The following is a 111335-nucleotide window of genomic DNA, read 5'->3' as shown; positions in this document are numbered from 1 at the left end:
CGCCGCGGGGCCGCCTTCCTGGTGCCGGGCGATTCCCCGGTGGGCTTCCGCCTGCCGCTGTCGTCCCTGCCCTACGTGCCGCCGGAGCACTATCCCTACTATCAGCCGCAGGACCCGCTGGAGCCCCGCGCCGCCCTCCCCGACGGGCATCCCGGCGCGGTCGCCAACGGTGCCGGCGTCACCGGCGTGGCGGTGCGCACGGCCCTGTCGATCGAGCCCCGCGACGGGGTGGTGCGGGTGTTCATGCCGCCGGTGCAGCGCGCCGACGAGTATCTCGAACTCGCCGGCCACCTCGAGGCGGCCGCCGCCGAGCTGAACCTGCCGATCCACCTCGAGGGCTACGAGCCGCCCTACGACCCGCGGATCGGCGTGATCAAGGTGACGCCCGATCCGGGCGTGATCGAGGTGAACGTCCACCCGGCCGCCTCGTGGCGGGAGGCGGTCGCCATCACCACCGACTTGTACGCTGAGGCGAGGCAGACCCGGCTCGGCGCGGAGAAGTTCATGACCGACGGGCGCCACACCGGCACCGGCGGCGGCAACCACGTGGTCATGGGCGGCGTCACGCCGGACGATTCCCCGTTCCTGCGCCGGCCCGACCTGCTCAAGAGCCTCGTGCTCTACTGGCAGCGCCACCCGGCGCTCTCGTACCTGTTCTCGGGCCTCTATATCGGGCCCACGAGCCAGGCGCCGCGCATGGACGAGGCCCGCCACGACGGGCTCTACGAGCTGGAGATCGCGCTGGCCCAGGTGCCGGCCCCGGACGCGCCCAACATCCCGCGCTGGCTGGTCGACCGGATCTTCCGCAACATCCTCGTCGACGTCACCGGCAACACCCACCGGGCCGAGATCTGCATCGACAAGCTCTACTCGCCGGACGGCCCGACCGGGCGCCTCGGCCTGCTGGAGTTCCGCGCCTTCGAGATGCCGCCGGACGCGCGGATGAGCCTCGCGCAGCAGCTCCTGCTCCGCGCCCTCGTGGCCTGGCTGTGGCGCGAGCCGCAGACCGGCGGCTGTGTCCGCTGGGGCACGAACCTCCACGATCGGTTCATGCTGCCGCATTTCCTCTGGTCCGACTTCCTCTCGGTGCTGGAGGATCTCCGGGCGGCGGGGTACGATTTCGATCCGGTCGCCTTCGAGGCGCAGGCCCTGTTCCGGTTCCCGGTCTTCGGCACGATCGAGCAGGGCGGGGTCCGGATGGAATTGCGCCAGGCGCTCGAGCCCTGGCACGTGATGGGCGAGGAAGGGACCAGCGGGGGCACCGTGCGCTTCGTCGACAGTTCGGTCGAGCGGCTGCAGGTCAGGGTCGAGGGCTTCGTGCCCGAGCGGCACGTCATCGCCTGCAACGGCCGCCGCCTGCCCATGACCGGCACCGGCCGCGGCGGCGAGGCCGTGGCGGGGCTGCGCTTCAAGGCGTGGCAGCCGGCCTCCTCCCTGCACCCGACCATCCCGGCCCACTCGCCGCTGACCTTCGACATCCTCGACGCCTGGAGCGGGCGCTCCCTCGGCGGCTGCCGCTACCACGTCGCCCATCCGGGCGGGCGCAACTACGAGACCCATCCGGTCAACGCCTACGAGGCGGAGGGCCGGCGCCTCGCCCGGTTCCAGCCGAACGGCCACACGCCGGGTCGGGTGGAGATGCCCCGCCCGGAATCGAGCGCCGAGTTCCCGCTGACCCTCGACCTGCGGACGCCGGCCCCGCAATGACCGGGGATCCGTGATGGAGGCGGCGCTCGCGGGCAGCCGCGGCCGGGCCGAGCGGCCGGAGGGCGCGCGGGAGCGCGTCGCCCGCTGGTGCGCGGGCTACCGCCCCGCCCCCGGCCGGCCGGACGAGTTCCTGGGCCCCGACGGTTCGCCCCGCGGGGCGTGGCCGCGCCTGCTCGACCGCCTCGGCGGGCTCACCGAGCCGGAGATCATGGCCCGCTTCGTCGCGGCGGAGCGGCACATCCGGGACGCGGGCATCTCGTTCCGCATCGCCGGCGACCAGCGCGAGCACCCCTGGCCGCTGGGCTGCCTGCCCCTCGTGATCGAGGGACCGGAATGGGCGGCGCTCAGCGCCGGGATCGTCCAGCGCGCGGAGCTGATGGAGGCGATCCTCGCGGACGCCTACGGGGAGGGGCGGCTCGTGGCCGAGGGGCTCCTGCCCGCCGCGATCGTCGCCGGGACGCCCGAGTTCCTGCACCCGCTCCACGGGGTCGCGCCCCCCGGCGGCCACTACCTCAAGCTCTACGCCGCCGATCTCGGCCGGGGACCGGACGGGCGCTGGCAGGTGCTCGCCGACCGGACGCAGGCGCCCTCGGGCCTCGGCTGGGCGCTGGAGAACCGCATGGTCCTCGCCCGGACCTTCCCGGACTTCTTCCAGGACCTCCACGTCGAGCGCCTGCCGGCCTTCTTCCAGGCGTTCCGCGACGGCCTGGCGCTCGGTGCCGAGCGCTCGGACCCGCGGATCTGCCTGCTGACCTCCGGCCCGTACAGCAGCACCTACGTCGAGCAGGCGGCGCTGGCCCGCTATCTCGGCCTGATGCTGGTGGAGGGCGACGACCTCGTCATGCGGGACGGGCGCCTGCACGTGCGCACCGTCTCGGGCCTGAAGCGCGCCGACGCCCTGTGGCGGCGGATCGACGCCGACTTCCTCGACCCGCTGGAGCTGAACCCGGCCTCGCGGCTCGGCGTGCCCGGCATCCTGGACGCCCTGCGCAACGGCTCCCTGGTGATGGCCAACATGCCGGGCGCGGGGCTCGTCGAGTCGGCCGCGCTCGCGCCCTATCTCGACGGCATCGCCCGCCGGGTGCTGGGCGAGCCCCTGCGGCTCGGCCACCCGCGCACGTGGTGGTGCGGCGACCTCGAGGGCCTGGCGCACGCGCGGGCCAACCTCGACAGCCTGACCCTGCGCCCGGCCGCCACGCCCCAGCGCGGGGCGGGGCGCGACGCGATCCTGGCCGGCCCGGTCCTGGCGGCGGAGCGGGAGCGGGTCGTGGCGGCCCTGCGCGACCGGCCCTTCGACTACGTCGCCCAGGAGGCGGCGCCGCTCTCGACCATGCCGGGCTGGGAGCGCGGCCCGGACGGCCTGTTCCTGACGCCCCGCCCCTTCGTGGTCCGCGTCTTCGCCGCGCGCACGCCGCTCGGCTGGCAGGTCATGCCCGGCGGCTTCTGCCGGGTCTCGGAGCGCGAGGACGTCGACCCGATCGAGCTGCGGCTCGGCATCCGCTCCGCCGACGTCTGGGTCCTGTCCGAGGAGCCGGTCGCCGCGCCCCTGATCGGCACGCAGGCGGCCCCGCGGGTGCGGCGGGTCGGCGGCCACCTCCCCGCCCGGGCCGCCGACGGCCTGTTCTGGCTCGGCCGCTACCTGGAGCGCGGCGAGGCGGTGATCCGGCTGGTGCTCGCCCACCTGCGCAGCGTCGGCGACGCGGTCGGGACCGACATCTCGGGCGCCCTCGACACGCCGGCGGCCCTGGCGCTCCGGGCCCTGCTGCACGAGTGGGGCGCCGTCAGTGCCGCCGACCTGCCCACCGCCCGCCTCGCCCAGGAGGCGCTCTCCGGGCGCGACCGGTCGGGCTCGGCCCGGTCCCACATCCTCGCGGCCCGCCGCAACGCCGCCGCGCTCCGCGCCCGCCTCTCCGGCGAGGCGTGGCGGGTCCTGGCCGACCTGAACGAGTTCCTGTCCCTCGACCCCGAGCGGGCCTTCACCGAGTCGCAGCTCGCGGGCCGCGCCGAGCGGGCGCTGAGCCAGCTCGCGGCGCTCGCCGGCCTCACCCACGAGAACATGAGCCGGGCCGAGGGCTGGCACTTCATCGAGCTCGGCCGGCGGATCGAGCGGGCGATCAACACCGGCGCCTTCGCGCTGGCCTTCGCCAACGACGAGGCGACTCCCGGCTGCCTCGGGGTGATGCTGTCCCTGTGCGACTCGCAGATCAGCTACGGGCGGCGCTACCTGCAGGGGGCGGCCCTCGACCCGGTCCGCGACATGGTGCTGCTCGACCCCTACAACCCGCGCTCGATCGCCTTCCAGGCCGAGGCGATCACCCGGCACCTCGCCGACCTGCCGGCGCTCGCCGCGGACGGGATCCCCGAACCGCAGTGCCGGCTCGCCACCCGGATCCTGGCGGAGCTGCGCAGCGGCGAGGCCGCGGATTTCGACGCCGTGCGCCTCACCGCCCTCGCGACCGACCTGGAGCGCCTCGCCGACGGCATCGCGGCCCGCTACTTCCCCACCGGGCCGAACGCGCTGCGCCCCGAGAAGCTGACGGGGCTCGCGTGATCTACACGCTGCGCCACCGCACCGCCTACCGCTACGGCCGGCCGGTGCACTTCGCCCGCTGCACCCTGCGGCTCAAGCCGCAGGATTGCGAGGGCCAGAGCGTGCTGGCGAGCGCCGTCACGATCGACCCGAGCCCCGCCCGCGCGGTGATGCGGCGCGACTATCTCGGGATCGACGCGGTGGCGATCACCCTGGAGACGCCGCACACCGCCTTCAGCGTCGAGGCGCTCTCCACCGTGCGGGTCGAGCGCCCGGCCCCGCCGCCGCCGGAATCCGGGATGCCCTGGGAGCGGGTCCGCGACGCCGTTCTGGCCGGGCGCGACCTCGGCGGCCGGGCGCCGGTGCACTTCCTGTTCCCGAGCACCCGGGTGCCGCTGCTGCCCGCGATCACCGACTACGCCCGGCCGAGCTTCGCCGCCGGGCGCAGCGCCTACGGGGCGGCCCACGACCTGATGCTGCGGATCGGCCGGGACTTCCGCTTCGATTCCAAGGCGACCACCGTCTCCACGCCGCTCGCCGAATCCTTCGCGCTCCGGGCCGGGGTCTGCCAGGACTTCGCCCACGTGATGATCGCCGCCCTGCGCGGGATGGGCCTGCCGGCGGCCTACGTCAGCGGCTACCTGCGCACCGTGCCGCCGCCGGGCCGGCCGCGCCTGCGCGGGGCGGATGCGAGCCACGCCTGGGTGGCGGTCTGGTGCGGCGCGGGCTGGCTCGGCCTCGACCCGACCAACGGCGTCGCGGTGCGGGACGACCACATCGTGGTGGCCCGCGGCCGCGACTACGGCGACGTGGCGCCGGTCGACGGCATCGTCAGCGGCTCGGGCAAGCAGCGCCTCAAGGTCGAGGTCGACGTCATCCCCGACACCGAGACGCAGGATCTCGCGCTGGTGGGGTGAGGGGACGCTCCGTCCTCGCGAGCGGAGCGGGGCGACTTGGCGCGGCGCGACATCGGCGGACGTGGCGCTGCGGGATGGCTTCGCGGAGGCGCACCGGCAACGATCGCGGCGTGTCGCGGATGCCGGCCCTCACCACATCGTCTTGGCCGCCCGCTCCGGCCAGTCCGCGTCGTAGCGCGCACCGCCGACCGCGCCCGCGGTGAGCGCCGCCAGGATCGCCCCCGGCGTCGGCAGGCTCTCCGGGTCGACGCGGGTGTCCGGATCCCACAGCTTCGCCCGGATGATCGCCCGCGCGCACTGGAAGTAGATCTCCTCCACAGTGATCACGATCGCGGTGCGCGGCGCGTGGCCGTCCACGCTGAAGGACGCGAGGAGATCCGGGTCGGCCGAGATCACCGCCCGCCCGTTCACCCGCAGCGTCGTGCCCGAACCGGGGATCAGGAACAGCAGCGCGACCCGGGGATCGCGCACGATGTTGCGCAGCGAGTCGATCCGGTTGTTGCCGCGCCGGTCCGGCAGGATCAGCGTGCGCGGGTCGGCGACCCGCACGAAGCCCGGCTGGTCCCCGCGCGGGCTGCAATCGAGCCCCTCGGGGCCGGCGGTCGCCAGCACCGCGAAGGGCGAGGCCGCGATCAGCGCCGCGTAGTCCGGCGTGATCGCGGCCGCCACCTTCACCGTGGAGGCGGGCGCCAGGGGCGCGCTGTAGATCGCCTCCAGGGCGGCGAGATCGTCGACGATCATCGCGCCCTCACGCGACCGGGGCCGCCTTGCCGGCCGCGAAGGCTGCGTGCTCGGCCACGAGCGCCCCCGACAGGGCCGCGGCGATCAGGCCGCGGGTCTCGTCGACGCCGTAGAGGGCCACGAAGGAGCCGAACCGGGGTCCGCGCGCCTCGCCGAACAGCACGTTGTAGAGGCTCGTGAACCACGCCTGCGACACGCCGGGCCGCCCGTCCGGGCTCTTGGCCTTGCCGGACGTGTCGGGGAAGTGGCGCCGGCCGACCTCGTAGACCGCCGCCTGCAGCGCCTCCGGATCGGTGGAGCCGGCATGTTCCGTGAGGGTCTCCGCGAGGTCCTCCAGGGCCGCCCGCTCCTCGGGCGTCGGCGCCCGGTAGGTCTTGGCCGGCCGCACGAAGTCCGAGAAGTACTTCAGCGCGTGCTTCACCAGCCGGTCGAGGCCCGGATGGGTCTCCGGACCGGTCCGCGGCGCGTAGCGGCGGATGAAGCCCCACAGCACCGCCGGATCCTCGGTGTTGGCGACCGCCGCGAGGTTGAGCAGCATCGCGAAGGTCAGGCTCGCGCCCTCGACCCGCTCGGGCTCCGGCGGGTTGCCGGCGTGGAGGTGCCAGACCGGGTTGCCGAGGCGCAGCTTCGCGTCCTGGCCGGCGTAGCGGTCGAGGAAGCCGATATACTCGTCGACGTGCCGGGGGATCACGTCGAAGAACAGGCGCTTGGCCTCGCGCGGCTTGTTGTACATGAACAGGGCCAGCGATTCCGGCGTGCCGTAGGTGAGCCACGCGTCGATCGTCAGGCCGTTGCCCTTCGACTTCGAGATCTTCTGGCCCTTCTCGTCCAGGAACAGCTCGTAATTGAAGCCCTCCGGCGGCTCGCCGCCGAGCGCCCGGGCGATCTTGGCGGAGAGCTTGACCGAGTCGATCAGGTCCTTGCCGGCCATCTCGTAATCGACGCCGAGCGCCACCCAGCGCATCGCCCAGTCGGGCTTCCACTGCAGCTTGGCGTGGCCGCCGGTCACCGGGGTCTCGTAGCGCTCGCCCGTGGCGGGATCGCGCCACACGATCGTGCCGCTCTGTGCCTTCACCTCGTCGATCGGCACCTGCATCACGTGGCCGGTGACCGGGTGGAGCGGCAGGAACGGCGAGTAGCTCGCCGAGCGCTCGGCCCGCAGCGACGGCAGCATGATCTCCATCACGGCGTCGTAGCGCTCCAGCACGCGCAGCAGCGTCGCGTCGAACACGCCCGAGCGGTAGCACTCGGTCGCCGAGCGGAACTCGTAGGCGAACCCGAACGCGTCGAGGAAGCGGCGCAGCTCGGCGTTGTTGTGCGCCCCGAAGCTGTCATGGGTCCCGAACGGGTCCGGCACGCGGGTGAGCGGCTGGTTGAGGTGCGCGGCCAGCATCTCCCGGTTCGGGACGTTGTCGGGAACCTTGCGCAGCCCGTCCATGTCGTCCGAGAAGGCGATCAGCCGGGTCGGCACCGCGTCCCGGGTGAGCACCCGGAAGGCGTGGCGCACCATGGAGGTCCGGGCGACCTCGCCAAACGTGCCGATATGCGGCAGGCCCGAGGGGCCGTAGCCGGTCTCGAACAGGATCTCGGTCTTGCCGGATTTCTCCAGCCGGGCCACGAGCTTGCGCGCCTCCTCGAAGGGCCAGGCGGCGGCGTTGGCGGCGGCCTCGATGATGTCGGCGTCGAGGGTCAGGGCAGGCGGAGCGGCGGGCATGTCGTCGGGGGTGATCTTCGGGGCTGAACGCGGGTAGGGCGCGCGCACCCTAGAGCGGTTCGCATCGGAGCGGAACGCCCGGCGGTGCATTGCGGGGTTCCATCGCCGGCCCGCGCGCGAGGCCTGTGACCGCGCACCTGGTCCCGGCTCGGCAGGCGCACGCCTAATCCGCTCGGCTTCCTGATCGGGCCGGGCCGAGGCCCGAATTCCGGATCGCCCATCCTCGCCCTCATCCCGAGGAGCCCTCCGCTGCGCTGGCCGGAGCTCTCCTCCGAGGCCGCCGCGCGGCGTCTCGGGATGAGGGCGAGGATGGGAGGTCGTGAGTCAGACAGGCTCTCGGAGCCCATACCGCGCCCGGACGGCATCCACCTCCGCATCGGTGCAGACTCGCCGCGAGCCTCCTCGGCGTCGGCTTCGTCCTGATCCGCCGCCGCCTCCGGGGTGGAACGGTAAATCGAGCCCTCATCGCCCACCGAGGCCAGCATGAGGCGGGCGATCTCTCCTGAAGGTCCGGGGACAGGCCGCGCGCCGCCCGCGGCCTTCCCGAGCAGGTCCGTCATGGTGCCGTCCGGCAGCCGAAGCCCGGCGGGCAGGATCCCCGCGCGCGATAAAAGCCCTCAGAAGGGGCTCACCGGGAAGAACCGCAGATACAGCTCGGTGTACTTGCCGTCGTCCCAGACCCGCTGGAGCGCGTCGTCCAGCGCCCGGGACAGGGCCGCGTCCTCCTGGCGGGTGATCAGGCCGATCCCCTCCCCGAAATAGCGGTTCTCCAGGTAGTCGCCGCCGGTCAGCGCGCAGCAATTCTCCGCGTCCTGGCCGCCGACATAGAGGGCGAGGTTCAGGCCGTCGGCGAACAGGTAGTCGATCTCGCCGCGCTTGAGCGCGCTCTCGGCCGCCGTGAGGTCTGTGAAGTCCTTGGGCACGGCCTTGGGGAAGAACGCCTTCAGGTAGGCCGCGTGGGCGCTGCCGGCGATGACCCCGACGCTGCGGCCGGCGAGCGCCGCCGCCGAGGGGACCGGCAGGCCCTTGTCGGTCCGGGCCGCGAAGCGCGCCGGCCAGCGGAAATACGGCCGCGTCGCCAGGAATTTCGACCGCAGGGGCGCGGTCAGCGGGATGGCGGCCGCGACCACGTCGCCCTGCTTGCCGTCGAGGGCGTCGAGCAGGGTGTCGAAGCGGCGCGCCTGCACCGTGCAGGTGATCGTCAGCTTCTCGCAGACGGCCCGGGCGAGTTCGACCACGAAGCCCGTCGGGTTGCCGTCGGGGCCGGCGAAGTGCAGCGGCGGGAACTCGTCGTCCGTGAGGAAGCGGACCGCCCGCCCGGTCTGCGGCGCCTCGATCCGCTCGCCCCGGCTGCGCGGGTTCCAGAAATCCGGGACCGCGACGGCGGGGGTCGCGGTCCCGCCCGCGGCCCCGGCGGTGGCAGGGGCAGCTGCAGGGGCGGGCGCGGCCGGGGGCGCCGCGGCGCCGGCCGGCCCCGCGAGGAGTGCCGCGACCGCGGCCGCCGCGATCCGGGATGGGATGGCTGTCCTATCGTCTCTTGACGACCGGGACGGGGTGGTGCTCCTCTCGGAGCGCGGGGGCGGGGACTGGCTCACCCCCCTCCTCTACCACGTCCTGGGGCCACCGGGGGAGCGCGCGGCGTGTCGTTCCAGCGCCCGCCCGCGGGGCCGGAGGCCCTGCCGCCGGAGATCGCCTTCCTGCTGGCCGAGGGCGTCGACGGGCGGCTGCTGGTCCGGGCGGCCGCCGCGGCGGCCGCGGCCGGGACCGACGCGGCGACCGCGCTGATGAATGCCGGCCTGATCGCCGAATCGGCCTACTACGCGGCCCTGGCCCGGGCGCTCGGCGCCCCCTTCCTCGACGGCCCGATCCCGTTCGGCCTGGGCCTGCGCTTCCCCGACAGCCTCGTGGCCGGCCTCGCGCCGCTGGCGCCGGGCGCGGTGGCGCCCTGGGTGCTGGCGCCCCGCGGGCGGGCGATCGCGGACCTCCTCGACGCGGCCGGCCGCGTACCCGGCCGCGTACCCGGCCGCGCCGCCGTCCCGGCGATCACCAGCCCCACCCGCCTGCGCGAGGCCGTGTTCGCGTCCGTGCCCGGGCAGGTGGCCGATCACGCGGCGCACGACCTGCGGCGGCACAGCCCCGAGCGGGCGGCCGCCCCCGAGCCGGCCCTCCGCTGGCTGCTGGTCCTCGCCCTCGCCGCCGCCGCCGCGCTCTGCCTGTGCGCGGCGCTGCCGGCCCCGCTGGCGCGCGCGGCGATGACGGCCGGGCAGGTCCTGTTCCTGGCCATGGCGACCCTGCGGATCGCGGCCCTCGCCATCGCGGCCCCGGTGGCCGCGGAGGCGGTCGCGCCCCTCGCCGAGGCCGACCTGCCGGTCTACACGGTCCTCGTCCCCCTCCACCGCGAGGCGGCGGTGGTGCCGGACCTGCTCAGGGCGCTCTCCGCCCTCGACTATCCGGCCGCCAAGCTCGACATCAAGCTGCTGCTCGAGGCGGACGACGCGGAGACCGCCGCGGCCCTCCCCCGCGACACCCTCCCGGCCCGGTTCGAGGTGATCACGGTGCCGCCGGGCGGCCCGCGCACCAAGCCGCGGGCGCTCAACGCCGCCCTGCCGCTGGCCCGCGGCGCCCTGCTCACGGTCTACGACGCCGAGGACGTGCCCGATCCCGGGCAGCTGCGGCTGGCGGCCGCCCTGTTCGCGCGCCTGCCCGCGCGCACCGCCTGCCTCCAGGGGCGGCTCGTGATCGACAATGCCGGCGATTCGCGCCTCGCCCGCGCCTTCGCCCTGGAATATGCCGGGCTGTTCGACGTGCTGAACCCGGCCTTCGCCCGCTGCGGCCTGCCGGTCCCGCTGGGCGGCACCTCGATGCACCTGCGCACCCACGTGGTGCGGGCGCTGCACGGCTGGGACGCCCACAACGTCACCGAGGACGCGGATCTCGGCCTGCGCCTCGCGCTGGCGGGCTACACGGTCGGCGACCTGCCCAGCCCCACCTTCGAGGAGGCGCCGGCCCGCCTCGGGCCCTGGCTCGGCCAGCGCACCCGCTGGCTGAAGGGCCTGGTCCAGACGAGCCTCACCCACGGGCGGCGCCCCCTCGCCAACGCCCGCAGGCTCGGCGGCCTGGAGACGCTCTGCGCCGCCGCCCTGGTTCCCGGGACGGTGGTCTCGGCGCTCGCCTACCCGGTCTGCCTCGCCGCGGCGGCGTGGTCCTTCCTGGTCCTGGAGATCCCGGCCGCCCCCGTCTTCCTGGACAACCTCTCCACGGGGCTCGCCATCACGCTGTTCGGGACGGGGCTCGCCGCCCTGGTCCTGCCCGCCCTCGTCGGCTGCGCCCGCCGCGGCTGGGGGGATCTCGCCCGGTCGGTCCCGTGGATGCCGGTCTACTTCCTGCTGGTCAGCCTGGCCGCGTGGCTGGCGCTGATCGAGCTGGTCCGCGCGCCGCTGCGCTGGAACAAGACCCGGCACGGCCTCGCGCGGACCTCCCGCAGCGGCCGGCGGCGCCGGGCGTACCCTGCGACAGCCTGCGACACCGGGCCGGGGCGGGGCGGCGGCGAATGCGCGTCGACTTGATCTGGATCAGTCGCGCCGGCGCGCGGCGGCGCTAGCCTCGCGCGCCGGCTCCCGCCCGCGCCGCGGGCGGCCGGTGATTCGCCTCGCGGTGGTCCAAGCGATGCCGGCCTATCACCTCCGACGCACCCTCGAGCACGCGGACGGCCGCTGCGGCCTCGCCTTCGCCAGCGACTGCCTGGAGGCGGACGACGCGGAGACGGCGATCCGCAACGCCCGCGACCTGTGCCGCACCGCCGCCAACATGCTCCTGACCGGGGCGGTGCTGACGGATTCCGTCGGCCGGATCCTGTGGTCGTTCACCCTGGCGCTGGCCCGGGAGCCGCTCTGCGTCCGGCCGACGAGCTGAGGGCCGCGCTGGCGGCCATGCCGGCGGCCGCGCAGATTGGCGCGCCGTGCAACGCCCGCGACCCGCGCGCCGTTGTCCCGCACGGGCGCGGCCCGGAGAGGTGCCGAGAGAGCTGCCGGGAGAGCTGCCATGAGCACGATCGCGATCCTGATCGGCACGCGGGCGGGCGCGCGCCTGCTGGCGGCCGCCTCCGAGCGGGAGGCGGCCCTCTCGGCCGAGGCCTTCCTGCTGCGCCTGCCCGTCCGCGCGCTCCCGGCGCCCCTCTGGGTGCAGTGCGCCGATCCGGCGGTCAGCGGCCGCCTGACCGGCTACCTGAACGGTCTGCAGGCCGAGCAGGTGCGCGAGCGCGACCCCCGCCGGGTCTGAGCCCCGGCGGCCCCCGGGACGGATTTCCCTGCGCCGCGCCATGCTCTAACGCCGTCGCCATGAGCGAGACACGCGACGCGGGCCGGTCCGGGGCGAACGGGGTGCGGGACGACGATCCCCCCGCGGAGGCGCCCCTGGGCCGGCTCCTGCGGCTGATGGCGAGCCTGCGCGATCCCGTCGCCGGCTGCCCCTGGGACGTGGCGCAGAGCTTCGCCACCATCGTGCCCTACACGATCGAGGAGGCCTACGAGGTCGCCGACGCGGTGGCGCGGGGCGATCTCCGCGACCTGCGCGACGAGCTCGGCGACCTGCTCCTCCAAGTGGTGTTCCACGCCCGCATGGCCGAGGAGCAGGGCGCCTTCGCGTTCGACGACGTGGCCCGCGCCATCGGCGACAAGCTGGTCCGGCGCCACCCCCACGTCTTCACCCCGGACGGCGCGCCCCTGCCCGCCGGCTCGCCCCGGCGCGACCCCGCGGCGGTCGAGGCGCAGTGGGCGGCGATCAAGGCGCAGGAACGGGCGGCCCGGCAGGCGGAGCGGGGGGCCGATAGCCCGGATCCGGTGCCGGACCCGCTCGGCGGCGTCGCGCGGGCGCTGCCGGCCCTCGCCCGGGCGGAGAAGATCTCCCGGCGGGCGGCCGCCCACGGCTTCGACTGGGACGACGCCGCCCAGGTCGTCGCCAAGGTCCGCGAGGAGACCGACGAGGTCGCCGAGGCCCTGGCGGCGGGCGACCCGGAGGCCGTGTCGGAGGAGATCGGCGACCTGCTGTTCTCGGTGGCGAACCTCGCGCGGCACGCCGGGATCGACCCGGAGACCGCCCTGCGCGACGGCACCGCCAAGTTCGAGCGCCGCTTCGCCGCCATGGCGCGGCATCTCGCGGCCGCCGGAGGCGCCCTCGGCCGCTCCGACCTCGCCGCCATGGAGGCGGCGTGGCAGGCCGCCAAGCGCGACGAGGCGGCGGGCGGGCCGTAGCGGATCGAGGCCCCGTCCCGACCGCGCGCGGGCGCTCCGGAGGCCCGCGGGTCGGGATCGCGCGCCGTGGCGAGGGCTCGAGGCCGGCAGGCCGGCCGCCGCACGCGTCCGGTCGAGCGTCGGGACGAGCACCATTCGTCAAGGTAAAGGGGCTAGGACGGCGCGACCCTATCCGTCGAGACGACCGCCCAAGCTTCGCCGTTCCATGCCGCAGACCCCGGGACAGACCGAGATGCTCGAGGCGCAGCTGTTCGAGCTCGCGCCCGTTTCCCTCTGGTTGCAGGACCTCGGCGCGCTGAAGGCCCGTCTCGACGCGTGGCGGGAGGCCGGCATGGTCGACCTCCGCGCCTGGCTGCGCGATCCCGGGCACCTGCGGACCTGCCAGAGCCTGATCCGGATCGTGCGGGTCAACCGCAGCACGCTCGCGATTTACGACGCGCGGGACGAGGCCGAGCTGTTCGCCCACATCCCGGCGATCTTCGACGATCCGCGCGCGGAGGCGCTGATCGAGGTGCTGTGCCAGCTCTGGGCCGGGGCGACCCAGGTCCGCCTCGTCACGCGGAACCGCACCGTCTCGGGGCGCGTCATCGACGTCAGCTACGCGGGGCAGATGCTGCCGGGGCACGAGGCCGGCTGGACCCGCTACCTGATCTCGGTCGAGGACATCACGCGGCGCGAGGCGCTGCGGCGGGAGCGCGACGCGGACCGGCGCACCGGAACCCTGTTCCAGCACGCGCCGGTCCCGACCCTGATCCGCGACGAGACGGGGGTCGCCGCCCGGCTGGCGGCGCTGCGGGCCGACGGGATCACGGATCTCGCCGGCCACCTGGCGGCCCATCCGGGCTGGCTCGCCGAGGCCGAGGCCTCCCGCCGGATCGTCGACGCGAACCGCCCCGCCCTGGCGCTGTTCGGCGTCGACACCTGCGACGCCCTCGCGCGTCACCTGGATGGCGGTCTCGGCGGCGGTCTCGGCGGCGGTCTCGGCAGCGGTCTCGGCAGCGGCCTCGACGAGGCGCCGCTGCAGCTCTTCCGGGAGGAGCTGGCCGAGCTCTGGGACGGCGCGGCGCCGCGCAGCCGGGACATCGCGGCGCGCAGCCGCGACGGGCGCGACCTGCACCTCAAGATGCAGCGCTCGCCGGTCCCGGAGGCCGGCGGCGGGCGGCGCCTCGTCCAGATCGCCCTCACGGATATCGGCGACAACAAGCGCTCCGAGGCGCGCCTCGCGGTCCTGAGCCTGACCGATCCGCTGACCGGCCTGCTCAACCGCCTGGGCTACGCGGCCGCGCTCGACCGGCTGGAGGCGGGCCGGACCGTGCCGACCTCCGTGATCGTCGCGGACCTGAACGACCTCAAGGCGACCAACGACGACCGGGGCCACGATGCCGGCGACGACGTGATCCGCCGGTTCGGGGCCATCCTGGAGCGCCACAGCCCCGTCGCGGCCCGCCCGGCCCGGATCGGCGGCGACGAGTTCGTGATCCTGCTGCCGGGCCTCGACGCCGCGGACGCCGCCGCGCTGGCCCGGCGGATCCTCGACGGGATCGACGGCGAGAACCGGCCCGGCGCGGCCGTCATCAGCGCCGCCCTCGGCTCGGCCACCTGGCGCGGCGACGGGGGCCTGAAGGCCGCCGTGTCCCGCGCGGATTCCCAGATGTACGCGGCGAAGCGGCGCTATCGCGACGGCGCGTGGGCCGGGCGGCCGCCCGTGCCGGGCACGTCCGTCTTCAGCCAAGCGCCGCCGTGCTGACGGTGGCGGAGGCCGGGGCCGGACATCGCCGCGGCGATCCTCCGCGGTTCCCCCGCGCGCCGAGGGCTCGACACGTCGCGGCGCGCGGATATGTTCCGCGCATGCGCTTCGCCCTGCCCGTCCTCGCCGCCCTCGCCGTCACCGCCGCCCTGCCCCGGCCCGCCGCGGCCGAGACGGTCCTCCAGGAGCGGTTCGGCTGCCACAGCCAGGAGGTCACGGACCGCCTGTTCAAGCTGGTCATGGCGGGCGACGAGTCCGGGTTCGGCCAGCTGCTGCAGGGCAGCCTCGCCAGCGGCGAGTGCCGCTCGTTCAAGCCCGGCGAGGAGGTCCGGCTCGAGTCCCGGACGATGAGCTACGGCTGCCTCGCCCTGAAGGACACGCAGGATCGCTGCTACTGGACGCCGCTGAGCGCCATCGAGAAGGCGAACTGACGCCGGCCCGGGCAGCGGCGAACCGGCGCCCGGGGGCGCCGGCCCGCCCGCGCGGCCGGGGCGCGGTCAGGCGGCCTTCTTCCCCCTGCCCCTCGACGGCTCGGCATCCGGCTCCGCCCCGCCGGGCTCGCCCGCGGCGTTGATCGACGCGGCGATCTTCGAGAGCAGCGCGTCGGTCCGCTTCTCCTCCTGCAGGGTCTCGTCCAGGAGCTCGGCGGCGTCCGCGTAGCCGAGCTGGGCCGCCCAGGTCTTCAGGGTGCCGTAGCGGGCGATCTCGTAGTGCTCCACCGCCTGGGCGCAGGCGGCCAGCACCGCGTCGGCGGCCGGGCTGTCGGCGAAATCGTCGAGATCCTCCTCCATCTCCGAGACGATGCCCTGCATCGCCTCGCAGGTCTTGGCCCGGGCCGGCTTGCCGATGATCTCGAAGACCTGCGTCAGGCGCTCCACCTGCTGGGCGCTCTCCTCGGCGTGGGTCTCGAAGGCCTGGCGCAGCTCGTCGTGCTCCGCCGCCTTGGCGGATTTCTTGAGCGCCTTCACCGACTGCTTCTCGGCGTAGTAGACGTCCTTCAGGGTCTCGTAGAAAGCGTCCTGCAGCGTCTTCTGCTTGGCCATTCGGTCTGTCTCCGCTGGGGGCCGCGCGCCGTGTTCGGCGGCGTCCTCCGGGCAACGCCGGTCCGGCCGGCCGTATCCGGACGATATCTTCGCCCTGTGGAGGAACCTTTCGGGGCTCAGCGGCCCGCCCCGTCCGGGCGCGGCTTCCGCCCGGCCCGCGGCGCGCCCCCCGGCTTCGGGCGCAGGCGGTCGAGGACCGTTTCCAGGGCGCGCTCTACGGCGTCGCGGTCCGGAACGGTCTCCGGCGGGGGCGGGGTCGATCGGCCCGGGTCGCGGCGCTTCGGCATGTCGTCCGCCCGTGTCGGGGCCGGGCGGACCGGTCTTCCGGCCCGCGCGGCGGCTGCCGGCCGGTCGAGCGGCCAGGATCCTGAGATCAAAGCCTCCCATGATCCCGGGATCCCGGGATCCTGTGATCAAGGTTCCCGGATGGTTGCCGGCGCGTCCGGTCCCGGAGCCGCCGGCGGCCGCGCCGGATCGCGGGAGGTCCCGGCCGCGCCCTGTCCGGATCCGCGGCCCCCGCCGAACGGCCAGTCGATCAGGCCGCCGGCCCAGAGCGCCGCCCAGACGAAGACCGGCTGAAAGGCGAGGCGCGGCCCGTGATACCACCAGGAATCCGGGATGCCGTCGACGTGGACGTGGTCGAAGGCGTGCTTGAGGTTCGCCGGGTAGACGCAGACCGCGTAGAGGGCGAGGCCGATCGCGGCCGCCCGGCGGAACCGGCCCGTCAGGAGGCCGATCGCCCCGGCGATCTCGCACAGGCCGGTCGCCAGGATGACGAGTCGCGGCTGCGGCACCCAGCCGGGCATCAGCGGCAGCATCGCGTCGGTCGCCACGAGGTGGACCGCGCCGATGAACAGGTAGAGCGCCGCGAGCCCGTAGCGCAGCCGGCGCCGCCCGGTCTCGATCGCCTGCTCGGTCACGCGACAGCGTCCTCCGTGACGCCGCAGGATTGGGCGACGCGGGCGCGCAAGGCCGCCTTGAGGCGGCCCACCGCCGGGTGGCCGTCACTGGCCAGGGCGGTGTCGCCGATGGCCGTCACGGGGGCCAGGAGCCGCAGGGAATTGGTCAGGAACACGGCCTCTGCGCCGAGGAGATCGGGCAGGCCGAGCGACCGTTCCTCGGCCCGCAGCCCGCATCCGGCGGCGAGGCCCAGCACCTCCGCCCGCACGATGCCGGCGAGCACGCCGTCTCCGAGCGGCGGCGTGACCAGGGTGGTGCCGAGCAGGGCGAACAGGTTGCCGGTGCCCGCGCAGGCGACGCGCCCCCGCGTGTTGCGGAACAGCGCCTCGTCGCAGCCCGCGGCGGCGGCCTCCCGGGCGGCCAGCACCGCGTCGCCATAGCCCAGCGTCTTCAGGCGGCTGGCGGGGGAGGTGTCGTTGCGGGCGATGGCGGTCGGCCAGAGGCGCAGGGGCGCGAAGGACGCGGCCCTGGTGCTCACGGCCGCGGTGGCGAAGAGCGTCGGGTTCGGGGCGTCCGGCGGCTTCAGTCCCCGCGGGCCGGAGCCGCGGGTGAGGGTGGTGCGGATCGCGAGCCGCTCCCCCTGCCCGGCCAGCGCCCGCATGGCCCCACGGATGCGCTCGGCGTCGGCCGGGATCCCGAGCGTGTCGGCGGAGGCCACGAGCCGGGCGATGTGGGCGTCCTCGAAGGCCACGCGGCCGCCGAGCGCCAGCGCGGTGTCGAACAGGCCGTCGCCGAGCGTCAGGCCGCGGTCGGTGTGGTCCAGCGGCGCGGTCGTCCCGGGGAGAAGCGCCCCGTCACGCCACAGCATCGCGGCGCCCCTCCGGTCTCTGCCGCCACGCGCGGGCCAGTCCCAGGAAATTGGCGAACAGGGCGTGGCCACCCTCGGTCAGGACCGATTCCGGGTGGAACTGGATGCCGTAGGTCGGGTGGGTCCGGTGCGACAGCGCCATCACCTCCCCCTCCTGCGAGACGGCGTCGACCGAGAGGTGCCGCGCCATGTCGGGGCCGGGGGTGACCACCAGCGAGTGGTAGCGTCCCACCGGCATCGGCGCCGGCAGCCCGGCGAACAGGCGCTGGCCCGCGTGGTCGATCGGCGTCATCTGCCCGTGCAGGGGCCGCTGCGCCCGCGCGACCGTGCCGCCGAAGGCCGCGCCGATCGCCTGGTGGCCGAGGCAGACGCCGAGGATCGGCACCGCGCCCGACAGCTCCCGGATCGCCGGCAGGGAGATCCCGGCCTCCGCGGGGGTGCAGGGCCCGGGCGAGACCACCAGGGCCTCCGGTTCGAGCGCCCGGATGCCGGGGACGTCCAGCGCGTCGTTGCGCACGACCCGGACCGTCTCGCCGAGCTCCTCCAGGTAGCGGACGACGTTGAAGACGAACGAGTCGTAATTGTCGAGGACGAGGATCATGCGAAGGCCTCGAAGACGCGGGCGGCCTTGGCCAGGGTCTCGTCGTATTCCGGGCCCGGCTCCGACAGCAGGGTCACCCCGCCCCCGGCCTGCAGGACCGCCTGGTGCGCGTCCATGAACACGGTGCGGATCGCGATCGACGTGTCGAGCGCCCCGTCGAAGCCGATCCGGCCGATGGCGCCGCAGTAGAGTTCCCGCGCGTCGCCCTCGATCTCGGTGATGATGTCCATGGCGCGGATCTTCGGGGCGCCCGTGATCGAGCCGCCCGGGAAGGTCCCTTCCAGGAGGTCGAGGGCGTCGAGCCCGTCGCGGAGGTCTCCGGTCACCACCGACACCAGATGGTGGACGTTGGCGTAGGTCTCCAGCCCGCACAGGGTCGGCACGGCGACGCTGCCCGGCGCGCAGACCCGCGACAGGTCGTTGCGCAGCAGGTCGACGATCATGACGTTCTCGGCCCGCTCCTTGACGCTGGCCTGCAGCGCCTCGGCCGCCGCCCGGTCGGCCACCGGGTCGTCGAGGCGGCGGGCGGTGCCCTTGATCGGGCGCGTCTCCACGTGCCGGCCGTCGAGGCGGATGAACCGCTCCGGCGAGGACGAGGCCACGGTCAGGCCCTCCTGTTCCAGGTAGGCCCCGAAGGTCGCCGGATTGGTCTCGCGCAGCCGCCGGTAGAGGGCGAACGGGTCGAAGCCGGCCGGCAGGTCGGCGACGAAGCGCTGGGCGATATTGGCCTGGTAGATGTCGCCGGCGCGGATGTATGCGCGGACTTTTTCGACAGCCTCTTCATAGCTTTGGCGGTCGAAGTTCGAGCGCCACGCGAGCGGTTGGGCCGGCCGGGCTGCGGCCGGGACCGGCGGCTCCGCGCCGCCGAGCAGGTCGGCGAAGCCGGCGAGCCGCGCCTCCGCGCGGGCCCGCCGCGCGTCCGGCGCGGTCTCCGGGAAACCCGTGGCGACCAGCCGGGCCGTGCCGGCGGCGTGGTCGACGACCAGGGCCGTGTCGTAGAGGTTCAGCGCGATGTCGTCGGTGAGCCCCGCCCGCCGGGCCGGCGCCGCCACCCGCTCCAGCGCCGCGCCGAGGTCGTAGGCCAGGTACCCGATCGCCCCGCCGGGGAACGGTTCCGGCCCGGGCTCGAGCCGGTAGGGTTCGAGGCAGGCCCGGAGCGCCGCCATCGGGCCGCCCGCCACCGGTCGCCCGTCGAGGGTCGCGCGCCCGTCGCGGTAGCGGAACCGCGCGAACGGGTCGGCGGCCACGATCGAGTGCCGCCCCAGCGGGTCGTGCCGCATGGCGCTGTCGAGGAAGGCGAGCCCGGGCAGGGCGCGCAGCCGGGCCGCCGCCGCGACGGGATCGATGAAGGGGATCTCTCGGGTCCACATGACCGGGTTCGGGGCCGTTATCCTCGGGCTGTGCGTCGTCCGCTGCCGTCGCACAGGCGATGCCGCGGGGGAAGCGGCAGTTCCACGCAGGCCCCGCCGCCTCGCGCGGGCGGGCCGTGTCCGGGGCGCAGGGCCGCGCTGTCCCGTCCTGATGTGGGGTCTGAGAAGTCCGCCGCAAAGCTTTGCTGTCATGACAGGATCCGCGTCCGGGCCCAGGCTCGCGCGCGGGGCTGGTCACCCCTGCGGCGGCCGGCCTCGCGCGGAGGCGCCGGAGCCTGTATAGGAGCGCGACCCCGAATTCCTGGTCCCGCGCGCCGGGCGGCCGATCGCCCCGCCGGACTGTCCGACCCGAATGCCATGACCGCCACGCCCGCCCCCCGCGGCCCCGCTCCCGGCGCCGCCCCGAAAATCTCGTTCGTCTCGCTGGGCTGCCCCAAGGCGCTGGTCGATTCCGAGCGGATCCTCACCCATCTTCGCGCCGAGGGCTACGAGCTGGCCCGCCGGCACGACGGCGCCGACGTGGTGATCGTCAACACCTGCGGCTTCCTCGACTCGGCCAAGGCGGAGTCGCTCTCGGCGATCGGCGAGGCCATGGCGGAGAACGGCCGGGTGATCGTCACCGGCTGCATGGGCGCGCAGCCGGAGGAGATCCGCGAGAAGTACCCCGACCTCCTGGCGGTGACCGGGCCCCAGGCCTACGAGTCGGTGGTGGCGGCCGTCCACGAGGCGGTGCCGCCGGCCCACGACCCGTTCCTCGACCTCGTGCCGCCGCAGGGGATCAAGCTCACCCCGCGCCACTACGCCTACCTGAAGATCTCGGAGGGGTGCAGCAATCGCTGCAGCTTCTGCATCATCCCGTCCCTGCGCGGGAACCTCGTCAGCCGCCCGGCCGCCGACGTGCTGCGGGAAGCGGAGAAACTGGTGAAGGCCGGCGTGAAGGAGCTGCTGGTCGTCAGCCAGGACACCAGCGCCTACGGCGTCGATATCCGCTACAGTGAGAGCCCGTGGCGCGACCGGCAGGTCCGCGCGAAGTTCTACGACCTGACCCGGGAGCTCGGCGAGCTCGGGGCCTGGGTGCGGCTGCACTACGTCTACCCCTACCCGCACGTGGACGAGGTCATCCCCCTGATGGCCGAGGGCAAGGTGCTCCCCTACCTCGACATGCCGCTCCAGCACGCGAGCCCCTCCGTGCTCAAGCGCATGCGCCGCCCCGGCAACCAGGAGCGCCAGCTCGACCGGATCCGCAGCTGGCGGCAGACCTGCCCGGACCTCGCGATCCGCTCGACCTTCATCGTCGGCTTCCCCGGCGAGACCGAGGCCGAGTTCGAGGAACTGCTGGCCTGGCTGCAGGAGGCCAAGCTCGATCGGGTCGGCTGCTTCGAGTACGAGCCGGTGGCGGGCGCCACCGCCAACGCGCTGGGCGACCCCGTGCCGCCGGCGGTGAAGGCCGAGCGCAAGCGCCGGTTCATGGAGACGCAGAACGGGATCGCGCTGCGGCTGCAGCGGGCCAAGGTCGGCAAGCGGCTGCCGGTCATCGTCGATTCCGTCGAGGGCGGGGTCGCGCGGGGCCGGTCCAAGGCCGACGCGCCGGAGATCGACGGCACCGTCCACGCCGCCTTCCGGCGCCCGGTGCGGGTCGGCGACATCGTCACCGTGAAGATCGACCGGGCCGAGGCCTACGACCTCTACGGCAGCGTCGCCTGAGGCGGCGCGCCGTGGCGACGATCCGAACCGTGCCCTCATCCTGAGGCGCCGAGCGCCGCGGAGGCCTCGGAGGAGGGCTCCAGCCGACCGCGCGATCCCCGGAGCCCTCCTTCGAGGCTCGCTCCGCTCGCACCTCGGGATGGGGGCGTGGGTGGGATATCCCTGTTGACGCCCCGCCCGGCGCAGCTTGACCCCGCAGGGCCGCCGCGATCTTTAGAACAGAGTGGGAACCAGCGGCGGATCTCCGAGGCGGCGATGGATCCGGAGGTCGCGCTCCGAAAAATCATCCACATCGACATGGACGCGTTCTACGCCTCCGTGGAGCAGCGCGACGACCCGTCCCTGCGCGGCAAACCCCTGGCGGTGGGCGGCTCGCGGGAGCGCGGCGTGGTGGCGGCGGCGAGCTACGAGGCGCGCCGGTTCGGCGTCCGCTCGGCCATGCCGTCGGCCACCGCGCGGCGGCTGTGCCCGGACCTGCTGTTCGTGAAGCCGCGCTTCGAGGTCTACCGGGCGGTCTCGGAGGAGATCCGCGCGGTCTTCGCCCGGCACACGGCCGTCATCGAGCCGGTGGCCCTCGACGAGGCCTATCTCGACGTCACCGAGAATCTCCTGGGCCTCCCGACCGCGACGGCCGTGGCGAAGGCGATCCGGGCCGAGATCCTGGAGCGCACCGGGCTCGTGGCCTCGGCCGGGGTCTCGTACAACAAGTTCCTCGCCAAGGTGGCGTCCGACCACAGGAAGCCGAACGCCCTGTTCGTCATCACCCCCGCCATGGGGCCGGACTTCGTGGCCGCGCTGCCGATCGGCCGGTTCCACGGCGTCGGCCCGGTCACCGAGGCGAAGATGAAGCGGCTCGGGATCGAGACCGGGGCGGACCTGCGCGCCTGGACGCCGGAGCGCCTGCGCGAGACCTTCGGCTCCGCGGGCGCCTACTACCACGCGGTCGCCCGCGGGATCGACGGGCGGCCGGTCCGCGCCCACCGGGTGCGCAAGTCGATCGGCGCGGAGACCACCTTCTCGGACGACACCGCCGCCTTCGAGGTCCTGGCCGCCCGGCTGGCGCCGCTGTTCGACAAGGTCTGGGCCGCGGCCGACGCCAAGGGCATGCGCGCCCGGACCGTGACCCTGAAGCTCAAGTTCTCGGATTTCGCCCAGGTCACCCGGGCGCGGTCGCTGCCCGTCCCCGTCGCCGACCGGGCAGGGCTGGAGCGGATCGGCCTCGACCTGCTGGCCGGCCTGTTCCCCCTACGGCGCAGCGCGCGGCTGATCGGGGTGTCGCTGTCGGGCTTCGCGCAGGACGCGCCCGAGGCGCCGCTCCAGCTCGGGCTGGCCCTGTGACGGGCTCCCGCCGCGGGGCCCGCGCCGATCCCGCGATGATGCGACGCGGGATCGCGGTGCGGTCCCGCACGCCGGGCCCGCGCGGCCGCCCCACATGGGATCCGTCCGGCGCGGACCGGGATTGCCCGGGGCCCGCACGAACCGAAGGGTCCGCTCCATGTCGAAGCCCGCCTCCCCGGCCCCGTCTCTGGTTTTGTCCGCCGCGCTCCTGCTGACCGTCCCGGCGGGCGCTGCCCGCGCCGACGGCACCGCCGCCTTCGGGGCCGCCAGCGCGGCGCAGCTCCGGGGCTACTCCGCGAGCCCCGCCCAGCTCTACGTCCCGGCGGGCGGCCCGTCCGCCGGGCTCGCGACCGGCCCGGCCCCGGCACCCCGGCGGCCGAAGCCGCCGGCCCGCGCCCGCTGACGGGGAGCGCCCGGGCCGCGCCGGCCCGGGCATCCGTCACGCGTTCAGGCTGTCACGCGTTCTTGCGCGGCCGGTGGTCGGGGTCGACGCCGCCGTCGAGCTTCGTCTCGTTGTCGACGTCGCCCTCGAAGGTCGAATCCGCCTGCAGATCCGCCGGGTCGGCGCCGCTCATCCCCTTCGAGGTGCCGATCCCGGGATTGCCCTTGAGGTCGGCGTCCGTGGGCGTGTCGGTCTTCGGGTGCTTGCCTGACATGCTGGCTCCTGACTGGCATCCCGACGGACGCCGATGCCGGGCCAACGCATCGGCGCGGGGCCGGTCTCCCGCGCGGCGTGCGGCGGTTCGCCTCCCGCCCCCGGGGCCGGTCAGCCCGCTCAGCCGATCTGCGCCGACCGGATCCGGCGCACCCCCGCCGCCTCCATGCGCGCCCAGGCCTGCGCGAGCGACCCGTCCACGTCGATCCCGCGCACCGCATCCTCCACCACGAGGACCTCGAAACCCGCGTCGCTGGCGTCGAGCGCGCTCCAGGCGACGCAGAAATCGGTGGCGAGGCCGCACACGGCGACGCGGGTGATGCCGCGCTCCCTGAGCGCCCCGGCGAGCCCGGTGCGGGTCGACCGGTCGGCCTCCAGGAAGGCCGAGTAGCTGTCGACCCGGGGATCGAGCCCCTTGCGCACCACGAGGCTCGCCCGGTCGGTGGCGAGACCCGGCGCGAAGGCGGCGCCCGGGCTGCCCTGGACGCAGTGGCACGGCCACAGCACCTGCGGCCCGTAGGGCAGCGCCACGGTCTCGAACGGGGCCCGCCCCGGATGGGTCTCGGCGAAGGAGACGTGATCGGCCGGATGCCAGTCCTGCATCAGCACCACGTGCCGGAAGCGGTGCTGGATGTCGTTGATCGGGCCGACTACCGCGTCGCCTTCCGGGACCGGGAGCGCCCCGCCCGGCAGGAAATCGACCTGCACGTCGACGACGAGGAGCAGGTCGGCGCTGCCGGGCGTCATGGTCGCCTGCCTCAGGGCAGCATCACGATCGAGCCGGTGGTCTCCCGGCCCGCGAGGTCGCGGTGGACCTGCTGCGCCTCGGCCAGCGGGTAGGTGGCGTTGACGGCGATCTTCACCGCGCCGTCGCCGACCACCTTGAACAGGCGGGCGGCCGCCTCCTCCAGGGTGGCGCGGTTCGACGAGAAGGTCGCGAGCGTCGGGCGCGTCACGTAGAGCGAGCCGCGCGGGGCGAGCAGGCCGAGGTCGAGCCCGGTGATCGCCCCCGAGGCCGAGCCGAAGCTCGCCAGCAGGCCGAGCGGCGCGAGGCTGTCCAGCGAGCCCATCAGGGTCGCCTGGCCGACGCCGTCGTAGACCACCGGCACGCCCTTGCCGCCGGTGATCTCGCGCACGCGCTTGGCCACGTCCTCCTCGCGGTAGAGGATGACGTGGTCGCAGCCGTTCCGCTTGGCGAGCTCCGCCTTCTCGGGGCTGCCGGCGGTGCCGATCACCGTGGCGCCGAGGTGCTTGGCCCACTGGCAGGCGATCAGGCCGACGCCGCCGGCGGCCGCCTGCCAGAGGATCGTGTCGCCGGGCTTCACCGCGTAGGTCCGGTGCAGCAGGTACTCGACGGTCAGGCCCTTGAGCATCATGGCGGCGGCGGTCTTCTCGTCGACGCCGTCCGGGATCGGCACGGCCGCGGAGGCCGGGATCACCGGCTCCTCGGCGTAGCAGCCGTCCGCCACCGAACCGTAGGCGACCCGGTCGCCGGGCTTGAACTGGCTGACGCCCTCGCCCACCGCCGTGACGGTGCCGGCGCCCTCCTTGCCGGGGGTGTAGGGCATGTGCGGGGACTTGTAGGCGCCGGTGCGGAAGTAGATGTCGATGAAGTTGACGCCGATGGCGGCCTGCTTGACCCGGATCTGCCCGGGGCCCGGCTCGGCCAGGGGCACGTCCTCGAAGCGCATCACCTCGGGGCCGCCATATTCGTAGACCCGGATCGCCTTCGGCATCGTTGGACTCCCGCTCGCCGCCCCACGCGGGGGCGTTGCAGCCCGAGATAACGGACCGCCCGGCGGAGGCAATTTGTTTTTGCCGTCTCGCGCTCCGGTTGTAACTCGCCCGGTCGCGACCCCGTTCTGGATCCGTCGCCGCGGGCGGCCTATCTAGCGACTGCCCTATGTTCGAGCCGAGGTCCGAGATCCATGTCCGGCACCACCCGCACGAGCGCCGACCTCGATCCGCGCCGCCGCCGCCTCCTCTACCGCGCCTGGCACCGGGGCATCCGCGAGATGGACCTGATCATGGGCCGCTTCGCCGACGCCGAGATCGGCGACCTGTCGGAGGCGGAGCTCGACCAGTTCGAGGCGCTGATCGAGGTTCCGGACCGGGACCTGTTCAAGTGGCTGACCGGCGAGGTCGAGACGCCCTCGAACTACGACACGTCGGTCTGGCAGCGCGTGCGGGCGTTCCACCGGCACGACGCGCCGATCCACTCGTGACAGGGACCGCCTGAGAGACCCAGATGGACGAACCGAAGCCCAATTACGACCACCCGGCCCGGTCGATCGCCACCGAACTCGTGGTGCGCATCATGCTGGAGATGATGGAGCGCTCCGACCCGGCGCTGCGCGGCGAGATCCTGCGGCAGGCGACGGTCCGGGCCGCCGCGATGACCGAGCACATGCCCAACGCGGATTTCTTCCGCGGCCGGGTCGAGGCGGCGCTGGCGGAGATCGTCGGGCCGGACGCGTGACGGGTCCGGCCGGAGGCCTCGATCGCATCCCATCGAAGCTGTCGGCTCTTGCAGACCGCTCCGTCATCACGAGCGGAGCGAGGTGACCCAGGGTGGCGCGACTTCGGAACCGTGGCGCTGCCCTGGATCGCTCCGCGACGCTCGCGAAGACGGCAGCCGTTCCACGCCGTACCAGAACCACCATATAGGGTGGGCTCAGCCGCCCAGACGCTTCCGTCGGGACGCTTTATCGCGGCGGCCCGATCGGCTAACGCCACCCGACCTCCTCCCCTGACGCGCCCGGCGGGCCTCCCCGCGAAAGACCCGATGGCCAAGCCTCAGCCGAAGCCCCCCGCCCCCGCCGCCAAGCCGCCGGTCGCGCGCTTCGCGCTGCCGAAATCCTCCGCGCTCGCCCGGGCGATCGACGCCCTCAAGCGCGGCGACAGCCCGGTCCTGGCGAACGCCCCGGAGGGCTTCGACGCGCTGGCGCTCGCCGACCTCGCCCGTGCCCTGGCGCCCACCGTCGACGCACCGGCCGTGCTGGTGCACGTGGCGCGCGATTCCGGGCGCTCGGCCGCGTTCCAGGCGGCTTTGGGCTTCGTCGCGCCCGAGATGGACGTGATGAGCCTGCCGGCCTGGGACTGCCAGCCCTACGACCGGGTCTCGCCGACCACCGCCGTCGCCGCCGCCCGGATGACGGCGCTCGCCCGCCTCGCCCGCACCCGCTCGGCCGAGGACAGGCCGCGCATCCTCTGCACCACCGTCAACGCCCTGGTGCAGCGGGTCCCGCCCCGCGCCCACATCGCCAAGGAGGCGTTCTCGGCGGCGATCGGCAACGTCGTGGCAATGGACGACGTGGTGGCCTGGGTCGAGGCCAACGGCTTCCTGCGCACCGGGACGGTGCGCGACACCGGCGAGTACGCGGTCCGCGGCGGCATCCTCGACCTGTCGCCCCCGGGCCTGCCGGCCCCGATCCGCCTCGACTTCTTCGGCGACACGCTGGAATCGATCCGCGCCTTCGACCCGGAGACGCAGCGCACCACCGGTCAGCTCCGCTCCCTCGACCTGATGCCGATGAGCGAGGTCCAGCTCACCACCGAGACGATCCGGCGCTTCCGCCAGAACTACATCCAGAGCTTCGGCGCGGCGACCCGGGACGACCGGCTCTACGAGACCGTGAGCGAGGGGCGGCGCTACGCCGGCCTCGAGCACTGGATGCCGCTGTTCTACGACCACCTCGACACGCTGTTCGACTATCTCGGCGGCGTGCCGCTGGTCTTCGATCCGCAGGTGGAGGACGCCGCCGCCGAGCGGATCAGCCTCGTCCAGGACTATTACCAGGCCCGCGAGGGCGCGATGAAGACGCCGCAGCCCGGCGTCGCCCCCTACAAGCCCCTGCCGCCCCGCGCCCTCTACCTGACGCCGAACGAGCTGAAGGAGCGGATCGCCACCGCCACCGTGGCGCGGCTGACGCCCTTCGCGCAGCCCGAATCGCCCGAGCGCGCCGTGATCGATTGCGGCGCCAAGGCCGGACGAAGCTTCGCCCCCGAGCGGGCCGACGAGACTGCCAGCGTGTTCGACGCCGCGGTGGCGCATATCCGCGATCTCCAGGGATCCGGTCATCACGTGATCCTGGGAGCCTGGTCCGACGGCTCCCGCGACCGGCTCTGCGGCGTGCTCACCGACCACGGCCTCAGGAAGCCCGTGGCGATCACCCGGCTCACCGACGTCTACGCGCTGAAGCGCGGCACCGACGCGGCGGTGGCGGTCTGGGGCCTGGAGGCGGGCTTCACCGCGGGCGAGCTGGCCGTCGTCTCCGAGGGCGACATCCTGGGCGACCGGCTGGTCCGCCAGAAGCGCAAGGCCAAGCGGCCCCAGGACGTGATCCTGGAGGTGCAGGCGCTCCAGCCGGGCGACCTCGTGGTCCACGCCGACCACGGCATCGGCCGCTTCGTCGGCCTCAAGACGATCCACGCCGCGGGCGCCCCGCACGACTGCCTGGAACTGCAGTATACCGGCGGCCTGCTGCTCCTGCCGGTGGAGAACATCGAGCTCCTGACCCGCTACGGCTCGGAGGATTCCGAGGTCGCCCTCGACCGCCTCGGCGGCGGCGCGTGGCAGGCCCGCAAGGCCAAGATGAAGCGCCGCATCCTCGAGATGGCGGGCGAGCTGATCAAGGTCGCGGCCCAGCGCTTCGTCCGCAAGGCCCCCGCGCTGCAGGCGCCCGAGGGGCTCTACGGGGAGTTCGCCGCCCGCTTCCCGTTCGAGGAGACCGAGGATCAGGCCAACGCCATCGACGCGGTGCTGGACGACCTCAATGCCGGCCGCCCGATGGACCGGCTGGTCTGCGGCGATGTCGGCTTCGGCAAGACCGAGGTGGCGCTGCGCGCCGCCTTCGCGGCGGCGATCTCCGGCAAGCAGGTGGCGGTGATCGTCCCGACCACCCTGCTCGCCCGCCAGCACTTCCGGACCTTCGCCGAGCGCTTCAAGGGCCTGCCGGTCCAGGTGGCGCAGCTCTCGCGCTTCGCCTCCGCGGCGGAGATGAAGCAGACCCGGGCGGGGCTCGCCGCCGGGACGGTCGACATCGTGGTCGGCACGCACGCGCTCTTGGCGAAGAACATCGCCTTCAAGGATCTCGGCCTGATCATCGTGGACGAGGAGCAGCATTTCGGCGTCGCCCACAAGGAGCGGCTGAAGGCGCTCCAGGCCGACGTCCACGTGCTGACGCTGTCGGCGACGCCGATCCCGCGCACGCTCCAGCTCGCCATGACGGGGGTGCGGGAACTGTCGATCATCGCGACACCCCCGGTCGACCGGCTGGTGGTGCGCACCTTCGTGACGCCGTTCGACCCCCTGACCATCCGGGAGGCGCTGCTGCGCGAGCGCTACCGCGGCGGCCAGTCCTTCTACGTCGTGCCCAGGATCGAGGATCTGGCGGAAGTCAAGAAGTTCCTCGACGCCGAGATGCCCGAGATCAAGGTCGCGGTCGCCCACGGCCAGATGGCGGCGGGCCAGCTCGAGGACGTGATGACGGCCTTCTACGAGGGCAAGTTCGACGTGCTGCTCTCGACCACGATCGTAGAATCGGGCCTCGACATCCCCACCGCCAACACGCTGATCGTCCACCGGGCCGACATGTTCGGGCTGGCCCAGCTCTACCAGCTGCGCGGCCGCGTCGGGCGCTCGAAGGCGCGCGCCTACGCGCTGTTCACGACGCCGGCGAACCGCCAGCTCACCGCCCAGGCCGAGCAGCGCCTCAAGGTGCTCCAGAGCCTCGACACGCTGGGCGCGGGCTTCCAGCTCGCCTCCCACGACCTCGACATCCGCGGCGCCGGCAACCTGCTCGGCGACGCGCAGTCCGGCCACATCAAGGAGGTCGGCTACGAGCTCTACCAGCAGATGCTGGAGGACGCGGTGACGGCGCTGAAGGCCGGCATCGAGGACGTGCCCGAGGAGGCGTGGTCGCCGACCATCGCGCTCGGCGCACCGGTCACGATCCCGGAGGATTACGTCGAGGATCTCGGGGTGCGGCTCGCCCTCTACCGGCGGCTCGCCACCATCCAGGACGACGCCGAGATGGAGAGCTTCGGCGCCGAGCTGATCGACCGGTTCGGGCCGCTGCCGCCGGAGGTGGAGCAGCTCCTCAAGATCGGCACGATCAAGATCCTCTGCCTCAAGGCGAACGTCGAGAAGGTCGAGGCGGGGCCGAAGGGCGTGGTGGTCCATTTCCGCGACCGCTCCTACGCCAACCCGCAGGGGCTCGTGGCCTACGTGGCCGAGCAGGCCTCGTTCGCGAAGGTGCGGCCCGACATGAGCGTCGTGTTCGTGCGCGAGCTGAATACCGTCCCGGCGCGGCTCAAGACCGCCACCGAGGTGCTGCGCAGCCTCGTGAAGATCGCCGAGCGGGGCAAGAAGGCGGCGTGACGGTGGGCACGGTCGCGCGATCGTTGCGCGTCCGGCCCATCTCTGCTCTCTCGTGACGACGGTCAGGAGACGCGTGGATGGCAAACCCGGCGCAGGTCACCGGCGCGCCCGAGCCGGTGAAGGCCGCGCCGGGCGCCTTCCTCACGCCCCTGTTCACCGACCGGCGCGTCGCCGCGGTGCTCGGCCTCGGCTTCGCGCAGGGCATCCCGTTCCTGCTCGTCTACGCGACCCAGTCGGCCTGGCTCGTCCAGGCGAAGGTGCCGCTCGCCACGATCGGGCTGATGAGCGAGCTCACCATCGCCTACAAGCTCAAGTTCCTCTGGGCCCCCTTCCTCGACCGCCACGACGCCCCGCTCATCGGCCGCTGGCTCGGGCGGCGCCGCGGCTGGATCGTCGCCACGCAGATCCTCGTCGCCCTGGCGCTCGCGGGCGTCGCCTTCGGCGACCCGGCGCACTGGCTCGCCTGGACGGTGGCGTTCTCCCTGGCGCTCGGCGTCGCGGGCGCCACCCAGGACGTGGTGATCGACGGCTGGCGCATCACCGCCGCGCCGCCCGAGCAGCAGGCGCTGATGTCGTCCTGGTCGGAGATCGGCTACCGGATCGGCAATCTCGCGGCGGGGGCGGGCGCCCTCTACCTGTCCGACGCGTACGGCTGGCGCGCCGCCTACCTGTGCATGGCCGCGCTCATGGCCCCCGGCACGGTCGCGGCGCTGCTGGCCCCCGAGCCCCCCGCCCCCGAGGCGCCACCGACCGGCGGATTCGTCGAGACCGTCTGGGCGCCGATCCGCGACCTCCTCGCCCGGCTCGGGCCGCTCGCCGTGCCGGTGCTGGCGCTGGTCGCGGGCTTCCGGATGCCCGGCTACGTCTCGAACGCCATGGCGATCCCGCTGTTCAAGACGCTCGGCTACTCCAACACCGACATCGCCACGGTGACGAAGCTGTTCGGCTTCTGGATCGCGCTCGGCGGGACGTTCCTCGCCAGCGCCATCATCCCGCGGATCGGCATGATGGCGAGCCTGCTGATCGGCACCGTGACGGCCTCCGCCTCGCACCTGGCCCTCGCCTATCTCGCCTGGCACGGCGGCCACGGCGGGGCGGCGTTCTGGACCTTCGCGCTCACCGTCGGGATCGACGGCTTCGCCTACGCCTTCGCGTCGATCGTGCTGATCACCTACATGTCGCGGCTCTCGGCCACCGCCCACGCGGCGAGCCAGTACGCCCTGCTGACCTCGCTCTGCGCCCTGCCCGGCAGCCTGCTCGCCGGGTTCTCGGGCTTCGTGATCGAGTGGACGGGGTTCCCGTGGTTCTTCGTCGGCACGTCGCTCATCGGCGTGCCGGTGGCCCTGCTCTGCCTGCTGGTCGCGCGCCGGCACGGGCCGATGGAGGCCTCGGCGGAGGCGCCCGGGGACGCGCCGAATCGGGCCACCTGAGGCTGTGTCCCAACACGGGAACGCGCGCGCAAACTGTCCCTTTAGCGGGGATTAACCACACCGCGGCTTAATGGGGTGGACGGTTGATGTCCTCCCCAGACGGGCGACCCGGACCACGTGCGCGAGAACGGCTCTCGCGGGCGAACGGCGACGGCTGCCCAGGGGAAGCGCGTACGCGAGTTCCCGAATGGCCCAGGCTGCGTTGTCCCTCGCCGCGTTCCAGACCGCGTATCCGAGCGCGGAACCCCGGCGACCGGCGCCCCCGCGCCTCACCTACGTCGAGACCGTCTACGATCCGGTCGTCCGCACCCGGGCGCCCTACCCGAGCGCCATGCGGCGCGCCCGCCGCCGCGCGCGGCTGACGGCGCTCATCGCCCTCACCGGCGCGACCCTGGCCGGCTGGGCCGTGTTCAGCCACCCGCAGGGGCCGGCCCGCCCCGACGCGCAGACCGTCGCGGCGGCCGGGCCGACCGCCGCCCCGGTCCCGCAGGCCGTGGCGGCGCCACGGCCGAGCCTCGCCTGGATGCTCGACCGGAGCCCGGCGCTGGGCTCCGACACCTCCACGGCCTTCGGAGGCGCGGCCCCGCCGGCCGCCGGCTTCCAGATCGCCGCCGCCGCGCCGTCCCCGGCGGTCCGGGAGATCGCCCGGCAGGTGGCCCAGGCGGAGCGGGCGCGGACCGCCCAGGTCCGGCTGGCCCAGGCCGGGCCCGCGGATAGGGCGACCGAGAAGGCCGGCGACAAGATCGCCGCGAAGGGCGCGGGGGCGCCGGTCCGGATGGCCGCGGCCGAGCCTACCCCCGCCGCCCTCGCGCCCGCCCTGGTGCCGCTGCCGGTGGCGCGCCCGCCCGAGCTGCGGCGCGCGCCGGCGCCGCCGCCCGCGCGGGTGGCGAGCCGCGCCCTGCCCCGGACCCGCGACGTGTTCCGCGCCGCGATGGCCGAGGAGCCGTCCTTCTTCGAGAAGCTGTTCGGGGTCGGCGCGGCCGCGCCGTCTCAGGAGAATCGTCAGGAGCCCCGTCAGGCGCTGGCCTATGCCAGCCCGGACGCCCTGCCGCAGGAGGCGCCGCGCACCCGGATCAGCCCGGACCCCGATTCGGTGGCCGGCACGGCCGTCTACGACATCACCGCCCGCACGGTGACGCTGCCCTCCGGCGAGGTATTGGAGGCCCATTCCGGCCTCGGCGAGCACATGGACAACCCGCGCTACGTCCACCTGCGCATGCGCGGCTCGACCCCGCCCGGCACCTACACGCTGACCGAGCGCGAGCGCCTGTTCCACGGGGTCCGGGCGATCCGCCTCAACCCGGTGGGCGGCAGCGCCGCGATCCACGGCCGCGACGGCCTGCTGGCCCACACCTACATGCTGCGGCAGCCCGGCGCCTCGAACGGCTGCGTCTCGTTCCGCGACTACAACCGCTTCCTGCAGGCCTTCCTGCGGGGCGAGGTCCGGCGCCTCGTGGTGGTGGCCGGCAGCGGCGACGGCGGCATCCTCAACCGGATCGGCCTCGCCGGCCGCCGGGGCGGCCGGGGCTGAGGCTCGGCGGCGCTGGGCCGAGCGTCCGGGATCACTAAAGTCCGAGATCACTTCGGCGCGGCGCGGCTTTACGCGCCCGCCCAAGCTGCCTTAACGGGGCTCAGACGCCAGCCCTGACAAGAGGCACCCGATGAAACTGCCCCGCCGCTTCTTCCAGCCCCTCGCCACCGGCGCGCCGGCCCCGTTCCGCGAGCTGCCGGTGCGGCTGGAGCGGATGATCCACTTCGTGCCGCCCCACAACGACAAGGTCCGGGCCCGCGTGCCGGAGCTCGCCGGGACCGTCGACGTGGTGCTGGGCAACCTGGAGGACGCGGTCCCGGCCGACCAGAAGGAGGCGGCCCGCAAGGGCTTCGTCGCCATGGCCCAGGCTACCGACTTCGCCGCCACCGGCACCGGACTCTGGACCCGGATCAACGCCCTCAACTCGCCCTGGATCTTGGACGACCTGTTCACGATCGTGGCCGAGGTCGGGGACAAGCTCGACGTCGTGATGGTGCCCAAGGTCGAGGGGCCGTGGGACATCCACTACATCGACCAGCTGCTCGCCCAGCTCGAGGCGCGCCACGGGGTGACGAAGCCGATCCTGGTCCACGCGATCCTGGAGACGGCCGAGGGCGTCGCCAACGTCGACGCCATCGCGTCGGCCTCGCCGCGCATGCACGGCATGAGCCTCGGGCCGGCGGACCTCGCGGCGTCCCGCGGCATGAAGACCACCCGGGTCGGCGGCGGCCACCCCGATTACCGGGTGATCGCCGACCCGGCCGGCGACGCGCCCCGGGCGAGCGCCCAGCAGGACCTCTGGCACTACACCATCGCCCGGATGGTCGACGCCTGCATGGCCAACGGCATCAAGGCCTTCTACGGCCCGTTCGGCGACTTCTCCGACGGCGCGGCCTGCGAGGCGCAGTTCCGCAACGCCTTCCTGATGGGATGCGCTGGCGCCTGGACGCTGCACCCGAGCCAAGTGGCGATCGCCAAGCGGGTCTTCGCGCCGGACCCGGCCGAGGTGGCCTTCGCGGCCCGGATCGTCGAGGCCATGCCGGACGGCACCGGCGCCGTGATGCTCGACGGCAAGATGCAGGACGACGCCACCTGGAAGCAGGCCAAGGTCATCGTGGACCTCGCCAAGCTGGTCGCCGCGAAGGATCCGGAGCTGGCGGCGGTCTACAAGCTGGGGTGAGCGGGCTGCCGGGGCCGCGTGTGGCGGTCCCGATTCGGCGTCCGCGAGTCGCGACGCGCCCCCCCTCCCGTGGGGGAGAGGGGACCCGCGTGCCGTTCTGAAGCGATGACGCCGCGGAGCCGGACAATTCGCTGGGGCTAGGCCCGCGCAAGCCGCAGCACCGTATCATCCACCGGGTCCGCAACTGCGTTGCCGGAACCGTGCGGTGAGCAGATCGATCCCGCGCGCGCAGCCTGCGGCGCGCGCAATCAAGCGCCGAGGCCGAGCTCTGGCGCGTGTTGCGCAATCGCGCGCTCAACGGCTGGAAGTTCCGCCGCCAGCACCCGATCGACCGGTTCGTCGTCGACTTCGCCTGCCTCAAGGCGAGGCTGATCGTCGAGGTCGACGGCGCAACGCACTCGACCGCCAGCGAGGTCGCCCGGGATGCCGCGCGCACCGCGATCCTCGAGTCGCTCGTCTTCGCCCTGCTCCGTATCCCGAACGCCGACATCCACGAGCATCGCGACGGCGTGCGCGAGACGATCCTGGCGGCCCTCGAACGCCGCGACACGGTCGAGAACCGATCCCGATCGGGTTGGGACGCAGGCGATCGGCGAGCCCGTGCCGAACGAGGCGCGGGTCCCCTCTCCCGTGCGGGAGAGGGACAGGGTGAGGGATGAGAACAGTCCGGAAGAGCCGCGCCTGTACGCGCATCGGCGGCCTGTTCAGTCCTGATCCTTCTCGTCCCTCACCCCAACCCTCTCCCGCACGGGAGAGGGGGCCTGGCGCGGCTGGCGAGACCGGCTCGCCCTCCTTCCCGACCGTTGCAACATGGTCGGATACGGTTCTAGTCCACCCTCACCCGCCGAACCGCGCCCGGTACTCCTGCGGCGTCGCCGCGACGTGCCGCAGGAAGCTGCGCCGCATCGTCTCCTCGGAGCCGAAGCCGCAGGTCCGGGCGACGCGCTTGACCGGCTGCGCCGTCTCGGCGAGCGCGCGCCGGGCCGCCTCCACCCGCAGGCGCTCCACGGCCCTGGCCGGCGTCAGGCCGGTCGCCTCGCGATAGTGCCGGCTCAGGCTGCGCGCGCTCATCCCGGCCGCCGCGGCGAGCGCCGGCAGCGACAGGTCGCCGGACAGGTTGTCGGCGATGTAGGCGTGGAGCCGCCCGAACCGCTCCTCGCCCGCCTGCAGCGCCAGCGCCGCGCTGAACTGCGCCTGCCCGCCGGGGCGCTTGAGGAACATCACGAGGTGGCGCGCCACCGCCAGGGCGGTCGCGCGGCCGAGATCCTCCTCGACCAGCGCCAGGGCCAGGTCGATGCCCGCCGTCACCCCCGCCGAGGACCAGACCGGGCCGTCGCGCACGAAGATCGGGTCGGGCTCGATCCGGGCGCGCCGGTAGCGTGCGGCGAGCGCGCCGCAATGCTTCCAGTGGGTCACGGCCCGCCGCCCGTCGAGGAGCCCCGCCGCCCCGAGCAGGAACGCGCCGGTGCAGACCGAGGCGACCCGGCGGGCCCGGCCCGCCCGGGTCCGCACCCAGGCCACCAGGGCGGCGTCGTCGCAGGCCGCGACGACGCCGGGGCCGCCCGCGATCACCAGCGTGTCCACCGGCGCGTGGGGATCCGGCAGCGGGTCGGCCACCAGCCGCAGCCCCGCCGAGGCGGTGAGCCCCGGGTCGCCGGCCGCGATCACCCGCGGCGCGTAGGGCATCCCGGCGCCGCCGTGCTCGTTGGCGGTGGCGAAGACCTGGAGCGGCCCGGCCACGTCGAGGAGCTGCACCGACGGGAAGGCCAGCACCTCGACGGGGCGCGGCGCGTCTGGCGAGAAACGAGGGCTCTTTGGCATTTCGGCCAGATCCTGACGCGGTAGGGTCGTCCTGTCCACCACGGAGGCTTCGGCATGATCCCGCCCGACACCCACCTGCAGATCGGCTCGCTCCTGTTCGAGGGGCTCGACCAGATCGACCTCACCGGCCCGTTCGAGGTCCTGTCCCGGGTGCCCAACAGCACCTACCGGGTCTACGCGCCGCGCCTCGAGCCCGTCCGCGACGTCCGCGGCCTCCGGATGCTGCCGGATGCGACCCTGGCGGAGGCGCCGCGGCTCGACGTGCTGCACGTGCCGGGCGGCCAGGGCCAGGAGGCGCTGATGCGCGACGCCGCCGTGCTCGGCTGGATCCGCGACCAGGCGGCGGGCGCGAGCCACGTCCTCTCGGTCTGCACCGGCGCCCTGCTCCTCGGCGCGGCCGGCCTCTTGGTCGGGCGCAGGGCCACGACCTACTGGAACGCGGTCCACCTGCTGCCCCTCTTCGGGGCCGAGCCGGTGGACGAGCGGGTGGTGCTCGACCGCGACGCGGACGGCCGCCGCTGGGTGTTCGCGGCCGGCGTCACCGCGGGGATCGACGGGGCGCTCCGGCTCGCCGCCGAACTGCGCGGCGACGAGGCCGCCCGGACGATCCAGCTCGGCATGCAGTACGCCCCCGAGCCGCCCTTCGACAGCGGCACGCCCCGAACGGCTTCCCCGGCCACCGTGGCGCGGGCGCGGGCGGCGGCGGCCGACATCACGGCCCGGCGCGAGGCCACCGCCCGGGCGATCGCGGCCGACCTCGGCATCCGGATTTCGTAGGAGACTCCGATGGACCTCAGCCACGTTCGCGCCTTCGCGGCCGCCCTGGCGGCGAAGGACCGGGACGCCATGCTGGCGCAGATGACCGAGGCGGTGGTGCTCAACACGCCGCTCGCCGCCGAGCCCGTGCGCGGGAAGGCGGCGATCCGGCCAGTGGTCGACGCCCTGCTGGCGGCGGTCGACGCCTTCGAGATCCGCGAGATCCTGGAAGGCCCCGCGCACGCCGCCGCCTTCTTCGGCGCGACGGCCGGCCCGCACCGGCTCGACGGGATGGATTACTGGCGCCTCGACGCGGCCGGGCGCATCGCCGAGATGACCGTCCTGTGGCGGCCGCTGCCGGAGGCGATCGCCGTCCGGGACCGCCTGGCCCGCGCCGCCGGGACGCCGACTTCCGCGGCGACCGGGTGACACGATCCGTCATCGGACCTATCTGTCCGATCTGGACGGGTTGAACCATGTCGGACGTGACACTGAGAACCGCGAAATTCGCGATCGGCGCCGTGGTGCGCCACCGGATCTACCCGTTCCGGGGCGTCGTGTTCGACGTCGACCCGGTGTTCGACAACACCGAGGAATGGTGGCTGTCGATCCCCGAGGAGGTCCGGCCGCGCAAGGACCAGCCGTTCTACCACCTGCTCGCCGAGAACGCCGAGACCGAGTACGTGGCCTACGTGTCGGAGCAGAACCTCCTGCCCGACACGTCGGGCGAGGCCCTGCGCCACGCCGGCATCGCCGAGATGTTCGAGCGCGACGCCGCCGGCGCGTACCGGATGCGCGACCGCGCCACGAACTGAGCGGGTCGGGCCCGTGAAGGTCCTGGCAAGCGGCGGGCGCTAGTCTGCCGCGACGGCCGCTGCCGTCGGACGAGCCCGTCGCCATGATCCGACCCGCCGCTCTGCTCGCCGCCGGCCTTCTCGCTACGGCGGCCCGCGCCAACGACAGCGCCGCCGAGCTCGATGCCGGCGGCCTCGTCCTGCGGCGCGAGCCCGGGATCGCCCTGGTGAGCGAGGACCTGTCGATCGCCCGCGACCGGATCGGCGTGTCCTACCTGTTCCGCAATCAGGTTCAGGAGTCGCGCACGGTCCGGATCGCCTTCCCGCTGCCGCCGATCGACGGGCGCGAACTCAGCTTCTCGGCCCTGGCGCTGCCCCGGCCCGACAGCCCGAACTTCGTCGGCTTCACCGTCACGGTGGACGGCAGGCCCCTCGAGCCCGAGCTGGAGGAGCGCGCCTACGTGGGCGAGCGCGAGGTGACGGACCTGCTGCGCCGCCACGGCCTGCCGCTGAACCCGCTGCGCTTCGCGGCGATCAGCGCGGCGGCCGGGCGGATCGGCGCGCCCGAATGGGCCGAGCTGGTCAGGGCCGGCCTGTTCCCCGACGTCGCGGACGCGCCGGACCGGATGACCGAGGGGCTCTGGCGCGGCGAGGCCAAGTTCCACTGGCTCCAGACCTTCCCGGCGGGGCAGGAGGTCCGCATCGCGCACAGCTACGCGCCGGTGACCGGCTTCCACCTGCTCGACCTCAAGGCGGCGTCCCGCGCGGCCTACCGGGCGACCTACTGCCTGGACGCGGCCGGGCTCGCGGCGATCCGGCGCCTGCACGCGAAGGCGGCGGATCCCGGCGGCCACCTGCGGGCGACCGTGGTGCCCTACATCGTCACCACGGCGCGCAACTGGGCCGCGCCGATCGGGCGCTTCACCCTGACGGTCGACAAGGGCAGCCCGGAGGCGGTGGCGAGCTTCTGCCGCACGGACGTCCGGAAGACCGGGCCGACCACGTTCCGCTGGGAGGCCCGGGACTACGTGCCCGACCAGGACCTGCGCGTGCTGATCGTCCAGCCGGACTCGGGGCCCGCGGGGATCCGCTAGACCCCGCCGCCGGACGGGCCAGACGCGAAGGGCCGGACCTCGCGGCCCGGCCCCCGATACGGACCCGCCGCGCGGCGGGTCGCTGGTGCTTACTCGTTACTTGGCGGCCGGGGCCGGGGCCGCGCCGGCGGCCGGGGCGGCGCCCTGCTGCTGCTCGAGCTTCTTGCGCATGTCCTCGGAGCGCTTCTCCAGCTCGGCCTGGAGCTTCTTCTGCTGCTCCTCGAGCACCTTCGGGTCGATGGCCGGGCCGTCGAAGGCCTTGCCGAAGCCGGCCAGCGGCACCGCGAAGGTGACCTCGCGCTGGGTCTGGTTCTGGACCGAGACGTTGAGGGTCGTGCCCTTCTTCATCGCGGCGATCACGCCGGCATCGACGCCGCCGGCCTCCGCGAAGCAGCCGTTCGGGAAGCAGACCGCGAAGCGGCCGGCGGTCGCCGCCTGGCCGTCGACGTTGAAGCGGATGCCCGGCTGCAGCAGCAGGCCCAGCGGCAGCAGGTAGCGCACCACGCGCACCTCCTGCTTCTGGGCGGGGTTCTTCATCTCGTAGACCGCCACGGCCAGCACCGGCTGGCCCTGGTCGGACACGAAGTCGCGGGTCGTGTAGCAGATGTCGGTGCCCGAGCCCTGGTCCTTGCCGCAGACCTTGGTCCAGTCGGCCTGGCTCGGCTCGGACTTCACCGCGACGATCTGCGGGCCCGTCTGGGCGGCCGGGGTGTTGGCCGCCGGGGTACCCGGGGCGGTCGGCGCCGGCGCGGCCGGGGCGGGCGCGGCGGGCTTCTTCGGCTGCGCCAGGGCCGGCGCGGCCGCGAGGCCGAGGCCCGCGAGGCCGAGGAGAGCGGCGCGGGCGAGCGTCGCGGTGCGGGTGAAGGACATCGGCTCTGACCCCTTGGAAGAGACGTGGTGTGGCTGGCAGGATGCGGAGCCGGCCTGGCGGCAGGTCCGCCGGAGCGACCGGCCGCCCGCCGCGTTGGCGCACCGCCCGGAGCTCCGGATGAATCGGTCCGGCCATCGGGCGGGACGGGCGCCCGTCTGCGCGCATCCCTCACCCCGGCGACCGGGCGGCCTGCCTTTCCCCTCGAATGAGGCGAAGGCATGACACCGCGGCCTTGGGGCTGTCGGAACCGTCCTGGCCGCGCCCGGCCCCCGATAGGCCCCCGCCCGCCCGGCCGCAAGCGCGACGTTGCGCGGCCGCGAGGCACGAGCGCGTGATCGGACCGCGCCGCCGGCCGCCGCCGGCCGCCCTCCTGCGGCGCCCGGCGGCGCGGCCCTCTTAGCGGTCGGTTAACCCTGTGGGGCCGAGATGATAGGAGTTCTGCAGGATCGGCGGGGGCGGCGGGTTTGAGCGCGTTGGCGGTGGCGGAGTGGGCGGTCGACGCCGCACCGGACGCGTCCGCGCGATCCGAGAACGGGCCCGGCGGCCTGTCCGGCGGGCTGTTCGGCGGCCCGTGCGACGGTCTCGCGACCCGCCTGTTCGCCGCCGCCCTGACGGGCCCGCAGCGCACGGTCCTGCGTGATTCGGGGGACCGGGTCGCGTGGTGCGGGCGCCCGAACATCACCTGGACCTACGCGGCCGCCGCCGAGATCGTCGGGCGGCTCGCCCGCGGGATCGGCGCGTGGCGGCTCCCGGCCGGCAGCCGGATCGGGCTGTGGTATTCGGGGGGCGCCGAATCGGCCCTCGCCCACCTCGCCGTCGAGGCGGCGGGCCACCTGCCCTGCGCGATGCCGGCCCTCTGGGACGACGCGGAGCTCTCCGCCGGGATCGAGGCGGCGGGCCTCGTGGCCGTGTTGACGGAGGGCCGCCGCGGCGCGCGCCGGCCCGCGGAGGACCTCACCCGCGCGGCCATGCGCCATTTCGGCCTGCGCTACCTCGCGGCCTTCGGCCCGAGCGTGCCGGACGGCGTGATCAGCCTCGACGCGATGGCCCTGGAGCGGGGCGTGGTCGATCCCGCGCCGAGTCGCGGCCTCGTCACCTTCGCGGGCGGCGATCCCGGCCGGCCGGTCTACCGCACCGCCGCGGCGCTGGCGGCGGCGGTCGCCGCCCATCTCGACGCGCTGCCCCTGACCGCGGACGAGCGGGTCCTGACGCTCCTGCCCGGCCACGACCTGCGCGGCCTCGTGACCGGCCTGGGCACCGCCCTGGCGGCCGGTGCCGGTCTGGAGACCGTGCTGCCCTTCGACGAGGCCGGGTTCCGCGCCGCCCTGCTGCGGCCGGTGCCGACCCGGCTGGTGGTCCCGGCGCGGGTCGAATCGGCCCTCGCCGCCCTGCCCCTGCCCTGGACCGTCCGGGTCCTCGACGTGGTCCACCGCGCGCCCGCCCGGCTGATTCCGCGGAGCGCCGGGCCCGCGGGCCCGCAGCGCCTCGATTCCCTGGTCCTGGGCGAGGTGCTGGTGCTCACCCGCCCCGGCCCGGACGACCTCGCCGCGACCCTGGCCGAGCCCGAGCAGGCCTTCCTGCCCCGCGATCTCCTGGACCTCGCCGGCGGCGCCGACGGCGCCCTCGCCTGCCGGGGGGCGGCCTGCGCGGCGGCCCCTCTTACCCGCGGCGAGACCCCGGCGACCGAGCCCCTGGCGTGGCGGAGCACGGGCTTCCGGCCGCTCCGCGCGGGCGGGCGCGCGGACGGGACGGTCGCGGCGATCGCCGCCGACCCCGTCCCGTCCGCCTGAACGGCGGGCGATCGCCGGTTCATCCGGCACTCAGGCGGCGCGGATAATCTCGCATCTGCACACGAACCGACGGATCCGATCCGCCTGTTCGCGGGTTCTGCATCGGATTGTCGTGACGGCTATCTTTCCAAGCCGTCCCGGATGGAGTACCGCTCAAGCTTATGGGTGCGCTGCAACAAGTGCTCGTGGTCGACGACGGTGTCCGCGCCGTGGACCGGTCCCTCTCGGGCGAGCTGGCCAGCCTCGGATACGCGAGCGTGACCGCCTCGATGGAGGCGGCGGACGACGTTCTGACCGTGATCGCCCGCCCGGCCGCCGTGCTGCTCCAGGCGCCCACCCGCCGGGATCCCGCCTACGCCCGCCGCGCCGCCCGCCTCCGCGGCCAACTGCGCGAGCGCGGCATCCCGGTGATCCTCATCGGTGATTCGGGCGAGGCCCGCGCCGGCGGCCCGGTCGATCTCGCGACCCGCCTCGGCGCCTACGTGGCCGCCCAGCCGGATCTCTGAGGCCCGTCTCGGCCTTCGACGCGCGGACGGTCGCCCCTCCTCGCCCCACCTGGCCCGGGATACCCGGACGGACCCGCCGGCGCGCCTCGAGGGCGCCCTTCGGCGACCGAGCGCCGTCCGAACGGCCCCCCTTCGTCGCCTTCGCAGGCGCTCCCGCGCCCCGGGCCGAGGCAGCGTATCCGTGCGCCGTTGCCCGGGGAGCCTGCAGCCGAACCCGTCCGTGCCGAGAGGGGCGCGGGTTCCGTCTCCCGTCGGGAGAGGGGGCAGGGCGCGGCGGCCTCGGCCGGAGATGCCCGTCGTCCAGGCGGTCGCAAGACGATCGGGAGCGGTCCTAGCGCGCCGCGCGCATCAGCTCCGGCGCGCCGATCCGGGGCAGCACGCCCTCCCGCATCACCAGGCGCCGCAGCGGTCCGAGCTGCGTCATCGCCAGCAGGCCGAGGCCGCGCAGCGCGTCCACCGGCAGCAGGTCGGTGAGCAGGCTGCGGTTGAGGAGATCGACCGCGGCGGTGCGCGCCGCCGTGTCGACGCGGCGCGCCCGCGCGTAGCCGTCGAGCACGGCGCGCGACCCGGGATCGCGGCGGTCGCGGGCGGCGGCCAGCACCGCGTCGCGCAGGGTCGCGGCGTCGCGCAGGCCGAGATTGAGCCCCTGCGCGCCGATCGGCGGGAAGACGTGGGCCGCCTCCCCGATCAGCGCGAGCCGCGGGGCTACCGGGGTCGCCACCGCGAGGCCGCGCATCGGCACGAGACCCCGGGGGCCATCGACCCGCATGGCGCCGAGCATCGCCCGGGCCTGTCGCTCCACCGCCTGTCCCAGCGCCGCGTCGTCGAGGGCGGCGAGCCGCCGGGCCGCCCCCTCCCCGGTCACCCAGACGAGGCTGGACCGGTGGCCGCCCGGCAGCGGCACCAGGGTGAAGGGTCCCGACCGGGTGTGGAACTCCGTGGAGACGTCGCGGTGCGGGCGCGCGTGGGCCAGGATCGTGGTGATGGCGCTCTGCGGGTAGGTCCAGTCGCGCACGCGGACGCCGCTGGCGGCCCGCAGCGGCGAGCGCGCCCCGTCGGCTCCCACCACGAGCCGGGCCTCGACGGCGTTCCCGTCCGCCAGCGCGACGCGCGCCGCCGTCTCGCCGGGCACGGCGCCGGCGGCGTCCGCCTCGACCAGGGTGAGGTTGTCCTGCGCCCGGGCGCGGGCGCGCAGGCTCTCCACCAGGCGGGCGCTCTCGACGTTCCAGCCGAAGGCGTCGAGGCCGATCTCGGCGGCGCGGAACTGCGCCGGCGGCGGCCGGAACAGGCTGCCGGTGTCGTCGACGATCTGCAGCGTGCAGAGCGGGCTCGCGTGCGGCGCCACCGCCTCCCAGGCGCCGAGCGCCTCCAGGAAGCGCACCGACCCGTCGAGGAGCGCGACGGTCCGCCCGTCCGCGACTGGGGCGTGGCGCCCGACCAGCGCCGTGGGGATCCCGTCGCGCGCGATCGCCAGCGCGGCGGCGAGCCCGGCTGCCCCGGCTCCGACCACCGCGACCGCGAACGGCGCGCCGGCTTCTTCGACCCTGGTTCCCTCGGACATGCTGCCCCGCACGATCTCCGCTCGTTCCCGTGCCGACCCGACCACGCTCGCCCGACCACGCTCGCCGGAGGCCCGGGACAGGGCCGTCGCGTCGCGTCCGCGCGGCACGTGCCCGTATCTGAGCTTTCGGGTATGTCTGCCAAGCCCGCTCCGCGCAGGCCACAGCGCCGCATCCCGGAGGCGCGTCGCCGCGCCCGCTACGACCGGCTGATCGCCGCCGGTCTGTTCCCGGCGCGCGGCCGGATCTGCGACGCGGGCTACGACAGCGCGGTCGATCTGTTCCGGGCCGGCGGCCGGCTCAGCGCAGGAACGCCGCCAACTCCGAGAGAACCGCGTCCGGCCGCTCCTCCTGGAGGGTGTGGCCGCAATCCAGCGCCCGGCCCGAGACGTCGGTCGCCTTCTCGCGCCACGTCTCCAGCACGTCGTAGGTCCGGCCGACCACGCCCTTCGCGCCCCAGAGCGCCAGCAGCGGCGCGGTGATCCGGGCCTCGGCATCGGCCGCGTCGTGCTCCAGGTCGATCCCGGCGGCGGCCCGGTAATCCTCGCAGATCGCGTGGCGGCAGGCCGGGTCGGCGTAGCAGCGCAGGTACTCGGCGAAGAGTTCCGGCGGGGTCGAGCCGGGGGTCTTGGACTGGCCGTCGACGTGGTGGCGCAGGAAATATTCCGGATCGGCCCCGATCAGCGTCTCCGGCAGGGGTTGGGGCTGGATGAAGAAGAACCACCAGAAATAGCGGGTGGCGAAATCCTTGTCGGTGCGCGCGTACATGGTCGCGGTGGGCGCGATGTCGAACACGGCGATCCGCTCCACCGCCCGGCTGTGGTCGAGGGCGAGGCGGTGGGCGACGCGGCCGCCGCGGTCATGCCCGACGACGGCGAAGCGTTCGTGCCCGAGCGCCCGCATCAGGGCCGCCGCGTCCGCCGCCATGGCGCGCTTGGCGTAGCTGGCGTGGCGCTCGCCCCCGGGGGGCTTCGACGAATCGCCGTAGCCGCGCAGGTCCATCGCCACCACGGCGTGCCGCTCCGCGAGGCGCGGCGCGACGTGGAGCCACGTCGACAGGGTCTGGGGATGGCCGTGCAGCAGCAGCACCGGCGGCCCGGATCCGGCCGAGCGGGCGTTGATCGTCACGCCGGGCGCGGTCTCGATCCGGTGCCGGTCGAATCCCGGCAGGAAGTCGCGGGCCATGGGATCGGTCTCCGGGTTCGGTCTCCATCCTGCCGCACTGGCGCGCCGGGATGCACCGGATGATAAGGCGCCTCCGGCACCATGTCCGCCGAACCGCCATGACAGATGCACGCCCGACTCAGGACCCGGCCTTGAAGGATTCCGACGCGGCCGAGGCGGCGGAGGCCGCCCCCGCGCCTGCCGTCGCCCCGACTCTGCGGCCGAGCATCCTCGATCCGCTCTTCGCGCCGGCCCGCGCCCTGCCGGGGATCGGGCCGAAGATGGCGCCGCTCATCGAGAGGCTGCTCGGGACCCCCGAGCGCGAGGCCCGGGTCGTGGACCTGCTGTTCCACCTGCCCCAGGGCGGCGTGGCGCGGAAGCTGATGGGCTCGATCAGCGAGGCCCCCACCGGCGAGCCGGTGACGATCGGCGTCACCGTGGTGGCGCACCGCCCGGCCCAGGTCGGCGCCGGCCGGCGCCCGCACCGGGTGCTGGTGGAGGATGCCTCCGGCGACATCTCGCTGGTCTTCTTCGGCATGCCCCGCGCCCGGGTGGAGAAGATGCTGCCGCTCGGGGCGCACCGCTACATCACCGGCCGGATCGACCTCTGGGACGGCACCCGCCAGATGGTCCACCCGTCCCGGATCGTGGACGAGGCGGGGCTCGCCGAGCTGCCCGCCGTCGAGCCGGTCTACGGTGCCACCGAGGGGCTGACGTCCCGGGCGATCAACAAGCTCGCGGTGGTGGCCCTCGACCGGCTGCCGATCCTGCCGGAATGGCAGGACCCGGCCTGGCTGGAGCGGAACCGCCTGCCGGCCTTCGCGGACGCGCTCCGCCTCGAGCACCGCCCCGAGGAGGCGCCCCCGAAGGCCGAGGACCCCCTCCAGCCGCCGCCCGCGACGCCGTCCCGGAAGCGGCTGGCCTACGACGAGCTCCTCGCCTCGCAGTTGGCGCTCGCCCTGCTGCGCGCCCGCCAGCGGCGCAAGGCCGGCCGCGTCAATGCCGGCGACGGGGCCCTGAGCGCCCGCCTCCAGGCCGCCCTCCCCTTCGCGCTGACCGGCGCCCAGGCCCGGGCGGTCGCGGAGATCCGCGCCGACCTCGCGGCGCCCCGGCGGATGCTGCGCCTGCTCCAGGGCGATGTCGGCTCGGGCAAGACCGCGGTGGCCTTGCTCGCCATGGCCTCGGCGGTCGAGGCCGGGCGTCAGGCCGCCCTGATGGCGCCCACCGAGATCCTGGCCCGCCAGCACTTCGAGCGGCTGAAACCGCTGGCCGGTCCCCTGCGCCTGCGCCTGATGACCGGCCGCGACCGGGCCGCGGAGCGCAAGAGCACGCTCGCCGACCTCGCCGCGGGCGAGATCGACATCCTGGTCGGCACCCACGCCCTGTTCCAGGAGGCCGTGGCGTTCCGCGACCTCGGCCTCGCGGTCGTCGACGAGCAGCACCGGTTCGGCGTCCACCAGCGCCTGGCGCTCGGCGCCAAGGGCGAGGCGGTGGACTTCCTGGTCATGACCGCCACGCCGATTCCCCGCACCCTGGCGCTGACCTTCTTCGGCGACATGGACGTCTCGATCCTCGACGAGAAGCCCGCCGGCCGGCAGCCGATCCGCACGATCACGCTGCCGACCGAGCGGATCGACGAGGTCGTGGCCGGCCTCGCCCGGGCGATCGCCGGCGGCGAGCGGGTCTACTGGATCTGCCCCCTGGTGGAGGAATCGGAGTTCGTCGACCTCGCCGCCGCGGCCGAGCGCTTCGACGACCTGCGGAAGCACTTCGGCGACGCGGTCGGGCTGATCCACGGCAAGATGCCGGGGCCCGAGAAGGATGCCGCCATGGCCCGGTTCGCCGCCGGAGAGACCAAGCTCCTGGTCTCGACCACGGTGGTGGAGGTCGGGGTCGACGTGCCCGAAGCCACCATCATGGTGATCGAGCACGCGGAGCGGTTCGGGCTGGCGCAGCTGCACCAGCTCCGCGGCCGGGTCGGGCGCGGCTCGAAGGCCTCCTCGTGCCTGCTGCTCTACCGGGGCCCCCTCGGGCAGGTGTCCCGGGCCCGGCTGGAGATGATGCGCGCGAGCGAGGACGGCTTCCGCATCGCCGAGGCCGACCTGAAGCTGCGCGGCGAGGGCGAGGTGCTCGGCACCCGGCAATCCGGCCTGGCGGCGTTCCGGCTGGCGCGGCTGGAGAGCGACGCCGCCCTGCTGGAGGCGGCCCGCGACGACGCGCGGCTGATCGTGGAGCGCGATCCCGGCCTCAGGAGCCCGCGGGGGCAGGCCCTGCGGGTGCTGCTCTACCTGTTCGAGCGGGAGGCCGCGATCCGGCTGATCGGGGCCGGATGAACGGCTTCCTGAACGGTTTCGTTCAGGAAAGCCCGGCCTTCCTGAACGGCCGGATCCGGAATCGTCGCCGCGCGACCGGATCCGTACTCCGATGCGGCAATGTCACAGGCGTTCCGAAAAGACGAGCTTTTTCAGACGCTTGGCGAGATCGCGCCGAAGCTTGGCGGCGCTCGGCGGGCGGTCCGGGAGGCGCCGGACAGGCCTCGTGACCTTGCATCAGCCATATTCTTCCCTTAACTGGAGATGAACGAATGGCCCGGTAAGCCGGGACATCACGGACGAATCTGGAGGACGGACATGTCGAACGGACTGTTCCAAGGCCTGCCGGGCTCCCACGAGATGGCCGGTGCCCACGCCCTGCCGACCGAGCCCTGGCTCCTGCCGATCTCGGATCGCGCCGCCGAGGCGGCGGGCAAGACCGCGGACGAGCTGCAGGCCGCCGTGCGCCGGGCGTCCCGGCCCTTCTGGCTGGCCGCCAACGGGCTCTGCATCGCCCTCGGGCTGGCCCTCACCCTGCAATGCGCGTCCGGCTGGGGCCCGACGACGCCCCGCAGCGCCGTGACGGTCGCGCAGGCGACGCCGCCGACCATCGCGCCGCAGACGGCCTCGCTGCAGCGCTGAAGCCGCTCAGGCAGCCTGAACATCCGGGGCCGTCCCGCGCGAGCGGGGCGGCCCTTTCTCGTGGTCGGTCTCCGCTGCCGGGCGGCCGGCCGCGCGTCGCGAGCGACGATGGAGCGCTCCGAGCCCGGCCCTCAGGCGTCCTGCGGCTCCCGCCGGGGCACCGGACCGCCGGCCTGCTGGGCCGTCCGAAGGGTGGCCGCCATGGCGTTGAGGCGGCCCTGCGGGTCCTCCGGCTGGATCACCCCGGCCGACATCACCAGCTTGGCGGCGTCGTCGACGCTGATGGCGAGTTCCACCACCTCCGCGCGCGGCAGGTAGAAGAAGAAGCCCGTCGTCGGATTGGGCGCGCAGGGCAGGAAGACGCCGACGAGGTCGTCCGCCGGCGCCCCCCGGGCCCGCAGCGCCCCCTCGACCTCGTGAGCCGCCGGGGCGGACAGGAACACCACCGACCACGTGCCCTTCACGGGGAACTCCACGAGCCCCACCGTGCGGAACGAGGTGCCGTTGGCCGAGAACAGCGTCTCGAAGATCTGCCGCAGGCCCTTGTAGAGGCCGGAGATCACGGGAGTCCGCGCCAGCAGCACCTCGCCGAACTCGATCACCGAGCGTCCGACGAGGTTCGCCGTGAGGAAGCCCAGCAGCGTCACCGCCAGGAACGCGATCACGAGGCCGAGGCCCGGGATCGAGAACGGCAGGTAATGGTCCGGCAGGTAGCTCGCCGGCACCAGCGGCTTCACGAACGAGTCGATCAGCGCGATGAACCACCACGTGATGTAGGCGGTGATGGCCAGCGGGCCGGCGACGATGATGCCGGTGAGGAAATAGGTGCGCAGCCGGCCGCGCGCGCTGACCCGCGTCTTCGGGGCGCCGCCGCCCGCCGCGGCGGCGTCGGGCTCGGGAACCTGGATCGGCGGGGGAATCGGCGCCACGGGTGCCCTCTCGGCCGCGCCACGGGCGGCGATGACGCTGCGGGGGCCGTCCCCCGCTGGCAGAGAGGTAGCGGTTGCGCTTGTCCGCCTCAAGGGCGGCCCGGACGGCCTCAGGCGCCCGGGCCGGGCGGCCGGGCGGCCGGGGCCGGCATCGCGTCCCGGGGAATCACGGCGCCGCGATGTCCGATCACCGCCCCGGCCAGGCGGTGCGCCTCGGCGGCGGCGGCTTCCGGCGCCAGCCCGGCGATGCGCGCCGCGAGGTAGCCCGCCGCGAAGCTGTCGCCCGCCGCCGTCGTGTCGACGACCCGCGCGGCGCGCCCGGCCGGCACGGCGGTGTCGGCCGGGCCGTGCAGCACCCGGGCGACGGGGCCTGATGCGCCCGAGGTCTTGAGCACGATCTCGGCCCGGCCGCGGTGGCGCAGCACCTCGTCCTCGCCCGCCGCGCCGAAGAGCCAGTCCAGGTCCTCCGCCGAGGCGAAGATCACGTCGGCCAGAGCCAGGGCCGCGCGGAAGGCCGCCCAGGCCTCGTCCCGGTCGGGCCAGCCGCGGGGGCGGTAATTGGTGTCGAAGGCGACCCGGCCGCCCCGGTCCCGCAGGCGCGCCAGGGTCTCGAACAGGGCGGCGCGCCCGGTCTCGCCGTAGAGCGAGAGGCTGATGCCCGACAGGTAGACGAGGTCGTAGCGCTCCAGCTCCGCCTCCGTCTCGGCGGCGCCCGGCTCGGTGAAGAGGTCGCGGGCCGCGGCCCGGTCGCGCCAGTAGTGGAAGCTGCGCTCGCCGTCGGCATCCGTGCGGATGATGTAGAGGCCCGGCATCCGGCCCTGCAGGCGCCGGACCCGCTCGAGGCCGATGCCCTCGCGGCCCCAGGCCGCCGCCATCTCGTCGCTCCAGATGTCGTCGCCGAGCGCCGTCACGTAATCCACCGCGACGCCGAGGCGCGCGAGATAGAGCGCGGTGTTCAGCGTGTCGCCGCCGAAGCCCCGGACCAGATTCCCGTCCGGGCGTTCGGACAGTTCGACCATGCACTCGCCGATGCAGGCGACCCTCATGCGGTTCCTCCCGGTGCGCGACCCCGTCTCCCCGCATTGTTCGGACCGACCTGTCAATCGTCCACAGGCCCCGGTCTCGCCGGTTCTGTCGCGCGCCCGGCTTCCGGAGCTCGACGATCTGCGAACCGCGCGCCCGCCCGCCCGATCGATGTTCATAGCTTATTTCCGCTGTGTTCTGGAATTAATTATCGCAATTCGCCAACTTGTTTCAGTATTAAATAATATTATCCTCCGTGTAAATTGTATTATCTTCGCATATTTGCCAAATTTACGAGTGACTCGCCTTCTGCGGCGCGTTTCTCGGAGATCGCTTCAAAGCCGGAACGGAAAATCATACTTCCGAAACACCATGTAGCCGAGAACGGCCGCCGCGAGAACGGTCGTGGCCGACCCGGAGACCGTCGCGTTGCTGTCATGGCGGTGTGTGCCGAACGCGCCGCGGGGCGGGGCCGGTCGAGGATCTCAGGAGCTTCGGTCCACAGCGCGGCAGCGGCAGATTCGCGAACTCGGCAACAGATCGCGCCGGCGCGTACGTCCTCGAAAGATGTCGTGCGGCTAGCTCACGTCCGATCGACGAGGATCTGGACTTGATCGTAAGAGATTTCGGCTGAATTTTGAATTTTTATGCTGGAAAAATTCTCATGGCCGAGTGGCGGAAACGGTGATACGGTTCGATCGGTGCCGAGATGTTCCACACTGCTTTAAGCGCCCTGACTTTCTCGTCGGGAGAGTTCCTGACTCTCACGGAAAGCCGAGGCGTGAGCGGTGCCTGGAGCTGGATCTTCGCGGGCGAGGAGCAGGTCTGGTCGCCCGGGTTCTACCGGCTGCTCGGGCTCGTTCCGAACGCCGCGAAGGCGCGCTACGACCTGTTGCTGAGCCTGATCCATCCGGAGGACCGGCACCTGATGCCGGCGCTGGCCGACATCCGGCAGGGGCACGTCCCGCGCGAGGTCATCGTCCGGGTGATCCGGACGAACGGCACGGTGCGCACCCTCTCGCTGACGATGGAGGTGCGCGTCTCGGCGGAAGGGCGGCCCGTCGCCCTCAACGGCACGGCGCTCGACGTGAGCGACCGCGAGCAGCTGGCGCGTCTGCGGCAGGAGGAGCGCCGCCGGCAGAGCGCGCTCTACCTCACCGAGCATATCGCGACCTTCTCGATGGGGCTCGACCGGGTCCGGGACATCCCGTTCGCCGTGGCCCAGGTCCACGGGCTCCCGCTGGAGGAGATCTGCGCCGAGCCGTATCTCCTGATCGTTCCGGAGGAGCGCGAGGCCTTCCGGGCGGCGGCCGAGGAGCAGATCGAGCGGCGGGCGTTCTTCCAGGGAGCGGCCCACGAGCGCCTCGCCAACGGCGAGCTCTGGCACTTCCGGATCCTCACGATGCCGGTCTGGGATCCGGACGGGACCTATCTGGGCCGCTGCGGGCTCAAGTACCCCGTCCGCAACCACGCGCCGCCCCTGGTCGGCCTGCACGACGGGCTGGCGCATTCCGTGACCGGTCACCACCTGCGGGCCGCGCGGGCTCTCCTCGACTGGTCGATGATGGATCTCGCCCAGGCCAGCGGCCTGTCGCATTCGACGGTGCGGCGTCTGGAAGAGGACAGCGAGCATCGGGGAAGCCGGTCCCGCCTGCACGCGGTCGAGGCGCTGCGCCGGGCGGGCGTCCGCTTCATTCCCATGGACGACGGGACCGTGGCGGTCGCCCGGGTCTGAGCGGCCCGCGCGGCCGACGGGCGCTTCGCGGGATCCGCCCTGCCCTGCCGGGCCAAGGACGGTCTCCGCGCTGGCCCGGAGGGACCCCCACTTCCGGCGCGGAGACCGGGACCGGCGGATCGGGCGATCCGCCGTCGGGCATCCCGCGCCCGCGTCGCGCGGCGGCCCGGACGGGGCCGCCGATCCAGGGCGGTGCGGGCCGGCCCGGCTTCCTCAGGCCGCCTTGTGGCCGAGCTGGATCGCCTTGGCGATCTCCGAACGCTTGGCGGCGTAGCCCGGTGCCACCATCGGGTAGTCGGCTGGCAGGCCGTACTTCGCCCGGTACCGCTCCGGCGTGAGGCCGTGCGCGGTGAGGTGGCGCTTCAGGGTCTTGTAGGACCGGCCGTCGATGAAGCTGATCAGGCCGTCCTGCTGGATCGAGGCCTCGATCTGCGCCGCCGTCGGGCCGGTCCAGCCCGGACCGGATCCCGAACCGCCGCCCTGCAGGACCGATATCGCCGTGTGCACTTGGTCGATCAGAACCGGCAGGTCTCCCACGCCCACCGCATTCCGGGACACGTAGGCCGCAACCAGTGATGCCGTGCACTTGATCAGGTCTGTGTTCGGGTCCGAGGTCTTTTCGTTCAAATCGATGGTGTTCATGGATCCCCCAGTACCGAGAGTCGAGGCATGGAAAACGGTGCATCGATAAAGCTGGAGGCTTGATCAGCTTTTACCGCCCAAGCATGCACCAAACTGCTTCGAGTCTGCCAACATTGGCGCGTAACTATACAAAAACTGACTATTTTGTCTACGGTTTATCTTAGGATGTTCTTTGAACACTTTCTGTTCTTGTCTGGCAACATGAGGTTGCTGCGCGCGCGGCCTGTCGCAAACTCTGCGCAGTTTCGGCATCCGGTCCGGCAGGCTGTGGGCGATGACTTCGAACGGCCGCACGATGACAGGCTGCAGGGGCGCGAATCAGGGGCGGAGACAGGGACCGATCACCGATGTGGCCCCGTTACGGATCGATGGGGCCGCGGTCCTGCCGACCCTCGGTCGGGCGGCGCGCGGCGGGATTCCGGGCCCCGTCGCGGTTATCCGCGGGCGCTGGCGCCCGGAGCAGGCCGCGATTAACAAAGTTCTCAGGCAAGGCGTGGATCGTGCGCCCCGGGCGTTTCGCGAAACGCTCGCGTGTCGGGAGCCTCTCTCCGGCCGTGACGGCACGGCGGCATCCGTGCGAGAGGCTCGTCGACGCGCGCTTTCGAGGGCGACCCCTATGTCCGGACCCTGTGCGACCTCAATCCCGCGCGCGCTCTCCGCGCTCGAAGCGCCCGGACCGGGCGCCGCGGACGCGGTCGGCGGCCGGATGGCGCCCCTCTGGATGCTGCTCGTCGGCCGGGCCGCGGTCCGCCGCCACTGGCACCTGATCGTCGCCACCGGCCTGCTGTGGTCGTTGCTCGGCCTCCTGGTGGTGGTCGATTCCCTCGACGGCGCGCTCCACGTCCCGGACCGGTGGTTCGGCCTGATCCTCCTGGCCGAGGGCGTGAGCGCCCTCGTCGTCGGCGCGTCCGCGGTCGGCGCCGCGCGCCGCCTGCGCCTCGCCAAGGGCGCGCTGCTGTCGGTCATGGCCGTGCTGATCATGATGGCCACGCGGCACAGCACCTTCCTGCTCGCCATGATCTTCGGCGTCGCCTTCGTGGTCGATGGCCTCGTCCGGATCACGATCGCCGGCCTGCTGAAATTCGCCGGCTGGCGGATGTCGGTCGCCTTGGGCGGCCTCAGCATCGCCTTCGGCCTGTTCCATCTCCAGCCCTGGCCGACCTGGTACGCCGGCACGGTGGGCTACTGCATCGGCATGTTCCTGATCCTGAACGGCGCCAACCTCGCGCTGGTCGGGCTGCGCACCCGGCGCCTGGGCACCGCCGAGCCGGCCGCCGCCGCGACCGGCGCCGGCGCGACCGAGCCCGGCAGCCTGACGGTCTATGTCTGGACGCCCACCGGGCAGGCGACCACCCCGGCCGGCCAGCGGCTGATCCGGCGCTACGTCGCCTCCGTCGACAAGGCCGGGCGGTTCTCCACCGGCCACGCGGCCCTGCAGCAGGGCGACGACCTCTACGTCAGCCACTACCCCGCCGTGGAGATCGACCGCTCCCCCGCCAACCTGCGCTCGAGCCTGCGCGCGGGCCCGGAGAACGACGTGCCCGGGCGCTTCCTGCCCTCGCACGCCGCGGAGGTGGCGGATTGGTGCCCGGCCACGGTGGCGGTGACGCTGAACGGCATCGACGCCGCCCGGCTGCGGGCGTTCTGGGCGCAGTACAGCCGCGACACCACCTACAACTTCATCAGCCGCAACTGCTCGACCACGGTGGCGCGGGCACTGGACATCGCCGTGGAGGGCGCGTTCAGCCGCGGCGGCCATCCCTGGCGGCAGCTCGCGGCGGCGCTGACCACGCCGGAATTCTGGGCCGCGGCCTTCCTGCGCAACGGGGCGCGGTCCATGACCTGGACCCCGGGTCTCGTCCTCGACTACACGCGGGCGCTGAGCGCCCTCGTTGATCCGGCCTCGCCGGTGCCGTCGATCGCCTGGAAGCGGGTCGGCTGGCGGCTCCTGCGCAACTGGCGGGCGCGGGACCTCGCGTCCCTGAGCCCGATCGCCCGGCGATCCTCCGTGCCGGGGGCCGGTCCGACAGAGGCCTGAGCGCGGCCCGGTCGGGACTCGGGCCGCGGCCCCCGCCGCTCACGGGTCCTTCACGGGTCCTTCACGGGTCCTTGCGGGCGGCGGCGGGGCGACCGGCGGCGAGATCGCCCGCGATGGCCTGCATCACCGCCAGCGTGTCGACCTCGTCCTGCTCGGCGCCGTGGTCGCTGAGCTTCACGATCACCGTGCCGGTCGCGCGATTGACGTAGATGTACTGGCCGTAGACGCCGATCGCCGAGATGTCGTCGTCCTCGCCCCCCGGCGCGTGCCACCACTGGGCCGAGTACTGCCAGCCGTCGACGTCGCGCCGGGCCGGGGTCATGATCCGCTCGATCCAGCGGCCCGGGATGATGCGGTGTTCGCCCGACCGGCCCTGGTCGGCCACCAGCAGGCCGAGGCGGGCGAAGTCGCGGGCCGTCGCGTTGATGCAGCAGAACGCCTTCTCGATGCCGCCGGGCCGGTCGAGGTTCCAGGTGGCGTCGGCCTGGGCGCCCATCGGCTTCCAGATCCGCTCCGAGAGGATGTCGGCCAGCGGCTTGCCCTCGACCCGGGCGAGGATCAGGCCGAGCAGCTCGGTGTCGATGCTGCGGTAGCGGCCCTTGGTGCCGGGCTTGAAGGCCAGGTGGGCGTTGTCGCGCACGAAGGCCGTGAGGTCGCGCGTCAGGTACATCCCGGCGGTGCCGGTCAGGGGGTGCCGGGGATCATAGTTCTCCGGCACCGCGATCCCGCTCGCCATGTCGAGGAGGTTGCGCACGGTGATCTGACCGAACACCGCGCCGTTCCGCAACTCGGGCAGGAGCGTGGAGACCCGGTCGGTCTCGGCGAGCTGGCCCCGCGCCACCGCGGCGCCGACCAGCAGCGAGACGACGGACTTCGCCACCGACCACGAGGGAAACAGCGTCTCCGGTCCGGTGCCCGCGCGCTGCCATTCGTGGATCAGGACGCCGTCCTGCAGCACCAGGAACGCGTTGGTGTGGGTCGCGCCCAGCACCGTCATCAGCGGGACCGTCTTCCCCTTCCAGGCGACGCGGTCGAGGATCGGGCGCGGCCGCACCGGCAGGTCGCTCGCCCGGGCCGGGGCCTGGACGATCCGGCTCGGGAACCACGTGCCCACCGACGACGGCTCGATGACCGCGAGCGCCGCCAGGGTGACGGGGTCGGGGACGTTGATCAGCGCGGCGGCGGTCCAGGCGCAGCCGACGACGGCCGCGCCGCCCGCTGCCGTGATCGCGCCCCAGCGGCGGCCCCGGCGTGTGCGGGCCGGGGAATCCGGGATCGCCATGGACGCGGTCATGCTGGGTCTGTGTCGCTCTGGATCGTCGCGGTCGCGCGGCCGGCCCCGGGGCGGGACGGCGCGCGGTCACCATGATCAGGAGGCATTAACGAAAGCCCCAACCGGCCCTGGCACGGGGCCGGCCGGTCGCCGGCGCGGCGGCGGAGGGCCGGTTCGGAAATGTTCACGGATCTGTGGCCTTGTCTCCGGCGGCCGCCGACGTCCCGCGGCCGTTTCGACGCGGATCCGGGCCGGCCCGGCGCCGCCCCGTCCGCTCGGGCGTCCGACGCGAACCTGATTCTACACGCCGCGACCGCCCGACTCACCCAGCCCGCGCAGCCCGAAAGTCCGCCGTGCCATGAATCCGTACCTGATCCTCGGGCTCGCCATCGGCGCGGAGGTGACCGCCACCCTGGCGCTCAAGGCCGCCGAGGGCCTCACCCGCCCCGGGCCGACGGTGATCGTGGCCCTCGGATACGGCACCGCCCTGTGGCTGATGTCGACCAGCATGGACATGCTGCCGATCGGTGTCGTCTACGCGATCTGGTCGGGGATCGGCATGATCGGCGCGGCGGTCGGCGGCGCGTGGCTGTACGGTGAGGCGATCAACCCGACGATGCTGGTGGGCATCGGGGTGATCGCCGTGGGCGTGACCATCCTGGCCGCCGGCCAGGGCCAGCACTGAGGCTCCGGGCCGGTCCCGAAACGGGACACTCTCGCCACATCCTCGCCGCGAACGTGCCGTCAAGCTTGGCCTTCGTCCGGTCGGAGCGGAACACCGCCCGGCGGGTCAGGCTGGAGGAGCACGGAGCGCGGATGCATGCAGGGTAGCGAGAGGACGAAGGTCGGTCCTGCACTGATCGTTCTGGCGGCGGCCGGGGGCCTGGGGGCCTGCAACACCGCCTCGCCGGTGCTCACGACGGGATCGATCCCCGACCGCAAGCCGCCGATGGTCGTCAGCGACGCCGAGCGCGATTGTCTCGGCCGCGCCATGTACTTCGAGTCGAACCGGAGCGACAGCGACGGGCTGGTCGCCGTCGGCACGGTGGTCATGAACCGGCTCGAGAACGCGATCTTCCCGGGCGGCATCTGCGCGGTGGTCGGGCAGCCGGGACAGTTCGCGCCGGGCGTCCTCACCAAGCCGATGCAGGAGAAGGATCTCCAGAAGGTCGCCGACGCCGCCGACGCCGTCCTGGCCGGCGAGCGGCACCCGAAGGTCGGGAAGGCGATGTTCTTCCACACCGCGGGCCACCACTTCCCCTACACGAACATGCACTACGTGGCCGTCGCCGGCGGCAACGCCTTCTACGAGAAGCGCGACAGGCGGACGGCCAAGCTGGAGAAGCAGGACAAGCCCGCGCAGCAGGACAAGCCGGCCACGCCCGCCCTTCCCGCGACCGCCCTGACCTTCGCGGCCGTACCCGCGCCGCCGGCCGTGAGCCCTTGATCGCGGCGGCCCGCGTCGCTCGCCGCGTCGCGGGATCCCGGCGGCGAGCGCCGGTCAGCCGGCCGCGGCATCCTCGGCGCGGCCGGCCCGCAGGGTTCGGGCCTCCTGCCGGGCGGTGGCCAGCACCCGCTGCCGGCTCACCGGCTCCCGCAGCGCAGCCCACAGACGGAGCAGCTCCAGCGTCGGCAGCGCGTCGCATTCCGGGGACGCGTCCCCGGATGCGTCCCCGGATGCGTCCCCGCACCCGGTGAAGAAGATCTCGACCGGGCGCCCCAGGGCCTCGGCCAGTCTCCCCAGCAGCGCGTCGGCCTGGACGGTCGGGATCATGGAGAATCCTGTTTCTGCGCGGACGGTCGAACCGGGTCCTTACCTTTAAGTTGTATGCTCGGCATTCAACCAGGTTACTGCACCGCCATGTCCGACGACGACGGTTTTGACCGCATGGTGGAGGCGACCATCCTGGCCCATCAACTCGTGGCCGCGCACGGCACGGCGACGATGAAGCTCCTGTCCCGGTTGCTGCTCATGGACATCGGTACGGAGATCGCGGCGCGGCGCGACGCCGACCCGGCCGCCAACGACAATCCGGACGTCCGGGAGGATTAGAACCCGCTTCGCCGGCGTTCCGGTGGGACCGGGTCCCGACGGTTGAACCGGCCTGATCCGTAATCCTTCGGGCGGTGCAATGGAGCGGGCGGCAAATCTGTTGATCGGCCCATCGATCCGATCCGGCGGCATTTACAACGATGGATAACGGCCTAGCTTCTGGGTAGAAACTACCCACGAATCACGGATCCATCGCCGATGATCGCCAAACGGGTAGCACTCGCTGGTGCGCTCCTCCTGCTGAGCATCACGCCCTCGGTCTCCCAGCTGCGCCGTCCGATGACGTGTACGGTGGAGGCGTCGACCGGTCTCGATGCCGCCGCACCCGAAGGGGCGACACCGCAGCCCCACAAGGCCCGGACATTCTCGCTGGTCTCCAGCGGCGGCCTGCTGACCGTGATCTCGGCCGGACGTTCCGACTACTACGAGTGCCAGACGGCCTCGCCGCGGCTGAACGAGCGCACCCCGCGCAACGCGATCAAGTGTCAGAACGGCGTCTACTTCCTGCTGATCGATCTCAACAAGATGAACTTCGTCGAGGCGCAGCTCAATCCCGAGGACCGCAACGACGTCAAGGTCAGTTACGGGAATTGCCGGACCCTGTAGGGGCGTCGCCGGCGACCTAGTCCATGTGGATCAGGACGTAGGCGGCGGCGGCAACGGCCGTGAGGGTGAGGACGACCAGCAGCACCGTTTTCCCGGGCGGTCCCTCCGGTGGGTCTGAGGCGTCGGACATGCGGCTCCTCCAGGCCGGTCAGCGGACGGGGACGGCCGTCCCCGTCCGCTGACCGGCCGGTGACGGGGCCTGTGCCGAAAGGCCCCGGTCCTCCGGTTGGTTCCCTGGCCCCGCCCCGGTCCGCATTCTGCGCCCGGCCTGGACGATCACCGGCAGAAATGCGCCGCGGCCGGCGTCCACTGGCCGAAACCCGTCGCGACCATGTTCGCCACGACCCGGCAGATGTAGATCTTCTGCGCCGCGTTGTTGTGCGGGCCGGCATGATAGCGCGCCACGGCCATCGTCCAGCTGCCCTCCCGCTGCTTCAGATCCCGGAGGAATTGCGTCGCGTAGTCCACGTTCGCGCGCGGGTCGATCATGGCCTCGACCGAGGCGAACTTGCCGCCGTGATAGTGGTGGTTGATCTGCATGCAGCCGAGATCGATCAGGCGCGCGCCCCGGCGGCGCGCCGCGGTGAAGTGGGCGAGCACGTCCTGGGGCCCGGTCGCGAAATAGGCCGCCCCTTCGATGTTCATGGCGTAGGGCTGGAGGGAGCCGCGCTTGCCGGTCTCCGTCAGGCCGACAGCGTAGAGCACGCCGAGGGGCACGCCGTAACGGGCCGAGGCACGGCCCATCTCGGCCTCGCACACGTTCCCGGCGACCGGGGCGGCGCTACAGATAAACGCCGCCGTCGCGAGGACGTACCGTCTCATCCGTCCGCTCCCCGTCGCGTCTGCTGATCGCCGGCCGCTGTTCCGCCCGCTGCCGCTCTGCCTGCCGCTGCCCGTCCTCGCCGTGGCCCGGCCGGGCACCGCCGTCGGTGAAGGCGGGTTGGCCCTGTGACGACGATCCGCCTGCGGAAGACCCGGCATCGGTCGGGCGAACCGGCCCGACGGTGATCTCGGCCCGGTAATGGGCCTGCTTGAGCAGTTCGGCGAGGATCGCCGAATCCCGATGCAGCATCGCCGCCGTCTCGGGACGCGAGGCGCGCAGATGGGTCTCGAGCTGACCGTCGGTGAGCCGCAATTCCACCGTGACGATCCCGAGGTTCTCCGGCCGAAGCTGGATCTTGAGAACCCGCAGCGGCCCGTCCGGAGCCGCGGGGATCGCCGGATCGGCGCTGACGCGGCCCTCCGGCCCGGCCGCGGCCGCGCGCTCGATCTCCTCCTTGATGGCCGCCGCGATCGTGGGCAGGGCGGCGGCGGGTTGGCCCGGATCGGACCCGGACCCGTTGCCCGCGCCCTGGACGGGGCCGCTCGGTGGCCCCTGGCGGCCGGTCGAGGCGAGGAGAATCCCGGCGATGCCGGAGCGGGGACGGTTGTCCTCGCGCGCCGCGGGGTCCCCCGGCCCATCGATCCCCGTCGCGGCGGTGCGGGTCACCGCATCGCCGCGACGGGGATCGGGATCGGCCTTGAGGGCCGCGATCGCCTTCGGCGCCGCGGCGGCGACCTTGTCGGCCAGCGCGATCCGCGCCGTCCGGGGCGCGGCGGCGGCCGGCTCCGCCGATCCGGGGCGGCCGGGGTGAAGCTGCGCCTCCGCCGCGGCCGGTAACGGGACCGTTGCCGGGGCCGGGGCCGCGGGGGCGCGCCGGACGGCACCGGGGAGGACGGGCCTGAAGTGAACCGCCCGGTCGAGCACCTCGACCTTCGGGGGGCTGCCCTGGAGGAGGCTGCCCGGGCCGGCCGCCTGGCCGTTCCCCACCCGGGTGAACTCCGGGACCGCGTCGGGGTCCGCGGGAGATGCGGCGGATGGGGCCGGTCCCGGGGCATCGGTCCCAGGTCCCGGGGGAGCGTCCGGAGCGGTCGACAGGACGGCGGTGCTCAGGATCTCGGCGAGCACCGCGGCGGCGGTGCCGGGATCGACCGGAGGCTGCGGCGTCCCGGGTGATGCCCCTGCCTCGGCCCTCGAGTCCTCCCCGGTCGCGCCGTCCGGTTCGCCCGCCTCGCCCGGCTCGCCCGCGTCGGTCTCGGCGCGGGACCCGGTCGCACGCCCCGAGGCGGCGCGCATTACCAGATCGAAGGCGCTCTGCGTCCCCGGATCCGGGAGGGTCTGAAGGGCGCCCGCCGGATACGGGGACGGTGCGACGTCCCGGTCGGGTCTGGGAGCGGGTTTCTGGACCGCGGCGGAGATCGTGTTCACGGGGTCGCCTTGCTGAGCATCAGATCGATCCGGTCGATCGTGGCCTGCGCCTTCGGGATCAGGCTCGCGGGCCCGTCGGCGGGATCCCGCGCGGCCCGCGCCGGCTTCGAAAGGCTGTCGGCCTCCGGCAGGCCGGACCGGCCGGCGAGCCCGCGTCCGATCGCCCCGGCCGTCGACAGGGCCGTCTCGAGGAGGAGCTGGTCGCGGGCCGTGAGCTTGGCCCTGTCCAGGGACCGCAGCGTTCGCAGACCGGACTGGAACGTCGCCAGGTTCACGATCTCGGCGGCCGCCCGGTAGAGCTGGCCCTGGGTCGCCTCCGCGCTTCCGGGGGCGCAGAGTGCGAGAGCCTTCTCGCTGGCGCGAAGCGCCGCGGCCGTCTTGCCGGCCTGGATCGCCGTCTGGGCGACCAGGAGATACAGGTCGCGCCGGCTCTCGGGCCGGAGTTCGCTCAGGATCCTGTTGAGGGTCCCGAAGCGCCCCTCGTCGTGGCCGATATCGAACTGCGTCAACTGATAGGCCAGTCGCTGCCGGAAATTGCCCGCGTAGACCGAGTGCGGGAAGCGGCGCAGGTACTGGATCGCCAGCGCCTCGAACGTCTTCAGGTCGCCGATCTGACCGAGGGTGAAGATCTCGCGGCGCAGGGCGCCCTCCTCGGCCAGGGTTCCCGGCAGCAGCACCCGGACGCGATCGAGCAGGCCGATCGCCCGGGCCGGCTGGTCGGTCACGGCGAGCGACGCCTGCGTCAGGCCGACGGCGCCCGCCAGCGTCGGCGGCAGATCCGTCGTGTCGACATCCTGGAGCAGGCGCCTCGCCTCGGCCTCCCGTCCCTCGAGATAGGCGAGCGCGCCGCGCGCGAGCGTCGCTTCGGGCTCACCGAGGCCGTCCCGCGCCGTCAGCCGTCGCAGGACCGCCGGACCGCCGCCGCTCAGGGCGAACGTGATCGCGGACCGGAGATTGTTCCGGCGGCCCCAGATCTCGGGCGGGGCGGCCAGGAGATCCGCGTTGATGCGGGCGATCAGGAGCGGCTGGCTCTCGCGTGCGGCCAGGGAGCCGGCGGCGACCCGGTCCTGCAGCAACTGGAGCGTCCGCACCCACTGCACCGGATCGCCGGTCAGCGCCCGCGGCTCTGCGGCCGGGCCGGCCGGGGGGCCGGGCTCCGGCTCCGCGGCGACGGGGCCGGCTGACCCCGCGATGAGCAGGCCGAGTGCGGCCGCGACGATCCGGCCGATCCGGGAAACGCTCATCCTGGAGATCCCTGCAGGAGGATCTCGATCCGGCGGTTCTCCGGAGCCTTCGGATCCGCGGCGTTGCGCGGCATCCGGTCCGCGGCGCCCTCGACGCGCCAGATCCGCGCTTCGTCGATCCCGGCCCGGGTGAGCATGTACGACGCCATGTGGGCGCGCGCGGTGGAGAGGCGCCAATTGTCGTAGACCTCCGAGCGGAAGGGGCGGCTGTCGGTATGACCGCGGACGACGATCCGGCCCGGTCGCGCGGCGAGGGCCTTGGCGAGGCGCTCCATCGCGCGGACCGTCTCCGGCCGGGGTTCGGCCGAGCCCACCGCGAACATGCTGAAGTTGAGATCGTCCGTGACGTTGATCAGGAGCCCCTCCGGCGTCCCCTGCACCTCGACGCGGGGGCCGGACGTGCCGGGCGCCGGGGGCGGGAAGATCTTGGCGATCTCCGCCTTCAGCGCCGCCGCGCTCGCCACGCCCTGCCCGGAGGCCTGGGACGGCCCGTTCACCGGAGGCCCCTCGGCCCGGACCTCCCCGTCCCTGTCCGCCGGCGGTCTGGCATCCACGGGCGTCGGTCCCGCCGGCTTCGCCTCGCCCTCCCGGCCCGCGGCTTCGGCGCCGCGCGCGTCGGGCCTTGCCTGGCGCGGCGGGGGGGTGATCCCGTCCGGCGCGGTTCGCTCGGCCCTCGCGGGCGCGAGGACGTCCACCTCCCAGTAGAGCGGGTCGAACGGATCGCGCGCCGCGTCCCCGCCGCGCCGTCCCGCCGCGCCGAGATCGCCGATCGCGGCGCTCTGAGGCTTGCCGGGCTCGACCTCCGCGGCGAGCTTGGCCAGCACGGAATAGGGGTCCTGGAACAGCTCCCGTTCCCGGGGCACCGATCCCGGCGGCAGGGGGGTGCCCTTGTCGCGCATGTCCGCGGTCCCGCCCGGCTCACCCGCCTTGCTGCCGGCGTTCGGATCGTTCGAGGCCGGCTGGGGATCGTTCACGCCCTTCCGGAGCGGCAGGGGCTCCGACAGGCTGATCGGATTGAAGTAGTTCGCGATGCTGGTCTTCGTCTCGTCGTTCGTGGCCTTGATCAGCCACAGGACCAGGAAGAGCGCCATCAGGGTCGTCATGAAGTCGGCGAACGCGATCTTCCAGACACCGCCGTGGTGTCCGTCGTCCTCGTCGGAGGCCCGGCGGACGACGATGATCTCGGGCGGATTGTTGGCCATGCTCAGAGATCCTCGACCAGCGCGGCGAGGCGCTCACCCCAGGCCTGGAGCCGCGTCTCGATCAGGGTTCCGTTCATCCGGATGCGGAGATCGGGGCGGCCGTCACCGACGATGGTGAGACGGCCGGGCGGCAGGTCGAGGTGCCGCGCGAGCGCCTCCGTGAGGTCCGCGGGCCCGGCGACCGTGACGGTTCCCGCCCGCTCGTCCGCCGCGAGGGCCGTGAGCAGCGCGCGCACCTCGCGAACGGCTTCCTGCCGGAGGGCTTCCGTCAGGAACGGCCGGAGCGCCCGGGCCAGGCTCTCGGCGAGGCGCGCCTCCGAAGCCTGGATCTGCTCGGCGAGGGTGCTGGCCAGGACGGCCGCCTCCGCCTCGACCCAGCTTTTCCGCGTCTCGGCCAGCGCCGCCGCCGCGGCCTCCCGCTCGGCCGCGAGAGCGGCCTGCGCGGCCCGCGCGGCCAGGGCCTCCCCCTCCCGGCGCCCCTCTTCCCGCGCCGCCGCCGCGATCGCGTCGAGGTCCGGCGGCGCCGGCGGGACGGGAGCGGCGGAGTCCAGGCGCTTGGCCGCCAGGGCCGAGAGGGTGTTCGAGGAGCGCCGGCTCGTTCCCGAGAAGACGGCCCAGGCCGGAGGTGCGTCCGTCATCGCGCGACCTCCTCACGGGTCAGCCACTGCTTCAGGATGTTGGCGACCTGCTCCTCGTCGAGTTCGACCAGCTGCTCCAGCTTCCGGATCGGTGACCGCGCCATGTGCTCCGTCAGATCCTCGATGAGGCTGGGCTCCGGCGATGTCCCGCCCTGCTCCGCCGACGGGCCGTCCAGCCCGCTCCCGGCATCCGGTGTCGCCAGGGCGAGCTCGGTTCCGGTCTCGGCCGGGCGGGCCAGGATGGCGTTGACGGCCGGCCGCAGGCCGAACCAGATGAGCAGGCACCCGACGATCAGGATCGTGGCCGCGTTGATCAGGGTCCCGGATTGCCGCATCAGCACGTCGGTGAACCCGAGGGCCGGCGCCGGCGCGAGGGGCTGACCCTCGTCGATGAAGCTCACCGCCGCGACCTTGAGCTGGTCGCCCCGCGCCCTGTTCACGCCGGCCGCCGAGGTCACCAGCTGCTCGATCTCGGCGACCTGCGGATCGAGGGGCGGCGCGGTCCCGCCCTTCGCGCCGCCGGCGAGCGCCTCGAGGCGGGACCGGTTGACCAGCACGGCCACCGACAGGGTCTTGATCGAGTAGCCGTCGCTGACGGTCTGGACCGTCTTCGACGAGATCTCGAAATTGGTCAGCTCCTCCCGGCGCTGGCTCTCCGCACTCGAGTTCTCGGCGCCCTCGGACCTGACGCGCTGATCGGGCAGGTTCTGCTGCGCGGTGGTGGGCTTCTGCGGAACCCTGTTCTGCGAGCTGTCCGATTCCTTGATCGTCCGCAGCGAGCGCTCGACCTTCTGGTCGGGGTTGAAGATCGTCTCGTCGGTCTTGGTCTTGTCGGTGTTCAGGCGCGCGACGACGCTGACTTCGAAGTTGTTAGGCCCGAGATAGGGCGTGAGCGTCCGACGGATGTTGTCCTGGATCTCGCGATTGACGCTCTGCTCCAGATTCGCCAGGCGCCCGGCCGGCGCCGTCGTGGCGTCGTCTCCGGCGAGCAGCACCGTCCCGTCGGTGTTCAGCACCGTCACCTTGTCGGGCTTCATCCCGGGTATGGCGGCGGCGACCAGCTGGCGGATCGCGGGGGCGACCGTGGCGTCGTTGGCCGGTTCCGTGCGCACCACCACCGAGGCCGAGGCGGGCTGCTGCTCCCGGCGGAACGAGCCGGGATCGGGCATGACGATGTGGACCCGGGCCGCCTTGACGCTCTTGAGAGTCTGGATCGTGCGGGCGATCTCGCCTTCCAGGGCGCGGACCCGCGTGATGTCCTGCATGAACGAGGTCAGGCCCAGGGAGCCCAGGTCGTTGAACAGCTCGTAGCCCGCCTTGCCGCTCTGCGGCAGGCCCTTCTCGGCCAGGAGCATGCGCGCCTGGGCCGTCTGCCCGTAGCTGACCAGCACCGACGTCCCGTCCGCGCTGATATCGAAGGGGATGCCGGCATCCTTGAGCGCGGCGCCCATGCGGCTCACGTCGTCGCGGCTGAGGCCGGAATAGAGCGTCTCGCGCAGCGGCCGGCTCAGGTAATAGGCGCCCAGGCCGACCGCCAGGAACACGGTCAGGCCCACCAGCCCGAGGGCGATGAGGCGCCGGGGGCCGAGGTCCAGGATGTTGGTCCAGAGCTTCTGGAGGTGTTCGCGACCGGGCATCAGCAGGACTCGATATCCACCGCAGTGGCTCCGCCCCCGGATGGCGGATCAACCTTGCGCGAAGGTGGTGTTCCGTGAGGCGCGGCAAAGAAAAAGGCCGCGCACCCGAAGATGCGCGGCCCCGTCTAGCCCGATGGGCGAATGTTCAGACTGATCGGGAGGCCCGGATCAGTTGCGGAACAGGCTCAGGATCTGCTGCGTGTTCTGGTTGGCGATCGTGAGCGACTGGATGCCGAGCTGCTGCTGGACCTGAAGGGCCTTCAGCTTGGTCGATTCCTCTTCCATGTTGCCGTCGACCAGGATGCCGATCGAGGTGTCGTTGGCCTTGGACAGGGTGTCGGTGTAGTTCTGGAACGACTGCATCTGGGCCTTGAGCGAGCCGAGGTTGGACGCCACCGCGGTCAGGGCCGAGGAGATGCGCTCGACCATGGCGACGTAGGCGTTCACCTTCGACAGGTCGTTCGGCAGGACCGTCGAGATGTCCATCGTGTCGAAGTTGAGCGTGTAGGCCTTGAGGAAGCCGTTGTTGTCCGCGCCGAGGACGCCGTAATCCTTGTTCAGGATGCCGCCCTTGCCGTCATTGCCCACCTTGGCCGCGGCGTTCGCCGTGTTCCTCGCGGCGTTGTAGGTCGTCGTGGCCGTGTCGAAGGAAGCCTTGGCCGCGGTGTAGGCCGTGACCGCGGCGGTGTCCTTGCCGCTGCTGTTGTAGGCGGCGAGGGCCGCGTCGTAGGACGCCTTGGCGGTGTCGTAGGTGGTCTGGACCGACCCCACGGTGGCGCTGGTGCCGTTGGTACCGGCCGTGGTCTTGACGTCGTACAGCTTGAGCTGGGCCGTATCGATGTCGGTGGTCGTCAGGGTGGGCTTGCCCAGGACGCGGGTGAAGCCCGAGACGACCTTGCGGATCGCCGCGTAGGTCGGCTGGCTGGAATCGACCGACAGCCAGCTCTCGCCCGCCTGCGACGCGTCGGCCGCGTAGGCGCGGAACCGGGAGATCGTCGCGTTGAGGTCGTTCTGGATCAGCATGCGGTCGACGCCGACGCCGGACGCCGTGGTCAGCTTCCGCTTCACCTCGGCGAGCTCGCCGACCATCGTGTTGAGGGCCTGGTAGGTGATGTTGACGACGCCCAGGCCCTGGCCGATCGAGTCCTTCACGGCGCCGAGCGAGGCGTTGTCCTGGCGGATCTGCGTGGCGATCGCCCAGTAGGCGGCGTTGTCCGAGGCGCCGGCGATCTTCAGACCCGTCGAGATGACGTCGTTGGTCTTGTCCAGGTTCTGGCCGATGAGCTTCAGCGTCAGCTGCGCCGTCATCGCGGCGTTGTTGGTGAACAGGCTCGACATGAGGATGTCCCTGAGAGAGGAAGTTACGTACGGGACATGCCGGACTCTCACCGGCATAACAGGGCGGCATCATGCCTTCGAGGTCGCCGTTATGGCTCAAGACCTCAACCTGTTATCGATCCTGCGCCGAAGGACAATCTCGCTTCCGGATTGACTGTTCGTGCTGCAGTCGAAGCGTAGATGGGGCAACGGGCGGCGGAAGTCAACTCCGAAAGTCCGGCGTCGGAGACGTTTCTCGTCGGATCGGACTGTCGGAACATTTGAGTTTTCAAAAATATGACTTCACGAGTCCGCTGACGAGCATGTTCCATCCGTCGATTAAGACAAAAAAGAGGATCTTGAACGGTAGCGAAATCACGGTCGGCGGCAGCATCATCATGCCCATCGACATGACCAGCACGGCGATGACCATGTCGATGACCAGGAAGGGCAGCGCGATCAGGAAGCCGATCTCGAAGCCCCGGCGCAGCTCCGAGATCATGAAGGCCGGGATCAGGATCCTCAGGTCCGTCCGGCCGCCGTCCGGCGCCTTGGACAGGTTGGAAGCGGCGATCTCCGCGAAGGTGTCGAGATCCTTGGGGCGGACATGGGCCAGCATGAAGTCGCGGAACGGCGCGGTCACCTTGGCGAAGGCCTCCTCCTCGGTGATCCGGTTCTCGGTGAGCGGGCGGACGCCGTCCTGCCAGGCGCGGTCGAAGGTCGGCCCCATGACGTAGAATGTCATGAACAGCGACAGGCTGATGAGCACGAGATTCGCCGGTGCGCTCTGGAGGCCGAGGCCCGAGCGCAGGAACGAGAGCGCGACGACGAATCGGGTGAAGCTCGTCACCATCACGAGAAGCCCCGGCGCGATCGACAGCACCGTCATCAGCGCGATCAGCTGGATCATGCGCCCGCTGACCGAGCCGTTGCCCGGGGGCAGCACCTGGTCGAGGCTGAAACTCTGGGCGGTTGCCGCCGTGGCGACGAGGAGCAGCGGGCTCGCCAGAAAGACGCGACGCAGCATGGCGTGTGACCGATCCTGATATGCGTCGGCCACGCGCGCGGGCGACCGACCGGGCGCCCTACTGGACGACGAGCGTTTCGATGAAGAAGGTGCGGATCTGGCCGTTGCTGCGGATCTGCACGCGTTCCGTGAGATCCTCCCGCAGATGGCTCAGGCCGCTCGGGCCCTCGATCTGCGCGACCGAGAGCGTGCGCAGATAGCCCACGATGTCCTGCCGGATCTCCGCGACCATGGCCTGGGGATTGGCGAAGGTCCCGGGCCTGACGATCACGGAGGATTCGAGCCGGACCCAGACGTCGCCGGGGCCCGCGAGGTTGGTCACCACGGTGCCGAGGCTCGTGAGAGTGTCGTTCTCGGCGTAGGCCGTCACCGGCCGCACCTGCTCGTCCTGGGCCTTTCGCCGCTCGTCGAGGGCCTTCTCGACCCGCGCGATCATGTGGAGACCGCTCGCCGCCCCGACGCCGACCGCCAGGACCGTGAGCAGCGCGAGGAGCAGCAGCCAGCGCAGCCGCGCACGGCGTGTGACGGTGTCCGAGGCCATGGAGCGTGTCCGGATCAGAACGGAGAGACCAGGTCGTAGACCTGCTGGGCGACGGCCGGCTGCTGCACCTCCATGAGCCGCCCGCGACCGCCGTAGGAGACTCGCGCCTCGGCGATCTTGTCGTAGTCGATCGTGTTCCGGCGCGAGATGTCGCGCGGCCGGACGATGCCGGCGATGTTGAGGACGCGGACCTCGAAGTTGACCCGCACCTCCTGCGAGCCGCTGATCAGCATGTTGCCGTTCGGGAAGACGTGCGTGACGACGGCGGCCACGGAGAGCCGCAGCTGCTCCTTGCGGTCGATGGTGCCCTGTCCCTTGGTCGACGAGTTGCCGTTGACCTCGTAGTGGTTCTTCGATTCCGGCGTGAGGCCGAACAGGTCGAACTGGAGGTCGAGGCTCGTCTTGGCCCGCGAATCGCGCGACCGGTCGGTGGCGTTGTCGAACTGGGCCTTGTCGTTCATCGCGATGAGCACGGTCAGCACGTCGCCGACATTCTTGGCGCGCGGGTCCTGGAACAGGTCCGCGCTCTGCTGGGCCCAGGTCGAATGGTAGCCCTGCGCCTGCGACGCGACGGCGAGCGGCGGCACGGCGTCGTGGTTCGGATCGATGCCGAAGCCGACGGGGCTCAGGGCCGGCGCCCGGCCGATCTCCTGAACGGGTGTCGCGCAGGCCCCGAGGGTCGTGAGCGCCGCGATGGCAGCCAGCCGCTTCATCCTGATGTCTCGTTGTCCTGCGCACGGCGCGCCCCGTCATCCGTGGGCGGCTCGGGCGACGCCCTGGAGGCGTCGTCGGGCCGGGAGGGCGCCAGCTTCTTCGGGGGCGTGTTGGTGATGACGTTGGCGAGGCGCGCGGCCCGGCCAGGCTCCATCTCGTTCAGGATGGCGCTGGCGATGCGGGCATCGAGGCGCGTCAGGATCGCGGCGGCGGCCTCGCTGTCCATGGCGGTCAGCTGCTGCGAGGCGGCCTCGGGCCGCATCCGGGCGTAGATGGCCGTGACGCTCTCGTCCGCCTTGGCGAGGAAGGCCTGCCGGCGCTTCAGCCACGCCTCGTATTCCGCGCGCTTGGCCTCCAGCTGACCGATCCGCACCTCGACGTCCTTGGCGAGCGCGGTCAGCGTCTCCTTCTGCCACGTGAAGCGGGCGTCGGCCGCGGCATCGGCGATGCCGGCACAGTACGTCGCCGAGCGGCCGCCCTCAGCCCCGGCCGGCTCCGCCGGCTTCTGCTGGGCCGAGGCCGGGGACGCGGCCAGGATGGCGGCCGCCGCGAGGGCGCGGCCGGCGCGGCCGCACCGGCCGGCGGCAGCGGGGCGGTGCTTGCGGACCGGACGGATCATTGGATCACCAGCTCTGCCTGCAGGGCGCCGGCCGTCTTCACCGCCTGGAGGATGGCGATGACGTCCGTCGGCTTCATCCCGACATTGTTCAGGCCGCGGATCAGGGTCTGCAGATCGGGGCCCGCCACGATGGCGAGGCGCGCCGTCCGTTCGCCGGCCTCGATGTCGGTCCGGGGCACGACGGTGGTCTGCCCGTCGGAGAAGGGCGCGGGCTGAGAGACCTGCGGCGTCTCGGTGATGCGCACCGTCAGGTCGCCGTGCGTCACCGCCACGGTGGAGACCTGGACGTTCCGGCCGATGACCACGGTCCCGGTCCGCTGATCGATCACCACCTTCGCGGGGATGTCGGGCTGGACCTGCAGCTCGCCGATCTCGGCCATGAACCGGGTCCGGCCCACGTGGCCGGGACGGGACAGGACCACCGTGCGGTAGTCGCGCGGGCTCGCCGCGCGCCGCCCGTACTTCTGGAGCGTGTAGGCGTTGATCGCGTCCGAGATCAGGACGGCGGTGTGGAAGTCCGGGTTCTTCAGCTCGAGCGCCATGCCGGGCAACTCGCTGAACGTGCCGGCGACCGCGCGCTCGACCAGGGCCCCGTTGGGGATCCGGGCCGCCGTGGCCACGCCCGAGACCAGCGATTCCGCCTGCCCGGTGACGCTGAAGCCGGAGACGACGAGCGCCCCCTGGGCGACCGCGTAGACCTGCCCGTCGCCGCCCGAGAGCGGCGTCATCAGCAGCGTGCCGCCGCGCAGGGAGGTCGCGTCGCCCATGGAGTTCACGGAGACGTCGACGCGCGACCCCGGCTCGACATAGGCCGGCAGATTGGCCGTCACCATCACGGCCGCGACGTTGCGGGTCCGGAGCCGCTGGTCGCGCACGTTGACGCCGAGGCGGTCGAGCATCGATTGCAGCGACTGTTCCGTGAACTGCGCGTTGCGCAGGGTGTCGCCGGTGCTCTGCAGGCCCGTGACGAGCCCGTAGCCGACGATCTGGTTGTCGCGCACGCCCTGCAGCGTGGCGATGTCCTTGATGCGCGTCGCCGACGCGGACGCCGGCCACAGCGCGAGGCCGGCGAGGAGCAGGAGGATCAGCGGGCGCATCACGGCTGTCCCGTCCGCACGCGGCCGTCCGGCTGGACGATGCCCTGGACGACCCGCCCCGTGGCGGCGTTCCGCACGTTCACCGCCTCGTTCACCGCCGCGTTCGCCAGGGCCGTGCCCACGGTCGAGATCGTGACGCCGTGCTCCTCGAAGACGATCACGGCCGGCGCGCCGCGGGTCACGAGCTTCGCCTCCTCCAGCGCGATCGACGGGATCGTCTCGCCCGGCAGGAGCGTCCGCCGCGCGATGCGACCGACCGCGCGGGCCGCCGTGTCGGCCACCGGCAGGCGCGGCCGGTAGCCCTCGGGGAACGCCTGCTCGCGCAGCATGGTCGGCTTGATGACGTCGCCCGCGTAGATCGTCGCGACCGGCACCGGCAGCATCTGTTCCGCCGCGATGGCGGGCCCGGCCGTCATGACGGTCGCCATGACGGCCGCCGCACGCGCCGCCAGTCCGGCCGCGCCGAGCGCCCGGACTCTCCGCGCCGCGATCTCCCCGGGGCGATCAACTCGGGTCATGATGTTATCGGATGCCCTTCGAGATCGTGCCGGCCATCTCGTCCGCGGCCTGGATCACCTTCGAGTTCATCTCGAAGGCCCGCTGGGCCGAGATGAGGTTCGTGATCTCCCGGACCGGGTCGACGTTGGACGTCTCGAGATAGCCCTGCTGGATCTTGCCGAAGCCCGGGTCGGCGGCGAAGCCGGTGACCGGGAGGCCCGAGGCCGCGGTCTCCCGGTACAGGCCGTTGCCCAGCGGCTCGAGACCGGCATCGTTGGTGAAGTTCGCGAGCTGCAACTGGCCGATCGTCTGCGGCAGTTGCTGCCCGTCGACCTTGACCATCACCTGGCCGGTCTCGTTGATCACCACGTCGATCGCGTTCTGCGGAATGATGATCGCCGGATCGACGCTGTAGCCTTCGGCCGTGACGAGGCGCCCGTCGGCGTTCTTGTTGAAGGAGCCGGCGCGCGTGTAGTTGATCTCGCCGTTCGGCATCGTCACCTGGAACCAGCCGCGGCCGTTGATCGCGAGGTCCAGCGGATTCGTCGTGTTGTTCAGCGGACCCTGCCGGTGCAGGTTCCGGATCGCCGTGTTGCGCACGCCGAGCCCGAGCATCGCGCCTTCCGGAATGGCCGACTCGCCGGCCTGGATCGGCACGCCCGCCGGGCGCTCGGCCTGGTAGATCAGGTCCTTGAACTCCGCGCGGGCCGCCTTGAACGCCGTCGTGTTCAGGTTCGAGATGTTGTTGGCGATGACTTCGACGTTCAGTTGCTGGGCATTCATGCCCGTGGCCGCGATGGCGAGCGCTCTCATGATCGGGTCCTTGCGCCGGAGAGGAATGGGATCGTGTCGGAACGTGCCGGCGCGTCGCCCGGGGGCCGGGACGTTGCCGGCGACGCGGGGGCGTCGTCAGATCGCCATGCGGACGATTTCCAGGTAGGCGGCGACGACCTTGTCGCGGATGGCGACCGCGGTCTGGAGGCTCTGCTCGGCCGACATCACCGCCTCGACCACCGCCTGGGTCGACGCCTTGCCCTGGATCCCGGAGATCGCCGCCGCCTCGCCGGTCTTCACCGTGTCGCGCATCTGTCCGGCGATCTGCATCAGGAGATCGCCGAAACCGGAGGCCGCGGCCGCGGGCGACGTCTGCCGAATCCCCGGCATGGCCAGGCCGAGCTCCGACGCGCCGAACACGGCATTCTTGTCGGACGTACTTGCGAGAGCGGCGAGGGACTGGATCATCACGGCCTCAGGAGTTCGATGATGCTGGCGACCATCGCGCGGGTCTGCTTGATCATCTGCAGGTTGGCCTCGTACGAGCGGTTGGCCTCCCGCATGTCGGCCATCTCGATCAGCATGTTCACGTTCGGCAGCTTGACGTTGCCGTCGGCGTCCGCCGCCGGGTTCCCGGGATCGTACTCGACCCGGAACGGCGCCTTGTCCTCGCCGATCTGGCGGATCGCGACGGCCGCGGTCCCGGAGGCGCGGTCGAGGGCCGTGCGGAACGTGATGGTCTTGCGGGTATAGGGATCCGAGCCGGCGGTCTGTCCCGTCGATCGCGCGTTCGCGATGTTCTCCGCGATGACCCGCAGGCGCTCGGATTGCGCCTCCATGCCGGAGCCCGCGATCCGCGAGGAGGCGGCCAGGGGATCGATCATTGGCCGGCCTTCGTGCTCAGGGCGAGCATCCGGTTGAACGCCTTGACCACGCTGCCGTTGAGGGCCTGATCGCGGCTCACCTCGCCGGACTTCATCAGCTGTTCCTCGATGCTGACCGAGTTGCCGGAATGGACGACATCCCATCCGCCCGAGGCGCTCGCCCGGGCCGGCCGCGCGCCGGGCTCGTCGAGCTCCAGGTGGCCGGGCCGGGTCGCCGCCATCGTCAGGACCGTCTTGTCGAGCACGTCCCGGAACGGCGTCAGGTCGCGCGCGCGGTACCCGGGCGTGTTGGCATTCGCGATGTTGCCCGAGATCACGGCCTGCCGTGCAGTCAGGTGCTGCAGCTGCCGGGACGCGAGATTGAACAGAAAGATGGGACTCATGATCCGTCGGTTTCCCGGCTTGGCAAAGTCTTCGGCAGGAACGATCCGTGCTTCGGGAGCATCTCTCCGCGCCGCGCGCCGGTTTCGTCGCCGTTTCCGGCGGGACGTTTTCCTGCCGGCGGATCTTTGCGCGTCCTGTCTTGTCCGAAGCTTGCGATGGCTGACCCCGGACGAAGGAGATCTTGCGCGCGCGTCGTGCTGCCCGCGGTGGCCGCCCGTGAGCGCCGACGGTGACGCGCCGTCCGGCGCGGACGCGGCCCCGCTGCCGCGGGCCGCGTCCGTGTCGGCACCGGCCTGCACGGCCGGTCAGTTCACGAAGGCGTAGCCGAGGTAGCGCCGGACCTCGATCGGATCGAAGCTCAGCTTCTGGCGGAGCTTCTTGCGCAGCTTGCTGATGTGTCCCTCGATCACGCTCTCGTCCACGTCGCTCGTGAAGGCACCGTAGACAGCGTTGAACACCTGCTCCTTCGTCATCCGTCGCCCGCGGTTGCGGACCAGGAACTCGAGGATCTGCCGTTCGCGGCGGGGCAGCGTCATCTTCTCCCCGTCGATGTCGGGGTCGCGCCCGTCGAAGTACACCTTCAGCCGTGCGGACCGGTCGACCACTGTCGGGTCCTTCGCGGTCTCGCGCTGCGAGCGACGCCACACCGCCTCGGTTCGGGCGAGGATCTCCCGGACGTGGACGGGCTTGCGGACGACGTCGTCGATGCCGGCGCCGAACAGGTTCAGGGTTTCGTTCAGGCAGCGCGTCTCGATCATCGCGATGATCGGTGCGCGCGACCGCTTCTGGATCAGCTCCGGCAAGTCCGATCGCTGCGCGCAGTCGCCGAGCAGGAAGCCCTGGACGGCCTCGAGGTCGGTCGCGGGGGCGGTCTGCAGCCAGTCCTCGAAATCGTCTGCCAGCAATCCGACCGATGTTATGCCCTCTCGATTGAAGTTGGCCACGTATCCATCGGTTACAATCGGCCGCTCATCGACAATGACGTACATTGCCACAAGACTCCGTTTGAATTAATTGTTCTCCAGATGTGTTACGTGATCTGGATCGAAGTTGTTTGCCTGGCTTTCATCCCATGGCGCAAGCATGAGATCAGGTCAACGGCCAAGACGGTGCCCGGCCTGTCCGTCTTAGTTTGATGAATCCGCGAAAATTTTTGAGTTTACCGCAGATTTGTGGTCGATTTTACGGAAATTGTTCGCAAAGTTCGGGCAATCGATGGTGATGCTCGGCCTTAATCAGGATCACCCAGGATGAGCGACGCGATCGTGTTTCGCTCGGATGTTGCGAGATCTCCTCAGGTCAGATGAGCGATCGTTCTGTCTCCAAACCGGTCGCGGTGCGGCAAGTCGCGGGCGCAGCGAACCCGCGCGAAGATGATCCTGTCGTCGGCAACAAGAATCGCTGGTCGCGCGCCGTCTTCGCGTTCGACGGCCTGTCAGCGGGCCAGTGGTATGAGTTCAGCGCATACGTCATCTGCGCTAGCGTCGAGCGCGCGCTCGAGGCCCAGGATCTCGCGGCGATCGGCGTCGCGTTCCTGACAGGGGACCGGTCCGAGATCGATTTCGCGCGCGTGCCGGGGCTGATTCGGACATCGACGGACGCGCACGGCGCCTGGCTGTCCGGCCCGCGCGCGGCGGGCGGCCCCGCGGGTGCGCGCAGCGTGCCCGTGCGGCTGTGCTTCTACCTGCCGGCCCCGGCGGCCGAGGTGGCGATCCTCATCAGGAGCTGGCGCAACACCCGGCCGTTCCGGGTCGTCGATCCCGAGATCCGCCCGACCGGCCGCCGCACCCCGTCCGCGGGGGACGAGGCCGCAGGGCCGCCGCAGGGCCGCCTCTTCCAGGACGGCCGGATCGTCCTCGGTCCTCAGCCAACCTGGTTCCGGCACGGCCTCGTCCCGGGCCGCGCGCTCGTGTTCAGGGGCCAGGTCATCGCGCAGGGCCGGTCCGAGGGGGCGCTGGCCCAGATCCGCTTCCGCGACGCCGACGGCGATCCGATTCCGCCCCCCTACCCCGACACCTTGGCCACGCTGTCGGTCCCGGCCTTCCTCGACATCCCGGTCCATCGGCAAGCCTACCGGTTCACCTTGAAGGTCTGCCCCCCTCCGGATGCCGCGACGCTCGATATCGGCTTCGCGACCTGGGAGGGAGGCGGGGACCTCGCGCTGACCGCCGCGCCGGACGTGCTCCTCGACGACGACCTGCGCCTCGCGAATCTGACGGATGACGCCGATCCGGGTGTCGAGGCAGTCCTGGCGCGGCTGCTCGGTCGCCTCGCCCCCCCGGACGGCGGTGCCCGCGCGGCGTCGATCCGGCCCTTTCTCGATCTCCCCCTCCTGGCCGAGCGGCCGTCGCCGCTGCGCAGCTTCGCGCGCCTGCGGGACGGGCCCGACGCCCATGGCTGGGCGGAGGGCGCCATCCGTCTCGCAGCGCGGCCCGCCTGGAGGCTGCCGGAGGCGCCGGACTGGGCGGCCGATCCGTTCCGGTCGCAGGCCTGGCGCCTGGCGTTCCAGTCCCTGGCCTGGACCTGGGCCGCCGCCGAGAGTCCGGAGCGCGGGGTTCGGGAACGCGCGGTCGCGGCCGCCCTCTCCTGGTCCCGAGCGAATCCCTGGGGTCAGCCGGCGGACACGCTGAGCCTGCACCCCGCCTGCGCGGCGCTCCGTCTGGAGGCGATGCTGAGCCTGCTCGAAGCCGCGGCGCGGGACGCGGGCGAGGCGGAGGAGCCCGCCGTCGAGATCCTGGGCGGTGAGGTCGTGCGGCATGCCGCGGCCCTGGCCGAGATCCTCGCGCAGCACACGGTGGCGGGTTCCCTGCTGGAACTCCAGGTCGCAGCCGCCCTGCTGGCGGCCGGGCTCGCCCTCCCCGCCTTCCCGATGTCGCGGCACTGGACGCACCTCGCGGTTCTCGCCCTGCGGAGCGGCTTCGAGACGATGATCGATCCCGGCGGCGGCGTCGCGGAGCCGTCGTATCACCGCAGCCTCGAACTCCTCACGCTGGCCCTGATCCTCGTCCCCATCCTGGCCGCCCGGCCGGAGCTGGCGCCGCTGGCCGAACTCCTCGACCTCCGTCTGCCGGCGGCCTGGGCCGGGATGATCGCCCTGTTCGAGCCGGACGGGGCCCTGCCCCCGTTCGACGCCAGGCCCGACCACGCAGACCGACACCGCTGGCTGGAGCGGCTGGCGGCCGCGCATGCCCGTCCCGGAATGGCTCTCCCCGTGCCGGGACAATCCGCCGGCGGAGGGGGCGCCGCTGCCGGGGCGAGCCGTCCCGGGACCCTCATCGTGCGCCGGCCGGACGACGGCGCGGGCTGGTCCGCCTTCACGGCGGATTTCTCCGCGCAGGTCGACCCGCAGGATCACCGGGACTGCACCGCCTTCACCTTCGCCACCGGCGGCCTGCGCTGGATCACCGAAGGCGAGGGCCAGCACGTGGCGACGGCGCGCGCGCACAACGTCGCGCTCCCGGACGGTCGGGAGCCGGGTGTCGGCGCGGGGCGCGCTCGGGAGGCCCTCCGCCTCGGCGACGCCACCGTGTATCGCGTCGAGACCACCGTGCACGGGCCCGACTATCGGCATGTCCGGACCTTCGTGCTGCTCGAGGATCTCTCCGGCATCGCCGTGTTCGACCGGTTCGCGACGCGGGAGCGCCCCCTCGCGGTCGAAGGCTTCCTGCACCTCGACCCCGCCGCGACGGTCGCCCTCGATGCGTCCCGCCGGGTGTTCGGCCTGTGCGGCGGGCGGCGGCTGCACATCCTGCCCTGCACGCTGGTCGGCCGCTTCGACGACCTCGCCCTGAGCCGCGACGGCCTCGCTCCGCGATCGGGTCACGGGGCGCACGGCGGACCCGTCCTCCGCTACGGCCTGTCGGGCACGGGGATCGTCGAAGGCGGCCTGCTGATCGCCGCATCCGCGGGCAGCGTCGATCGGCTCACGGCGGCGGTCGAGGGGCAGGCGTTCCAGCAAACGCGCACGCCGTGAGCCGGGTCCGCGGTTCGACCCTGCTCCGGCGGGTCGATCGCGCGGTCCGTCACCGGGGGACGATCGCTGCCCGCCCGAACGGAGCGCGGCTCCGCGTGGCTGGGGGGCGCGCGGCCGCGTCGCCGGCGCCGTCACGGTGGCGCTGTCCCGTCGCCGGGGCGATTCCAGGCTGCGAGCCCTCTCGGAGTCCTGCCGCGCCAGGACGCTCCCTGCATGGGGCCCTTGCGGCGGCTCCTGAGGGCGGTCGTTCGACGAAGATCCGGCGGGACCGGGGGCCGGGCGCGCTCAACCGGTCACGGCGGCTCGAAACCGGCACGGCCGGAGGCCCCGGGCCGACCCTCGGCGGCCCGCGCGAGCCGTCCGGGGCCCGGACAGCGCTTCCGCGCGCCTGGCCGGGGGCTCGCGAGGCGTGCGCGCCGAACCGCCATCCAGGTCGGCAGAGCCGCGCTCGCGGAGGCACCGGCGGGGTGTCCCTGCCGACGGCAGGCGCTCTAGCTACGGATATCCTTCTTGGTCACGAAGTTGAAGTTCTCGACCATCACGTCCTTCACGACCTCGGAGCCCAGGCGCTCGTTGACCCGACGCTTGATCTCGTCCAGGCGTTTATCGATATTGTATTTCTTGAGGTTGCGAAAATCGAGGTCCTTGTCCTCGTAGATCTGACGGAAGGACTCATCCATCACGAACGGTGCCGGCGTCACGCCCGCCCCTTTGATCAGCTGGGCCTCGGCCGTGAAGATGATCGTGGCGAGGATGTAGCCCTGGACCGCGCCGTCGGCGATGATCGGGATGTTGAGGGGACGCAGCTTCTGATAGGTCAAGCCCTCGAGGTACTCCTCGGCCTTCGGCTTCGGCAGGTCCGGCATCCAGGCAATGACCGCGAAGCTGGACAGGACCGTGATCGCGCAGATCCAGAGACCGGTGAAGACGATACGGGTCACCCGGATCACTCCTGGTAGCGCAGGGCGGCGGAGTAGGTGCCGTCGGATTCCGCGCTCCGGATCATCGTCGCGACGATATCCGAGACTTCCTGCATGGCGCGCAGGTGGATGCCCAGGAGCTCGTGATTGCGCCGGAGCTTGGCGCGGACCCGTTCCAGGCCGTCGATCTCGGCGGCACTGAGGTTCGCCGCGTCGACGGCCCGCCCGAGGCGCGCGAACTCCACCAGGCTCTGGCTCTTGCGGCGGTTGAACTCGTCCTGATCCCGCAGATCGTGCACCGTGAGCGCGGTGGTCTCGGCGTCGATCGTTGCCTCAAGGCGGTTGAGAGACGACAGCAGCATGATCCTTGTCCTCGAAGGGGGAGCCGGGGGGGACCGGCCTAGGCGGCCGGTATCCGCGCGGCGGCGGGCGCCCTGCCCGCCTCGGGATGCGCGGCATCGATCATCCGGGCGATGCCGATTCCCCCGGCTTTCGCGAGCTGGGCGCCGAGCTGCTCGGCCAGCATCGACTTCCAGATCGACCCGGCATTGCCTTTGCCGAAGACGGCCGACGCGCCCTGGGGAAGCATGGATTCCACGAAGCTCTGCAGGACGAAGGCCTCGAATTGCTCGGCGGGACTGCCCTTCGCCCGCGGGGCCGGGAGCGTCGCGGCCGTCCGGAAGCGCGTCAGCACGGTGTCGGCGCTCGGCTGCGGCGCGATCGGGACCCCCGTCCGGGAGCCCGCGGCGGTCCCCAGGGCGTCCGCGAAGGTTCCGGGCGACGCCTGCGTGAGCTTGGTGACGGCGGACTGATAGCGGGCCGGATCGGCGGCGCGCGCGACGTCGAGGACGATATCGGAGGGTGGTTGGACGCTCACGGCGCGGTCATATCCGGTGTGGCGACGCCGCGACGGATTCGGTCTTCGGACGCGGCCGAGATCGTCGCGGGTGCGCGGGGACTAGGTTCGTTCGTCACGCTAGCCGGCCTGGCTGGTCGGAGGCTTGCCTCCGGCGCGGTCAGGAGATCGAGCCGCTCGGCCCAATCCCGCCGCTCCGCGTGGTGCCGGTGCGCGGCCTCCAGGCGCTCGACCCACAGCGCCGTGCGCTTGTGCTGGGTGGCGCGTTCGCGAAGCCGCTGCGCGGAGGCGTCCCGCTCCGCGCGCAGATCCTGGGCCGCCACCGCCAGGGATTTCAGGCGACCCACCGCGGTGGCCCGGATCGGCTCGTGAAAGTCCGAGGCCTCGTTCAACGCGCGGATCAGGTCCTGCTGGGCCGCGTCGGCCGCTCGAACCCGGTGCTCCGCGACGGCCAGCTCCCGCTCGGCGAGCCGGTGCATCCGATCCTGTAGGCGGACGAGGCGCCTCGCCCGGCGGAGCCGTGTCTGCATGTCAGCCTCGTCTGAGCCAGTGTTCGTAGTCGAGGATGAACTGCCCGAGCAGATCATTCGAGAGGAACAGGAGGATCGCGAGGCCGCCGAAGAGGATGAAGGGTGTGGCGATGAAGAAGACCGGGATCTGCGGCGTGAGCTTGTTGGCGAGTCCGAGGGCGAGATTCACGATCACGGAATAGATGATGAACGGGCTCGTCACGCGCAGGGCCATGGCGAAGGCCGCCCCGGTCCGATCGACCAGGCCGGCCAGCATCAGCCGCGATCCGAAGGGATGTCCGGGCGGGATCCGGTCGTACGAGGCGATCAGCCCGCGGAAGAGTTCCCAGTGCAGGTCCAGGGCGAAGACCAGGATCGTCGCGGCCATCACGATCAGCGACCCGGCGAGGGAGGCGGCCTCGGTATCGGCCACCGGATTCCCCGGAATGCCCCCGAGGCCGATCATCGTCGCCACGCCGCTCGCCAACGTCTCGAGGGCGAAATAGAAGGACCGGCCGAAGAAGCCGATCGCGAGGCCCGTGAGCGTCTCGCACCCGATCCACCACAGGATGTCGACCGGCGCGGCGTCGCGCAGCCCGGCGCCGAATCTCGGCAGCAGCAGCGGCGCCACCGCGAGGGTCACGGTCAGGGCGACGAGCAGGCGGATGCGCGGCGCCACCCGCGCGCTGGAGAGTCCCGGAGCGACCAGCAGGCAGCCGCCGACACGGCAGAAGATGACGAAGACGCCCAGGATCGTGTCGGGACTCATCGGCTGTCAGGAGATCGTGCCGAGCGACTTGATCTCGACCCCGCGCGCGATCTCCACGTGCGACAGGACCGCGACCGTCGGGAACAGCCGCTCGATGATCATCCGCACGTAGCTGCGGACCTCCGGCGCGGTGACCAGGGCGAATCGGTGCGCCGTCTTCATGTGGGTGCGGATCGCCTCCGAGGCCTCGACGCCGAACTGCTCGATCAGGCGCGGATCGATATCCACCTCGACCACGTCGCCCTTGGCGTCGCGCTTGAGTCCCTGATGGAAGGTGAGATCCCAGCGACTGCCGAGCCGCAGGACGTGGAGGACCCCGTTCTCGGCGAGATCGCCGCAGATCTGCTGGGCGATCCGCAGGCGGACATGCTCGGCGATCTGCTCCGCCCGCCGCGCGTGCGGGACGATCTCGGCGACGGCCTCGATGATCAGGTGCAGGTTCCGGATCGAGACCCGCTCGGCGAGCAGCAGCTTGAGCACGGCCTGCAGGCCCGAATACGAGATCTGCGACGGACAGATCTCGTCGACCAGCCGCTTGTACTCGGCATCCAGGCGGTCGATGAGCATCCGCATATCTTTGTAGGAGAGCAGCTGCGGCAGGTTGTTGCGGATGACTTCGCTGACATGGGTCAGCATGACGGCGTGCCAGTCGATCGGGCTGAAGCCCTCGCGCCGGGCTTCCGGCGCGTAGGCGTCCGGCACCCAGACGGCCCGCATGCCGAAGGCCGGCTCGCGCACCTCCTCGCCGGTCACGGTCGGCAGCGGCCCGTCGCCCACGACGATCATCATCTCGCCGGGACGGACCTGCTGCGCGGCGATGACGGTCCCGTGGATCGCGATCTCGTAGCTCTTGCTCGGGACGGTGGCCGACTCGACGAGCCGGATCTCCGGAACCACGAACCCGTATTGCTGGGCGAATTTCCGCCGCATCCGGCCGACCCGGTGGGCGAGCTCCTGCTGTGCGGGCTGCATCTGCACCGCCAAGTGCTTGCCGAGGCGGAGCTCGATCTCGGCGGTCTTCAGCGATTCCTTCACGGCCTCGCTGTCCTGGCGTTCCAGGAGGAGCTGCCGCTCCTTCGCCCGCGCCTCGGCGTCGGCCTTCGACTGCACCTCGGCGAGGCGCCGGGGAATCAGGTAGGCGATCGTGCCCATCAGGGCGCTCAGGACCGCGAAGGGCACGAACGGCATCCCGGGCAGGATCGCGAAGACCAGCATCAGCCCGGCGGCCACGAACAGCGCCCGCGGATAGGCGCCGAGCTGCCCGAGGACGGCCTGCTCGGCCGTGCCGCGGGTGCCCCCCTTGGAGACCAGCAGGCCCGCGGCGAGCGACACGATCAGCGCGGGGATCTGCGAGACCAGACCGTCGCCGACCGAGAGCTTGGTGAAGACGTCGGCCGCCTTGGCCAGCGGCAGGCCGTGGCGGGTGACGCCGATGATGATGCCGCCGAAGATGTTGACCGCGATGACGATCAGGCTCGCGATCGCCTCGCCGCGCACGAATTTCGAGGCGCCGTCCATGGAGCCGAAGAACGCGCTCTCCTCCTCGAGCTCGCGCCGCCGCCGCTGCGCCTCCTTGTCGTCGATGAGGCCGGCCGAGAGATCCGCGTCGATCGCCATCTGCTTGCCCGGGATCGCGTCCAGGGTGAAGCGGGCGCCGACCTCGGCGATGCGGGTCGCGCCCTTGGTGATCACCAGGAAGTTCACGGTGATCAGGATGGCGAAGACCACCAGGCCGATCACGAAGTCGCCGCTCATGACGAACTGCGAGAAGCCCTGGATGACGTGGCCGGCGGCGTCGATGCCGGCATCGCCGTTCGACAGGATCAGCCGGGTCGTCGCGATCCCCAGCGCCAGGCGCAGGAGGGTCGCGATCAGCAGGATCGTCGGGAACGACGAGAACTCGAGCGGCTTCTGGATCCAGAGCGCCACCATCAGGATCAGCACGGACAGGGCGATGGACAGCGCCAGTCCGATGTCGATCAGCACCGCCGGCACAGGCAGGAACAGGACCGCGAGGATCGCGATGATCCCGACCGCGAACCAGATATCCCGCCGAACTCTGCCCTCCGGCGCGAGCGCTTGTACGGCCGCTGCCACGCTCTCACCCCTCTCCGTATCGCCTGTGCTTCTGGATCACCAAGCTTGCGCCTGGATTGCGCCGGCCGTGGCGGGCGCTCGCCGCCGGGCTCCGCCGGCTCGGTTCGTGGGCCGCCGCGCGACCGGGGCGGCCGCTCAGAACCCCGAGACGATCCGGCCGTAGACCATCTCGGTGAACGCGTAGATCTGGCCGCCGACGAAGGAGCCGGTCACGATCATCACGATCAGGACCACAACGATCTTCGGGACGAAGGTCAGGGTGACTTCCTGGATCTGTGTCAGCGCCTGGAACAGGGCGATGAGGATGCCCACGACCATCGCCGCCCCGACGGCCGGCCCGGAGGCGACGATGATGGTCCAGATCGCGGAGCGGACCAGCTCGAGGGCGTCGATCTCGTTCATGGGGCCGATCGGTGAAGGAAGGCGGTGATTCGCGTGCCGGGATCGGCAGCCTCGGGGAGCCCGCGCTCCCGCTGGAGCGGGAGCCGCCATCGACGTGCGAGCGATCCCGCCCTCACGAGGGGGAAGGCCTCACCGGCGACGGCATGGTCCGCGCAGCGACCGCGGGGCCCACCGTTCTGCCCGTCGGATGTGGAGGCCGATGCACAACGCGACGCCGCGGACGGGAAGCGGATCCCGTGCCTCACGTCGGCCCCGCGCCGATCCGTCCCGGAGGCGCGTCGACAAGGTGCGGCCGTCAATGATGCCGGCCGCGCGTCGGGCCGCGTTCCGGCGTGCATCCCGACCGACCGGGCCGCCGGCGTGGGGAGGGCCGGCTAGTACACCGTCATGCCCGGCTCGTACCGGACGTCCTTGCCGTTATCGAGATGCGCCAGCAGGCCGTTGCTGGCCACCTCGACCGAGACGACGGTGCCGGTCAGTGTCTTGTCGGCCGAGGTGACGGTGTGGCCGACGAGGCCGCCGGCCTGAGACAGGGTCGAGGAGGTGAGCAGCGCGTCGAGCTTGCTGTTCATGTTGACGCTCTGCTCGACCTGCGAGAACGTCGCCAGCTGGGCCATGTAATCCGTCGATTTCATCGGGTCGGTCGGGTTCTGGTTCTTCATCTGCGCGAGCAGGAGCTTCAGGAAGTTGTCGTAATTGAGCGTCGCTGTCGTCGCGGCCGGCGCAGCTGTGGTGCGGGCCGCTGCCTTCGTCGACGCGTCCGGGGTTGTGGTGCTGGCAATCGGCAGGGACATGTTGGCTCTCCGTGCGGGATGCGTTCCGGGGCGCCCTCACGCAACCTGATGCGTGAGGACGCCTGTCCGATCGGGGACTTGCGAAGTGTCGGGCTCGAACAGGCCGCGCAGGATCCGCAGCACCTCGAAGGGGCGGCCCGTGTCGAGGAACGTTCGCGCGGCCGCCAGTCCGGTCACGACATCGTCGTCGCGGGCCTGATCGAGAATTGCGCTGTCCACCTTGTCGTAGGCCTGGCGGACGCGGTCCGCGTTGCGCGGATCGATCAGCATGGCCTGCGCGATGAAGTAGAGCTGGCGGATCGGTGTCGTCGCCTGCTCGGCCTGCAGGACGTGCGCCTCGAGCAGGAACGTGGCGTCGTTGAGCAACTCGATCGTGACCTTGCGGTCAACTCGCAGGACAGCGCCGTTGATGAAGATGCGCTCGCGGCCCCGCAGGCTGAGATTGATGGAGCGGCTCATCGAAGACCATCGCGGATCAGGGTGTTGACGTAGATCAGGGGCTCGAAGCCGGACGCGTCGCCGCGGACGATCTGGTCGCTCCGGCTCATGTTCCAGAGGCCGATCGAGATCAGGTCCGCGCGCAATTGCGGGGGAAGGCTGTTGGCGGGGTTGGCGAGATCATCGATGAGCATGCTCCAGAGGCGCTGGAGGAAGCTCGTGGCCTCCCAGCGCAGCTCCGCCGAGGCCTCTGCGGCGTCCGCCCGCTTCATCAGCTCGATCGCGCGATCGAACGCCTCGCGCTCGCGCTCGCGGCCGATGGCCGGGGAATCGCCCATGGTTTCCCGGTAGGCTTCCGCGTAAGACGCCCCGTACATTGCCGACCTTGCCCTCTGTTTCCCGCGATGACTTGAGAGGCGGACGAGCCCTGACATAGCGGACACGTCGCGCGCTATCTCCGCCGATCAGACGTAATCGATAAGGTTCATCTTCCGAAGTTCGTTCGTCAGGCTGTAGGATATCTGGAGCTGAGTCTGCAGATTGCTCTGGCGCGTCTTCAGCTCGACGGGGTCGACGTCCTCGAACGACCGGTAGCCGAGGGTCAGGCCCTTGATCTTGGCATCGAGCTGGGTGTCGATGCCTTTCATCCGCGCCTGGACGGTGCCGAGATCGGCCTGGATCTGCGTCAGGCCGAAGGTCGCGACGCCGGCCAGGTTGCGCATCTTGTCGAACACGGCCGACTGGGTTTCCGGCGCGAGGCTGGAGAGCCCGATCTGGGATCCGAGCGTGTACAGCTGAGCGAGCTGCCGAACGGTCTGGACGTTGGCGTTGACGGAGGTCTCCGCCGTCTCGGTGCCGCCGAGCTCGCTGCGGATGTTCACGTTGGAGGCGGACGACCAGGTCGCGCCCCACTGAGGGTCGGCGAACAGGGCGGCGGCGGGGCCGTCGAGGAACGCCTGCATCTGCGCGGCGGTGATGTTGAGGGCGTCCGGTGACGTCCCCGGCAGGAAGCCGAAGGCGGTCTGAAACGCGGTGTCGAACGCCGACTTCGCGGCCGGGGGCAGGCCGGTCTGCGAGTCGGCGATCGGGCGGTGATCTGTGTTGATCCCGGCGAACAGGGCCTGCCCCGCCACCGACGTGTTCAGGTGCCCGGTCAGGGCGGAGAGCCGCGCCGCGGCGCCCTGAGCGAGCTCGGCGCCGCTGCTGGCGAACGGCTTCCCGGGCGCGACCAGCGCCAGGAAGGACTCGCCGTCCGCGCGGATCTGATTGAGCGCCTCCTGCGTCGCCGTGAGGCGCAGGGTGGTCAACTTGTTCCGGCTCTGCTGGGCCTTCAGGTCGTCGACCGCCTGGCGGAGGTCGAGATCGAGGCCGGTCTTGTGGCCGAGCTCCAGGCCGACATCGGCGAACCGGCCATCATTGTCCATCTCGACGTTGGCCTTCGCGATCTCGGCCTGCAGGCGCGCCGAATGGGAGCGGGGCGAGTTCCAGAGCGTCGCAGTCGAGATGTAGCTGGTCTTCATGGCTTATCTCACGGCATCGAGAAGGGATTGGAGCATCGCGTTGACCGTCGCGATCAGCTTCGCGGACGCCGCGTACGACTTCTCGAGCTGAAGCATCGTCGCCACCTCGTCGTCGCGATTCACGCCGGTGGCGTTCGAGAGGGCGGTCGACGCGCTGTCCAGGAGCGCGGATTCCCGGTCCACCTGCTTCGATGCGCCCTGCCGGGTGGCCTCGAGCCAGCTCGCCGAGGTCTCCGCGGCCACCTGCAGCGTGGCCGCGTGCGGCAGTTCCGAGTCCGGCAGGAACGTCCGCTCCGCGCCCAGGGCGGCGCGGAGGGCCCTGAGGTGTTCGGCGAAGGCCGCCGCATTCGTGGTGTTGTAGGCGTATTGCGGGCCCGCGTTCATGCCGCCATCGCGCAGGGTGAACGGGTTGCCGCCCTGCTCGGGATCGGCGGCCGGGTTGACGCGGATCGTGCCGGCCAGCCCCACCGTCCCCGCGGCGGGAAGGGCGGGGCCCCCCGGATAGGTGAGCAGCCCTGCCAGCGGCGTGCCGCCCAGCGACGTGCTGTCGGTTTCCGCCAAGGCGGCGATCAACCCGCCGGCGATCGCGTCCAGCTGCTTCTGGTACGTGACCGTGAGGTCGTCGCGGACGGTCATCTGTCCCACGATGCGACCGGTCTGCAGGGGCATGACGGACCCGTGGCCGGTCACCTGCACGCCGTCGACGAAGACCGCCTTGCCGACCGTTCCCGGGACGAAGGCCGCTGTCGACTCGAACGTGACCGTCCGGGGCCCGCGCTCGAACAGGGGCGACCCGTTATCGGCATAGATCGCCATGTCGTTGTTCTCGCGGACGATCGTGCTGATGCCGATCTCCTGCGAGAGCTGGGCGAGGATCTTGTCGCGGTTATCCAGGGCGTCGCTGATATCCTCGCCCCGCACGGTCCCGAGGACGACAGCACTGTTGGCGGCGTCGAACTTTCGGAGCAGGTCGTTGATCGTCGTGACGGAAGTCCGAATCTCGTGATCGGCATTCAGGCGCGTTGCCTGGATCTTGCTGCTCGCCTGGTTCAGGGCGCGCGCCAGGTCGCGGGCCGCCGCCACGGCGGCCTTCGCCAGATTGATGTCGTTGGGCTCGCCGGCGGCATCGCCCAGGGCGATGTTCAGGGCGCCCACCTTGGCGGCGATGGACCGGCCCGCATCCGTGTCGCCGACCGTGTCCTCCAGGCTCGTGAGGCCGTCCAGAACCGCCTGATAACCGGCGAGTTCCGAGGTGCTGCCCATCATCCGGTCGAACAGGGCCGTGCTGCTGGCGCGGTTGATGACGACCCGGACCGGGCCGTCCGTCGTGACCACTGACGCGATCTTGCGCGAGTAGGAGGGATCGTAGGCGCCCGCGACGTTGCGCGAGACCACGTCCGTCTGGATCGCGTTCGCCTGCAGGGAGCCGCGCGCGGCGTTGAGTGCAACGGAGAGGCCCATCTCGATCGTCCCCTAGTCCGGCTTCAGCGCTTCAGGTTGACGAGAAGCTCGAGCATCTCCGAGCCGGTCTGGAAGACTTTCGAGTTGGCGCCGTAGGTCGTCTGCGCCTCGATCATCGTCGCCAGCTCGGTGCCGAGATCGACGGTCGAGTTCTCGAGCATCTTCGACTGGATGTGGCCGCGGCCGCCGACATTGGCGAAGCCGATCTGCGCCGGCCCCGATTCGGGGTTGACGTCGAAGACGTTGCCGGCACGGGGAGTCAGATTGTCCGGACTCCCGACGCTCGCCACCGGGATCCGGAAGGCCGCGCGGCGCGATCCGTCCCTGTAGATCGCGTAGACCGTGCCGTCCGTGTCGATGTCGGCGCCCTCGACGGCGCTGGCCGCGTTTCCGTTGACGGACCGGGCTTTGATGTCGCTGACCTGTGCGACGTCCGCCACCTGCGACAGCGGCGACAGGTCGAGGGTGAAGGGCTGCCCGTTCGGGACGGTGAAGTTCAGCTTCGGCGCGCCCGCGATCTGGCCGAACGCGTTGAAGGTCAGCGTCGTCGGCCCCCCGAGCGGTGTTCCGGGATAGTTCCCCGGCAAGCTGGCATCGTAGGCCGTGACCTGCCACGTGTTGTTGGCCGTCTTGGCGAAGTAGAGATCGGCCTTGAAGGGGTGGCCGAGATTGTCGTAGGTCGTGATCGAACTCTTCAGCGAGTAGCCCGGCGGGTTGGTCGCGATCGGGGTGTCGCTGAACAGGTTGCCTTCGAGCGTCCCGGCCGTGGACGGGCTCGTCTTCATCGCCAGCTTCGCCACGTTGACGTTCATCATCCCGTCGAAGCTGTTCAGCGACACGCTCGGCTCGCCATTCGCCAGGCTGTAGCCCTGGAGGCGCATGCCGGCGGCATTGACGAGATCGCCCGTCTGCCCGTCGACCACGAAGTTTCCGGCCCGGGTCAGATAGGATCGTCCGGACCCGTCCTTCACCACGAAGAAGCCGTTGCCCTTGATGGTGAGATCCGTCGGCGAGTTCGTGGCGGTCCCGGTGCCCTCTTCGCTGATCCTGTGCCGGACCACCGTGTCGACGGATCCCGCATCGTATGATCCGGGGCTGGGGTCGATCAGGAGTGACGAGAACTCCGTCGACGCGCGCTTGTACCCGGTCGTGTTCTGATTCTGGATGTTGTCGGCAACTGTTCCCAGTCTGTTGGACTGCGCGTTCATGCCGGAAACACCGGCGTGCAGCACACCATACAGGCCCATGGCGAGGATCCTCTCATCCGAAACCGTCGCGTTACTCAGAGCAGGGCTCGCTTGCCCGAAGCTTTCGGCGCCGGATTTCGGTCTGCCGCGGGCGCCCGGGGCCCGGCTCTCGATCAGCTCCGCAGCGCGGTTGCGAGATCTAGAAAGGCGTCGAGGCTCTGCGGATCGGTCGGGTCCTGCCGCAGGGCGTCGTAGATCTTCGGGACCAGGGCGACCGCCTGATCCAGCTCCGGGTCGGCCCCGACATGGTAGCCGCCCATCAGGCGCAGATCCCGGGAATCCTCGTAACGCGCGATCAGGCTCTTGAGCATGCGCACGAGCTGGCGCTGCTGCTCGGTCCAGACGCGGTCGGCGAGGCGGGAGATCGAGCCGAGCACGTCGATCGCCGGGTAGCGGCCCTGGTCGGCGATGGCCCGGTCGAGGACGATGTGTCCGTCGAGGGTTCCGCGGATACTGTCGGCCACGGGATCGTTGTGGTCGTCCCCGTCGACCAGCACCGAGAAGAGTCCGGTGATCGCCCCGCCCCCGTCCAGGCCGGGACCGGCCCGCTCCAGCAGGCGCGGCAGATCGCCGAACACGCTCGGCGGGTAGCCCCGCGCAACGGGCGGCTCGCCGGCGGCCAGCGCCACCTCGCGGGCGGCATGGGCGAAGCGCGTCACCGAATCGAGCACGAGCAGGACGGACTGGCCCTGGTCCCGGAAATACTCGGCGACCGCGAAGGCGAGCTTCGGGGCCTGCCGACGCATCATCGGGCTCTCGTCGCCCGTCGCGACGACGACGACCGCGCGCGACCGGCTCTCCCGCATCGGGCCCTCGAGGAACTCCCGCACCTCGCGTCCGCGCTCGCCCACCAGGGCGACGACGACGGCGTCGAACCCCGAGCAGCGGGCGAGCATGGAGAGCAGCGTCGTCTTCCCGACCCCTGAGCCGGCAAAAATGCCGATCCGCTGGGCCGCGCAGAGCGGCGTGAACAGGTCCATCGCCCGCACGCCGGTCCGGAGCGGGCTGTCCACCCGCGACCGCGCCATCGCGGGCGGCGGGTCCGCGTCCAGCGGCATCGCCCGCGCGCCCGTCGGAAGATCCCCCTTCCCGTCGATCGGTGTCCCGAGGGCGTTGACGACCCGGTCCTTCCACGCCTCGCAGGGCCGAGCTCCGGAGGTCGGCACCCGGTAGGCCGGCGCCCCCAGGCCGGCCTCGATCCGGCCCTCGAACGGCTTGAGGATCACGCCATCTTCGTCGATCCGCACAACCTCGCCGTCGATCTCGCGGCCCGCGGCCTCGATCCGCATGCGGTCGCCGAGTCTCAGGAGCGGCAGGGCGATGCGGATCCGGCAATGGCCCGCGCCGATCTCCCTGACCGACCCGCCGATCCGGATGAGGGGGGGATCGTCCCGACGCCCCAGCATGGCGGCGACGCGGTCGAGGGCGTTCATGCGGTTTCCCGGAGGTCAGGACGGGAGCGAGGGCGGCTCACGCGGTCGGGCCGAGGCCGCGGATGGCGTCCTGCAGCGACGATTCCGATTCCGCCACCGCGGCCGCCGCGCTCTGGAAAGCGCGCGTGATCTCGATGAGCCGCGACATCTCCATGACCGGATTGACGTTGGCGCCCTCTTGGAAGCCCTGCTGGACCCGGACCGTCGTCTCGTCGCGCTGGTTGAAGTCGAGGATCGGCCGGCCCGGAAGGTCGGACGCCACCGCGCCGCCGGCGACGCGCGTCAGCTTCGCGGCGGGGTCCAGCCGGAACACGCCGAGCGCCCCGATCTGGTTGGTGCCCTGGGAGACGATCCCGTCCTGGCCGATCGTGAGCGGCGGCCCTTCCGGGTCGACGGTCAGCGGCGACCCGCCGGGATCCAGGATGGCGCGCCCGTCGAGATCCTGAAGGTCGCCGGCGGCCGTGACCTGCATGCGGCCGTCCCGCGTGTAGACCATGCCCCGCGGCCCGCGCACGGCCAGCCAGCCGTCGCCCTGAAGGCCGACATCGAGCGGGGAATCCGTCTTGATCAGCGGGCCGGCCTTGCGCGAGAGGAACGTCTCGCCCGGCGTCGCGAAGGCGACGTCGCGGTGACCCGCCTGGGACAGGATCGTCTCGAACTTCACCTCTTCCGCCCGGTACCCGACCGTCCCGAGATTGGCGACGTTGGCGGCCACCGTGTTCAGGCGCTGCTCGAGCGCCATCTGGGCGGACAGCGTGACGTAGAGCGACGACTGCATGTCAGTGGCCCCCGAGCCGGATGGATTGCAGCTTGAGCAGGACACCGGTGTCGAAGCCGCCGTCGGCTCCGCCGAACAGTGAGAGTGCGGGCTGTGCCGCCGTGTCGTTCTTGGCGTCCCACATGATGGTGAAGCGCCTGATGAAGCGGTCGAGCTTCTCCGGGTCCTGGAAGGTCGTGATGTCGAGCTTCCTGCTGATCTGAGCGACCTGCGAATCCAGGTCGCTCCGCGCCATCTCGGCCGGGAAACCGAGCGTCGTCCGGACGACCTCGGCCAGGGCCTTGTCCGCCAGGATGCCGTAGATGGACTTGATGGTCCCGGCTTGGCGCTTGAAGTAGAGCGCCAGCCGCGTGCCCTGGTCCTGCGCGCCCGCGTCATCCTCGAGTGTCTGACGGACATAGGCGTCGACCGTCGCGGAGCGGGCCGCGACGCGCGCATCCTTGAACCGGTCGATGAACTGGCTGAGCGTCCTCGGATCCCGAAGCGACGCGACGTCGAGATTCTTCGCGATCAGGGCCGCTTGGGCCTTCGGATCCTTCGAGGCGCTCGTCGCGGGAAGACCGAGGGTGCTCCAGACGATGTCGGTCAGTGTCGTGTCGGCGACGATGTCTTGAGCGGTCTGGAGCGTGCTCGCCTTGGCTCGGAAGTAGGCGGCCAGTTTCTCGGTCTCCGCATCCGAGTTGGCGTAGGTCCCGGAGGGTCGGAAATAGGGGTCGATGATCGCCTTCCGCCCTTCCTTGCGCATCGCCAGGTACTCGTCGATGAACGCGTCCACGGCCGCCGGATTCTGAAAGGTCGCCGCGTCGAACTTGCTCGCGATCTCCGCGGCCTGTGTGGCGGGATCCGCCGTCTCGGAGGCGGGCGGCAGCCCCACCGTCGCGCGGACGATCGACGAGAGCTTGGGATCCGAGACGATATCGTCCACGGAGGTCACATAAGCCGCGAAATCGGAAATGTACTGTGTATCCCGGCCGGTCTGACTGTCGTAGTCCAGTTTTTGCTGGTCGACCGTCTTGTTGGCGCCGACGGACTCGAGCATGGCCTCGACTTCAGGATTGTCGAATGTCTTCGGCTTGCTGGGGTCGTCACCGTAGGACCGGAAGTTGAAGGCGTTCGCGAAGTCCCTGTACCGCGTGTCCTGCAGCCGGTCGACCAAGACGTGCCCGTTCGCGTCGGGTTCCCCGAGGAGAACCTTCTTCATGAAGCTCTTGGCGTAGGCCATGTCCTCGAGACCGAAGGCGCGCATGGCGAAATTGAAGAGCCGCGCGTTTCCGATGAAGTCGTCGACTGACGTGACGTCGCCGATGTGCTCCGAGAAGTACTTCGTGTCGTTCGCGACCGCGCGCTCGGCCGCCTTGTTCTTCAGGGACTTCGCGATATCCCGGGATATGAGCGTGTAGTCCATATAGGTGGAAGACATGCATCGTCTCCAGATTTCGCGCGCCTGCGGGATCGTGCGACGGCGGTGCGTTGGTGTCGGTGAACACGCGGCATCTCGGTGCTTCCTAAGGCCCGGAGCTTGTCCGGACCTTGCCCGTGCCGCTCCGAGAGCTTCGGGGCGGCGCAGCGGTCAGGCTCCAGCCCTGCGCAAGCATGGCGGTCTACGGCCTGACGGATCAACCGTTACGACATCGAGGCGCCGCGTGGGTGTAATCATCGGCTTACTGATCGCGGCGGCCAGCGTGGGCGGCGGCTTCTGGGCTCTCGGCGGCCACCTGACCGTGGTCTGGCAGCCATTCGAGTTCATCATCGTCGGCGGGGCCGCGATCGGCGCGTTCATCGTCGCCAATCCCGCCGGCGTGGTGCTGGACACCGGCAGCGCGCTGAGGGACGCCGTCTTCGCGCGCGTTCCCAGGCGGGAGGATTACCTCGAACTTCTCGGTCTTCTGTTCGCGTTGACCCGGGAGGTGCGCTCGAAGCCGCGCAACGAGGTCGAGGGCCATCTGGAGCGTCCCGGCGAATCCGAGATCTTCAAGGCCTACCCGCGCGCAGCGCGGGACCCGGCGCTGACCCTGTTCATCTGCGACTACGTGCGCCTGATCATCATCGGCAACGCGCGCCCCTACGACGTCGAGGCGCTGATGGAGGAGGAGATCGCCACGCACCGGCGCGACAAGTTGAAGGTGTACAACGCGCTGATGATCACGGCGGACGGCCTGCCCGCCCTCGGCATCGTCGCGGCGATCCTCGGGATCGTGAAGGCGATGGGCGCGCTCGATCAGTCGCCCGCGCTTCTGGGAAGCCTGATCGGCTCGGCGCTGGTCGGCACGTTCACGGGCATCTTCGTCTCGTACACGGTGGTCGCGCCGGTCGCCAACAAGATCAAGGCGACGCGCGAATCGCAGGCGCGGCTCTACATCATCGTGAAGCAGACCCTGCTGGCCTACATGAACGGCGCCCTGCCGCAGATCGCCGTCGAGTACGGGCGCAAGGCGATCACCTCTGCCAACAGGCCGACCATCGACGAGGTCGAGGACGCGACGATGACGGCCTCGCCGCGCGGCGAGACCGTCCTGCGCGAGGCGGCTTGACGATGGACCGGCAACAAGTCGTCAACGACATCCGGGACCGGCTGCTGGATGCGGCGGGCCTGTCCCTCGAGCGCCTGCCGATGCTGCACGTGATCCTCGACAGGGTCGCGACCTTCTGTGCGGACCAGCTCCGGCACTTCGCGGCCTCTCCGGTCTATTTCTCGCTGAGCAACGTCGAGAGCCAGCGCTTCGGCGACATCCTCGAACCCTACGAGTCGAACGCGATCGCCGGCATTTTCCAGGCGCCGGAATGGGACAGTCACATCCTGGTCGGGTTCGACCGCGACTTCATCTTCACGATGGTCGAGGTCCTGCTCGGATCCGACGGCTCGGAGCCGCCCCTCGACGAGGAGCGCTCGTTCTCCAACATCGAGATGCGGATCGCCCAGCGGCTGTTCGAGCAGGTCGGCCGGGCGGTGCAATCCGCCTTCGCGCTGGTGGCGGACACGCCGTTCAAGCTCGAGCGGACGGAGCTGCGGATGGACTTCGCGGTGATCGGACGCCGGAACAACCAGGCGGTCGCGGCGAAATTCCTGCTCCAGGCGCTCAACCGCGGCGGCGAGATGTTCATCGTCATCCCGCAATCCGTCCTCAACCCGATGCGCCAGAGCCTGGCCCGGATCCTGGTGGGCGAGACCTCGGCCAGGGATTCCCGGTGGACCCGGCAGATCGCGGGCGAGGTGCAGAAGACCCCCGTCACCCTGAAGGCGATCCTGGAGGAGAAGCCTCTCGCGCTGGGCGAGATCGCCGATCTCGCGGTCGGGCAGGTCCTGGAGTTGCGGGCCACGCCGCGGAGCCGCGTCAAGCTCGTCGGGAACGACCGTGATCTGTTCTGGTGCGATGTCGGGCAGGAGGATGGCGCCATCGTCCTGCGCGTGGACCACTTCATCGATCAGGATCAGGAGTTTATCGATGATGTTCTCGCTCGCTGAGGCCCTGTTGTTCGCCGCTCTCGTCGCGACGACGGCCTGCCTCGTTCCGATGTACATGCGGCTGAAGCGGCTGGACCGCTATCACGCGCAATACCGGGACATGGTCGATTGGAGCGCCTCGGCTCTGGTCGGCGCGAGCAACGCCGTCCAGTCCTTCGCCCAGGACGGGCGCGTGGTCCTCGAAGATCTCAGCCGCGAGATCGAGCACGCCAAGGCGGCCCTGGCCGAATTGCGGGCCGAGCGGGACCGGCTGACGGCCCCCGCGCACGCGGCCGCCCCGTCCGACGCCGCGGTCGGAGGCCGCCTGACGAGCGCCTGACGCCTTCCGCCGGCGGCGCCACACCCGTTGCCCCCGCGATCGCCGGACCCGGCGGTGCCGTGCGGTGGGCCATCCCTTCCCCGAGGAGCGCTTGATGTCATCCCCCTCAGAACAACCGAGTACCGAGTCCGGACAGGGAGGCGGTCACAGCGAGAGCCTGTTCACGCGGATCGAGGCCCAGGCCGAAGGGCAGCGGGTGCACGACGAGCGCCTGGGCAGCGGCCGGAACCTCGACTCGATCCTGCGGATCCCGGTCCTGATGCAGGTGGTCCTCGGCTCGGCCACGATGCCGGTCTCCAACCTGATGAAGCTGGGACGCGGCGCGATCGTACCCCTGGATCACCGCGTCGGCGAACCGGTCGACGTCGTGGTCAACGGCCGCGTCATCGCCCGCGGCGAGGTCGTCGTCGTCGAGGATGACAACTCGCGCTTCGGCGTCTCCCTGACCGAGATCGTCGGCCCCGCTGCGGCCGATGCCAACGGCTGACGGGGCGGACACCATGGCCGCAGGCTCCGTGACCAAGATTGGTCGGAAGGTTCTCACGCCCGCCGAGGAAGTCGCGGCCGTCCTCATCGCGATGAACAAGGGCTCGGCGAGTCGACTGGTCAAGTACTTCGACACCGGTGAGCTGAAGCAGATCACCCGGGCGGTCTCGCAGCTCGGGCCCGTCCCGAGGCCGCAGCTCGAGGTCATCGTCGAGCAGCTGGCCGCGTTCTTCGCCGACGGTGCGAACCTGATCGGCACCGCCCGAGAGATGGAGAAGCTGCTCGAGGGCGTGCTTCCCCCCGAGCAGATCGCCGACATCATGGCCGACGTGCTCGGCAGCGGGGAGCGCTCGATCTGGGACCGCATCTCCAACGGATCCGAGACCGCCCTGGCGGGCTACCTGATCAAGGAGCACCCTCAGACCGCGGCGCTGGTGCTGTCCAAGGTCAAGCCGGCCTGCGCCGCCAAGGTGATGGCGCAGCTGCCGGCCCCGCTGCGCAACGGCATCATGCGGCGGATGCTGACGTTCAAGCCGATCGTCGACGCGACCATGAAGATGATCGAGCAGACGATCCACGAGGACTTCATGATCAACCTGGCGCGCAATGCCGCGGCGGATACCCATTCGCGCATGGCCGACATCGTCAACAAGATGGAGCGCCAGAGCATGGAGGAGGTCCTGGACAACCTCACGCAGACGCGGCCGAAATCGGCCGAGATCCTGAAGAGCCTGCTCTTCACCTTCGACGACATCATCCACATGACGCCGCGGGCGCGGACGACGCTGTTCGACCAAGTCCCGCACGAGAAGGTCATCCTCGCCCTGAAGGGCACGAACGGGCCGTTGCGGAACGTCGTGCTCAGCGCGCTGACCGCCCGCGCCCGGCGCCTCGTCGAGCACGAGCTGGAGGGGGGCGAGCCTGCCCCGCAGCGGGACGTGCTCGACGCGCGTCGCGCGATCACCGACCAGGCGCTGGAGATGGCGGCGCGCGGCGAGATCGAACTCACCCCGGCCGACTCGGATGAGACCTACTTCCGCTAGCGCCGTCCCCGGTCGAGGACGGCTCCGAGGTTCCGGTCCGACGGACACGTCCCGCCGGGCCGGTCGGCGCGGTGCCGCGGGCGGCCGGAGATCGGGCCGCCGCGATGTCTGAGGACAGGGAGAGCAAGACCGAGGCGGCGAGCGAGAAGAAGATCAGCGACGCGATCGCGGAGGGCAACACGCCGTTCTCGCGGGAAGCGCCCGTCTTCGCCTCCATCCTGGGATTGCTGATCTTCCTCGTCTTCGTGGCGCGGGATCAGGGGCTGCCTTTCGTCCAGAGGCTCGCGCTGATCCTGGAGCAGCCGCGCAACTTCAGCGTGGAGACGCGCCACGACGCGATGCGCCTCGTCCACGCCCTCGCCCTGGAGATGGGCCGGTTCCTGCTGCCGGTCCTGATCATCCTCCTCGCGGCCGGCATCACCGCCTCGATCTTCCAGAATGCACCGCGCGTCGTGATCGATCGCATTCAGCCGAAATGGTCCCGCATCTCCCCCGTCACCGGCTGGAATCGGCTCTTCAGTCTGCAGGGATTCATCGAGTTCGGGAAAAGTCTGTTCAAGTTCTTCGCGATCGGCGGCATGTCCTACATGGTCCTGCACGCGGACCGCCACGAGATCGTCAATGTCATGTTCGTGGATCCAGTCGGGTTGCCCGAATTCCTGCTGACCCTGTCGGTGCGCCTCGTCTCGGCCGTCAGCGTCGCGACGATCGCGCTGGTCGCCGGCGACCTGGTCTGGACCCGCCTGCGCTGGCAGCGCGATCTGCGGATGTCGCGGCAGGAGGTGAAGGACGAGTTCAAGCAGCTCGAGGGCGATCCGCTCGTGAAGGCGAAGATGCGCTCGCTGGCGCAGGACCGGCTGCGCAAGCAGATGATGGCGGCGGTGCCCCGCGCCACGATGATCCTGGCGAACCCGACGCACTACGCGATCGCGCTGCGCTACGACCAGAGCGAGAACGATGCCCCGATGGTGCTGGCCAAGGGGGCGGACCTGATCGCCCTGCGCATCCGCGAGCTCGCCGAGAAGCACCGGATCGAGGTCGTCGTCGACAAGGCGCTCACCCGGGCGATGTACGACCATGTCGAGATCAACCAGGCGATCCCGGCGGAATTCTACCGGGCGGTGGCGAACCTGCTGGTCTACGTGATGACGCGCAAACGCCGCTGACCGGCGTGGCGGTGTCGGCACGTCGTCGACGGGTCGGGCCCGTCCCGGCCGGCAGGGGCTGCGGACCTCGGCGGGCCTGCGCGACAGGGCTGCGGAGCAGAGGCCGGACGCGGCGGAAGGGCGACGCGCGCCGGACACGATGCCGCTCCACGCGCAGATCCGCTGCGCGGGATTGCGGAGTTCGCAGGCGGTCGACTGGCTCGCCGGGCCGGCGGGGCGCAGGCCTCAGCGATCCCGCCGGGGCGGATCCCGGGGCGCGCCCGGGATCCGGGAGCGGCCTCAGGCCGCCCGAACGGGGGCGTCCAGGCGCTTCGCCTCCCGGCGGAACCGGTGCAGCACGAACTCGGTGTAGCCGTTCGGCTGGCCGGCGCCCTCGAAGACCAGGGCCTCGGCGGCGCGGAAGGCCGGCCCGTCGAAGCCCGGGGCCATCGGCCGGTAGGCCGGGTCGCCGGCGTTCTGGCGATCGACGGTTTCGGCCATCCGCCGCAGGGCGGCGGCGACCTGCGCGCGATCCACGATCCCGTGGCGCAGCCAGTTGGCGATGTGCTGGCTGGAGATCCGCAGGGTGGCGCGGTCCTCCATCAGCCCGACCTCGTGGATGTCCGGCACCTTGGAGCAGCCGACGCCCTGGTCGACCCAGCGGACCACGTAGCCCAGGATTCCCTGGCAGTTGTTGTCGAGCTCCTCCCGCACCGCCTCCGGCGCGAGCGCGCCCGCGGCGAGCGGCAGGGTCAGCATGGCGGCGCGGGTCGCGGGCGCCCGGCCGGCGAGCGCCGCCTGGCGGGCGCGGACATCCACCTGATGGTAGTGGAGCGCGTGGAGCGTCGCGGCCGTCGGCGACGGCACCCAGGCGGTGTTGGCGCCCGCCTCCGGGTGGGCGCCCTTGGCGTCGAGCATCGCCGCCATCCGGTCGGGGGCCGCCCACATGCCCTTGCCGATCTGGGCGTGCCCCGGCAGGCCGCAGGCGAGGCCGGCATCGACGTTGCCGTCCTCGTAGGCCTTGATCCAGGCGGTCGCCTTCATGGCGTCCTTGCGGACCACGGGGCCGGCCTCCAGCGAGGTGTGGATCTCGTCGCCGGTCCGGTCGAGGAAGCCCGTGTTGATGAAGAACAGCCGGTCCGCCGCCGCCGCGATCGCCGCCTTGAGGTTCAGCGTCGTGCGCCGCTCCTCGTCCATGACGCCGATCTTGAGCGTCCGCGGCGCGAGTCCGACCAGTGCCTCGACCCGGCCGAACAGCTCGACCGCGAAGGCGACCTCGTCGGGGCCGTGCAGCTTGGGCTTGACCATGTAGACCGAGCCGGTCCGGCTGTTGCGGAGCGGACCGGTGCCCTTCAGGTCGTGCAGGGCGATCAGCGCGGTGACCGCCGCGTCGAGGATCGTCTCGGGAATCTCGGCGCCGTCGAGGGTCACCGCGTCGGTGTACATGTGGTGGCCGACATGCCGGACCAGCATCAGCGACCGGCCCGGCAGGGTCAGGCGCCCGCCGTCGGGGGCCGTGAAGGTCCGGTCCGCGGCGAGCCGCCGCTCGATCGTGCGGCCGCCCTTGGACAGGGTGGCGACGAGGTCGCCGCGCATCAGGCCGAGCCAGCTCCGGTAGACCGCGACCTTGTCGGCCGAGTCCACGGCCGCCACCGAATCCTCCATGTCCATGATGGTCGAGAGGGCGGCCTCCAGCACCACGTCGGCGATGCCGGCCGGGTCGGTGCGTCCGATCGGGCTCGCGCGGTCGATGACGATCTCGATATGCAGGCCGTTGTGGCGCAGCAGGAGCGCGGTCGGCGCCGCGGCGTCGCCGGTGAAGCCCGCGAAGGTGGCCGAGCCGGTCAGGCCGGCGCTGCGGCCGGCGCCGAGGTCGATGGCGAGGCGGCCGTCCGTCACCGAGAAGCCCACGGCATCCGCCCAGGAGCCGACGCTGAGCGGCGCGGTCGCGTCGAGGAACGCCTTGGTCCGGGCCACCACCGCGGCGCCCCGGGCCGGGTTGAACCCGGTGCCGGGCGCGCGGTCGCCGTCCTGCGGGATCGCGTCGGTGCCGTAGAGGGCGTCGTAGAGGCTGCCCCAGCGGGCATTGGCGGCGTTGAGCGCGTAGCGGGCGTTGGAGATCGGCACCACGAGCTGCGGCCCGGCGATCGCGGCGATCTCCGCGTCCACGTTCTCGGTGGTCACCCGCACGGTCGCGGGCTCCGGCTGCAGGTAGCCGATCCGCGTCAGGTAGGCCGCGTAGGCCACCGGGTCGTGCGGCTCGCCGCGATGGTCGCGGTGCCAGGAATCGATGTCCGCCTGGAGGCCGTCCCGCCGGTCGAGCAGCGCCCTGTTGTGCGGTGCGAGATCGCGGACGATCGCGGCGAAGCCCGACCAGAACTGGTCGGCCGAGAGGCCGGTCCCCGGCAGCGCCTCCTCGGACAGGAAGGTGCGGAGATCCTCGGCGACGACGAGATTCGACATGGCGATCCTCTGGGATGCGTGGGCCCGCGCGTCAGAAAAAATCGAACGCGCCGTGAAAATTTTTTGATTTCTCCTCGATAGATCGCTTGGCATCCGCGAGAAAGGCGGCAAAAGGGATTTGATTTTTTCCGCAGCGTTGAGAATGCGCGACCAGAGCGACCTCGAGATCTTTGCCCGGGTGGTCCGCACCGGCAGCCTCACTCAGGCCGGTTCGGAACTCGGCCTGTCGGTTGCGGTGGTCTCGAAGCGGCTGAAGCGGCTGGAGGAACGCCTCGCCGTGCGCCTGCTGCATCGCACCACGCGGCGCGTGGCGCCGACGGATGTCGGGGCGGCCTTCTTCGAGCGGATCGCCCCGATCGTCGACGCCATCGCGGAGGCCGAGAGCCTCGTGTCGCAGACGGCGACGCGGGCCCGGGGGACGCTCCGGGTCACGGCGCCGAGCTCCTTCGGGCGCCTGCACATCGTCCCGCACCTGAGGGCCTTCTTCGCCCTCCATCCCGGCATCGTGCTGAACCTGGAGCTGAGCGACGATTTCGAGTCGATCGTCGAGCGCGGCTACGATCTCGCGATCCGGGTCGGCGCGCTGGAGAGTTCCGGGCTGACGGCGGTGCGCCTCGCGCCGGTGCAGCGGGTCCTCTGCGCGCGGCCGAGCTACCTCGACGCGGCCGGGCGGCCGCAGAGCCTCGAGGACCTGCGCGGCCATGTCTGCCTCGCCACCGAGAACCAGAATCCCTGGCGGCTGGTCGGGCCGGAGGGCCCCTGCACGGTCGGCGCGTCGGGGCCGCTGCGCACCCATTCCAACGAAGTGGTGCGCGAGGCCGTGATCGGCGGCCTCGGGATCGCGCTGCGCTCCACCTGGGACGTGCACGCGGAGCTCCGCGACGGCCTGCTGGAGGTGGTGCTGCCGGCCTACGCGGCGGCGGCCTCGGCGGGCATCTTCGCGGTCTACCCGAGCCGGGCCTTCGTGCCGGCCAAGACGCGGGCCTTCATCGCGTTCCTCAAGCAGGCCTACCGGTCGAGCGGGGCCTGGGCGGAGGGGTGAGGCGCGTGCTGCGGCGTCTCGCTCCTGCAGAGAGGGAGCACCCGATAGGCGTCTCCTACCCTCTCCGGTCGATGAGAGCGGCACCGCCGTCCTTGCGAGCGGAGCGAAGCAATCCAGCAGCGCCGGCTGGCCGGAATCGCGCTGCCCGGGGTCACTTCACTGCGCTCGCGATGACGGAGAGCGGCGCATCGACCGAACTGGTCAGCCGGCGACCGTTCCGCCCTCACCCATTCGCGAAGAAATCCGGATCCGTCCGCGCCAGCATCCGCTTGAACGCCGCCCACTCGTTGTCGGGCGCTCCCTGGACCACGACGCGGTCGTAGCCGGCAGCGTACTGCCCGGCGGTCTTGGTGGCGATGGCGGAGGAGGGCCGGATCACCGGCGCGCCCGCCGCCTGGATCGCCAGCTGCGCCCGGCACGAGCGCTCCATGTTGTGCATCAGCCGGAACGCCTCGCCGACCGTGCGGCCGCAGGTCAGCAGGCCGTGATTGCGCAGCACCATCACGGGCTTGTCGCCGAGATCGGCCACCAGCCGCTGCCGCTCGTCGAGGTCGAGGGCGATGCCCTCGTAGGCGTGGTAGGCGACGCGCCCCGTGAACTGCATCGACCACTGGTTCAGGGGCAGGAGCCCCTCCTCCTGGCAGGAGACCGCGACGCCCGCCACCGTGTGGGTGTGCAGCACGCAGATCGCGTCGTGGCGCGCGGCGTGGATGGCGCTGTGGATCGTGAACCCGGCCGGGTTGATGCCGAGCCCCATCGGGTCCTCGAGCACCTTCCCGTCGATGTCGACGGTGACGAGGTTCTCCGGCGTCACCTCCTCGAAGCGCATCCCGTAGGGGTTGATCAGGAACCGGTGCCCGCCGCCCGGCAGCCGCGCCGAGATGTGGGTGTAGATGCTGTCGTCGAGGCCCAGCCGATGGATCAGCCGGTAGGCGGCCGCGAGGTCGACGCGCATCGCGCGGGTCGCGGCGTGATCGGCGGGGTCCGTATCCCGGTCCGCGACGATCGACGGTGTGGCTGCGCTCATGCGACGGCTCCCTGCCGGTCGGCCCTGTCGGCCCTCCGGGATCGCCGCCCGGCGCAGGCGGTCCCACGATTCCTGAGGCGGTCCGGGACGAGGACCGGGCCCGGGAATCGCCGGCAGGGTGCACCACGGCGCGCGGCCCGGCAATGCACCGGGCCGCGCGTGCGCGGACGCGGCCGAGTCGGGGCGGCGAGCGCCGGTGGCGCGGGGCCGACCCTGCCGTCGACGGTCTCGCGTCGGTCCGGCGCGCTCCTAGAAGCGCTGATCGGTGCGGCCGGGGTTGGGGCCGCGGCTATGATAGGACGCCATGCACAGGTGCCAGATCTGCGAGCCGAGGTCGTAGAGGCTGAGGTTGTTCGGGTTGGGATAGCTGAAGATCTGGGCCCGCGCCTGCTCGCGGCAGGCGGCGTCCTGCGGGCTCTGAATGGGCGGCTCCGGAACGGATTGCGCCGCCGCCCCCGTCGTCAGGGCGATCACGATGGCGAGGGGGGTGATGAGGGGGCGCATTGTCACAGGTCTCCGGATACGGCCTTGGGCCGGCAGCCGCTTTGCCGGCCGCGGATGGGCCACGAGATGGACAGCACGGGGGCCCGGACCGGGCCGTCTAGACCGCCGCCCGTGCGGTACCCGCCGAGTCCGGGCCGCTCAACCCGAGGGTCACGACCCGCATCACCCGCATGAGGCGCGCGGCGTGTCCCTCCCGCGAGCGACGCGTCCTTCGCGCCCCGATCCTGTGGCACGCTGCTTATGAACGAAGATTGATGTCAATGGCGCGCATTCAACGAATGACTGCATCGTTCGCGCGGCGGCATTCGCGCATCGCGCGAGGTTCGTCGTGTATTCCCCTCCATCACTGCTCGCGGCGCAGTCCCGCGCAACCTGCACAGGCGGCGCGCCGGCGGATGGATGATCGCTCACTCCGCCAGCGCGGCCTCGACCCCGGCCCCGATCGCCAGGAGCCGGCGATCCTGACCGTGCCGGGCCAGCAGCATCAGGCCCGCCGGCCGGGGCAGGTCCGGCATCGGCAGGGACAGGCCGGTGAGATCGAAGAAGTTGCCGAACGCGGTGTTGCGCAGCATCAGGCGGTTGGCCGCCAGGAAGGCCGCGTCGTCCGCCGCCAGCGGGGCGGTGAGCGGCGCCGTCGTGGCGGTCGCCGGGAGCGCCAGCACGTCGAGCGGGGCGAGGTACCGGTCGAAGGCGGCGATCAGCGCGGCCCGCCGGCGCATCGTCCGGATGTAGCCCGCGGCCGTCGCGCCCCGGCCGGCCACGATGCGGCGATGGACCCGCGGGTCGTAGCGGTCGGCCGCGCTGTCCAGCCAGTCGGCGTGGATCGCCGCGGCCTCGATCGCCGCGAGGGAGCCGTCCGGGAGCGCCGCGTCCATGGCGGCGAGGTGGTCGTCGATCGGGTGATCGGCGATCCGGGCGCCGGCCCGGGACAGGCGCGACAGCACCCGCTCGAAGGCCTCGGCGACAGGCCCTTCCGTCTCGGTGAACAGCAGGCCCCGCGGCACGCCGATGCGCAGGCCGGCGACGGCGAGCGCCTCCAGCGGCGCGGGCTCCTCGCCCGCCATCACGGCGTCGGCGGCCGCGCAATCCGCGACCGTCCGGGCGAGGGGCCCCAGGGAATCGAGGGCGTAGGACAGCGGGAACGCTCCCTCCAGCGGCACGCGGCTTGCGGTCGGCTTGAAGCCGACGACGCCGTTCAGCGAGGCCGGGATCCGGACGGAGCCGCCCGTGTCGGACCCGATCGCGATGTCGCTCGTCCCCTGCCCCACCGAGACCCCGGCGCCGGAGGACGAGCCCCCGGGGATGCGCGCCGGATCGGCGGCGTTGCCGGGGGTGCCGTAATGCGGGTTGAGGCCGAGCCCCGAGAAGGCGAACTCGGACATGTTGGTCTTGCCCAGGATCACCGCGCCGGCCCGGCGCAGCCGGGCGACCACCGGGGCGTCGGCCCGCGCGGGCGCCGCGTCGGCGAGCAGGATCGAGCCGGCGCGCGTCGTCTCGCCCGCCACGTCGAACAGGTCCTTGATCGAGACCATCGCGCCGTCGAGGGGGCCGAGGGAGATCCCGTCCCGGCGGCGCGCATCGGCGGCGTCCGCCGCCGCGCGGGCCTGTTCCGCGTACAGGCGGGTGAAGACCGCCGGGTCCCCCTCGGCGATCCGGGCCAGACGCTCCTCGACGGTCTCGCGTACGCTCATGGTCCTCACCGCACGATGTGATCCGGCCCGCCCCTGCAAACGGAGGGCCGGTCCGCGTCAGAACGTGCCGGGATAGGCGCCGCCATCCATCAGCAGGTTCTGCCCGGTGATGAAGCCCGCCTGCTGGCTGCACAGGAACGCGCAGGCGGCGCCGAACTCGTCGGGGTGGCCGAAGCGGCCGGCGGGGTTGTCGCGCGCCCGCGCCTCCAGGAACGCCTCCACGGTGGTGCCGGCCTTGGCGGCCCCCGCCGCCGCGTTGCTGCGGATCCGGTCGGTGTCGAAGGGGCCGGGCAGCAGGTTGTTGATCGTCACGCCGTGCCGCACGGTCGTCCGCGCGAGCCCGGCCACGAAGCCCGTCAGCCCCGAGCGGGCGCCGTTCGACAGGCCGAGATGCTCGATCGGCGCCTTCACGGCGCCGGAGGTGATGTTGACGATCCGGCCGAACCCGCGGCCGATCATCGCGTCGACCGTCGCCTTGATGAGCGCGATCGGCGCCAGCATGTTGGCGTCGAGCGCCCGGATCCAGGCGTCGCGGTCCCACTCGCGGAAATCGCCGGGGGGCGGGCCGCCGGCATTGTTGACCAGGATGTCGGGCTCGGGGCAGGCGGCGAGCGCGGCGGCCCGGCCGGCCTCGGTGGCGATGTCGCCCGCGACGGTGGTCACGGTGGCACCTGTCGCGGCGCGGATCTCGTCCGCGGTCCGCTCCAGCGTCTCCGCGGTGCGGGCCGTGATCGTCACCGCGACGCCCTCCCGGGCGAGCGCCAGGGCGCAGCCCTTGCCGAGCCCCTTGCTCGCCGCGCAGACGAGCGCCCGGCGCCCGCTCAAGCCGAGATCCATGGGAAGCCTCCGTGAGCCGGCCCTCGCCGCGAGGGCGCCCGGCGCGTCATAGCGCGCCGGGGGCCGTCCCCGGAAGCGGGCCGGGACAGGGCGCGGGGCGTCCCGGGGTGACGTCAGTGGGGAGCCGTCCGGCGGAGGATGCCTTACGGCCGGAACCGGGATCCGTGCCGCTCGCGCCGCCACCGGGCGCGGACGCCCGGCCGGCTTCCGGCGCTCACCACGTGCGCAGGTCGCGGGCGTCGGGCACGTCCGGACGCTCCTCCCGCTCCGGAGCGACGAACCCCGCCCACAGCAGCGCCACCGCCCCGGTGAGGAGCGGAAGGGACGTGCTGAGGACGAGGCTGAGGGTCACGGCGATCCTGCCAGGCGGACGGCGTCGAGACGACGAGATCAGAATTCTATGGCCTGAGAATTGTTTTCGCCGGCTTAAGGCGAGTGCTCGCAATTGCGGGAGCTCGGGGAAATCTGCACGGCGCCCCTCGTCCGGCGCGGCCACCGTGCGCCCTGCCGGCTGCGTCGCGCGCTCGGCGGGGGCCGACGCACGGCGGGTCAGCGCGGCGATAGGCCGGATACCCGCGTTCCTGGATCAAGGGGAGCGGGCCGCGCGATCCGGGCCGGACGTTTGCCCGACCGGGGCCGGCGCGCCCCGGCTCAGGGCCGATCCGCCGCTCCGGACAGGGCGCCGAACTCGTTGACCATGCACTCGTGCATCCGGCGCAGCCACGCCCGCGCCTCCGCCCGCTGGGCCTCCGCCCGTTCGGCCCGCTCGTCCGACGCGCGGGCCTGCGCCTCGGCCTGCTCGGCCCGGGCGAGCGCCGCCGCGAGGAGCGCCTCGGCGTGGCGGGCCCGCTCCTCCGCGGCGCGGCGCGCCGTCTCGGCCGCGCGCACGGAACTCTGGGCCTCCCGGACGGAATCGCGGGCGCTCGCCTGCAGGGCGCGCAACCGCGCCGCGGCGCCGCGCACGGCGGTCAGGGACGTCGACCAGTCATCCTCGGCCGCGGAAAACGCCGGCGCGGCCGAGGCGGCGCCGGAGAACAGCGCCACGACCCGGTCGACCGGGTCGGCGCGGCCGTCGCGCGGCGAGGCCGGGTCGGACAGGGGATGGGGCTCCGTCGGCCCGTCCCACGCGCGGGCGGCGCTCATGCCGCGGCCTGCTCGGTGAGGTCCGAGAACTCGGACAGGATCGCCTGCTGGACGCGGTCCAGCCATTCCTCGGCCTGCCGGGCCCGATCCTCGGCGGTGCGGGCGCGGGCCTCGGCCGCCTTGGCGCGCTCCTCGGCGGCGGCGACCTGCGCCTCGGCGCGCAGCTGGACCTCGCGCGCCTGCATCTCGGCCATCCGGGCACGCTCGTTGGAGGCGTGGATCTCCTCCCGGACCTGATCCAGCACCTGCTCGATCCGCGCCTCCCGCTCGCGCGCCTGGGCCTCGATCACGCGCGCCTGGCGCGCGGCGGTCTGCACCCGGTTGATGAGCGCGTCCCAGTCCCGCGGCGCGGCCGGCGGTGTCGGGGACTCGGTCCGCGCTTGCAACGACGCGACGGCGCGCAGGACGTTGCCGAGGTCGGGCTCGGGCGCGGCACCGGCGGCGCGCTTGACCTTGTCCGCGGAGCGAAACCGAGGATCGCTCAGAAGCCTCTGCAGCTCGCTCACGGATCCCCTGCTCCCTGTGGACGCAATTCTGATCCGACTAAACTGTTTAGAATGGTTAACGAAGGATTAAACGGCGGGCGATGAGGTGTCGGACTGTTAACGCCGCGGATCGCGCGCGCGCGGTGGCCACGGGCGGCGGCCCCTCGGCAGGCGCCGGATCGCCGGCACCTGCCGGCGGCGGGTTCGCCGGCGCGCTCGCAGGACGTGTTGTTTGATACAGAATTCGCGCCTCGAATGACCGCGTATTCAGTCCGTCGTTACGGGTTGAAATGTTTGTCGTTCGGGAGATCGCGATGGCCGGGTACCGCTCGGACGAGACTTGGAGGCCGGCCTTCAAGACCGGACAGATTTTCTTCGGGCACCCTCAGGAATGCTGTGACTGCCTCATCTGGGAGCTCCGGACATCCGGCGCGCGGATCGAGGTCCGGCCGGAGGCGGTGCCGCCGCGCACCGTCCGGCTCGTCTCGATCGCCCTGATGCTGAACCAGGCCTGCGAGGTCGTCGCGCGCGCGGGCCGGACGATCGAGCTGAGGTTCTCCGCGCCTCCGGAGCCCGCCGGCGCGACGGCCGCGGGGACGGGCGCCGGTCCCGCACGCGATGCGCCCGACGCGACGCGGCCCGTGCTCGGCCGCACGCGATTCCCGCCAGAGCGGTCATAAGTCTTCCTCATCACCGCGAAACCACCGCGAAACCGCCGCGGAGCACCCGAGGAGGTGCGCCATGACCGCCCCGCAAGTCATCGCAACGATCTTCTTCCTGGTCTCGGCCGGTTCGGCGACGGCGCTGGCCGTCATGGCGGCGGCCTCGGCCGTGCTGGACGCGGTGGCGGAGGCCTGCGACCGCCCGCGGCCGGACGCGGGACGGGACCGGGCGCGCCGCGTCTCGGAGGCCGTCTGCCGGCTGCGCCGCGCGGCCCTCGCCCGCGCCGCGACACCGTAGGACTCCGGTCTCGCCGGCGGCGCGGCGTAGCCGCGGGACAGTGCGGCCGAGGCCGCTTCGGCGGGGTGCCGCCCCGGTGCGCCGTCGCTGTTGAGACCGCGTGCCCGTGCGCGGGGCCGGAGGCAGCCGGGAGCGCATCGCCCTGACCGTCGTCGAGATCCATCGCTCGCCCGGGAGGGCGGCCGGGCTGTGCGCGGCGCGCGTCCTCCGCACGCTGCTCCGGCGCGGCCCGGTGGTGTCGGTCGGACCGGGCGAGATCCTCGACCGGCGGCTCTCCACCGACTGGATCCCCTGGACGGCGGCGCGCGGCATCGCGACGGTGCAGATCCGGCGTCGGCGCATGATCGCCTTCGAGGTCGATCCGCGGATCGCCGCGTCCCTGCCGGGCGAGGCGCACGCGGCGCGTGGCGCGGTTGAACCGGGTTCGTCGGCGACCACCGATACCGGATCGCGTCCGTCGACCTGCGCGGCGGCTTCCCGTCCCTGTCCGACGCGGTCGCGCGCGGCTGGTCCGGGTCTCACGGGTCCCCGTGCGGCTCCTCACCCCGGACGAGGGGGCGCCATCGCGCCGATGACGCGCACGGGCGAGCCTGATCGTCTCGCCGCGCGGGGCGGGCCGCCGAGCGACTGTGGGATAGGCGGGCAAGCGCGCCGCCAAAGGCCGCGTCAGGTTCGGCAGACCCCTTCGGGGTCGGTGATCCCGCGAGGGATCCGTTCGAGGCGCGTGCTCTGGAGAAAGCCGGACACTTCACGGCGTCGAGTGGTGGAGACGACAGGGATCGAACCTGTGACCTTTCCCATGTCAAGGGAATGCACTACCGCTGTGCTACGTCTCCTCATCGATCACGATCAGGTTCACCGAACCTGGACGCCATCGAGATAGTCCATATTGGTCAGTAGCTTATGAGGAGTGTCGACCACCCTGTCAAGGTAGTGCCCTCCCGCTGAGCTACGCGCCCGGCCCGGCGCCGTTCGGGCTCCGGTGGGCGGGGCCTATAGCGGCTGCCCGGCGAGGGCGCAAGCGGAACCTGCATGCCGAGGCCGATCGATCGCGTCCCCCGCCGGTCCGTCCCGGGCACGCGCCGACCCGATCGCATCGCGCCGCGGTCGGATAGCGCGTTCGGCATCAGTGGCTTAGAGACGGCCACATCGAGCCGGCAAGGTCGACCCGCCGGGATCCGTCTCCGGTCCGAACGCGCCATGGTGCACGCCGACGGAAAAATGCGCTATGGCCCTGCCGCTCGGCATCCGGCCGCGCCGCGACACATGGCGGACACTTGGCGCCGGCATGCCGCCGCCTCACGCTTCAGGACATGCGCTACTTCATCGACCACGATCAGGGCGATTCGATCCGCGGCTGGATCGTGCCGGACAATCCCCTCGCCATCAGCCGGGTCGTGGTCGCGGTCGACGGACGACGCGTGGCCGAGGTCCCGGCCAGCGTCATCGACGAGGCCTTCAAGCGCAACGGCTGGCACGCCACCGGGCAATGCACCTTCGTGGTCAGCGAGGCCGAGGTGCCGGGCCTGTCCGAGATCCCGCGGCTCGAACTCTACGATGCCGACACCAACGTGCTGGTCTACCGGCGCATGCCGGCCGAGGGGCAGATCCGGCAGCGGGTGATGCTGGTCAACACCGGCATCGAGCCCGAGATCGTGCTCCAGACGGCGCTCTTCCCGTATTTCCAGCACTGCTATTTCGGCATCCACAAGCTGCCGGACGAGATCCTGAGCTGCGTGCTGGCCGGCCCGGCCGCGCCGTCGGCCTTCCTGTCGGGCGCCGTGACCATCCCGCGCTACGAGAACTTCATGACGCCGGACCTGATGGTCACGGCCATCCTGCTCCAGGAACCGCAGATCGAGATGGCGGCCCGGATGCGCTGGCTGAAGGCCCGGGCCGCGGATGCCGCCGATCCCGGGCGCAGCTGGCGCCTGGGGCCGCTGGCCGAGGCCGCCGCCTTCGCGGACGACTACGACTTCTCCGACGTGAAGAGCCTCAAGCGCTTCTTCCGCATGCTGCCCGAGCCCGCCTACCGGCTGCTCTACAACCCGCTGACCCGCCAGCTCGGGACCCGCATGCCGGACGACCGGCTGCATCCGGGCAACTCGATCGCGGCGATCGAGATTCTCGCCCGGGTCGGGATCGTCGGCCACAAGACCCGGTTCTCCGCCTTCGCGTCGACGCTGTTCGACCGCCTCGGGATCGGAACGCCGATCCCGACCCTGCCGCCGGTGCCGGCCGAGACGCTGGCGCTGGCCGAGCGCCTGAAGAGCGTCAAGGCGGTCGAGGACATGATCGTGTTCGACGTGGCCATGTCGGATGCCGTGAAGGCCTCGGTCGACAAGAGCTGGAGTTGATGGTGCGTTCGACCGGGCCGGCGGTGCCCGAACTCCGCCTCCCGACGGCGCAGGTCGCGGGGCTCTGGGGCAAGCGGCGCGCCCTCCCGGCGCGGGCGGGCGCCGACGGGCTGCGCGTCGCGCTGCCGGATCTCGCGGGCCGCTGGGTCGAGATCATCCTGTCCAACGACCCGGCCGAGGCCCGCGACACCCTCCCCGACATCAGCTTCGTCGGTCCCGACGGGCGGCCGGGCACGCTGCTGCCCCAGGAGGCCCGGGGCGGCGGTGCCTTCGCGTGGATCGGCTGCCTGCCCGAGGACGTCGTCGAGCTGCGCGTGGCCGATCCGGCGGGGCGGGTGCCGGTCCGGCTGCGCCGGATCGCCGTGCGCCGCCTCGCCCGGCCGGTCCTGGCCGCCCGCGGGCTCCTGCGCGATCCCGGCCTGACCGTGCAGGCCTTCACCTGGCGGATCCTCGGCAAGAAGGTGCGCGCGCGGGGCTTCCTCGGCCGGGCGCTGCGCCACCGGCGCGTGAGCGGCTACGAGGCCTGGCTCGGCACCCACACCCTGCGCCGCGCGGAGCGGGACGGGATCGCCGCCGAGATCGCCGCCTGGACCGATCCGCCGCTGATCTCCGTGCTGATGCCGGTCCACGATCCGGATCCGAAGGTGCTGCGGGCGGCCCTGGCGTCGCTGCGCGCGCAGCTCTACCCCCACTGGGAACTGTGCGCCGTCGACGACGCCTCCACGCGCCCCGAGATCCCGCGGATCCTGAGCCGGGCGGCCGAGGCCGACCCGCGCATCCGCGTCCTGGCCCGGACCGAGAACGGCCACATCGCCCGGGCGACCAACGACGCGCTGGGCATGGCCCGGGGCGCGGTCTGCGCCTTCATGGACCACGACGACGCGCTCACCGAGGACGCCCTCTACGAGGTCGCCCGGGCGCTCCGCCGCGACCCGGGCCTCGTGCTGATCTACAGCGACGAGGACAAGATCGACGGGCGCGGCCGGCGGTTCGACCCGCACTTCAAGTCCTGCTTCGACCGCGAGCTGCTCTACGCCCAGAACTACATCAACCACCTCACGGTCGTGCGCACCGAGGCGCTGCGCGCCGTCGGCGGCCTGCGCCCCGGCTTCGAGGGCAGCCAGGACCACGACCTGCTGCTGCGGCTGACCGACGGGCTCGACCCCGCCCGCATCCGCCACATCCCGCGGGTGCTCTATCACTGGCGCGCCGCGCAGGGCTCCGGCACCTTCTCGGACCGGGCACTCGCTCGGGCGGAGGCCGCGCGCCTGCGCGCCCTCGAGGAGGTCGTGGCACCCTGGGGCGGCCGGGCGGAGCGCGGTCCCGGCGGCTTCAACCGCCTGGTCCGGCCGCTGCCGGCGCGGCCGCCGCGGGTCTCCGCGGTCATCCCGACCCGGGACCGGGCCGAGATCCTGTCGGTGACCCTCGACGGGCTGCTCGGCGCGACCGACTACCCCGACATCGAGGTGGTGATCGTCGACAACGACAGCCGCGAGCCCGCGACCGCCGCCCTGTTCGCCCGCTACCGGGACGATCCGCGGGTGCGCGTCGTGCCGGTGCCGGGGGCGTTCAATTTCTCGGATCTGTCGAATCGCGGCGCCGCCGCGGCCACCGGCGCGGTGCTCCTGTTCCTCAACAACGACATCGAGGTGCTCGAGCCCGGCTGGCTCGCCGAGCTGGTCCGCCACGCGGTGCGGCCGGAGATCGGGGCCGTCGGGGCCAAGCTCCTCTATCCGGACCGCACGATCCAGCACGGCGGCATCGTCCTCGGGATCGGGGGCGTGGCCGGCCACAGTCATCTCGGCGTCGCCGACGCGGATCCGGGCTATTTCTGCCGCATGGTCATCGCCCACGAGGTCTCGGCGGTCACCGGCGCGTGCCTGGCCATGCGGGCGGACGTGTTCGCGGAGGTCGGGGGCTTCGACGCGCAGGCCCTGAAGGTCGCCTTCAACGACGTGGATCTCTGCCTGAAGATCCGCCGGGCCGGCTACCGGATCGTCTGGACGCCCTTCGCGAAATTGATTCATCACGAGTCGAAGAGCCGCGGGGCCGAGGACACGCCGGAGAAGCAGAAGCGCTTCGAGGGCGAGGTGCTGACCATGCTCGACCGCTGGGGCCCGGAGCTGCGCGCCGACCCCTATTACAACATCAACCTGTCACGGAATTCGGCGCATTACCGCGTGTGAGCGGTCCGCGCCCCTGACGCCGCCGGTGGCTGCGGCCACGCGGTGCTATGCGTGCGTCAGTGGGTGAACTTGCGTCCGGAGCCGGTTGCGGTACCTCTGGACATGCCGCAAGAGGCAGTTCCGGCCAAGGCGCCCCCACGGGCGCGCGGCGAGGGCGACAATCAGAGATGAGTGCGAACACCCCTACGGTCACGGGCCTGGAGCGCGACGCCCAGCAGGCGATGGGAGACCACAAGGTCCATCCCAACGAGATCGCCATCGGCGTGGTCATCGGACGCGCGTCCGAATACTTCGACTTCTTCGTGTTCGGCATCGCCTGCGTGCTGGTCTTCCCGAAGGTGTTCTTCCCATTCGTCGACCCGCTGAAGGGCACCCTCTACGCCTTCTCGATCTTCGCCCTCGCCTTCATCGCCCGCCCGGTCGGCACCGTGATCTTCATGGCGATCGACCGGCGCCACGGGCGCAGCGTCAAGCTGACCACCGCCCTGTTCCTGCTCGGCGGGTCGACGGCGGCGGTGAGCTTCCTGCCGCGCTACGACAGCATCGGCATCTCGGCGGTCTACATCCTGGCCGGCCTGCGGATCCTGCAGGGCCTCGCCCTCGGGGGCGCCTGGGACGGTCTCGCCTCCCTGCTCGCCATGAACGCGCCGCGCGAGCGCCGCGGCTGGTACGCGATGATCCCGCAGCTCGGCGCGCCGCTGGGCTTCATGGTGGCGAGCGCCCTGTTCGCGTTCTTCCTCGTCAACCTCGACGAGGCCGACTTCATCGACTGGGGCTGGCGCTTCCCGTTCTACTGCGCCTTCACCATCAACGTGGTCGCGCTGTTCGCCCGGCTGCGCCTCGTCGCCACCGACGAGTTCGCCCGGATGATGGACCTCGACCGGCTGCGCCCGGTCCCGGCCCTGGAGCTGTTCCGCCACCACGCCGGCGACGTGGTCCGCGGCGCCT

At 72.1% G+C, this 111335-nt stretch carries 108 protein-coding genes and 1 tRNA gene (2 of these 109 only partly in view); 46 read left to right on the top strand and 63 right to left on the bottom strand.

Annotated features, from left to right (window positions below; genetic code table 11):
• The 3 genes in view from ACTJK8_RS04180 to ACTJK8_RS04170 are tightly spaced (at most 13 nt apart) and all read left to right on the top strand, a layout consistent with a single transcriptional unit that may run on beyond the window.
• Window positions 1-1707: the 3' portion of a DUF2126 domain-containing protein gene (locus ACTJK8_RS04180; RefSeq protein WP_440761564.1), read on the top strand. The gene continues 1569 nt to the left of window position 1, outside the view; only the last 1707 of its 3276 coding nucleotides appear in the window; its start codon lies beyond the left edge, outside the window; its stop codon occupies window positions 1705-1707.
• Window positions 1708-1720: 13 nt separating this feature from the next.
• Window positions 1721-4258, top strand: a complete 2538-nt coding sequence (locus ACTJK8_RS04175; RefSeq protein ID WP_012318605.1) for a circularly permuted type 2 ATP-grasp protein — start codon at window positions 1721-1723, stop codon at window positions 4256-4258.
• The gene (locus ACTJK8_RS04170) at window positions 4255-5154 is read left to right on the top strand and encodes a transglutaminase family protein (protein ID WP_012318606.1); all 900 of its coding nucleotides are present in this window, start codon (window positions 4255-4257) and stop codon (window positions 5152-5154) included. Before ACTJK8_RS04175 ends, ACTJK8_RS04170 begins: the two co-directional genes overlap by 4 nt.
• A 129-nt stretch (window positions 5155-5283) precedes the next feature.
• Here the strand turns inward: ACTJK8_RS04170 and ACTJK8_RS04165 are convergent, their stop codons facing one another.
• From ACTJK8_RS04165 to ACTJK8_RS04155, 3 genes are all read right to left on the bottom strand, one after another.
• Window positions 5284-5895 carry a pyridoxamine 5'-phosphate oxidase family protein gene (locus tag ACTJK8_RS04165; protein ID WP_024830442.1) on the bottom strand — a complete coding sequence of 204 codons (612 nt, stop codon included), beginning with the start codon at window positions 5893-5895 and terminating at the stop codon, window positions 5284-5286.
• Between the two features lie 7 nt (window positions 5896-5902).
• Window positions 5903-7609, bottom strand: coding sequence for a lysine--tRNA ligase (locus tag ACTJK8_RS04160; RefSeq protein ID WP_012318608.1), 1707 nt, complete (start codon window positions 7607-7609; stop codon window positions 5903-5905).
• Between the two features lie 617 nt (window positions 7610-8226).
• Window positions 8227-9204 carry a transporter substrate-binding domain-containing protein gene (locus tag ACTJK8_RS04155; protein WP_024830440.1) on the bottom strand — a complete coding sequence of 326 codons (978 nt, stop codon included), beginning with the start codon at window positions 9202-9204 and terminating at the stop codon, window positions 8227-8229.
• 45 nt (window positions 9205-9249) lie between these two features.
• On the opposite strand from ACTJK8_RS04155, the gene ACTJK8_RS04150 reads away from it, so the two are divergent.
• The 6 genes from ACTJK8_RS04150 (at window position 9250) to ACTJK8_RS04125 (ending at window position 15036) form a co-directional block, all read left to right on the top strand.
• Window positions 9250-11175, top strand: a complete 1926-nt coding sequence (locus ACTJK8_RS04150; RefSeq protein ID WP_440761563.1) for a glycosyltransferase family 2 protein — start codon at window positions 9250-9252, stop codon at window positions 11173-11175.
• A gap of 100 nt (window positions 11176-11275) precedes the next feature.
• A complete protein-coding gene (locus ACTJK8_RS04145; RefSeq protein WP_012318611.1) occupies window positions 11276-11521 on the top strand; it encodes a hypothetical protein in 246 nt (81 codons plus the stop codon).
• Window positions 11522-11650: 129 nt separating this feature from the next.
• Window positions 11651-11887 carry a hypothetical protein gene (locus ACTJK8_RS04140; protein ID WP_012318612.1) on the top strand — a complete coding sequence of 79 codons (237 nt, stop codon included), beginning with the start codon at window positions 11651-11653 and terminating at the stop codon, window positions 11885-11887.
• 59 nt (window positions 11888-11946) lie between these two features.
• Entirely contained in the window at window positions 11947-12858 is a 912-nt protein-coding gene (gene mazG / locus ACTJK8_RS04135; protein WP_024830438.1) for a nucleoside triphosphate pyrophosphohydrolase, read from the top strand.
• 232 nt (window positions 12859-13090) lie between these two features.
• Window positions 13091-14605, top strand: a complete 1515-nt coding sequence (locus ACTJK8_RS04130; protein ID WP_440761562.1) for a diguanylate cyclase — start codon at window positions 13091-13093, stop codon at window positions 14603-14605.
• A 101-nt stretch (window positions 14606-14706) separates the two neighbouring features.
• Window positions 14707-15036 (top strand): hypothetical protein, encoded by a 330-nt coding sequence (locus ACTJK8_RS04125; protein WP_012318615.1) that lies wholly within the window; start codon window positions 14707-14709, stop codon window positions 15034-15036.
• 66 nt (window positions 15037-15102) lie between these two features.
• On the opposite strand, the gene ACTJK8_RS04120 is transcribed toward ACTJK8_RS04125, so the two are convergent.
• The 5 genes from ACTJK8_RS04120 to pabB form a co-directional block, all read right to left on the bottom strand.
• Window positions 15103-15648 (bottom strand): YciE/YciF ferroxidase family protein, encoded by a 546-nt coding sequence (locus ACTJK8_RS04120; protein ID WP_012318616.1) that lies wholly within the window; start codon window positions 15646-15648, stop codon window positions 15103-15105.
• Window positions 15649-16061: 413 nt separating this feature from the next.
• Entirely contained in the window at window positions 16062-16532 is a 471-nt protein-coding gene (locus ACTJK8_RS04115; RefSeq protein WP_440761574.1) for a DoxX family protein, read from the bottom strand.
• A gap of 32 nt (window positions 16533-16564) precedes the next feature.
• A complete protein-coding gene (locus ACTJK8_RS04110; RefSeq protein WP_024830434.1) occupies window positions 16565-17416 on the bottom strand; it encodes an aminotransferase class IV in 852 nt (283 codons plus the stop codon).
• Entirely contained in the window at window positions 17403-18017 is a 615-nt protein-coding gene (locus ACTJK8_RS04105; protein ID WP_012318620.1) for an anthranilate synthase component II, read from the bottom strand. Before ACTJK8_RS04105 ends, ACTJK8_RS04110 begins: the two co-directional genes overlap by 14 nt.
• Entirely contained in the window at window positions 18014-19387 is a 1374-nt protein-coding gene (gene pabB / locus ACTJK8_RS04100; RefSeq protein WP_012318621.1) for an aminodeoxychorismate synthase component I, read from the bottom strand. Before pabB ends, ACTJK8_RS04105 begins: the two co-directional genes overlap by 4 nt.
• Before the next feature lie 357 nt (window positions 19388-19744).
• Here pabB and rimO point away from each other — a divergent pair, with 357 nt between their 5' ends.
• From rimO to ACTJK8_RS04085, 3 genes are all read left to right on the top strand, one after another.
• Entirely contained in the window at window positions 19745-21091 is a 1347-nt protein-coding gene (gene rimO / locus ACTJK8_RS04095) for a 30S ribosomal protein S12 methylthiotransferase RimO (RefSeq protein WP_012318622.1), read from the top strand.
• A gap of 255 nt (window positions 21092-21346) precedes the next feature.
• On the top strand, window positions 21347-22429 hold the full coding sequence (gene dinB / locus ACTJK8_RS04090) for a DNA polymerase IV (protein WP_116655512.1): 1083 nt from the start codon (window positions 21347-21349) through the stop codon (window positions 22427-22429).
• A 157-nt stretch (window positions 22430-22586) separates the two neighbouring features.
• Window positions 22587-22832: a hypothetical protein gene (locus ACTJK8_RS04085; protein WP_024830432.1), complete on the top strand. Its 246-nt coding sequence runs from the start codon at window positions 22587-22589 to the stop codon at window positions 22830-22832.
• Between the two features lie 52 nt (window positions 22833-22884).
• Here ACTJK8_RS04085 and ACTJK8_RS04080 read toward each other — a convergent pair whose 3' ends face one another.
• From ACTJK8_RS04080 to ACTJK8_RS04070, 3 genes are all read right to left on the bottom strand, one after another.
• A complete protein-coding gene (locus tag ACTJK8_RS04080) occupies window positions 22885-23085 on the bottom strand; it encodes a hypothetical protein (RefSeq protein WP_012318625.1) in 201 nt (66 codons plus the stop codon).
• A gap of 119 nt (window positions 23086-23204) precedes the next feature.
• Entirely contained in the window at window positions 23205-23831 is a 627-nt protein-coding gene (gene pncA, locus ACTJK8_RS04075; RefSeq protein WP_440761561.1) for a bifunctional nicotinamidase/pyrazinamidase, read from the bottom strand.
• A gap of 11 nt (window positions 23832-23842) precedes the next feature.
• Window positions 23843-24820, bottom strand: coding sequence for a quinone oxidoreductase family protein (locus tag ACTJK8_RS04070; RefSeq protein ID WP_043073552.1), 978 nt, complete (start codon window positions 24818-24820; stop codon window positions 23843-23845).
• A 192-nt stretch (window positions 24821-25012) separates the two neighbouring features.
• On the opposite strand from ACTJK8_RS04070, the gene ACTJK8_RS04065 reads away from it, so the two are divergent.
• The 7 genes from ACTJK8_RS04065 (at window position 25013) to ACTJK8_RS04035 (ending at window position 34266) form a co-directional block, all read left to right on the top strand.
• A complete protein-coding gene (locus ACTJK8_RS04065) occupies window positions 25013-25309 on the top strand; it encodes an FAD assembly factor SdhE (RefSeq protein ID WP_012318628.1) in 297 nt (98 codons plus the stop codon).
• 23 nt (window positions 25310-25332) lie between these two features.
• Window positions 25333-25563: a hypothetical protein gene (locus tag ACTJK8_RS04060; protein WP_012318629.1), complete on the top strand. Its 231-nt coding sequence runs from the start codon at window positions 25333-25335 to the stop codon at window positions 25561-25563.
• 306 nt (window positions 25564-25869) lie between these two features.
• Window positions 25870-29466 carry a transcription-repair coupling factor gene (mfd, locus tag ACTJK8_RS04055; RefSeq protein WP_024830430.1) on the top strand — a complete coding sequence of 1199 codons (3597 nt, stop codon included), beginning with the start codon at window positions 25870-25872 and terminating at the stop codon, window positions 29464-29466.
• Window positions 29467-29543: 77 nt separating this feature from the next.
• Window positions 29544-30896: an AmpG family muropeptide MFS transporter gene (locus tag ACTJK8_RS04050; RefSeq protein WP_024830429.1), complete on the top strand. Its 1353-nt coding sequence runs from the start codon at window positions 29544-29546 to the stop codon at window positions 30894-30896.
• A 187-nt stretch (window positions 30897-31083) separates the two neighbouring features.
• Window positions 31084-32427: a tlde1 domain-containing protein gene (locus ACTJK8_RS04045; protein ID WP_440761560.1), complete on the top strand. Its 1344-nt coding sequence runs from the start codon at window positions 31084-31086 to the stop codon at window positions 32425-32427.
• A 130-nt stretch (window positions 32428-32557) separates the two neighbouring features.
• Window positions 32558-33607, top strand: a complete 1050-nt coding sequence (locus tag ACTJK8_RS04040) for an HpcH/HpaI aldolase/citrate lyase family protein (RefSeq protein ID WP_053622475.1) — start codon at window positions 32558-32560, stop codon at window positions 33605-33607.
• Window positions 33608-33882: 275 nt separating this feature from the next.
• Window positions 33883-34266: an endonuclease domain-containing protein gene (locus ACTJK8_RS04035; RefSeq protein WP_440761559.1), complete on the top strand. Its 384-nt coding sequence runs from the start codon at window positions 33883-33885 to the stop codon at window positions 34264-34266.
• A 178-nt stretch (window positions 34267-34444) separates the two neighbouring features.
• Here the strand turns inward: ACTJK8_RS04035 and ACTJK8_RS04030 are convergent, their stop codons facing one another.
• Entirely contained in the window at window positions 34445-35428 is a 984-nt protein-coding gene (locus ACTJK8_RS04030) for a GlxA family transcriptional regulator (protein WP_058608324.1), read from the bottom strand.
• Between the two features lie 54 nt (window positions 35429-35482).
• On the opposite strand from ACTJK8_RS04030, the gene ACTJK8_RS04025 reads away from it, so the two are divergent.
• The 4 genes from ACTJK8_RS04025 to ACTJK8_RS04010 all read left to right on the top strand — a co-directional run bounded on the left by ACTJK8_RS04025 (window position 35483) and on the right by ACTJK8_RS04010 (window position 38072).
• Window positions 35483-36205 carry a DJ-1/PfpI family protein gene (locus ACTJK8_RS04025; protein ID WP_012318636.1) on the top strand — a complete coding sequence of 241 codons (723 nt, stop codon included), beginning with the start codon at window positions 35483-35485 and terminating at the stop codon, window positions 36203-36205.
• Between the two features lie 9 nt (window positions 36206-36214).
• Window positions 36215-36613, top strand: a complete 399-nt coding sequence (locus ACTJK8_RS04020) for a nuclear transport factor 2 family protein (protein ID WP_029359337.1) — start codon at window positions 36215-36217, stop codon at window positions 36611-36613.
• 47 nt (window positions 36614-36660) lie between these two features.
• Entirely contained in the window at window positions 36661-36999 is a 339-nt protein-coding gene (hspQ, locus tag ACTJK8_RS04015; RefSeq protein WP_012318638.1) for a heat shock protein HspQ, read from the top strand.
• Window positions 37000-37082: 83 nt separating this feature from the next.
• Entirely contained in the window at window positions 37083-38072 is a 990-nt protein-coding gene (locus ACTJK8_RS04010; RefSeq protein WP_440761558.1) for a DUF4424 domain-containing protein, read from the top strand.
• A gap of 96 nt (window positions 38073-38168) precedes the next feature.
• Here the strand turns inward: ACTJK8_RS04010 and ACTJK8_RS04005 are convergent, their stop codons facing one another.
• Window positions 38169-38942: an invasion associated locus B family protein gene (locus tag ACTJK8_RS04005; protein WP_024830423.1), complete on the bottom strand. Its 774-nt coding sequence runs from the start codon at window positions 38940-38942 to the stop codon at window positions 38169-38171.
• Window positions 38943-39407: 465 nt separating this feature from the next.
• On the opposite strand from ACTJK8_RS04005, the gene ACTJK8_RS04000 reads away from it, so the two are divergent.
• Together ACTJK8_RS04000 and ACTJK8_RS03995 are read left to right on the top strand one after the other, a co-directional pair.
• Window positions 39408-40733 (top strand): AMP-binding protein, encoded by a 1326-nt coding sequence (locus ACTJK8_RS04000; protein ID WP_440761557.1) that lies wholly within the window; start codon window positions 39408-39410, stop codon window positions 40731-40733.
• A 161-nt stretch (window positions 40734-40894) separates the two neighbouring features.
• Window positions 40895-41239 carry a hypothetical protein gene (locus ACTJK8_RS03995; protein ID WP_012318642.1) on the top strand — a complete coding sequence of 115 codons (345 nt, stop codon included), beginning with the start codon at window positions 40895-40897 and terminating at the stop codon, window positions 41237-41239.
• A gap of 331 nt (window positions 41240-41570) precedes the next feature.
• Here the strand turns inward: ACTJK8_RS03995 and ACTJK8_RS03990 are convergent, their stop codons facing one another.
• On the bottom strand, window positions 41571-42800 hold the full coding sequence (locus ACTJK8_RS03990) for a UbiH/UbiF family hydroxylase (protein WP_029359342.1): 1230 nt from the start codon (window positions 42798-42800) through the stop codon (window positions 41571-41573).
• Between the two features lie 298 nt (window positions 42801-43098).
• Window positions 43099-43983, bottom strand: coding sequence for an alpha/beta fold hydrolase (locus ACTJK8_RS03985; protein ID WP_440761556.1), 885 nt, complete (start codon window positions 43981-43983; stop codon window positions 43099-43101).
• 98 nt (window positions 43984-44081) lie between these two features.
• On the opposite strand from ACTJK8_RS03985, the gene recG reads away from it, so the two are divergent.
• The gene (gene recG / locus ACTJK8_RS03980; protein ID WP_024830419.1) at window positions 44082-46295 is read left to right on the top strand and encodes an ATP-dependent DNA helicase RecG; all 2214 of its coding nucleotides are present in this window, start codon (window positions 44082-44084) and stop codon (window positions 46293-46295) included.
• A 297-nt stretch (window positions 46296-46592) separates the two neighbouring features.
• Complete coding sequence (locus ACTJK8_RS03975) at window positions 46593-46916, top strand: hypothetical protein (protein WP_029359345.1); 324 nt, start codon at window positions 46593-46595, stop codon at window positions 46914-46916.
• Window positions 46917-47047: 131 nt separating this feature from the next.
• On the opposite strand, the gene ACTJK8_RS03970 is transcribed toward ACTJK8_RS03975, so the two are convergent.
• Together ACTJK8_RS03970 and ACTJK8_RS03965 are read right to left on the bottom strand one after the other, a co-directional pair.
• Entirely contained in the window at window positions 47048-47845 is a 798-nt protein-coding gene (locus ACTJK8_RS03970; RefSeq protein WP_012318647.1) for a DUF502 domain-containing protein, read from the bottom strand.
• Between the two features lie 110 nt (window positions 47846-47955).
• Entirely contained in the window at window positions 47956-48891 is a 936-nt protein-coding gene (locus tag ACTJK8_RS03965) for a sugar kinase (RefSeq protein ID WP_012318648.1), read from the bottom strand.
• Window positions 48892-49649: 758 nt separating this feature from the next.
• On the opposite strand from ACTJK8_RS03965, the gene ACTJK8_RS03960 reads away from it, so the two are divergent.
• Window positions 49650-50603 (top strand): PAS domain-containing protein, encoded by a 954-nt coding sequence (locus ACTJK8_RS03960; protein ID WP_440761555.1) that lies wholly within the window; start codon window positions 49650-49652, stop codon window positions 50601-50603.
• Window positions 50604-50816: 213 nt separating this feature from the next.
• Here the strand turns inward: ACTJK8_RS03960 and ACTJK8_RS03955 are convergent, their stop codons facing one another.
• Window positions 50817-51245 (bottom strand): MucR family transcriptional regulator, encoded by a 429-nt coding sequence (locus ACTJK8_RS03955; protein ID WP_012318650.1) that lies wholly within the window; start codon window positions 51243-51245, stop codon window positions 50817-50819.
• A gap of 616 nt (window positions 51246-51861) precedes the next feature.
• On the opposite strand from ACTJK8_RS03955, the gene ACTJK8_RS03950 reads away from it, so the two are divergent.
• A complete protein-coding gene (locus ACTJK8_RS03950) occupies window positions 51862-53283 on the top strand; it encodes a DUF4105 domain-containing protein (protein WP_012318651.1) in 1422 nt (473 codons plus the stop codon).
• Between the two features lie 61 nt (window positions 53284-53344).
• Here ACTJK8_RS03950 and ACTJK8_RS03945 read toward each other — a convergent pair whose 3' ends face one another.
• Entirely contained in the window at window positions 53345-54577 is a 1233-nt protein-coding gene (locus tag ACTJK8_RS03945) for a serine hydrolase domain-containing protein (RefSeq protein WP_024830415.1), read from the bottom strand.
• A gap of 337 nt (window positions 54578-54914) precedes the next feature.
• Here ACTJK8_RS03945 and ACTJK8_RS03940 point away from each other — a divergent pair, with 337 nt between their 5' ends.
• Together ACTJK8_RS03940 and ACTJK8_RS03935 are read left to right on the top strand one after the other, a co-directional pair.
• Window positions 54915-55241, top strand: coding sequence for a DMT family transporter (locus tag ACTJK8_RS03940; protein ID WP_012318653.1), 327 nt, complete (start codon window positions 54915-54917; stop codon window positions 55239-55241).
• Between the two features lie 135 nt (window positions 55242-55376).
• Window positions 55377-56003: a cell wall hydrolase gene (locus ACTJK8_RS03935; RefSeq protein WP_440761554.1), complete on the top strand. Its 627-nt coding sequence runs from the start codon at window positions 55377-55379 to the stop codon at window positions 56001-56003.
• Window positions 56004-56057: 54 nt separating this feature from the next.
• Here the strand turns inward: ACTJK8_RS03935 and ACTJK8_RS03930 are convergent, their stop codons facing one another.
• On the bottom strand, window positions 56058-56330 hold the full coding sequence (locus ACTJK8_RS03930) for a hypothetical protein (protein WP_012318655.1): 273 nt from the start codon (window positions 56328-56330) through the stop codon (window positions 56058-56060).
• 87 nt (window positions 56331-56417) lie between these two features.
• On the opposite strand from ACTJK8_RS03930, the gene ACTJK8_RS03925 reads away from it, so the two are divergent.
• Window positions 56418-56609 (top strand): hypothetical protein, encoded by a 192-nt coding sequence (locus tag ACTJK8_RS03925; RefSeq protein ID WP_012318656.1) that lies wholly within the window; start codon window positions 56418-56420, stop codon window positions 56607-56609.
• 198 nt (window positions 56610-56807) lie between these two features.
• Window positions 56808-57215 carry a hypothetical protein gene (locus ACTJK8_RS03920; protein WP_012318657.1) on the top strand — a complete coding sequence of 136 codons (408 nt, stop codon included), beginning with the start codon at window positions 56808-56810 and terminating at the stop codon, window positions 57213-57215.
• A gap of 276 nt (window positions 57216-57491) precedes the next feature.
• On the opposite strand, the gene ACTJK8_RS03915 is transcribed toward ACTJK8_RS03920, so the two are convergent.
• From ACTJK8_RS03915 to ACTJK8_RS03830, 18 genes are all read right to left on the bottom strand, one after another.
• On the bottom strand, window positions 57492-58037 hold the full coding sequence (locus ACTJK8_RS03915; RefSeq protein WP_012318659.1) for a transglycosylase SLT domain-containing protein: 546 nt from the start codon (window positions 58035-58037) through the stop codon (window positions 57492-57494).
• Window positions 57997-59463, bottom strand: a complete 1467-nt coding sequence (gene fliK, locus ACTJK8_RS03910) for a flagellar hook-length control protein FliK (RefSeq protein ID WP_076728368.1) — start codon at window positions 59461-59463, stop codon at window positions 57997-57999. Before fliK ends, ACTJK8_RS03915 begins: the two co-directional genes overlap by 41 nt.
• Complete coding sequence (locus ACTJK8_RS03905) at window positions 59460-60707, bottom strand: chemotaxis protein (RefSeq protein WP_440761553.1); 1248 nt, start codon at window positions 60705-60707, stop codon at window positions 59460-59462. The genes fliK and ACTJK8_RS03905 overlap by 4 nt, the downstream gene beginning before the upstream one ends.
• Window positions 60704-61909: a MotB family protein gene (locus ACTJK8_RS03900; RefSeq protein ID WP_012318662.1), complete on the bottom strand. Its 1206-nt coding sequence runs from the start codon at window positions 61907-61909 to the stop codon at window positions 60704-60706. Before ACTJK8_RS03900 ends, ACTJK8_RS03905 begins: the two co-directional genes overlap by 4 nt.
• A 2-nt stretch (window positions 61910-61911) precedes the next feature.
• Complete coding sequence (locus ACTJK8_RS03895) at window positions 61912-62547, bottom strand: hypothetical protein (RefSeq protein WP_012318663.1); 636 nt, start codon at window positions 62545-62547, stop codon at window positions 61912-61914.
• Complete coding sequence (gene fliF / locus ACTJK8_RS03890) at window positions 62544-64184, bottom strand: flagellar basal-body MS-ring/collar protein FliF (protein WP_116655521.1); 1641 nt, start codon at window positions 64182-64184, stop codon at window positions 62544-62546. The genes ACTJK8_RS03895 and fliF overlap by 4 nt, the downstream gene beginning before the upstream one ends.
• Before the next feature lie 168 nt (window positions 64185-64352).
• A complete protein-coding gene (locus tag ACTJK8_RS03885; protein ID WP_024830411.1) occupies window positions 64353-65522 on the bottom strand; it encodes a flagellin N-terminal helical domain-containing protein in 1170 nt (389 codons plus the stop codon).
• Window positions 65523-65790: 268 nt separating this feature from the next.
• On the bottom strand, window positions 65791-66528 hold the full coding sequence (gene fliP / locus ACTJK8_RS03880) for a flagellar type III secretion system pore protein FliP (protein ID WP_012318666.1): 738 nt from the start codon (window positions 66526-66528) through the stop codon (window positions 65791-65793).
• Window positions 66529-66586: 58 nt separating this feature from the next.
• Window positions 66587-67069 (bottom strand): flagellar basal body-associated FliL family protein, encoded by a 483-nt coding sequence (locus ACTJK8_RS03875; protein WP_012318667.1) that lies wholly within the window; start codon window positions 67067-67069, stop codon window positions 66587-66589.
• 14 nt (window positions 67070-67083) lie between these two features.
• Window positions 67084-67782, bottom strand: a complete 699-nt coding sequence (gene flgH / locus ACTJK8_RS03870; protein ID WP_440761552.1) for a flagellar basal body L-ring protein FlgH — start codon at window positions 67780-67782, stop codon at window positions 67084-67086.
• A complete protein-coding gene (locus ACTJK8_RS03865; RefSeq protein WP_440761551.1) occupies window positions 67779-68402 on the bottom strand; it encodes a MotE family protein in 624 nt (207 codons plus the stop codon). The genes flgH and ACTJK8_RS03865 overlap by 4 nt, the downstream gene beginning before the upstream one ends.
• Entirely contained in the window at window positions 68399-69499 is a 1101-nt protein-coding gene (gene flgI / locus ACTJK8_RS03860) for a flagellar basal body P-ring protein FlgI (protein WP_012318670.1), read from the bottom strand. Before flgI ends, ACTJK8_RS03865 begins: the two co-directional genes overlap by 4 nt.
• Window positions 69499-70017: a flagellar basal body P-ring formation chaperone FlgA gene (flgA, locus tag ACTJK8_RS03855; protein ID WP_076728364.1), complete on the bottom strand. Its 519-nt coding sequence runs from the start codon at window positions 70015-70017 to the stop codon at window positions 69499-69501. The genes flgI and flgA overlap by 1 nt, the downstream gene beginning before the upstream one ends.
• A gap of 4 nt (window positions 70018-70021) precedes the next feature.
• Complete coding sequence (flgG, locus tag ACTJK8_RS03850) at window positions 70022-70810, bottom strand: flagellar basal-body rod protein FlgG (RefSeq protein WP_012318672.1); 789 nt, start codon at window positions 70808-70810, stop codon at window positions 70022-70024.
• A 96-nt stretch (window positions 70811-70906) separates the two neighbouring features.
• Window positions 70907-71239 (bottom strand): flagellar hook-basal body complex protein FliE, encoded by a 333-nt coding sequence (locus tag ACTJK8_RS03845; RefSeq protein ID WP_024830407.1) that lies wholly within the window; start codon window positions 71237-71239, stop codon window positions 70907-70909.
• Window positions 71239-71655 carry a flagellar basal body rod protein FlgC gene (flgC, locus tag ACTJK8_RS03840; RefSeq protein WP_012318674.1) on the bottom strand — a complete coding sequence of 139 codons (417 nt, stop codon included), beginning with the start codon at window positions 71653-71655 and terminating at the stop codon, window positions 71239-71241. Before flgC ends, ACTJK8_RS03845 begins: the two co-directional genes overlap by 1 nt.
• Entirely contained in the window at window positions 71652-72038 is a 387-nt protein-coding gene (flgB, locus tag ACTJK8_RS03835) for a flagellar basal body rod protein FlgB (protein ID WP_012318675.1), read from the bottom strand. The genes flgC and flgB overlap by 4 nt, the downstream gene beginning before the upstream one ends.
• 306 nt (window positions 72039-72344) lie before the next feature.
• Window positions 72345-73028: a response regulator transcription factor gene (locus ACTJK8_RS03830; RefSeq protein WP_012318676.1), complete on the bottom strand. Its 684-nt coding sequence runs from the start codon at window positions 73026-73028 to the stop codon at window positions 72345-72347.
• 314 nt (window positions 73029-73342) lie between these two features.
• On the opposite strand from ACTJK8_RS03830, the gene ACTJK8_RS03825 reads away from it, so the two are divergent.
• Window positions 73343-76012, top strand: coding sequence for a heparinase II/III domain-containing protein (locus tag ACTJK8_RS03825; protein ID WP_440761550.1), 2670 nt, complete (start codon window positions 73343-73345; stop codon window positions 76010-76012).
• 491 nt (window positions 76013-76503) lie between these two features.
• Here the strand turns inward: ACTJK8_RS03825 and ACTJK8_RS03820 are convergent, their stop codons facing one another.
• From ACTJK8_RS03820 to ACTJK8_RS03745, 16 genes are all read right to left on the bottom strand, one after another.
• Window positions 76504-76953, bottom strand: a complete 450-nt coding sequence (locus ACTJK8_RS03820) for a hypothetical protein (protein ID WP_012318678.1) — start codon at window positions 76951-76953, stop codon at window positions 76504-76506.
• Window positions 76954-76958: 5 nt separating this feature from the next.
• The gene (locus ACTJK8_RS03815) at window positions 76959-77294 is read right to left on the bottom strand and encodes a hypothetical protein (protein WP_012318679.1); all 336 of its coding nucleotides are present in this window, start codon (window positions 77292-77294) and stop codon (window positions 76959-76961) included.
• Window positions 77295-77332: 38 nt separating this feature from the next.
• On the bottom strand, window positions 77333-77809 hold the full coding sequence (locus ACTJK8_RS03810) for a rod-binding protein (protein WP_012318680.1): 477 nt from the start codon (window positions 77807-77809) through the stop codon (window positions 77333-77335).
• Window positions 77806-78267, bottom strand: coding sequence for a hypothetical protein (locus ACTJK8_RS03805; RefSeq protein ID WP_133250868.1), 462 nt, complete (start codon window positions 78265-78267; stop codon window positions 77806-77808). The genes ACTJK8_RS03810 and ACTJK8_RS03805 overlap by 4 nt, the downstream gene beginning before the upstream one ends.
• A gap of 52 nt (window positions 78268-78319) precedes the next feature.
• The gene (fliR, locus tag ACTJK8_RS03800) at window positions 78320-79066 is read right to left on the bottom strand and encodes a flagellar biosynthesis protein FliR (protein ID WP_012318682.1); all 747 of its coding nucleotides are present in this window, start codon (window positions 79064-79066) and stop codon (window positions 78320-78322) included.
• Between the two features lie 6 nt (window positions 79067-79072).
• Window positions 79073-81163, bottom strand: coding sequence for a flagellar biosynthesis protein FlhA (flhA, locus tag ACTJK8_RS03795; protein ID WP_012318683.1), 2091 nt, complete (start codon window positions 81161-81163; stop codon window positions 79073-79075).
• A 135-nt stretch (window positions 81164-81298) separates the two neighbouring features.
• Window positions 81299-81565 carry a flagellar biosynthesis protein FliQ gene (gene fliQ, locus ACTJK8_RS03790; protein WP_012318684.1) on the bottom strand — a complete coding sequence of 89 codons (267 nt, stop codon included), beginning with the start codon at window positions 81563-81565 and terminating at the stop codon, window positions 81299-81301.
• Window positions 81566-81939: 374 nt separating this feature from the next.
• Window positions 81940-82359, bottom strand: coding sequence for a flagellar hook assembly protein FlgD (gene flgD / locus ACTJK8_RS03785; RefSeq protein ID WP_024830404.1), 420 nt, complete (start codon window positions 82357-82359; stop codon window positions 81940-81942).
• Window positions 82360-82395: 36 nt separating this feature from the next.
• Window positions 82396-82818: a flagellar biosynthesis repressor FlbT gene (flbT, locus tag ACTJK8_RS03780; RefSeq protein WP_012318686.1), complete on the bottom strand. Its 423-nt coding sequence runs from the start codon at window positions 82816-82818 to the stop codon at window positions 82396-82398.
• On the bottom strand, window positions 82815-83174 hold the full coding sequence (gene flaF / locus ACTJK8_RS03775; protein WP_024830403.1) for a flagellar biosynthesis regulator FlaF: 360 nt from the start codon (window positions 83172-83174) through the stop codon (window positions 82815-82817). Before flaF ends, flbT begins: the two co-directional genes overlap by 4 nt.
• Before the next feature lie 87 nt (window positions 83175-83261).
• The gene (locus ACTJK8_RS03770) at window positions 83262-84317 is read right to left on the bottom strand and encodes a flagellar hook-associated family protein (protein WP_012318688.1); all 1056 of its coding nucleotides are present in this window, start codon (window positions 84315-84317) and stop codon (window positions 83262-83264) included.
• A gap of 3 nt (window positions 84318-84320) precedes the next feature.
• Window positions 84321-85778 (bottom strand): flagellar hook-associated protein FlgK, encoded by a 1458-nt coding sequence (flgK, locus tag ACTJK8_RS03765; protein WP_266280730.1) that lies wholly within the window; start codon window positions 85776-85778, stop codon window positions 84321-84323.
• A 23-nt stretch (window positions 85779-85801) separates the two neighbouring features.
• Window positions 85802-87025: a flagellar hook protein FlgE gene (locus tag ACTJK8_RS03760; protein ID WP_024830401.1), complete on the bottom strand. Its 1224-nt coding sequence runs from the start codon at window positions 87023-87025 to the stop codon at window positions 85802-85804.
• A gap of 113 nt (window positions 87026-87138) precedes the next feature.
• Window positions 87139-88458: a flagellar protein export ATPase FliI gene (fliI, locus tag ACTJK8_RS03755; protein WP_440761549.1), complete on the bottom strand. Its 1320-nt coding sequence runs from the start codon at window positions 88456-88458 to the stop codon at window positions 87139-87141.
• 37 nt (window positions 88459-88495) lie between these two features.
• Entirely contained in the window at window positions 88496-89236 is a 741-nt protein-coding gene (gene flgF / locus ACTJK8_RS03750; RefSeq protein WP_063110208.1) for a flagellar basal-body rod protein FlgF, read from the bottom strand.
• A gap of 1 nt (window position 89237) precedes the next feature.
• Window positions 89238-90656, bottom strand: coding sequence for a DUF1217 domain-containing protein (locus ACTJK8_RS03745; RefSeq protein WP_440761548.1), 1419 nt, complete (start codon window positions 90654-90656; stop codon window positions 89238-89240).
• A 223-nt stretch (window positions 90657-90879) separates the two neighbouring features.
• On the opposite strand from ACTJK8_RS03745, the gene motA reads away from it, so the two are divergent.
• From motA to flhB, 6 genes are all read left to right on the top strand, one after another.
• Window positions 90880-91767 (top strand): flagellar motor stator protein MotA, encoded by an 888-nt coding sequence (gene motA / locus ACTJK8_RS03740; RefSeq protein ID WP_012318694.1) that lies wholly within the window; start codon window positions 90880-90882, stop codon window positions 91765-91767.
• A 2-nt stretch (window positions 91768-91769) separates the two neighbouring features.
• Window positions 91770-92699, top strand: a complete 930-nt coding sequence (locus tag ACTJK8_RS03735) for a flagellar motor switch protein FliM (protein ID WP_012318695.1) — start codon at window positions 91770-91772, stop codon at window positions 92697-92699.
• Window positions 92680-93018: a hypothetical protein gene (locus ACTJK8_RS03730; RefSeq protein WP_106427822.1), complete on the top strand. Its 339-nt coding sequence runs from the start codon at window positions 92680-92682 to the stop codon at window positions 93016-93018. Before ACTJK8_RS03735 ends, ACTJK8_RS03730 begins: the two co-directional genes overlap by 20 nt.
• 94 nt (window positions 93019-93112) lie before the next feature.
• Window positions 93113-93505: a flagellar motor switch protein FliN gene (fliN, locus tag ACTJK8_RS03725; RefSeq protein ID WP_012318697.1), complete on the top strand. Its 393-nt coding sequence runs from the start codon at window positions 93113-93115 to the stop codon at window positions 93503-93505.
• 13 nt (window positions 93506-93518) lie between these two features.
• Window positions 93519-94547 (top strand): flagellar motor switch protein FliG, encoded by a 1029-nt coding sequence (locus ACTJK8_RS03720; protein ID WP_440761547.1) that lies wholly within the window; start codon window positions 93519-93521, stop codon window positions 94545-94547.
• A gap of 104 nt (window positions 94548-94651) precedes the next feature.
• Window positions 94652-95713: a flagellar biosynthesis protein FlhB gene (gene flhB / locus ACTJK8_RS03715; protein ID WP_012318699.1), complete on the top strand. Its 1062-nt coding sequence runs from the start codon at window positions 94652-94654 to the stop codon at window positions 95711-95713.
• Between the two features lie 279 nt (window positions 95714-95992).
• On the opposite strand, the gene ACTJK8_RS03710 is transcribed toward flhB, so the two are convergent.
• Window positions 95993-98155 (bottom strand): malate synthase G, encoded by a 2163-nt coding sequence (locus ACTJK8_RS03710; RefSeq protein ID WP_440761546.1) that lies wholly within the window; start codon window positions 98153-98155, stop codon window positions 95993-95995.
• Between the two features lie 142 nt (window positions 98156-98297).
• Here ACTJK8_RS03710 and ACTJK8_RS03705 point away from each other — a divergent pair, with 142 nt between their 5' ends.
• Window positions 98298-99197 (top strand): LysR family transcriptional regulator, encoded by a 900-nt coding sequence (locus tag ACTJK8_RS03705; RefSeq protein WP_012318701.1) that lies wholly within the window; start codon window positions 98298-98300, stop codon window positions 99195-99197.
• A gap of 223 nt (window positions 99198-99420) precedes the next feature.
• On the opposite strand, the gene ACTJK8_RS03700 is transcribed toward ACTJK8_RS03705, so the two are convergent.
• From ACTJK8_RS03700 to ACTJK8_RS03670, 7 genes are all read right to left on the bottom strand, one after another.
• Window positions 99421-100224: a class II aldolase/adducin family protein gene (locus tag ACTJK8_RS03700; RefSeq protein WP_012318702.1), complete on the bottom strand. Its 804-nt coding sequence runs from the start codon at window positions 100222-100224 to the stop codon at window positions 99421-99423.
• 249 nt (window positions 100225-100473) lie between these two features.
• Window positions 100474-100728, bottom strand: a complete 255-nt coding sequence (locus ACTJK8_RS03695; protein ID WP_012318703.1) for a hypothetical protein — start codon at window positions 100726-100728, stop codon at window positions 100474-100476.
• Between the two features lie 407 nt (window positions 100729-101135).
• Window positions 101136-102419, bottom strand: a complete 1284-nt coding sequence (locus tag ACTJK8_RS03690) for an amidase (RefSeq protein WP_116655523.1) — start codon at window positions 102417-102419, stop codon at window positions 101136-101138.
• A 57-nt stretch (window positions 102420-102476) separates the two neighbouring features.
• Window positions 102477-103256 carry an SDR family oxidoreductase gene (locus ACTJK8_RS03685; protein ID WP_440761545.1) on the bottom strand — a complete coding sequence of 260 codons (780 nt, stop codon included), beginning with the start codon at window positions 103254-103256 and terminating at the stop codon, window positions 102477-102479.
• A 214-nt stretch (window positions 103257-103470) separates the two neighbouring features.
• Window positions 103471-103608, bottom strand: coding sequence for a hypothetical protein (locus ACTJK8_RS03680; RefSeq protein WP_012318706.1), 138 nt, complete (start codon window positions 103606-103608; stop codon window positions 103471-103473).
• Between the two features lie 299 nt (window positions 103609-103907).
• Complete coding sequence (locus ACTJK8_RS03675; RefSeq protein WP_029359354.1) at window positions 103908-104399, bottom strand: hypothetical protein; 492 nt, start codon at window positions 104397-104399, stop codon at window positions 103908-103910.
• Window positions 104396-104905, bottom strand: a complete 510-nt coding sequence (locus tag ACTJK8_RS03670; RefSeq protein WP_127991172.1) for a hypothetical protein — start codon at window positions 104903-104905, stop codon at window positions 104396-104398. Before ACTJK8_RS03670 ends, ACTJK8_RS03675 begins: the two co-directional genes overlap by 4 nt.
• A 293-nt stretch (window positions 104906-105198) precedes the next feature.
• Here ACTJK8_RS03670 and ACTJK8_RS03665 point away from each other — a divergent pair, with 293 nt between their 5' ends.
• Both ACTJK8_RS03665 and ACTJK8_RS03660 read left to right on the top strand, forming a co-directional pair.
• Window positions 105199-105564 carry a hypothetical protein gene (locus tag ACTJK8_RS03665; RefSeq protein WP_063110275.1) on the top strand — a complete coding sequence of 122 codons (366 nt, stop codon included), beginning with the start codon at window positions 105199-105201 and terminating at the stop codon, window positions 105562-105564.
• A gap of 61 nt (window positions 105565-105625) precedes the next feature.
• Window positions 105626-105844 (top strand): hypothetical protein, encoded by a 219-nt coding sequence (locus tag ACTJK8_RS03660; RefSeq protein ID WP_012318710.1) that lies wholly within the window; start codon window positions 105626-105628, stop codon window positions 105842-105844.
• 761 nt (window positions 105845-106605) lie between these two features.
• Here the strand turns inward: ACTJK8_RS03660 and ACTJK8_RS03655 are convergent.
• A tRNA-Val gene (locus ACTJK8_RS03655) sits at window positions 106606-106680 on the bottom strand.
• Window positions 106681-107157: 477 nt separating this feature from the next.
• Here ACTJK8_RS03655 and ACTJK8_RS03650 point away from each other — a divergent pair.
• The 3 genes from ACTJK8_RS03650 to ACTJK8_RS03640 form a co-directional block, all read left to right on the top strand.
• Window positions 107158-108201 carry a hypothetical protein gene (locus ACTJK8_RS03650; RefSeq protein ID WP_012318711.1) on the top strand — a complete coding sequence of 348 codons (1044 nt, stop codon included), beginning with the start codon at window positions 107158-107160 and terminating at the stop codon, window positions 108199-108201.
• A complete protein-coding gene (locus ACTJK8_RS03645) occupies window positions 108201-110387 on the top strand; it encodes a glycosyltransferase family 2 protein (protein ID WP_053622457.1) in 2187 nt (728 codons plus the stop codon). The genes ACTJK8_RS03650 and ACTJK8_RS03645 overlap by 1 nt, the downstream gene beginning before the upstream one ends.
• A 167-nt stretch (window positions 110388-110554) precedes the next feature.
• On the top strand, window positions 110555-111335 hold the 5' portion of the coding sequence (locus ACTJK8_RS03640) for an MFS transporter (RefSeq protein WP_012318713.1). Its footprint extends 551 nt past the window's final position; the window shows 781 of its 1332 coding nt (coding positions 1-781); it begins with the start codon at window positions 110555-110557; its stop codon lies off the right edge, out of view.

The sequence above is a fragment of the Methylobacterium sp. 22177 genome (assembly GCF_052045615.1).
Classification (GTDB): domain Bacteria; phylum Pseudomonadota; class Alphaproteobacteria; order Rhizobiales; family Beijerinckiaceae; genus Methylobacterium; species Methylobacterium radiotolerans.
This window is presented reverse-complemented; position numbering and strand designations above follow the sequence as displayed.

Coding starts and splice junctions, on each gene's coding strand:
- flgI (WP_012318670.1), bottom strand. CDS start 69,499: ATGCGCCCGCTGATCCTCCTGCTCCTCGCCGGCCTCGCGCTGTGGCCG.
- flgK (WP_266280730.1), bottom strand. CDS start 85,778: ATGGGCCTCTCCGTTGCACTCAACGCCGCGCGCGGCTCCCTGCAGGCG.
- ACTJK8_RS03730 (WP_106427822.1), top strand. CDS start 92,680: ATGATGTTCTCGCTCGCTGAGGCCCTGTTGTTCGCCGCTCTCGTCGCG.
- ACTJK8_RS04040 (WP_053622475.1), top strand. CDS start 32,558: ATGAAACTGCCCCGCCGCTTCTTCCAGCCCCTCGCCACCGGCGCGCCG.
- ACTJK8_RS03845 (WP_024830407.1), bottom strand. CDS start 71,239: ATGATCCAGTCCCTCGCCGCTCTCGCAAGTACGTCCGACAAGAATGCC.
- ACTJK8_RS04050 (WP_024830429.1), top strand. CDS start 29,544: ATGGCAAACCCGGCGCAGGTCACCGGCGCGCCCGAGCCGGTGAAGGCC.
- flgH (WP_440761552.1), bottom strand. CDS start 67,782: ATGAAGCGGCTGGCTGCCATCGCGGCGCTCACGACCCTCGGGGCCTGC.
- ACTJK8_RS03665 (WP_063110275.1), top strand. CDS start 105,199: ATGGCCGGGTACCGCTCGGACGAGACTTGGAGGCCGGCCTTCAAGACC.
- ACTJK8_RS03895 (WP_012318663.1), bottom strand. CDS start 62,547: ATGACGGACGCACCTCCGGCCTGGGCCGTCTTCTCGGGAACGAGCCGG.
- ACTJK8_RS03915 (WP_012318659.1), bottom strand. CDS start 58,037: ATGAGACGGTACGTCCTCGCGACGGCGGCGTTTATCTGTAGCGCCGCC.
- ACTJK8_RS03735 (WP_012318695.1), top strand. CDS start 91,770: ATGGACCGGCAACAAGTCGTCAACGACATCCGGGACCGGCTGCTGGAT.
- ACTJK8_RS03710 (WP_440761546.1), bottom strand. CDS start 98,155: ATGTCGAATCTCGTCGTCGCCGAGGATCTCCGCACCTTCCTGTCCGAG.
- fliP (WP_012318666.1), bottom strand. CDS start 66,528: ATGCTGCGTCGCGTCTTTCTGGCGAGCCCGCTGCTCCTCGTCGCCACG.
- ACTJK8_RS03900 (WP_012318662.1), bottom strand. CDS start 61,909: ATGGCCAACAATCCGCCCGAGATCATCGTCGTCCGCCGGGCCTCCGAC.
- ACTJK8_RS03920 (WP_012318657.1), top strand. CDS start 56,808: ATGATCGCCAAACGGGTAGCACTCGCTGGTGCGCTCCTCCTGCTGAGC.
- pabB (WP_012318621.1), bottom strand. CDS start 19,387: ATGTGGACCCGAGAGATCCCCTTCATCGATCCCGTCGCGGCGGCGGCC.
- ACTJK8_RS03760 (WP_024830401.1), bottom strand. CDS start 87,025: ATGGGCCTGTATGGTGTGCTGCACGCCGGTGTTTCCGGCATGAACGCG.
- flgF (WP_063110208.1), bottom strand. CDS start 89,236: ATGCAGTCGTCGCTCTACGTCACGCTGTCCGCCCAGATGGCGCTCGAG.
- flgB (WP_012318675.1), bottom strand. CDS start 72,038: ATGAGTCCCATCTTTCTGTTCAATCTCGCGTCCCGGCAGCTGCAGCAC.
- ACTJK8_RS03945 (WP_024830415.1), bottom strand. CDS start 54,577: ATGACCGCGTCCATGGCGATCCCGGATTCCCCGGCCCGCACACGCCGG.
- ACTJK8_RS03650 (WP_012318711.1), top strand. CDS start 107,158: ATGCGCTACTTCATCGACCACGATCAGGGCGATTCGATCCGCGGCTGG.
- ACTJK8_RS03705 (WP_012318701.1), top strand. CDS start 98,298: ATGCGCGACCAGAGCGACCTCGAGATCTTTGCCCGGGTGGTCCGCACC.
- hspQ (WP_012318638.1), top strand. CDS start 36,661: ATGTCGGACGTGACACTGAGAACCGCGAAATTCGCGATCGGCGCCGTG.
- ACTJK8_RS03815 (WP_012318679.1), bottom strand. CDS start 77,294: ATGCTGCTGTCGTCTCTCAACCGCCTTGAGGCAACGATCGACGCCGAG.
- ACTJK8_RS03985 (WP_440761556.1), bottom strand. CDS start 43,983: ATGGCCCGCGACTTCCTGCCGGGATTCGACCGGCACCGGATCGAGACC.
- ACTJK8_RS04070 (WP_043073552.1), bottom strand. CDS start 24,820: ATGCCGAAGGCGATCCGGGTCTACGAATATGGCGGCCCCGAGGTGATG.
- ACTJK8_RS04130 (WP_440761562.1), top strand. CDS start 13,091: ATGCTCGAGGCGCAGCTGTTCGAGCTCGCGCCCGTTTCCCTCTGGTTG.
- ACTJK8_RS03745 (WP_440761548.1), bottom strand. CDS start 90,656: ATGTCTTCCACCTATATGGACTACACGCTCATATCCCGGGATATCGCG.
- ACTJK8_RS03965 (WP_012318648.1), bottom strand. CDS start 48,891: ATGAGGGTCGCCTGCATCGGCGAGTGCATGGTCGAACTGTCCGAACGC.
- ACTJK8_RS04140 (WP_012318612.1), top strand. CDS start 11,651: ATGAGCACGATCGCGATCCTGATCGGCACGCGGGCGGGCGCGCGCCTG.
- fliI (WP_440761549.1), bottom strand. CDS start 88,458: ATGAACGCCCTCGACCGCGTCGCCGCCATGCTGGGGCGTCGGGACGAT.
- fliF (WP_116655521.1), bottom strand. CDS start 64,184: ATGCCCGGTCGCGAACACCTCCAGAAGCTCTGGACCAACATCCTGGAC.
- ACTJK8_RS03720 (WP_440761547.1), top strand. CDS start 93,519: ATGGCCGCAGGCTCCGTGACCAAGATTGGTCGGAAGGTTCTCACGCCC.
- ACTJK8_RS04060 (WP_012318629.1), top strand. CDS start 25,333: ATGGACGAACCGAAGCCCAATTACGACCACCCGGCCCGGTCGATCGCC.
- recG (WP_024830419.1), top strand. CDS start 44,082: ATGACAGATGCACGCCCGACTCAGGACCCGGCCTTGAAGGATTCCGAC.
- ACTJK8_RS04005 (WP_024830423.1), bottom strand. CDS start 38,942: ATGTCCTTCACCCGCACCGCGACGCTCGCCCGCGCCGCTCTCCTCGGC.
- ACTJK8_RS04125 (WP_012318615.1), top strand. CDS start 14,707: ATGCGCTTCGCCCTGCCCGTCCTCGCCGCCCTCGCCGTCACCGCCGCC.
- ACTJK8_RS04110 (WP_024830434.1), bottom strand. CDS start 17,416: ATGCTGTGGCGTGACGGGGCGCTTCTCCCCGGGACGACCGCGCCGCTG.
- flhB (WP_012318699.1), top strand. CDS start 94,652: ATGTCTGAGGACAGGGAGAGCAAGACCGAGGCGGCGAGCGAGAAGAAG.
- ACTJK8_RS03995 (WP_012318642.1), top strand. CDS start 40,895: ATGGGTGCGCTGCAACAAGTGCTCGTGGTCGACGACGGTGTCCGCGCC.
- dinB (WP_116655512.1), top strand. CDS start 21,347: ATGGATCCGGAGGTCGCGCTCCGAAAAATCATCCACATCGACATGGAC.
- ACTJK8_RS03700 (WP_012318702.1), bottom strand. CDS start 100,224: ATGAGCGCAGCCACACCGTCGATCGTCGCGGACCGGGATACGGACCCC.
- flgC (WP_012318674.1), bottom strand. CDS start 71,655: ATGATCGATCCCCTGGCCGCCTCCTCGCGGATCGCGGGCTCCGGCATG.
- flgD (WP_024830404.1), bottom strand. CDS start 82,359: ATGTCCCTGCCGATTGCCAGCACCACAACCCCGGACGCGTCGACGAAG.
- ACTJK8_RS04145 (WP_012318611.1), top strand. CDS start 11,276: ATGCCGGCCTATCACCTCCGACGCACCCTCGAGCACGCGGACGGCCGC.
- ACTJK8_RS04160 (WP_012318608.1), bottom strand. CDS start 7,609: ATGCCCGCCGCTCCGCCTGCCCTGACCCTCGACGCCGACATCATCGAG.
- ACTJK8_RS04080 (WP_012318625.1), bottom strand. CDS start 23,085: ATGTCAGGCAAGCACCCGAAGACCGACACGCCCACGGACGCCGACCTC.
- ACTJK8_RS03770 (WP_012318688.1), bottom strand. CDS start 84,317: ATGAAGACCAGCTACATCTCGACTGCGACGCTCTGGAACTCGCCCCGC.
- ACTJK8_RS03830 (WP_012318676.1), bottom strand. CDS start 73,028: ATGTACGTCATTGTCGATGAGCGGCCGATTGTAACCGATGGATACGTG.
- ACTJK8_RS03675 (WP_029359354.1), bottom strand. CDS start 104,399: ATGAGCGCCGCCCGCGCGTGGGACGGGCCGACGGAGCCCCATCCCCTG.
- ACTJK8_RS03660 (WP_012318710.1), top strand. CDS start 105,626: ATGACCGCCCCGCAAGTCATCGCAACGATCTTCTTCCTGGTCTCGGCC.
- fliQ (WP_012318684.1), bottom strand. CDS start 81,565: ATGAACGAGATCGACGCCCTCGAGCTGGTCCGCTCCGCGATCTGGACC.
- ACTJK8_RS03690 (WP_116655523.1), bottom strand. CDS start 102,419: ATGAGCGTACGCGAGACCGTCGAGGAGCGTCTGGCCCGGATCGCCGAG.
- ACTJK8_RS04065 (WP_012318628.1), top strand. CDS start 25,013: ATGTCCGGCACCACCCGCACGAGCGCCGACCTCGATCCGCGCCGCCGC.
- pncA (WP_440761561.1), bottom strand. CDS start 23,831: ATGACGCCCGGCAGCGCCGACCTGCTCCTCGTCGTCGACGTGCAGGTC.
- ACTJK8_RS03805 (WP_133250868.1), bottom strand. CDS start 78,267: ATGCACCGGCTCGCCGAGCGGGAGCTGGCCGTCGCGGAGCACCGGGTT.
- ACTJK8_RS03825 (WP_440761550.1), top strand. CDS start 73,343: ATGAGCGATCGTTCTGTCTCCAAACCGGTCGCGGTGCGGCAAGTCGCG.
- ACTJK8_RS03990 (WP_029359342.1), bottom strand. CDS start 42,800: ATGTCCGAGGGAACCAGGGTCGAAGAAGCCGGCGCGCCGTTCGCGGTC.
- ACTJK8_RS03905 (WP_440761553.1), bottom strand. CDS start 60,707: ATGAGCGTTTCCCGGATCGGCCGGATCGTCGCGGCCGCACTCGGCCTG.
- ACTJK8_RS04175 (WP_012318605.1), top strand. CDS start 1,721: ATGGAGGCGGCGCTCGCGGGCAGCCGCGGCCGGGCCGAGCGGCCGGAG.
- ACTJK8_RS03935 (WP_440761554.1), top strand. CDS start 55,377: ATGCAGGGTAGCGAGAGGACGAAGGTCGGTCCTGCACTGATCGTTCTG.
- ACTJK8_RS04120 (WP_012318616.1), bottom strand. CDS start 15,648: ATGGCCAAGCAGAAGACGCTGCAGGACGCTTTCTACGAGACCCTGAAG.
- ACTJK8_RS04020 (WP_029359337.1), top strand. CDS start 36,215: ATGGACCTCAGCCACGTTCGCGCCTTCGCGGCCGCCCTGGCGGCGAAG.
- ACTJK8_RS04165 (WP_024830442.1), bottom strand. CDS start 5,895: ATGATCGTCGACGATCTCGCCGCCCTGGAGGCGATCTACAGCGCGCCC.
- rimO (WP_012318622.1), top strand. CDS start 19,745: ATGACCGCCACGCCCGCCCCCCGCGGCCCCGCTCCCGGCGCCGCCCCG.
- fliR (WP_012318682.1), bottom strand. CDS start 79,066: ATGAGTCCCGACACGATCCTGGGCGTCTTCGTCATCTTCTGCCGTGTC.
- flaF (WP_024830403.1), bottom strand. CDS start 83,174: ATGTACGGGGCGTCTTACGCGGAAGCCTACCGGGAAACCATGGGCGAT.
- flbT (WP_012318686.1), bottom strand. CDS start 82,818: ATGAGCCGCTCCATCAATCTCAGCCTGCGGGGCCGCGAGCGCATCTTC.
- ACTJK8_RS03685 (WP_440761545.1), bottom strand. CDS start 103,256: ATGGATCTCGGCTTGAGCGGGCGCCGGGCGCTCGTCTGCGCGGCGAGC.
- ACTJK8_RS04030 (WP_058608324.1), bottom strand. CDS start 35,428: ATGCCAAAGAGCCCTCGTTTCTCGCCAGACGCGCCGCGCCCCGTCGAG.
- ACTJK8_RS03955 (WP_012318650.1), bottom strand. CDS start 51,245: ATGAACACCATCGATTTGAACGAAAAGACCTCGGACCCGAACACAGAC.
- ACTJK8_RS03950 (WP_012318651.1), top strand. CDS start 51,862: ATGTCCGGACCCTGTGCGACCTCAATCCCGCGCGCGCTCTCCGCGCTC.
- mfd (WP_024830430.1), top strand. CDS start 25,870: ATGGCCAAGCCTCAGCCGAAGCCCCCCGCCCCCGCCGCCAAGCCGCCG.
- flgA (WP_076728364.1), bottom strand. CDS start 70,017: ATGACCCGAGTTGATCGCCCCGGGGAGATCGCGGCGCGGAGAGTCCGG.
- ACTJK8_RS03875 (WP_012318667.1), bottom strand. CDS start 67,069: ATGGCCTCGGACACCGTCACACGCCGTGCGCGGCTGCGCTGGCTGCTG.
- ACTJK8_RS03925 (WP_012318656.1), top strand. CDS start 56,418: ATGTCCGACGACGACGGTTTTGACCGCATGGTGGAGGCGACCATCCTG.
- ACTJK8_RS04045 (WP_440761560.1), top strand. CDS start 31,084: ATGGCCCAGGCTGCGTTGTCCCTCGCCGCGTTCCAGACCGCGTATCCG.
- fliN (WP_012318697.1), top strand. CDS start 93,113: ATGTCATCCCCCTCAGAACAACCGAGTACCGAGTCCGGACAGGGAGGC.
- ACTJK8_RS04025 (WP_012318636.1), top strand. CDS start 35,483: ATGATCCCGCCCGACACCCACCTGCAGATCGGCTCGCTCCTGTTCGAG.
- mazG (WP_024830438.1), top strand. CDS start 11,947: ATGAGCGAGACACGCGACGCGGGCCGGTCCGGGGCGAACGGGGTGCGG.
- ACTJK8_RS03865 (WP_440761551.1), bottom strand. CDS start 68,402: ATGATCCGTCCGGTCCGCAAGCACCGCCCCGCTGCCGCCGGCCGGTGC.
- ACTJK8_RS03645 (WP_053622457.1), top strand. CDS start 108,201: ATGGTGCGTTCGACCGGGCCGGCGGTGCCCGAACTCCGCCTCCCGACG.
- ACTJK8_RS04105 (WP_012318620.1), bottom strand. CDS start 18,017: ATGATCCTCGTCCTCGACAATTACGACTCGTTCGTCTTCAACGTCGTC.
- flgG (WP_012318672.1), bottom strand. CDS start 70,810: ATGAGAGCGCTCGCCATCGCGGCCACGGGCATGAATGCCCAGCAACTG.
- ACTJK8_RS03930 (WP_012318655.1), bottom strand. CDS start 56,330: ATGATCCCGACCGTCCAGGCCGACGCGCTGCTGGGGAGACTGGCCGAG.
- ACTJK8_RS03695 (WP_012318703.1), bottom strand. CDS start 100,728: ATGCGCCCCCTCATCACCCCCCTCGCCATCGTGATCGCCCTGACGACG.
- ACTJK8_RS03885 (WP_024830411.1), bottom strand. CDS start 65,522: ATGTCGAGCCTGTTCACCAACAACGCCGCGATGACGGCGCAGCTGACG.
- ACTJK8_RS03975 (WP_029359345.1), top strand. CDS start 46,593: ATGTCGAACGGACTGTTCCAAGGCCTGCCGGGCTCCCACGAGATGGCC.
- ACTJK8_RS04010 (WP_440761558.1), top strand. CDS start 37,083: ATGATCCGACCCGCCGCTCTGCTCGCCGCCGGCCTTCTCGCTACGGCG.
- ACTJK8_RS04085 (WP_024830432.1), top strand. CDS start 22,587: ATGTCGAAGCCCGCCTCCCCGGCCCCGTCTCTGGTTTTGTCCGCCGCG.
- ACTJK8_RS03940 (WP_012318653.1), top strand. CDS start 54,915: ATGAATCCGTACCTGATCCTCGGGCTCGCCATCGGCGCGGAGGTGACC.